Origin of the sequence: Amaricoccus sp. (genome assembly GCF_047602525.1) — a bacterium.
Taxonomy (GTDB): Bacteria; Pseudomonadota; Alphaproteobacteria; order Rhodobacterales; family Rhodobacteraceae; genus Amaricoccus.
Map to the genome: position 1 here is coordinate 1 of NZ_JASGHB010000001.1, position 109482 is coordinate 109482.

Annotated in this window: 123 protein-coding genes, 2 tRNA genes, 1 other RNA gene and 9 pseudogenes; 73 read left to right on the plus strand and 62 right to left on the minus strand. The window is 67.0% G+C overall.

Annotation, left to right across the window (positions count from 1 at the left end):
- Positions 1-192: 192 nt before the first annotated feature.
- The 15 genes and pseudogenes from QM699_RS00005 to QM699_RS00075 all read left to right on the plus strand — a co-directional run.
- Positions 193-399 (plus strand): annotated as a pseudogene (locus QM699_RS00005) (glycosyl hydrolase 115 family protein); the annotation flags it as partial.
- A gap of 20 nt (positions 400-419) precedes the next feature.
- Entirely contained in the window at positions 420-1889 is a 1470-nt protein-coding gene (locus QM699_RS00010; RefSeq protein WP_415009255.1) for a glycosyl hydrolase 115 family protein, read from the plus strand.
- 128 nt (positions 1890-2017) lie between these two features.
- The gene (locus QM699_RS00015) at positions 2018-2389 is read left to right on the plus strand and encodes a hypothetical protein (RefSeq protein WP_415009256.1); all 372 of its coding nucleotides are present in this window, start codon (positions 2018-2020) and stop codon (positions 2387-2389) included.
- A gap of 38 nt (positions 2390-2427) precedes the next feature.
- Positions 2428-4152 (plus strand): hypothetical protein, encoded by a 1725-nt coding sequence (locus tag QM699_RS00020; RefSeq protein WP_415009257.1) that lies wholly within the window; start codon positions 2428-2430, stop codon positions 4150-4152.
- 239 nt (positions 4153-4391) lie between these two features.
- Positions 4392-5603: an SGNH/GDSL hydrolase family protein gene (locus QM699_RS00025; protein ID WP_415009258.1), complete on the plus strand. Its 1212-nt coding sequence runs from the start codon at positions 4392-4394 to the stop codon at positions 5601-5603.
- A 207-nt stretch (positions 5604-5810) separates the two neighbouring features.
- Positions 5811-6560: a cellulase family glycosylhydrolase gene (locus QM699_RS00030; RefSeq protein ID WP_415009259.1), complete on the plus strand. Its 750-nt coding sequence runs from the start codon at positions 5811-5813 to the stop codon at positions 6558-6560.
- A gap of 360 nt (positions 6561-6920) precedes the next feature.
- Positions 6921-7292 carry a winged helix-turn-helix transcriptional regulator gene (locus QM699_RS00035; protein ID WP_415009260.1) on the plus strand — a complete coding sequence of 124 codons (372 nt, stop codon included), beginning with the start codon at positions 6921-6923 and terminating at the stop codon, positions 7290-7292.
- A gap of 69 nt (positions 7293-7361) precedes the next feature.
- Positions 7362-9503, plus strand: a complete 2142-nt coding sequence (locus QM699_RS00040) for an RICIN domain-containing protein (RefSeq protein WP_415009261.1) — start codon at positions 7362-7364, stop codon at positions 9501-9503.
- A 571-nt stretch (positions 9504-10074) separates the two neighbouring features.
- On the plus strand, positions 10075-12594 hold the full coding sequence (locus QM699_RS00045; RefSeq protein ID WP_415009262.1) for a phosphocholine-specific phospholipase C: 2520 nt from the start codon (positions 10075-10077) through the stop codon (positions 12592-12594).
- Positions 12595-13525: 931 nt separating this feature from the next.
- A pseudogene (locus QM699_RS00050) lies at positions 13526-14515 on the plus strand (TIM-barrel domain-containing protein); the annotation flags it as partial.
- Positions 14516-14597: 82 nt separating this feature from the next.
- Entirely contained in the window at positions 14598-15197 is a 600-nt protein-coding gene (locus tag QM699_RS00055; protein ID WP_415009263.1) for a DUF5110 domain-containing protein, read from the plus strand.
- On the plus strand, positions 15197-15613 hold the full coding sequence (locus tag QM699_RS00060; RefSeq protein WP_415009264.1) for a hypothetical protein: 417 nt from the start codon (positions 15197-15199) through the stop codon (positions 15611-15613). Before QM699_RS00055 ends, QM699_RS00060 begins: the two co-directional genes overlap by 1 nt.
- Before the next feature lie 178 nt (positions 15614-15791).
- A complete protein-coding gene (locus QM699_RS00065) occupies positions 15792-16031 on the plus strand; it encodes a hypothetical protein (RefSeq protein ID WP_415009265.1) in 240 nt (79 codons plus the stop codon).
- Between the two features lie 122 nt (positions 16032-16153).
- Positions 16154-16624 (plus strand): ROK family protein, encoded by a 471-nt coding sequence (locus QM699_RS00070; protein ID WP_415009266.1) that lies wholly within the window; start codon positions 16154-16156, stop codon positions 16622-16624.
- A 2-nt stretch (positions 16625-16626) separates the two neighbouring features.
- The gene (locus QM699_RS00075; protein ID WP_415009267.1) at positions 16627-16761 is read left to right on the plus strand and encodes a hypothetical protein; all 135 of its coding nucleotides are present in this window, start codon (positions 16627-16629) and stop codon (positions 16759-16761) included.
- Positions 16762-16969: 208 nt separating this feature from the next.
- Here the strand turns inward: QM699_RS00075 and QM699_RS00080 are convergent, their stop codons facing one another.
- Both QM699_RS00080 and QM699_RS00085 read right to left on the minus strand, forming a co-directional pair.
- A complete protein-coding gene (locus tag QM699_RS00080) occupies positions 16970-17329 on the minus strand; it encodes a hypothetical protein (protein ID WP_415009268.1) in 360 nt (119 codons plus the stop codon).
- 41 nt (positions 17330-17370) lie between these two features.
- Positions 17371-17805 (minus strand): glycosyltransferase, encoded by a 435-nt coding sequence (locus QM699_RS00085; protein ID WP_415009269.1) that lies wholly within the window; start codon positions 17803-17805, stop codon positions 17371-17373.
- Here QM699_RS00085 and QM699_RS00090 point away from each other — a divergent pair.
- The gene (locus tag QM699_RS00090; protein ID WP_415009270.1) at positions 17780-18298 is read left to right on the plus strand and encodes a hypothetical protein; all 519 of its coding nucleotides are present in this window, start codon (positions 17780-17782) and stop codon (positions 18296-18298) included. The two genes, QM699_RS00085 and QM699_RS00090, sit on opposite strands and share 26 nt — an antisense overlap.
- 156 nt (positions 18299-18454) lie before the next feature.
- Complete coding sequence (locus tag QM699_RS00095; protein ID WP_415009271.1) at positions 18455-18673, plus strand: helix-turn-helix domain-containing protein; 219 nt, start codon at positions 18455-18457, stop codon at positions 18671-18673.
- Positions 18674-18717: 44 nt separating this feature from the next.
- Here QM699_RS00095 and QM699_RS00100 read toward each other — a convergent pair whose 3' ends face one another.
- Entirely contained in the window at positions 18718-19356 is a 639-nt protein-coding gene (locus tag QM699_RS00100) for a DNA-formamidopyrimidine glycosylase family protein (protein ID WP_415009272.1), read from the minus strand.
- Positions 19335-19526 carry a DNA-formamidopyrimidine glycosylase family protein gene (locus tag QM699_RS00105; RefSeq protein ID WP_415009273.1) on the minus strand — a complete coding sequence of 64 codons (192 nt, stop codon included), beginning with the start codon at positions 19524-19526 and terminating at the stop codon, positions 19335-19337. Before QM699_RS00105 ends, QM699_RS00100 begins: the two co-directional genes overlap by 22 nt.
- Positions 19527-19562: 36 nt before the next feature.
- On the opposite strand from QM699_RS00105, the gene QM699_RS00110 reads away from it, so the two are divergent.
- The 3 genes from QM699_RS00110 to QM699_RS00120 all read left to right on the plus strand — a co-directional run bounded on the left by QM699_RS00110 (position 19563) and on the right by QM699_RS00120 (position 22529).
- Positions 19563-20072 (plus strand): DinB family protein, encoded by a 510-nt coding sequence (locus QM699_RS00110; RefSeq protein ID WP_415009274.1) that lies wholly within the window; start codon positions 19563-19565, stop codon positions 20070-20072.
- Positions 20073-20160: 88 nt separating this feature from the next.
- The gene (locus tag QM699_RS00115) at positions 20161-21489 is read left to right on the plus strand and encodes an adenylosuccinate synthase (RefSeq protein WP_415009275.1); all 1329 of its coding nucleotides are present in this window, start codon (positions 20161-20163) and stop codon (positions 21487-21489) included.
- A 491-nt stretch (positions 21490-21980) separates the two neighbouring features.
- Entirely contained in the window at positions 21981-22529 is a 549-nt protein-coding gene (locus QM699_RS00120) for a nuclear transport factor 2 family protein (protein WP_415009276.1), read from the plus strand.
- 73 nt (positions 22530-22602) lie between these two features.
- On the opposite strand, the gene QM699_RS00125 is transcribed toward QM699_RS00120, so the two are convergent.
- Together QM699_RS00125 and QM699_RS00130 are read right to left on the minus strand one after the other, a co-directional pair.
- A complete protein-coding gene (locus tag QM699_RS00125; protein ID WP_415009277.1) occupies positions 22603-22926 on the minus strand; it encodes a hypothetical protein in 324 nt (107 codons plus the stop codon).
- 171 nt (positions 22927-23097) lie between these two features.
- The gene (locus QM699_RS00130) at positions 23098-23649 is read right to left on the minus strand and encodes an HIT family protein (RefSeq protein WP_415009278.1); all 552 of its coding nucleotides are present in this window, start codon (positions 23647-23649) and stop codon (positions 23098-23100) included.
- A gap of 429 nt (positions 23650-24078) precedes the next feature.
- On the opposite strand from QM699_RS00130, the gene QM699_RS00135 reads away from it, so the two are divergent.
- From QM699_RS00135 to QM699_RS00155, 5 genes and pseudogenes are all read left to right on the plus strand, one after another.
- Positions 24079-25620, plus strand: a complete 1542-nt coding sequence (locus tag QM699_RS00135) for a S1 RNA-binding domain-containing protein (protein ID WP_415009279.1) — start codon at positions 24079-24081, stop codon at positions 25618-25620.
- Positions 25503-25883, plus strand: a complete 381-nt coding sequence (locus QM699_RS00140) for a S1 RNA-binding domain-containing protein (RefSeq protein WP_415009280.1) — start codon at positions 25503-25505, stop codon at positions 25881-25883. The genes QM699_RS00135 and QM699_RS00140 overlap by 118 nt, the downstream gene beginning before the upstream one ends.
- Positions 25884-25908: 25 nt before the next feature.
- Complete coding sequence (locus tag QM699_RS00145; RefSeq protein WP_415009281.1) at positions 25909-26103, plus strand: hypothetical protein; 195 nt, start codon at positions 25909-25911, stop codon at positions 26101-26103.
- A gap of 376 nt (positions 26104-26479) precedes the next feature.
- On the plus strand, positions 26480-27109 hold the full coding sequence (locus QM699_RS00150; protein WP_415009282.1) for a serine hydrolase domain-containing protein: 630 nt from the start codon (positions 26480-26482) through the stop codon (positions 27107-27109).
- Positions 27009-27880, plus strand: a pseudogene (locus QM699_RS00155) (serine hydrolase domain-containing protein); the annotation flags it as partial. The gene QM699_RS00150 and the pseudogene QM699_RS00155, both read left to right, overlap by 101 nt.
- 254 nt (positions 27881-28134) lie before the next feature.
- Here the strand turns inward: QM699_RS00155 and QM699_RS00160 are convergent.
- From QM699_RS00160 to QM699_RS00190, 7 genes and pseudogenes are all read right to left on the minus strand, one after another.
- Positions 28135-28668 (minus strand): S1 RNA-binding domain-containing protein, encoded by a 534-nt coding sequence (locus QM699_RS00160; protein WP_415009283.1) that lies wholly within the window; start codon positions 28666-28668, stop codon positions 28135-28137.
- 2 nt (positions 28669-28670) lie between these two features.
- Entirely contained in the window at positions 28671-28811 is a 141-nt protein-coding gene (locus tag QM699_RS00165; RefSeq protein WP_415012649.1) for a hypothetical protein, read from the minus strand.
- Positions 28812-29014: 203 nt separating this feature from the next.
- Positions 29015-29215 carry a hypothetical protein gene (locus QM699_RS00170; protein ID WP_415009284.1) on the minus strand — a complete coding sequence of 67 codons (201 nt, stop codon included), beginning with the start codon at positions 29213-29215 and terminating at the stop codon, positions 29015-29017.
- A gap of 261 nt (positions 29216-29476) precedes the next feature.
- Positions 29477-29659: an RNB domain-containing ribonuclease gene (locus QM699_RS00175; protein WP_415009285.1), complete on the minus strand. Its 183-nt coding sequence runs from the start codon at positions 29657-29659 to the stop codon at positions 29477-29479.
- Entirely contained in the window at positions 29637-29768 is a 132-nt protein-coding gene (locus QM699_RS00180; protein WP_415009286.1) for an RNB domain-containing ribonuclease, read from the minus strand. The genes QM699_RS00175 and QM699_RS00180 overlap by 23 nt, the downstream gene beginning before the upstream one ends.
- A gap of 198 nt (positions 29769-29966) precedes the next feature.
- Positions 29967-30131, minus strand: a complete 165-nt coding sequence (locus QM699_RS00185) for a hypothetical protein (RefSeq protein ID WP_415009287.1) — start codon at positions 30129-30131, stop codon at positions 29967-29969.
- A gap of 136 nt (positions 30132-30267) precedes the next feature.
- Positions 30268-30498, minus strand: a pseudogene (locus QM699_RS00190) (hypothetical protein); the annotation flags it as partial.
- 692 nt (positions 30499-31190) lie between these two features.
- Between QM699_RS00190 and QM699_RS00195 the strand changes: the two are divergent.
- Positions 31191-32030 carry a hypothetical protein gene (locus QM699_RS00195; protein ID WP_415009288.1) on the plus strand — a complete coding sequence of 280 codons (840 nt, stop codon included), beginning with the start codon at positions 31191-31193 and terminating at the stop codon, positions 32028-32030.
- A gap of 221 nt (positions 32031-32251) precedes the next feature.
- Here QM699_RS00195 and QM699_RS00200 read toward each other — a convergent pair whose 3' ends face one another.
- From QM699_RS00200 to QM699_RS00215, 4 genes are all read right to left on the minus strand, one after another.
- Complete coding sequence (locus tag QM699_RS00200) at positions 32252-32641, minus strand: hypothetical protein (RefSeq protein WP_415009289.1); 390 nt, start codon at positions 32639-32641, stop codon at positions 32252-32254.
- Between the two features lie 20 nt (positions 32642-32661).
- Positions 32662-33396 carry a metal-dependent hydrolase gene (locus QM699_RS00205; protein WP_415012650.1) on the minus strand — a complete coding sequence of 245 codons (735 nt, stop codon included), beginning with the start codon at positions 33394-33396 and terminating at the stop codon, positions 32662-32664.
- Positions 33397-34835: 1439 nt separating this feature from the next.
- Positions 34836-35015, minus strand: a complete 180-nt coding sequence (locus QM699_RS00210; RefSeq protein WP_415009290.1) for a hypothetical protein — start codon at positions 35013-35015, stop codon at positions 34836-34838.
- Between the two features lie 868 nt (positions 35016-35883).
- Positions 35884-36078: a hypothetical protein gene (locus QM699_RS00215; RefSeq protein WP_415009291.1), complete on the minus strand. Its 195-nt coding sequence runs from the start codon at positions 36076-36078 to the stop codon at positions 35884-35886.
- Between the two features lie 245 nt (positions 36079-36323).
- Between QM699_RS00215 and QM699_RS00220 the strand changes: the two genes are divergently transcribed.
- From QM699_RS00220 to QM699_RS00240, 5 genes are all read left to right on the plus strand, one after another.
- Positions 36324-36752: a hypothetical protein gene (locus QM699_RS00220; protein ID WP_415009292.1), complete on the plus strand. Its 429-nt coding sequence runs from the start codon at positions 36324-36326 to the stop codon at positions 36750-36752.
- A gap of 448 nt (positions 36753-37200) precedes the next feature.
- A complete protein-coding gene (locus QM699_RS00225) occupies positions 37201-37548 on the plus strand; it encodes a molybdopterin-binding protein (protein WP_415009293.1) in 348 nt (115 codons plus the stop codon).
- Between the two features lie 173 nt (positions 37549-37721).
- Complete coding sequence (locus QM699_RS00230) at positions 37722-38003, plus strand: hypothetical protein (protein WP_415009294.1); 282 nt, start codon at positions 37722-37724, stop codon at positions 38001-38003.
- Positions 38004-38008: 5 nt separating this feature from the next.
- Positions 38009-38197: a hypothetical protein gene (locus tag QM699_RS00235; RefSeq protein WP_415009295.1), complete on the plus strand. Its 189-nt coding sequence runs from the start codon at positions 38009-38011 to the stop codon at positions 38195-38197.
- Between the two features lie 57 nt (positions 38198-38254).
- Complete coding sequence (locus QM699_RS00240; RefSeq protein WP_415009296.1) at positions 38255-38452, plus strand: hypothetical protein; 198 nt, start codon at positions 38255-38257, stop codon at positions 38450-38452.
- A gap of 19 nt (positions 38453-38471) precedes the next feature.
- Here QM699_RS00240 and QM699_RS00245 read toward each other — a convergent pair whose 3' ends face one another.
- The 16 genes and pseudogenes from QM699_RS00245 to QM699_RS00320 form a co-directional block, all read right to left on the minus strand.
- Complete coding sequence (locus QM699_RS00245; RefSeq protein ID WP_415009297.1) at positions 38472-38903, minus strand: recombinase family protein; 432 nt, start codon at positions 38901-38903, stop codon at positions 38472-38474.
- Complete coding sequence (locus QM699_RS00250) at positions 38900-39298, minus strand: MarR family transcriptional regulator (protein WP_415009298.1); 399 nt, start codon at positions 39296-39298, stop codon at positions 38900-38902. Before QM699_RS00250 ends, QM699_RS00245 begins: the two co-directional genes overlap by 4 nt.
- A 19-nt stretch (positions 39299-39317) precedes the next feature.
- On the minus strand, positions 39318-39641 hold the full coding sequence (locus tag QM699_RS00255; RefSeq protein ID WP_415009299.1) for a hypothetical protein: 324 nt from the start codon (positions 39639-39641) through the stop codon (positions 39318-39320).
- 141 nt (positions 39642-39782) lie between these two features.
- Positions 39783-39998, minus strand: a complete 216-nt coding sequence (locus QM699_RS00260) for a DUF2274 domain-containing protein (RefSeq protein WP_415009300.1) — start codon at positions 39996-39998, stop codon at positions 39783-39785.
- Between the two features lie 3 nt (positions 39999-40001).
- A complete protein-coding gene (locus QM699_RS00265; protein ID WP_415012651.1) occupies positions 40002-41114 on the minus strand; it encodes a TrbI/VirB10 family protein in 1113 nt (370 codons plus the stop codon).
- 38 nt (positions 41115-41152) lie between these two features.
- A complete protein-coding gene (gene trbG, locus QM699_RS00270; protein ID WP_415009301.1) occupies positions 41153-42106 on the minus strand; it encodes a P-type conjugative transfer protein TrbG in 954 nt (317 codons plus the stop codon).
- Positions 42103-42792 carry a conjugal transfer protein TrbF gene (trbF, locus tag QM699_RS00275; RefSeq protein ID WP_415009302.1) on the minus strand — a complete coding sequence of 230 codons (690 nt, stop codon included), beginning with the start codon at positions 42790-42792 and terminating at the stop codon, positions 42103-42105. The genes trbG and trbF overlap by 4 nt, the downstream gene beginning before the upstream one ends.
- Complete coding sequence (gene trbL / locus QM699_RS00280; protein ID WP_415009303.1) at positions 42792-44147, minus strand: P-type conjugative transfer protein TrbL; 1356 nt, start codon at positions 44145-44147, stop codon at positions 42792-42794. Before trbL ends, trbF begins: the two co-directional genes overlap by 1 nt.
- Before the next feature lie 3 nt (positions 44148-44150).
- Positions 44151-44429 (minus strand): putative entry exclusion protein TrbK-alt, encoded by a 279-nt coding sequence (gene trbK-alt / locus QM699_RS00285; protein ID WP_415009304.1) that lies wholly within the window; start codon positions 44427-44429, stop codon positions 44151-44153.
- Positions 44430-44449: 20 nt separating this feature from the next.
- Complete coding sequence (gene trbJ, locus QM699_RS00290; RefSeq protein WP_415009305.1) at positions 44450-45217, minus strand: P-type conjugative transfer protein TrbJ; 768 nt, start codon at positions 45215-45217, stop codon at positions 44450-44452.
- Between the two features lie 2 nt (positions 45218-45219).
- A complete protein-coding gene (trbE, locus tag QM699_RS00295) occupies positions 45220-47664 on the minus strand; it encodes a conjugal transfer protein TrbE (RefSeq protein ID WP_415009306.1) in 2445 nt (814 codons plus the stop codon).
- A gap of 14 nt (positions 47665-47678) precedes the next feature.
- Entirely contained in the window at positions 47679-47957 is a 279-nt protein-coding gene (locus QM699_RS00300; RefSeq protein ID WP_018426646.1) for a VirB3 family type IV secretion system protein, read from the minus strand.
- On the minus strand, positions 47957-48289 hold the full coding sequence (locus QM699_RS00305; RefSeq protein ID WP_415009307.1) for a TrbC/VirB2 family protein: 333 nt from the start codon (positions 48287-48289) through the stop codon (positions 47957-47959). Before QM699_RS00305 ends, QM699_RS00300 begins: the two co-directional genes overlap by 1 nt.
- The gene (gene trbB / locus QM699_RS00310; protein WP_415009308.1) at positions 48286-49272 is read right to left on the minus strand and encodes a P-type conjugative transfer ATPase TrbB; all 987 of its coding nucleotides are present in this window, start codon (positions 49270-49272) and stop codon (positions 48286-48288) included. The genes QM699_RS00305 and trbB overlap by 4 nt, the downstream gene beginning before the upstream one ends.
- Before the next feature lie 145 nt (positions 49273-49417).
- Positions 49418-49879: a ribbon-helix-helix protein, CopG family gene (locus tag QM699_RS00315; RefSeq protein WP_415009309.1), complete on the minus strand. Its 462-nt coding sequence runs from the start codon at positions 49877-49879 to the stop codon at positions 49418-49420.
- A gap of 10 nt (positions 49880-49889) precedes the next feature.
- Positions 49890-50738 (minus strand): annotated as a pseudogene (locus QM699_RS00320) (type IV secretory system conjugative DNA transfer family protein); the annotation flags it as partial.
- Between QM699_RS00320 and QM699_RS00325 the strand changes: the two are divergent.
- Together QM699_RS00325 and istB are read left to right on the plus strand one after the other, a co-directional pair.
- Positions 50703-50894: pseudogene (locus QM699_RS00325) on the plus strand (IS21 family transposase); the annotation flags it as partial. The pseudogenes QM699_RS00320 and QM699_RS00325 sit on opposite strands and share 36 nt — an antisense overlap.
- A gap of 5 nt (positions 50895-50899) precedes the next feature.
- On the plus strand, positions 50900-51631 hold the full coding sequence (gene istB, locus QM699_RS00330; RefSeq protein WP_415009310.1) for an IS21-like element helper ATPase IstB: 732 nt from the start codon (positions 50900-50902) through the stop codon (positions 51629-51631).
- Positions 51632-51775: 144 nt separating this feature from the next.
- Here istB and QM699_RS00335 read toward each other — a convergent pair.
- The 6 genes and pseudogenes from QM699_RS00335 to QM699_RS00360 form a co-directional block, all read right to left on the minus strand.
- Positions 51776-52602: pseudogene (locus QM699_RS00335) on the minus strand (IS630 family transposase); the annotation flags it as partial.
- A gap of 421 nt (positions 52603-53023) precedes the next feature.
- On the minus strand, positions 53024-54166 hold the full coding sequence (gene dapE, locus QM699_RS00340) for a succinyl-diaminopimelate desuccinylase (RefSeq protein WP_415009311.1): 1143 nt from the start codon (positions 54164-54166) through the stop codon (positions 53024-53026).
- A gap of 8 nt (positions 54167-54174) precedes the next feature.
- On the minus strand, positions 54175-54786 hold the full coding sequence (pdxH, locus tag QM699_RS00345) for a pyridoxamine 5'-phosphate oxidase (protein ID WP_415009312.1): 612 nt from the start codon (positions 54784-54786) through the stop codon (positions 54175-54177).
- 62 nt (positions 54787-54848) lie between these two features.
- Positions 54849-55379 (minus strand): molybdenum cofactor biosynthesis protein B, encoded by a 531-nt coding sequence (gene moaB, locus QM699_RS00350; RefSeq protein WP_415009313.1) that lies wholly within the window; start codon positions 55377-55379, stop codon positions 54849-54851.
- Positions 55369-56184, minus strand: a complete 816-nt coding sequence (locus QM699_RS00355) for a uracil-DNA glycosylase (protein ID WP_415012652.1) — start codon at positions 56182-56184, stop codon at positions 55369-55371. The genes moaB and QM699_RS00355 overlap by 11 nt, the downstream gene beginning before the upstream one ends.
- Positions 56185-56271: 87 nt before the next feature.
- Entirely contained in the window at positions 56272-56406 is a 135-nt protein-coding gene (locus QM699_RS00360; RefSeq protein ID WP_415009314.1) for a hypothetical protein, read from the minus strand.
- Positions 56407-56800: 394 nt separating this feature from the next.
- Here QM699_RS00360 and QM699_RS00365 point away from each other — a divergent pair, with 394 nt between their 5' ends.
- The 12 genes from QM699_RS00365 to QM699_RS00420 all read left to right on the plus strand — a co-directional run bounded on the left by QM699_RS00365 (position 56801) and on the right by QM699_RS00420 (position 67859).
- A complete protein-coding gene (locus tag QM699_RS00365; RefSeq protein WP_415009315.1) occupies positions 56801-57787 on the plus strand; it encodes an aspartate carbamoyltransferase catalytic subunit in 987 nt (328 codons plus the stop codon).
- Complete coding sequence (locus QM699_RS00370) at positions 57781-58788, plus strand: alpha/beta hydrolase family protein (protein ID WP_415009316.1); 1008 nt, start codon at positions 57781-57783, stop codon at positions 58786-58788. Before QM699_RS00365 ends, QM699_RS00370 begins: the two co-directional genes overlap by 7 nt.
- Positions 58785-60050 carry a dihydroorotase gene (pyrC, locus tag QM699_RS00375; RefSeq protein ID WP_415009317.1) on the plus strand — a complete coding sequence of 422 codons (1266 nt, stop codon included), beginning with the start codon at positions 58785-58787 and terminating at the stop codon, positions 60048-60050. Before QM699_RS00370 ends, pyrC begins: the two co-directional genes overlap by 4 nt.
- Positions 60047-60637 carry a glycerol-3-phosphate 1-O-acyltransferase PlsY gene (gene plsY, locus QM699_RS00380; RefSeq protein WP_415009318.1) on the plus strand — a complete coding sequence of 197 codons (591 nt, stop codon included), beginning with the start codon at positions 60047-60049 and terminating at the stop codon, positions 60635-60637. The genes pyrC and plsY overlap by 4 nt, the downstream gene beginning before the upstream one ends.
- A 117-nt stretch (positions 60638-60754) precedes the next feature.
- Positions 60755-61747 (plus strand): AAA family ATPase, encoded by a 993-nt coding sequence (locus tag QM699_RS00385; protein WP_415009319.1) that lies wholly within the window; start codon positions 60755-60757, stop codon positions 61745-61747.
- Positions 61747-62649, plus strand: a complete 903-nt coding sequence (locus QM699_RS00390) for a DUF58 domain-containing protein (RefSeq protein WP_415009320.1) — start codon at positions 61747-61749, stop codon at positions 62647-62649. The genes QM699_RS00385 and QM699_RS00390 overlap by 1 nt, the downstream gene beginning before the upstream one ends.
- Positions 62649-63017 (plus strand): hypothetical protein, encoded by a 369-nt coding sequence (locus tag QM699_RS00395; RefSeq protein ID WP_415009321.1) that lies wholly within the window; start codon positions 62649-62651, stop codon positions 63015-63017. The genes QM699_RS00390 and QM699_RS00395 overlap by 1 nt, the downstream gene beginning before the upstream one ends.
- Before the next feature lie 5 nt (positions 63018-63022).
- Positions 63023-63979: a VWA domain-containing protein gene (locus QM699_RS00400; protein WP_415009322.1), complete on the plus strand. Its 957-nt coding sequence runs from the start codon at positions 63023-63025 to the stop codon at positions 63977-63979.
- Positions 63976-64899 carry a VWA domain-containing protein gene (locus QM699_RS00405; protein ID WP_415009323.1) on the plus strand — a complete coding sequence of 308 codons (924 nt, stop codon included), beginning with the start codon at positions 63976-63978 and terminating at the stop codon, positions 64897-64899. Before QM699_RS00400 ends, QM699_RS00405 begins: the two co-directional genes overlap by 4 nt.
- Positions 64900-64901: 2 nt before the next feature.
- The gene (locus QM699_RS00410; protein WP_415009324.1) at positions 64902-65543 is read left to right on the plus strand and encodes a hypothetical protein; all 642 of its coding nucleotides are present in this window, start codon (positions 64902-64904) and stop codon (positions 65541-65543) included.
- Positions 65540-66763: a hypothetical protein gene (locus QM699_RS00415; RefSeq protein WP_415009325.1), complete on the plus strand. Its 1224-nt coding sequence runs from the start codon at positions 65540-65542 to the stop codon at positions 66761-66763. Before QM699_RS00410 ends, QM699_RS00415 begins: the two co-directional genes overlap by 4 nt.
- Before the next feature lie 64 nt (positions 66764-66827).
- Entirely contained in the window at positions 66828-67859 is a 1032-nt protein-coding gene (locus QM699_RS00420) for an ABC transporter permease (protein ID WP_415009326.1), read from the plus strand.
- A gap of 35 nt (positions 67860-67894) precedes the next feature.
- On the opposite strand, the gene QM699_RS00425 is transcribed toward QM699_RS00420, so the two are convergent.
- The gene (locus QM699_RS00425; protein ID WP_415009327.1) at positions 67895-69028 is read right to left on the minus strand and encodes a winged helix-turn-helix domain-containing protein; all 1134 of its coding nucleotides are present in this window, start codon (positions 69026-69028) and stop codon (positions 67895-67897) included.
- Positions 69029-69081: 53 nt separating this feature from the next.
- On the opposite strand from QM699_RS00425, the gene QM699_RS00430 reads away from it, so the two are divergent.
- The 4 genes from QM699_RS00430 to QM699_RS00445 all read left to right on the plus strand — a co-directional run bounded on the left by QM699_RS00430 (position 69082) and on the right by QM699_RS00445 (position 73874).
- On the plus strand, positions 69082-69915 hold the full coding sequence (locus QM699_RS00430) for an ABC transporter permease (protein WP_415009328.1): 834 nt from the start codon (positions 69082-69084) through the stop codon (positions 69913-69915).
- A gap of 42 nt (positions 69916-69957) precedes the next feature.
- Positions 69958-70944, plus strand: coding sequence for an ABC transporter substrate-binding protein (locus tag QM699_RS00435; protein ID WP_415009329.1), 987 nt, complete (start codon positions 69958-69960; stop codon positions 70942-70944).
- A 351-nt stretch (positions 70945-71295) separates the two neighbouring features.
- The gene (speB, locus tag QM699_RS00440) at positions 71296-72354 is read left to right on the plus strand and encodes an agmatinase (RefSeq protein ID WP_415009330.1); all 1059 of its coding nucleotides are present in this window, start codon (positions 71296-71298) and stop codon (positions 72352-72354) included.
- Positions 72351-73874, plus strand: coding sequence for a malonate--CoA ligase (locus QM699_RS00445; RefSeq protein WP_415009331.1), 1524 nt, complete (start codon positions 72351-72353; stop codon positions 73872-73874). The genes speB and QM699_RS00445 overlap by 4 nt, the downstream gene beginning before the upstream one ends.
- A 2-nt stretch (positions 73875-73876) precedes the next feature.
- Here QM699_RS00445 and QM699_RS00450 read toward each other — a convergent pair whose 3' ends face one another.
- From QM699_RS00450 to nudC, 3 genes are read right to left on the minus strand one after another with little or no spacing between them, the layout of a single operon-like run.
- Positions 73877-75556: a Na+/H+ antiporter gene (locus QM699_RS00450; protein ID WP_415012653.1), complete on the minus strand. Its 1680-nt coding sequence runs from the start codon at positions 75554-75556 to the stop codon at positions 73877-73879.
- A complete protein-coding gene (locus QM699_RS00455; protein WP_415012654.1) occupies positions 75553-75918 on the minus strand; it encodes an MliC family protein in 366 nt (121 codons plus the stop codon). Before QM699_RS00455 ends, QM699_RS00450 begins: the two co-directional genes overlap by 4 nt.
- 24 nt (positions 75919-75942) lie before the next feature.
- A complete protein-coding gene (nudC, locus tag QM699_RS00460; RefSeq protein ID WP_415009332.1) occupies positions 75943-76902 on the minus strand; it encodes an NAD(+) diphosphatase in 960 nt (319 codons plus the stop codon).
- A gap of 216 nt (positions 76903-77118) precedes the next feature.
- Here nudC and QM699_RS00465 point away from each other — a divergent pair.
- Positions 77119-78490 (plus strand): annotated as a pseudogene (locus QM699_RS00465) (glutamate--cysteine ligase).
- A 143-nt stretch (positions 78491-78633) separates the two neighbouring features.
- Complete coding sequence (locus QM699_RS00470; RefSeq protein ID WP_415009333.1) at positions 78634-78822, plus strand: hypothetical protein; 189 nt, start codon at positions 78634-78636, stop codon at positions 78820-78822.
- A gap of 48 nt (positions 78823-78870) precedes the next feature.
- Here the strand turns inward: QM699_RS00470 and QM699_RS00475 are convergent, their stop codons facing one another.
- On the minus strand, positions 78871-79284 hold the full coding sequence (locus QM699_RS00475) for a globin domain-containing protein (RefSeq protein ID WP_415009334.1): 414 nt from the start codon (positions 79282-79284) through the stop codon (positions 78871-78873).
- A gap of 90 nt (positions 79285-79374) precedes the next feature.
- A pseudogene (locus QM699_RS00480) lies at positions 79375-80248 on the minus strand (prephenate dehydratase).
- A gap of 191 nt (positions 80249-80439) precedes the next feature.
- Here QM699_RS00480 and QM699_RS00485 point away from each other — a divergent pair.
- From QM699_RS00485 to yihA, 3 genes are all read left to right on the plus strand, one after another.
- On the plus strand, positions 80440-81933 hold the full coding sequence (locus tag QM699_RS00485; protein WP_415009335.1) for a hypothetical protein: 1494 nt from the start codon (positions 80440-80442) through the stop codon (positions 81931-81933).
- Between the two features lie 39 nt (positions 81934-81972).
- An RNA gene (gene ffs, locus QM699_RS00490) (signal recognition particle sRNA small type) lies at positions 81973-82071 on the plus strand.
- Positions 82072-82397: 326 nt separating this feature from the next.
- Positions 82398-83045 (plus strand): ribosome biogenesis GTP-binding protein YihA/YsxC, encoded by a 648-nt coding sequence (gene yihA / locus QM699_RS00495; protein ID WP_415009336.1) that lies wholly within the window; start codon positions 82398-82400, stop codon positions 83043-83045.
- Between the two features lie 2 nt (positions 83046-83047).
- Here yihA and QM699_RS00500 read toward each other — a convergent pair whose 3' ends face one another.
- Positions 83048-83599: a hypothetical protein gene (locus tag QM699_RS00500; RefSeq protein ID WP_415009337.1), complete on the minus strand. Its 552-nt coding sequence runs from the start codon at positions 83597-83599 to the stop codon at positions 83048-83050.
- A complete protein-coding gene (locus QM699_RS00505) occupies positions 83600-84103 on the minus strand; it encodes a hypothetical protein (protein ID WP_415009338.1) in 504 nt (167 codons plus the stop codon).
- 82 nt (positions 84104-84185) lie between these two features.
- On the opposite strand from QM699_RS00505, the gene argB reads away from it, so the two are divergent.
- Genes argB through QM699_RS00520 form a run of 3 tightly spaced genes read left to right on the plus strand, consistent with a single transcriptional unit; the run spans position 84186 to position 86241 of the window.
- Positions 84186-85082 carry an acetylglutamate kinase gene (gene argB / locus QM699_RS00510; protein WP_415009339.1) on the plus strand — a complete coding sequence of 299 codons (897 nt, stop codon included), beginning with the start codon at positions 84186-84188 and terminating at the stop codon, positions 85080-85082.
- On the plus strand, positions 85082-85753 hold the full coding sequence (locus tag QM699_RS00515; protein WP_415009340.1) for a ferredoxin: 672 nt from the start codon (positions 85082-85084) through the stop codon (positions 85751-85753). Before argB ends, QM699_RS00515 begins: the two co-directional genes overlap by 1 nt.
- Positions 85741-86241 carry a SixA phosphatase family protein gene (locus QM699_RS00520; protein WP_415009341.1) on the plus strand — a complete coding sequence of 167 codons (501 nt, stop codon included), beginning with the start codon at positions 85741-85743 and terminating at the stop codon, positions 86239-86241. Before QM699_RS00515 ends, QM699_RS00520 begins: the two co-directional genes overlap by 13 nt.
- Before the next feature lie 30 nt (positions 86242-86271).
- Here QM699_RS00520 and fghA read toward each other — a convergent pair whose 3' ends face one another.
- The 9 genes from fghA to rpmH all read right to left on the minus strand — a co-directional run bounded on the left by fghA (position 86272) and on the right by rpmH (position 94097).
- Positions 86272-87099: an S-formylglutathione hydrolase gene (gene fghA / locus QM699_RS00525; RefSeq protein WP_415009342.1), complete on the minus strand. Its 828-nt coding sequence runs from the start codon at positions 87097-87099 to the stop codon at positions 86272-86274.
- A gap of 302 nt (positions 87100-87401) precedes the next feature.
- Positions 87402-88208 (minus strand): amino acid ABC transporter ATP-binding protein, encoded by an 807-nt coding sequence (locus QM699_RS00530; protein ID WP_415009343.1) that lies wholly within the window; start codon positions 88206-88208, stop codon positions 87402-87404.
- A 15-nt stretch (positions 88209-88223) separates the two neighbouring features.
- A complete protein-coding gene (locus QM699_RS00535) occupies positions 88224-89513 on the minus strand; it encodes an amino acid ABC transporter permease (protein WP_415009344.1) in 1290 nt (429 codons plus the stop codon).
- 1 nt (position 89514) lies between these two features.
- Entirely contained in the window at positions 89515-90726 is a 1212-nt protein-coding gene (locus QM699_RS00540; protein WP_415009345.1) for an amino acid ABC transporter permease, read from the minus strand.
- A gap of 79 nt (positions 90727-90805) precedes the next feature.
- Positions 90806-91819, minus strand: a complete 1014-nt coding sequence (locus tag QM699_RS00545) for an amino acid ABC transporter substrate-binding protein (RefSeq protein WP_415009346.1) — start codon at positions 91817-91819, stop codon at positions 90806-90808.
- A gap of 224 nt (positions 91820-92043) precedes the next feature.
- Complete coding sequence (locus QM699_RS00550; protein WP_415009347.1) at positions 92044-92751, minus strand: ATP12 family chaperone protein; 708 nt, start codon at positions 92749-92751, stop codon at positions 92044-92046.
- Positions 92748-93431, minus strand: a complete 684-nt coding sequence (locus tag QM699_RS00555) for an HAD-IA family hydrolase (RefSeq protein ID WP_415009348.1) — start codon at positions 93429-93431, stop codon at positions 92748-92750. The genes QM699_RS00550 and QM699_RS00555 overlap by 4 nt, the downstream gene beginning before the upstream one ends.
- Positions 93432-93552: 121 nt before the next feature.
- Complete coding sequence (rnpA, locus tag QM699_RS00560; protein WP_415009349.1) at positions 93553-93912, minus strand: ribonuclease P protein component; 360 nt, start codon at positions 93910-93912, stop codon at positions 93553-93555.
- A gap of 41 nt (positions 93913-93953) precedes the next feature.
- A complete protein-coding gene (rpmH, locus tag QM699_RS00565; RefSeq protein ID WP_415009350.1) occupies positions 93954-94097 on the minus strand; it encodes a 50S ribosomal protein L34 in 144 nt (47 codons plus the stop codon).
- A 252-nt stretch (positions 94098-94349) separates the two neighbouring features.
- On the opposite strand from rpmH, the gene QM699_RS00570 reads away from it, so the two are divergent.
- The 11 genes from QM699_RS00570 to QM699_RS00620 all read left to right on the plus strand — a co-directional run bounded on the left by QM699_RS00570 (position 94350) and on the right by QM699_RS00620 (position 103292).
- Positions 94350-95792 (plus strand): sensor histidine kinase, encoded by a 1443-nt coding sequence (locus QM699_RS00570; protein ID WP_415009351.1) that lies wholly within the window; start codon positions 94350-94352, stop codon positions 95790-95792.
- Between the two features lie 26 nt (positions 95793-95818).
- Entirely contained in the window at positions 95819-96172 is a 354-nt protein-coding gene (locus QM699_RS00575) for an extensin family protein (RefSeq protein ID WP_415009352.1), read from the plus strand.
- 365 nt (positions 96173-96537) lie between these two features.
- Positions 96538-97068: a hypothetical protein gene (locus QM699_RS00580; protein WP_415009353.1), complete on the plus strand. Its 531-nt coding sequence runs from the start codon at positions 96538-96540 to the stop codon at positions 97066-97068.
- 234 nt (positions 97069-97302) lie between these two features.
- Complete coding sequence (locus QM699_RS00585) at positions 97303-97617, plus strand: hypothetical protein (RefSeq protein WP_415009354.1); 315 nt, start codon at positions 97303-97305, stop codon at positions 97615-97617.
- Entirely contained in the window at positions 97617-97847 is a 231-nt protein-coding gene (locus QM699_RS00590) for a hypothetical protein (protein ID WP_415009355.1), read from the plus strand. Before QM699_RS00585 ends, QM699_RS00590 begins: the two co-directional genes overlap by 1 nt.
- 63 nt (positions 97848-97910) lie before the next feature.
- Positions 97911-99422 (plus strand): terminase large subunit domain-containing protein, encoded by a 1512-nt coding sequence (locus tag QM699_RS00595; RefSeq protein WP_415009356.1) that lies wholly within the window; start codon positions 97911-97913, stop codon positions 99420-99422.
- A complete protein-coding gene (locus QM699_RS00600; protein ID WP_415009357.1) occupies positions 99413-99763 on the plus strand; it encodes an HNH endonuclease in 351 nt (116 codons plus the stop codon). Before QM699_RS00595 ends, QM699_RS00600 begins: the two co-directional genes overlap by 10 nt.
- Entirely contained in the window at positions 99747-101036 is a 1290-nt protein-coding gene (locus QM699_RS00605) for a phage major capsid protein (RefSeq protein WP_415009358.1), read from the plus strand. Before QM699_RS00600 ends, QM699_RS00605 begins: the two co-directional genes overlap by 17 nt.
- Entirely contained in the window at positions 101036-101659 is a 624-nt protein-coding gene (locus QM699_RS00610; RefSeq protein WP_415009359.1) for an HK97 family phage prohead protease, read from the plus strand. Before QM699_RS00605 ends, QM699_RS00610 begins: the two co-directional genes overlap by 1 nt.
- On the plus strand, positions 101656-102201 hold the full coding sequence (locus QM699_RS00615) for a hypothetical protein (protein WP_415009360.1): 546 nt from the start codon (positions 101656-101658) through the stop codon (positions 102199-102201). The genes QM699_RS00610 and QM699_RS00615 overlap by 4 nt, the downstream gene beginning before the upstream one ends.
- The gene (locus QM699_RS00620; protein WP_415009361.1) at positions 102201-103292 is read left to right on the plus strand and encodes a phage portal protein; all 1092 of its coding nucleotides are present in this window, start codon (positions 102201-102203) and stop codon (positions 103290-103292) included. Before QM699_RS00615 ends, QM699_RS00620 begins: the two co-directional genes overlap by 1 nt.
- A gap of 187 nt (positions 103293-103479) precedes the next feature.
- Here QM699_RS00620 and QM699_RS00625 read toward each other — a convergent pair whose 3' ends face one another.
- The 3 genes from QM699_RS00625 to QM699_RS00635 all read right to left on the minus strand — a co-directional run bounded on the left by QM699_RS00625 (position 103480) and on the right by QM699_RS00635 (position 104282).
- Positions 103480-103674: a hypothetical protein gene (locus QM699_RS00625; protein WP_415009362.1), complete on the minus strand. Its 195-nt coding sequence runs from the start codon at positions 103672-103674 to the stop codon at positions 103480-103482.
- The gene (locus QM699_RS00630; protein ID WP_415009363.1) at positions 103671-103934 is read right to left on the minus strand and encodes a hypothetical protein; all 264 of its coding nucleotides are present in this window, start codon (positions 103932-103934) and stop codon (positions 103671-103673) included. Before QM699_RS00630 ends, QM699_RS00625 begins: the two co-directional genes overlap by 4 nt.
- 111 nt (positions 103935-104045) lie before the next feature.
- On the minus strand, positions 104046-104282 hold the full coding sequence (locus QM699_RS00635; protein ID WP_415009364.1) for a helix-turn-helix domain-containing protein: 237 nt from the start codon (positions 104280-104282) through the stop codon (positions 104046-104048).
- 73 nt (positions 104283-104355) lie between these two features.
- On the opposite strand from QM699_RS00635, the gene QM699_RS00640 reads away from it, so the two are divergent.
- The 4 genes from QM699_RS00640 to QM699_RS00655 are packed head-to-tail and all read left to right on the plus strand — an operon-like array spanning position 104356 to position 106874.
- On the plus strand, positions 104356-104913 hold the full coding sequence (locus QM699_RS00640) for a hypothetical protein (protein ID WP_415009365.1): 558 nt from the start codon (positions 104356-104358) through the stop codon (positions 104911-104913).
- A gap of 29 nt (positions 104914-104942) precedes the next feature.
- Complete coding sequence (locus QM699_RS00645; RefSeq protein WP_415009366.1) at positions 104943-105629, plus strand: helix-turn-helix domain-containing protein; 687 nt, start codon at positions 104943-104945, stop codon at positions 105627-105629.
- 1 nt (position 105630) lies between these two features.
- Positions 105631-105813, plus strand: a complete 183-nt coding sequence (locus QM699_RS00650) for a hypothetical protein (protein ID WP_415009367.1) — start codon at positions 105631-105633, stop codon at positions 105811-105813.
- Positions 105814-105845: 32 nt separating this feature from the next.
- On the plus strand, positions 105846-106874 hold the full coding sequence (locus QM699_RS00655) for a tyrosine-type recombinase/integrase (protein WP_415009368.1): 1029 nt from the start codon (positions 105846-105848) through the stop codon (positions 106872-106874).
- A 23-nt stretch (positions 106875-106897) separates the two neighbouring features.
- Here the strand turns inward: QM699_RS00655 and QM699_RS00660 are convergent.
- The 3 genes from QM699_RS00660 to recJ form a co-directional block, all read right to left on the minus strand.
- Positions 106898-106972 (minus strand) — tRNA-Glu (locus QM699_RS00660).
- A gap of 42 nt (positions 106973-107014) precedes the next feature.
- Positions 107015-107089: transfer RNA gene (locus QM699_RS00665), tRNA-Glu, on the minus strand.
- 72 nt (positions 107090-107161) lie between these two features.
- Entirely contained in the window at positions 107162-108928 is a 1767-nt protein-coding gene (gene recJ / locus QM699_RS00670) for a single-stranded-DNA-specific exonuclease RecJ (RefSeq protein ID WP_415012655.1), read from the minus strand.
- Between the two features lie 329 nt (positions 108929-109257).
- Here recJ and QM699_RS00675 point away from each other — a divergent pair, with 329 nt between their 5' ends.
- Positions 109258-109410: a hypothetical protein gene (locus tag QM699_RS00675; protein WP_415009369.1), complete on the plus strand. Its 153-nt coding sequence runs from the start codon at positions 109258-109260 to the stop codon at positions 109408-109410.
- Positions 109411-109482: the final 72 nt, after the last annotated feature.

Sequence of the window (109482 nt, forward strand, 5' to 3'; positions counted from 1 at the left end):
ATCGTAATAGGCAGCAATGAATTCAGATCCGAAAGCTCGAAAAACGCGAAACCAGAATCGTTTTCACTTCGTGTATCACCTCCCGCCGTGGATGGTCACACCGGCGGAAGCATAGTACTGAGTGGTGCCGACATGCGGGGCACGCTGTACGCGATCTATACCTTCTCGGAAAAAGTGCTCGGAGTCGATCCGATGTACTACTTAACCGACAATGTTCCGGAAAAGAAAGAGGTCATCGACCTTCCAATTACCTTCCACGATGAAGAACCGGGCCCACTGTTTCGCTTTCGGGGATTCTTCATTAACGATGAGGATCTCCTAACAGGATGGGCTCCCGGCAAGAAAGAAGATCACAGCGGAATCTCTCTAGACGTTTGGGACCATCTGTACGAGACGATCCTGCGTTTGAAGGGGGCAACATGGTCGCACCCGGAACTTGGATTTTCCCGGATGACGGCCAAGTTCAACTCGCTGGCAAACGTGGACTTTGGCTCTCGCAGCATCACGCAACCCCGCTCGGCGTCAACATGGCGCGCTGGCCTGCTGGTGTTCCGTACAACTACTCTGTCCATCCAGAGATCATCCAGAAGGCTTGGCGGAACGCAGTCAATACCTACAAACCGGATCAGGACATTCTCTGGGAGCTTGGACTACGCGGACTTTCTGACGTTTCCTACGCTGCACTTGATCCATCCGTTCGCGACAATGAAGCGCTTCTTGGGAAGCGCATCAGCGACGCGATCGCAGAACAGCAGCGCATCGTTCGCGAGCACCATCCTAATGCTTTATTTGTCACCGATCTTTGGTCGGAAGGCAACCGGCTGATGCGGGACGGCGTGCTGAAGATTCCATCGGATGTCATCACAGTCTGGTCCGATACCGGCTACGGAAAGTTGCAGGACGATGGACAGGCGCGCGCCGGGCAGGGAGCCTACTTCCATATAGCGATGATGAATGATCGCGCCAATCAACTGTCCGAAATGGTGCCAGTGGACAGACTCCTCTCGGAGACGCAGCGCCTTGCAGATCACGGAGCAACGCAGTTCTTTCTTGTGAATACCAGCGATCTGCGCCCGGTGGTCATGTCGGCCCGGGCAACGATGGAAGCCGCCTGGGGCAATCTCAAGCAGGGCGAAGCCCACGCGTATTACAAGAGTTGGGCCAAGGAAGAATTCGGTGTAGCCGCTGCAGATGCGATAGCGAATGTTTACGAATCGTATTTCGCCGCACCGGCACACGCGCCCAACGGAGAAGAATATGGGGATCAGTATTACCACACCACTGCCAGACGGATGCTCCTCAATTCGGAGGTCGAATGGCCAAGCTATGTCCTCCCCGACCAAGCTCCAATCTGGCAGGCCCCACACCTTCAAGGCGCCGAGAATACAAGCCCAGCGGTTCGTAGCGCAGTTGATCGGGAGAGAGCCGCGTGTAGCAGCGCAGTGAAGCATTGGCAGTCTCTTTACGGCAAGGCGTCCCAGGCAATGTCGCTTGTCGAGCCCTCTCGACGGTCATTTTATGAGTCCAGTGTGCTGACGATGATCTCCATCAATATGGAGAGCAACGAAATGCTTCTCGACGTTGCGAATGCTATAGAAGCGAAAGATGCCGGCCACCCTGAGCAAGCGGTAGCCGAAATCCATAAAGGTCAAGAAGCCTTAGTCCGACTGAAGCAAGCTGAGGCACGAGGCGAGTATGGGCGCTGGAAGAACTGGTATCACGGCGACTGGTTAACGGGAGTATCACGCACCCAAGACGCGCTGGCCCAGTACGAGAAGCACCTGCTCGATAGTTCGACACCCGTGCCCCCTCCGATTCGTTGGTCCGATTGGGAAGCTTACTATCACATTCTTCATTACGAAGGAGATCGGACGGTCGATCTTCATTAGGGTTCAGGCGCCTAAATGAGGATCACGTCGGTGTGTGTCAGAAACCCGTTGTGTCTCCTGAATCCCCCAAAAGCTATTCAACGCAATCAGCAGTAGTAAACGGTTCAGAAATAGGAGAGGACATAAACATGCAATCCAGGAATTTCGCCAAAGTCCTATCACTAACGGCTGCTTTCCCGGTCGTTATATCGCTGACGCTGACCGGATGTGGCGCGGTGAATTCCCCCATCACCACAATGTTGAACTCGGGAAGCGCAACTATTGCCGGCAAGGCGCATGGAGGCCCAAATCCGGTAATAGGCGCAACGGTGACGCTGTATGCCACGCAAAGTAATGGATACGGCGGAGCAGGCCTGCAGTTGGCTCAGACAACGACGGCGAGCGACGGAAGCTTTACATTCAACCCTCTGAGCTACACGTGTCCTGCGGTTAACAAGCTTACATTACCTCTATCGGCGGGGATACCGGAGGGAACACAAACAACGACAATTCGTTTTTGATGGCTGCCATCGGCCCATGTTCTTCGCTGAATGCGAGCATGTATATCTGGGTCGATGAGCTGACAACCGTAGCAGCTGCCTACGCCCTCGACAACTTCATCACAATCAACGGAAACACTGTCAATATCAGTGCTCCAGCCAACAACAATGCCAGCGTCGGAAGTTGCTCTGGTACTGGCGCTGCCATGACCTGCGTTTCTGCGGGACTAACCCACGCCTTCCTTAACGCGGCCAATCTCGTCGACGCGGTTGGCTCTTTCACCGCTCCTCCGACTGGACAAGTGCATCTGGATGCAGCAGCTAGTCCCGGATCCGACGCATCTATCGCTGCTCTCGGAACATCGACGGCTAACGGGGGCGTTAATCCGTATACGTTAGCAAACACCGTCCCTGTGGCCGTCATCAACACACTGGGGAACATACTTCAGGCTTGTGTCAATTCGACCGGCGGGGTGGCAAGCGACGGAAGCCCCTGTGGTGTGCTCTTTCAGAATGCCACGCCTAGCAGTCTCTATTCCGCTGCCACCGCAGCTCCGACGAACACACTGCAAGCTGCCATGAATATTGCTCGCACACCATTCGTAAACGTTGCGAATCTCTATAATCTCGCCACTGCCTCTGGGTTTTATCAGCCGGCCCTTGTTGCCGCCCCGAATGATTGGTCGATCTCTATCCAGTACCACAGCGCTACCTTTGGAGCCACAGTAACCCCACTGGGTTATCCCTTCAGTGTTGCGCTCGACGCCAACGATAGCGTCTACGTTTCTGGCAATAGCACGGGAAGCAGCCCTGTTGGCACAGGCGCAACCCCGGTATTGATCTCCAAGCTCAGTTCGAATGGCGTAGGAGTTTGGCAAACAAGCCTTGCAAGCTCCACAGTGTGCGCCACCGGAGTCCTCGGTAATCTTTGCAACGAAGCCTTGGACGCGGTTGGGAATCTCTATCTAGCGGATGTCGGGTATCTCTACCAAGTGTCGACGGCCACTGGGACGCCCACCGCATTCACGAAGACTCTGAGCACAGCCTCTCTCAATCCAATCAATGTCGCAGTTGATCGCTACAACGGCCTGTTTGTCACCACGAACAACGTCTCCAGCAAGGCAAATCTCGTCACCTATCCTGCGGGTTCGACGGCCACGACGGCGCCCACAATCGTCACAGCCATCGGACTGACGCAGCCCATCAGCCCAATCCCAACGGGATTGGGTTTTGATTCCAATGGTGATCTCGGGATTACGCTCTACGGCTCATCTCCGATGAAGAGCTATTTCCTGGCGAACTCAAGCTCTACAAGCACGTCTTTTGGTACGGCTTCGTTAGGTGTGCTGGCTGCTTCGGGTGATACGGATACCCAGATGGAATGGGTGGTATTCGACGCGAACAATAACTTTTACGCTAACAGCCTCGTCGCCTTGTACGAGTTGCCTGCTGGGAGTTATGGAAGTACGGCGAACGTCGCTGGAAGTTACAGTGGCGGTTCCATACGTGGCGCCGCGATCGATGGCAACGGATCCATCTTCATGGACGACGGAAACTTCGCGATGCGTGTCTATTACCCGAAGCTCGGTACTCCGACGACCGGAGCTTTTACGGGATGCCTTCCTTGGGGAGACCAAGCGACCACCGTCACCTCTACCAGCACTGCAACGACAAGCACTGAGTCCTCATATTGTTCAGCCGCAATCTGGAACGGCGCAAGCAAGCAGCAATACCCAATGCGTGGCACGCGAAACCTTGCTATTGATTCGACGGGGGCTATCTGAACCGGTGCCCAAAATAACTTCGCCATCACGCAGATCTTGGGCGTTGCAGCGCCAACGTGGCCGCTCCTTTCCTACGCCCACTATGGAGTGAACCCTCAGTGATAGCTGCGAAGCCGACACCATACGCGAAAACGGAAGGCTGCCTCTGTTTATGAGAAGTAGGTTGCGAACTGGCTGCTGCAACGAAACTGCCTGAACTGAATCAGGCTGTTACTGAAATATTGTCAAGGAGAACATCCATGAAACTGTCTGGATGCGCGGCGTCTAGCGTGCTTGCTCTTGCACTATCCGGCATTGCAAGCGCTCAGAGTTCTTGGGTGGCCACGTGGGCCGCAGCTCCGGTGTCCGCTACCGGTGAAAAAATTGGTGGCGCGGGGCTGACCCTACGCAACATTGTGCACACATCCATCGGTGGAAACATGGTTCGCGTAACGCTATCGAATCAGTTTGGCCTGGAGCCGCTTTCCATCGAAGGAGTCAGCATAGCACCGAGTATAGAAGCAAGCTCTATCCAGTCTGGCACTGCAAGGATGGTTCTTTTCGGCGGTAAGTCCTCCATCACTCTCCCACCAGGATTCAGCGTGCAGAGCGACGGTCTCGACATGACTGTCACCCCCATGAGCAATCTTGCGGTTAGCATCTATCTTCCCGCCCAAAAGATCGCGCGGTACACACAGCACAACCTGGCCCGGCAAGACAACTATGGTCAAGCAGGCAATGCCTTAATGGCAACCAAGTTCACTTCCTCCAAGGTGATCTCATCATGGCGCTTCCTCACAGCGATTGACGTGGTGGCCCCCAATGCCGGCGGGGCGATAGTCGCCTTTGGGGACAGCATCACAGATGGGGATGGCAGCTCCGTTAATAAGAATATGCGGTGGCCCGATCTTCTGGCTGCGCGTTTAGATCGTGGCCAAGAAACGAAGCAGTGGGGTGTTGTGAATGAAGGGATCGCAGGCAATCGCGTCCTTCATGAAGGCGCCGGGCCAAGCGGGCTTCGACGATGGGACTTTGACGCACTCAACCGCTCTGGCGTGAAGTACATCATTCTGTTGGAAGGCATCAACGACATTGGACATTCGTCTTTGGCAAAAGACCCTGCAAGCTTTTCTCCTCAGAACATCATCACGGCAGACCAACTGATCACGTCCTACAGCGCCCTTATCTCTATGGCCCACGCAAAGGGCGTCAAGGTGATTGGCGGAACCCTCACCCCGTACCAAGGTTCGAAGTTTGACCGTGGAGAAGGGGAAATCATCCGAGAGCGAGTCAATCAGTTCATCCGCACTGGCGGGAAGTTTGATGGTGTTATCGACTTCGACAAGGCTATTGCCGACCCCGCACACCCTTTAGCGTTCCTGCCTGCCTATAACGATTCGGACCACTTGCACCCTAATGATGCTGGTTATAGGGCCATGGCGAATTCTATTGATATCGCTTTGTTCAAGTGAGCAATGGGCTGACCCATAAAACGAACTACGAGAGTCGACGTAGCAACGAGGAAACCATCGGATGTCCATTAACGTTCCAAAAAGATCGACTCGGCGTGTAAGACAAAATTCCGGGGTTCTGTGGGTGAGTATCGTGCTGCTTTTCTCCGGTCTTGCCGCGAACGCTTATGCGAATACGCCGCGAGAACGCTGGACGGCAGATCATGCGTGGAGCTACATGCGATCACAGCCTTCCCTCTGGGCAGCAATTTCCTTCCGTCGGATGCGATCAACCAACTCGAGATGTTCCAGGCTGAAACATTCGATCCCGGTGAGATTGACAAAGAGTTCGGTTGGGCAGAAGCCGCCGGAATGACTACCATGCGGATTTTCCTGCACGACCTACTGTGGCAACAGGATTCGCGTGGCTTTAAAGCGCGCATCGACACCGTGTTGGTTCTCGCCGCCAAACACCACATCAAGCCCGTGTTGGTGTTGTTCGATTCCTGCTGGGATCCAGATCCGAAGCTTGGCCCACAGCATCCTTCTATCCCTGGCATCCATAATTCGGGCTGGGTTCAGAGCCCCGGCATCGCGCTTGAGGATGACAGAAATAGTGCGCGCTTTGAAGCATATGTGAAGGGTGTAATTGGAGCTTTCGCAAACGACAATCGAATTCTCGCCTGGGATGTCTGGAATGAGCCCGATAACCCAGGAGGCGGCGATTACACCAACAATCTGAAGGACAAGGTGGAGCGCGTCGATCGTTTGCTGCCATTAGTTTTCGCGTGGGCTCGGTCTCAAGGCCCGAGTCAACCGTTGACCAGCGGCGTGTGGACGCACGACAGTTGGGCGGATCCTGACAAATGGTCTCCCACTGAAAAGATCCAACTGACAGAAAGCGACATCATCTCGTTTCATGACTATTCGTGGCCGGAGAAGTTCGAGAGCCGCCTAAAGCGAACCTTGAGAAGCTAAACCGACCATTGCTCTGTACCGAGTACATGGCACGCGGCGCTGGGTCGACCATCGACACAATCCTCCCGATAGCAGCAGCGCACAACGTCGGAATGATCAATTGGGGCCTTGTTCAAGGCAAGATGCAGACTTACTTGCCTTGGGATAGTTGGCATGTGCCTTATGTGGATCGAGAGCCAACGGTTTGGTTCCACGATCTGTTCTTGGCAAATGGCCAGCCGTACCGATCAAGGGAAGTGGATCTTCTACGTAAAACGGCTGCCGCTATGAGGAGCGGCCAAAACTGAGGAGCGTTCTAGGACTGATTCCATTGATCGTCCAGCAGGCTCTCCCAAGCATCGCTTATGTTGAGGCGTTGAAATGAATGGAAGTGTTAATACGGCGTATGTCGAAAAGGTGGCGCTCGCATCAAAGGTTGTTTCCGGTAGATGGCGAATCGAAGTTCTCTGCGCATTGCGAGAGGCGCCAGTCCGTCTGAGTGCGCTGCTACGTATGTTCCCCTTGGCGTCGAAGAAATGTCCGATCTCGAACTTGAGATTTCTAGAGGTCGCCGGAATTGTCGCGCGCCGGGGCCTGAGCACATCAGCACTTGACGCTGAGTATGAGCTTCTGCCTGGCAAGCGTGAGCCGTTCTTGAATCTTTTGAATTGCCTTGCGGAATACGGTGAGTTCCTTGCCGTTCCAGTGATCTCAAACAGTGCCGATATGCCCCCCTGGGCGAACACGGGATAGCGCATTCCTAATGCCGTTCGAAACACTGTTGACCTTTTTTGTTTTGTATCTGATGAAAGGATTCATATGATGCTGAACCGGTTGTCAAACCACGGTGTATCTATTTTGAAAGAATGCAAATGCATTAGCCGCGTGCGCGTTGTCGCCGCAATATTATTGTGGACCATCTGCGCTTCTCCGTTGATGCACGGTCAGGCCTCTACACCTGTGAGTCTGGGAACCGCCACCTTCTACCCGCGTCTGGCCCGATTGGCCCACGGATCTTCTTCGGTCAATGGATGGATCGTCGCCAGTACGAACGGAAAAATCTTTCGAAGCACCGATCACGGCAAAACGTTCACGTACATCGACACGGTGCCCGTGGTGAATGCAGTCAATGAATACTGTTGCGCGACACTGTTTGAATTGCCTCAGGCCGTTGGAAGCCTCGCGGCCGGCACTCTAATCTTCGCCGCGACCTATAATGTTTCAAACGGCAACGCGGATTCCTCGTTTATCGGCGTCTATGCAAGCACTGATCAGGGAACCACGTGGAGTTACTTGGCCACTCCAGTCCAGAGGGCTAGTGGTACTGGAGGCATATGGGAACCGCAATTTGACGTCGCAAGCGACGGTGCGCTCGTGATGTTCTGGTCCGATACTACAGACTCTCGGTGGAGTCAGAGGCTAGCGCAAAGCCGTAGCTATGACGGATCCACGTGGGTCAACCAGACGAATACCGTCGCCAGCAGTGTTCAATCGGATCGTCCCGGAATGGCTGTCGTCACGAAGTTGCCGAGCGGGACGTACTTCATGACCTACGAGGTATGCGGTACTCCAGCATGTGCCGTCTACTACCGAACCTCTCAAGATGGCTGGAACTTCGGCACTGTTACCAATCTAGGCACAAAGATTCAAACTCCATCCGGTCAGTACTTCGAGCACGCGCCGACCAACGTCTGGAGCCCTTCCGTCCTTTCCACGAGCGGTGCTGTCTTAGTGGTTGGACAGGTCATGTACGAAGCGAATGGCACAGTGTCATCAGGCAATGGCCAGACGATATTCGTGAATACCAGCAGTGACCTTTCCGGTACGTGGTACACGATCACAGCTCCAGTCGCCGTACCCAATGCGGTCAACAACTATTGCCCGAACTACTCATCCGCGCTCCTTCCTTCTTCCGATGGCAACAGCATTCTCGAACTCGCGAGCGAGCATACCACCCCGACCGATCTCACATCTCCATGCCAAACCTACTATGCGACGGAGACGTGGAATCAACTACCCTATGACGGCTCGACCTACATACTGCAAAATGTGGGTGCACAAACTCAGGGTGCTAATTTGTGCCTTGATGACCTCGGATGGGGCACTTCTAACGGAACCGTTGCCGACCTCTGGACGTGTACTGGATCGACCATTCAAAACTGGTCTGTCCATTCACATTCAAATGGTTATTTCAGCATCAAGAATCAGGTCACTAGCCTCTGTCTCGACAATACTGGTGGAAGCAGTACACCCGGCAATCAAGTCACACTTTGGGGTTGTGCAGGAAACAGCAATCAAAACTGGCAGTTCCTCGATACCGGCAACGGTCAGTTCAGGCTTAGGAATCAAGCTGGCGGCATCAATCTGGACAATCCAGGTGATTCAACAACACCTGGAACGCAGCTCCAGGTATGGACAGATAATGGTCTTCATCCGCAGGACTGGATCGCCACATTGGTTCCTCCAGCGATTGTCGATGGTGCTACCTATACGTTTACCAACGAGACGAGCAAGTTGGATTTAGACAACGACTGCGACGGTTGCACCGGCTCTCCGACGAACGGAGTCGCAGTCATCCAATATCCCGCAAACGGCACTGCGATGCAGCAGTGGACCTTACATGCGCAAGGTGGGGGCTATTTCACGATGGTGAATGCAGCGAACGGACTTTGCCTCGATGATCCATACGGCAATGGCACGCCTTCCCGGACGCTACCGCAATCCGCGGGAGTAAGCACAATGCTCTGGCAACATTCCTGCAACGGAACGGCGCCGCAAAATTGGCTTTTCATCCCGCAGACCGATGGATCCTTCGTTATCCAGAATCAGGCAGCTACGACGAACAACAGTAATCAGTCGATGGTAATTGATGATTATGACGGGAATACATCCAAGAATCTACAAATGTGGCTCACGCTAAGCAATGGGCTTGCAACCCAGAGGTGGGTGCTCACGAGGCAATAGTACGTCTCTGGGCACTCCATCTGGCCCCAACTTCTGAATTGAAGCGGGGTGTGCTTGTCTCAGCTTCACGGTTATTTGGGTCCCGGACGATCTGTCCGGGACCCGCCACGACCCAGTCCACGGCCCTGAAAAGTTTGTATGGCATGGAAGAGGTCTTCGCTTCGATAGAGCGGTGTTCAAGCCGCAATATCTAAGCGGATTTAGAACAATCCCAGCCGCGGGGAATCCGAAACGGTGTATGTAGTAATGACCGAAGCCGTCTTTGGCGCGCTGAACGCAGTCATCTCTGGGTTCGGTGTGAAAGGCACGGAAACGAATCGAAATTCGGACTAAACCCCTTGAGAAGCGACGAGCGTGTTTCTCCGGCGCGGAAGCGAACGGCGTGGAACCCAGGAGATCTACCTTTCTCTGTGATCGAATCTAGTGGCCCTGTTGAGACTGAAACAAATGACTTGCGCGGAGGAGCAATAAGCGCCGCATGGTTCGGTATTGATTTGCAAGGCGCTTTCATTCTTGTGGTTCTTTTCTCCTGCCAGCCATGCTGCGTGGCCATCTGATTAAAATAGCTGCCATGTCTACTTCGCGTCGTGACTTCCTGAAATTCGCGGCCCTGCTCTCGGGTGCAACGGGCATTTCCAGCTTCGTTCCGGACTCCATTCAGCGTGCGCTTGCCATTGAGCCGACGCCCGGCAGCACGTTCGCCGATGCCGAGCATATCGTCATCCTGATGCAGGAGAACCGCTCCTTCGACCACGCGTTCGGCTCGCTGCAGGGGGTGCGGGGCTTCAACGATCCGCGCGCCATCCGGCAGCCCAACGGCAACTCTGTCTTTGCGCAGACCTCGGCCGCCACTGGAAAGACCTATGCGCCCTGGCGGCTCGACCTGCGCGACACGCGCATCACCTGGATGGGCTACCTGCCCCATTCGCGAAACTCGCAGGTGGATGCCTGGAACGAAGGGGCCTACAACAACTGGATTGACGCCAAGAAGTCCCCGCAGAAAGAGTACCGGCACATGCCCATCACCATGGGCCACTACACGCGCGAAGACCTGCCGTTCTACTATGCGTTGGCAGACGCCTTCACTGTTTGTGACCAGAGTTATTGCGGCGTGATGAGCTCCACCTCGCCCAACCGTTCGGTTTTCTGGAGCGGCACGATCCGCGACAAGCAGACGACGGACTCGCGCGTGTACATGCGCAACGACGAGCTCTTCCGCGACGCCCTGGGGTGGAAGACCTTCCCCGAACGCCTTTCGGACGCAGGCATCTCCTGGCGTTTTTACCAGAACGAGCTGTCTACAACGAGCGGCCTGACCGTGGAAGAAGATGCCTGGCTTTCCAACTTTGGCTGCAACATTCTGGAGTGCTTCGGCGCGTACCATGTCGAGGCCGTACCGCTGGCGCCGGAAATGCTCAAGAAGGAACTGGCGCAGGCCGAAAAGCAGGTGGAGGGACTGGAGGAGCGGCTGTCGGAGCTCTCGAATCCCAGCGCGGGCGATGAGCTGCGCACGCGGTTGGAGTTGGCGCGTGGACGCGTGGCAACGGTCAAGTCCCGGCTCGCCGGGGCTGGTGATGCAGGGTATCGCCAGCTCTCCGCGAAGGAGCGTGCGCTGCATGATGCGGCCTTCGTCACCAACCGCAACGATCCGGATTATCGTTCCCTGGAGCCGTTGAACTTCACGGCCAACGGCCGCGAAGAAAGCATCGGCGTTCCGAAGGGCGACATCCTGCACCAGTTCCGCGCGGACGTGGAGTCCGGGAAGCTGCCGACCGTTTCCTGGCTGGCGGCGCCGCAGAACTTCTCCGACCATCCCTCCGCCCCGTGGTACGGTGCATGGTGGGTCTCGGAGATCATGGACATTCTGACGAAGAACCCTGAAGTGTGGAAGAAGACCGTCTTCATCCTCACGTACGACGAAAACGACGGCTACTTCGACCATGTGCCGTCCTTTGTGGCTCCGGACCCGAAGCGGCCGGAAACAGGAGCAGCGTCGGCAGGCTTGCAGGCGGAGTTGGAATACACCTATAAGCAGGACGAAATCGCGCAGGGCGTTCCGGAGCACGAGGCGCGCAGCGGCCCCATCGGCCTCGGGTTTCGTATCCCTACTATCGTTGCCTCTCCGTGGACGCGCGGCGGCTGGGTGAACTCACAGATTTTCGACCACACCTCGACGCTGCAGTTCCTGGAGCGTTTTATCGAGCTGAAGTTTCATAAGAGCGTCCGCGAAGAGAACATGAGCGGATGGCGCCGCGCCGTCGCCGGTGACCTGACTTCATGTTTCCGCACAGCCACCCAGGACGAGCCGAAACTGAGCTACGTGAACCGCGATAAGCACATCGAGCTGATTGTCTCCGCGCGCGACCGGCAGCTTCCTTCCGGATACACCGAGCTCACGGCCGCGGAGATCGCCGCCATCGGCGCGAATCCGGGCACGGCCGCGGCGATGGGGCACCAGGAGCCCGGCACGCGGCCCGCCTGCGCACTGCCCTATGAGTTGTATGCTCATGGCCTTGTTTCGCCGGACAGAAAGTCCTTCCAGCTCGAACTCACCGCGGCGGCAAGCCTCTTCGGGGCACGCTCCGCAGGCGCTCCGTTCAATGTCTACCTGCGTAACATCGTGGACGCGCCGGGCATGCGCGCGGCCACCTATACGGTGAAGGCGGGAGATACCCTGAAGCCGGTCTTTGCTCTCGACCAGTTCAGGGACGGCCGCTTCGAAGTCGAGGTGCTGGGCCCTAACGGCTTCTATCGCCGCTTCACCGGCACTGCGCACGATGCGCCAGCAGGGGTGACCGTAGCGCTGGAGCGGCGCAACCATGCTCCCACCGGTGCGATAGAAATCCATCTGCACAATCCCGAAAAACCGCGCAGAAGTTCTCCATCACGGACAACAGCTACGGCGCTGCGCCTGTGGCGAAGGGGGTGGCCGCAGGGGGCACTGAGCGTGTCCTCCTGCCGTTGTCGGGAAGCCATCAGTGGTACGACTTTACAGTCGGGACCCGCGGCCAACAGCTCGCTCGCACACTTCGCAGGACGCATCGAGACAGGCGCCCATTCCCGGACCGATTCGCTTATGGGAAGAGGATGAGCCTGCGGGGCGGGGGAGCTAGGCTGTAACCCCCTATAGCTTGGTGAGGCAAGAACGGGTAGGTCAGGGCTTTAGCCCTGACATTCAGACCATCGAAGGACGTGGGCCTTTAGGCCCTGAAGAAGCAGAGCAGCCACGAAACCGTACCGCAGCGGCTGAAGCCGCGAATTTTCAAATGAATTCTGCGTCTGGGCTAAAGCCCAGACCTACCTGTAGGGGGATACGGCCAAGCATCCCCGCCGCTGCTGGAACATTCGCGCCGTCGTGTTCGGTACACTCGTTGTGATTTCAGGAGGGTTCTGGCCGTGCTGTTTTCTCGCCGTCGCGTTGTGCGCAGCGCCTTGTTGCTGTTCTCTTTCGTTGTCTTGTCGGGAGTGGTTTCTGCGCAGTCGTCCGCGACTGATCCTGTCGCTACACCGGCGGCGGTCGTCACGGCCGGCCATGCGCGCTTTACCGTGCTCACGCCGCAGTTGATCCGGCTGGAGTGGGCCGCCGACGATCGCTTTGAAGACCACGCTTCGTTCATCTTCCTGAACCGCCGTTTGCCCGTGCCGGCATTTACACAGAAGCGCACTGCTGATGGCCTCACGCTCGACACAGGCAAGCTGCAACTCAGCTTTCATCCTGCGGCAGGCGACAGCGGCTTCACCGCGGAGAACCTCGCAATCACGCTGCAGGTCGAAGGCCGGCCGGTCGTCTGGCACCCGGGCATGAGCGACAGCGCGAACCTGCTTGGCACAACGCGCACGCTCGACGGCGCCCGTGGCGACGTAGGGCTGCGCGAACCGATTGGCAAAGGCCTGGTCTCGCGCGACGGCTGGAGCGTGGTCGAGGACAATGGCCCGCTGTTCAGCTCGGCAAACTTTGCTTCCGTTCACGCCACGGCATTGACCGAGCCGTGGGTGCTCTCGCGTCCGCAGGGGCAGCGGACATGCCTTACTTCTTCGGCTACGGGCACGACTACAAGCAGGCACTGGGCGACTACGTGCGTGTTGCGGGGCGCATCCCGCTGCCGCCACGCTACGCCTTCGGCACGTGGTGGTCGCGCTACTGGGCATACTCCGACGCCGAGCTGCGCGAGCTGGTGCATGACTTCCGCGAAAACAACGTGCCGCTCGACGTGCTGGTCATCGACATGGACTGGCACAAGACCTTCGGGCGCACCTTCCCGAAGGACGCGTCAGGCCATGCGAAGGGCTGGTCCGGCTACACATGGGACGCAGCGCTGTTTCCCGATCCGCAGGACTTCCTGCGCGAGATGCACGACGACGGCCTGAAGCTTACGTTGAACCTGCATCCGGCCAGCGGCGTGCAGCCCTGGGAGGACGCCTATCCGCAGTTTGCGCGCAACATGGGCATCGACCCGGCCACGAAGCAATACGTGCCCTTCGACATTATAGATCGCAAGTACGTCTTCAACTACTTCAACCTGCTGCACCATCCGCTGGAGCGCGAGGGCATCGACTTCTGGTGGCTGGACTGGCAGCAGGAGGCCACGACGAAGGTCGAGGGCGTCAACCCGACCTGGTGGCTGAACTACCTGCACTTTACCGACCAGGAGCAGGAGGGCAAGCGTCCGCTGCTCTTCCACCGCTGGGGCGGGCTGGGCAACCATCGCTACCAGATCGGCTTCTCCGGGGACACGCACTCCACGTGGGAGTCGCTGGCGTTTCAGCCGTGGTTCACGGCCACGGCGGCGAATGTCGGTTATGCGTACTGGTCGCACGACATCGGCGGCCACATGCCTGGCGTGGTCGAGCCGGAGCTGATTACGCGATGGATCCAGTTCGGTGTCTACAGCCCCATCCTGCGCACGCACACCACGAAGAACTCCGACGCCGAGCGCCGCATCTGGGCCTACCCGGAGCCGTACAGCGATATCATGCGGCAGGCGTTTCAGCTTCGTTCCCGTTTGCAGCCGTACCTTTACACCGAGGGCAGGCGCACGTTCGACACCGGCGTTGCGTTCATGCGGCCGCTGTACTACGACTTCCCGGAAGCGGATGAAGCCTATACCGCGAAGGGCGAGTACCTCTTTGCAACCGGCGTTTCTGGTGGCCCCGGTGGTGAAACCGGTCGATGCTGCCGATGGCCTCGCAGAGCAGTCGATCTGGCTGCCGAAGGGGAGCTGGCTGGAGCAGGCCACGGGCAAGCGCTTCACCGGGCCGATGAGCGTGGAGCGCCCGTACGCCATTGACCAGGTGCCGGTCTTCGTGCGGCCGGGCGCGATTGTCCCCGAGCAGCCCGCAATGCTGCACACCGGGCAGAAGCCCGTCGATCCGTTGGTGCTGGAGGTCTATCCGCTGGAAGACAAGCAGCGCAGCAGCTATGAGCTGTACGAGGACTCGGGCGTTTCCGAAGACTACGCGCGCAACGTCGGCACGGCGCGCACCGGCATCACGGCGCAGCAGGCAGGCGACACGTTGACCGTGGCGAAAGCGCCAGTGAAAGGAAGCTACGCGGGCATGGTGGGCCGCCGCGCACTGGAACTGCGCCTGCCTGCGGACTGGCCGCCGGCCAGTGTCAGCGTCAACGGCACACCGCTGAAGCAGCTGCCGACAAGGCCGGCGAGGTCGGCTGGCGCTTCGATGGCGACAGCCTGATGACGATCATCCGCACGCCTTCCTACAGCGCGCACCAGGCGGTGACGGTCATGGTGCGCCGTGCTGCGGGCTCGCTGGCCGCACGGGAAAAGCTCGACGGCGTGCCGGGGCGGCTGCATCGGCTGCGCGAGGCCTACGATGCGCTTTCTAACGATTATCCGTCGGTGCGTGCAGTGCCTGACGCCGTGACCGTGGCGATGCAGACGGGCTCGCGGATCAGCTACCACCCGGAGACCGCCGCAGCGGAGGTTGCGGCCCTGTCGCAGCGGTTTGCCGAAGCGCAGGCCTCCGTGGAAGCGTTGCACCGGCCGGAAGAGGGCAAGCCTCGCGACGAAGCTGCGGCGCAGCGCAGGAAGAAGCACGAAGCCAGCCTGCAACGCGCTCTGGCGAACCTTGCGGCCAGCGACGCGCGGTAGATAGCGACCGATCAGCGGCCTGGAATGGGGGAAGATGTCCTGTTTTCGGACGCGGCGGCGACTGTCCGCGACGGTCGCCCATTGACGACAGTGACAGGAACGTTCTAACTTCACAAAACCCCGCTGCTTCCGGGGGCATTTTCGCGTCTATCAGAAGAGGGAAGGGAGATCGCACCTCATGTCGACGCCCACTGTTCTCGCTCAAGGGCCACCGTCGCCTGCCGGTTCCGCTGCCGGTGTCGCCATTGGCGTCATCCTGAACCAGCGCATCTATGCGGGCGTGCTGGAAAACGGCAAGCTTTCGGGCGAACTGACGGTCTTTCCCGCGACGCCGCTGCCCGAGGACGCAGACGACGACATGAGCCTGGTCGAGATGCACACCGAGGCGATCGTCGAGGCGATCTGCGATAGCGTGTAGTCGCCTGTCCGCGGGCAGAATGTCACGGCCATCGGCGTGGCCATTCCCGGGCTTATCCGCAACGGCATCGTGGAAGAAGCGCGAACTTTCCGCAGCTCAAGGGCGTCAACATCGAGCACCGCGTGGCCAACGCGCTGGCCGACCGCGGGCTCCATGCACGCGTCTGCATCGTGAACGACGCGGACGCGATGGCCGCCGGCCTGGCCTCGACGCATGGCAAGCTCGACCGCAGCATCCGCGTGTGGACGCTGGGCACGGGCATCGGTTATGGCGTCTATCCGTTTATCCCGGGCGTGTGGGAAGGCGGCCACACCGTGGTCACGCTGGACGACCGCGAGCACTACTGCGGTTGCGGCGGGCGCGGCCATCTGGAAGGCATCATGGGCCATCGCGCGATGCGCCTGCGCTTCCTCGATATGGAGCCGGAGGAGGTCTTCGAGGCCGCCAACCGCAGGAAGGATCCCGACCCGCGCTGCCTGGAGTTCAAGCGCCTGTGGCACAAAGCCCTGGCCGCGGCCACATCGAACGCGCTGCACGTCTCTGGTCCGGCAAGTTCTTCATCACGGGCTTCAACACGCGCTTTCTGGACATGAACATGCTGCGCCAGTACCTGCGCGAGATGGTGAAGATGAGTCCGCTGCAAAGCTATTCGCTGGAAGTGGTAGAGGACGACCAGACGACCCGCGTGCTCGGCGCGGCGGTTGCGGCGGCGCAGATGTGCAATGGGTAGCTTGCGCCGGTTCGATAGATTTCTTCAAGAGCACTACGCAATCGAAAGGGCGCAGGTATAGGGGATTTTTCCTCTTCAGGAGTGCCTTTGTCAGGCGTGTGCCTTTTGTTTTGCCATTCCTGCAGGGAATCTGCGCCTTGCTCGTGCAGGTGAGGATACACCCAGAGGAGAAATACTCTAAATCCTGAACTCTCAACCAAAAACCTTGTCATATGTAGGATTGTGTTCCTACTTTTCGCATCCGCCCGTCGCGTTGCAGCTCATAAACCTCATTTCGCCAAAGAATGCGTCGGCTTGTATAACTCATGAGCCAGAAGAAAAACCCCATCAGATCGCGCATCGGGAAAAGAACGACAGTACGCCACAAGCGGCGTTCCCTTACGACATAACGTCCGACCACGAACGCTCGCAGCATACTGCACGCAACGCTGAACAGAAGCAGCGTGAACCCTCCCAGCAGATGCCCCAGTAAAAACGCGCTTCCGCAGGAGAGCAGGCCATAGGCAACAGAGAACGCAAGCCCCGTGCCGAAATGCCCTTTCGGCAGCGAACAGCGAGTGGTCTTCATCCAGCGCACCTGGTGTCGCACGGACTCAACGAAAGAAAGGTTCAGAACAACGCTCTGCCCACGACATAGCTGCTGAGTTCTACCGTGCGGCCAGGCTGCTGACCGATGCGATTGCCTAGGACGAAATCGTCCGCGCAGTAATTTACCAGCGACTCAAAGCCGCCTGAGAGATGCACGCAATCGCGACGAAATGCCATCGTTGGGCCAAGCGCGAAACGCATGGGCTTGAGCATGGCCGAGACCACCACTCCTGAACTCATTTCAATCGACATGCCTGCGGCCTCAAGCAAGGCCCACAAACCGCCTTCCGGCGCGACGCCCCGATAGAGGCACGTCACGCAGCCTACCTGCTCGTCGGCGAAGGGCGCCACTACACGTTGCAGATAGTCCTCTGTGACCTCCACGTCGCTGTCGCTTACCACCCATAAGTCTGTGGATGCAGCGTGGGCCATGATGGAGAGAGCAGAGCTTCGCATTCGCTCCCCACGGTTCACCGCTTACAAGGAACCTGACGGCAAGTCCGGGATATTCGCGGGCCAACTGACGCGCGAGGCGCAGCCCGGCATCATCTTCATGCCGTGCGCAGAACAAGTATTCAATGCGCGTTCCTTGTGTTGTCGCCAGCGCATGGTAATTTTGCTCAAAAAAGCTGCGCAGGTTCTTCTCAAGCTGCGGTTCAGAACCATGCAGCGGCTTCATCACGGTAAGGCACGGGACAAAATCCGCATGGAGAGCATGACGCCGGTTCACTGCGGCGTCCGTCTGACGCGACCGGAGCATAAACCGGAACGCAGCGACAACCACCATGCAGGAATAGCTGGTCGAGGTCACGATCCCGCCCAAGCCCATGACAAAGAAAACAGTGGCGATTTTCATTTACCTTCATTTGTTTTTGCTAACGGAAGAGGAGGGTTAGTGACGGGGAAGTCTCGAGCTTTTGCTGTCAGATGTTCCGCGCGTCCGCTGTAAGGCGTTTCCTCGTCGTGTTTCGGTATACGGTTTTGAAGCGCCATGTATTTAGCGATCTCGGCGAGCGACGTTTTTAGCAAAAACAATACAGAGGGCACAACCGATTCCCAACTATAGCTTGGATTTGATGTCCAGTTTATCCCCACCATGGTTGGGATGGCAATCGACGTCTGTACGCGCTTCGGCGAGCGGGTGCGGCAACTCCGCAAGGAACGGGGGTGGAGGCAGCTAGACCTCGCAGAACACGCCGGCATCAGCGAGAACTACGTTTCCGACCTCGAGTTAGGTCGCAAAGAGGCATGCCTGCGCACAATCCTGGCACTTGCAGAGGCCCTGGGCGTCACGGTCTCTGAAATGATGCAGAGCGTACGGTAGCTTTCGAGAATAAAAACCGCGTACCGAGGCGCATGCCTCTCCTGTTACTTCTGGCACTTCGCGCAGTACACCGTCGTTCTTCCGCCCACGACGATCTTCTTCAGCCTCGTTCCGCAATCCTTGCAGGGCTCGCCGCCACGGCTGTAAACCTTGTGCTCAAGCTGGAAGAAGCCGCGCACGCCGTCGGCGTCGACATAATCGGAAACCGACGAGCCTCCGAGCTGGATCGCGTGCGCCAGCACGGCCTGCAGCGCTGCGTGGAGCCGCGCCAGCTCCGCTTTCGTCAGCTTGCCCGCGGGCTTTGTCGGTCGAATGCTCGCGCGGAAGAGGCTTTCGTCTGCGTAGATGTTGCCCACGCCGTGCAGGATCGACTGGTTGAGCAGAGCGGCCTTGATGGCCAGCTTGCGGCCCTGGAAGAGCGTCGAAAACTCCTCAACACTGACGGTCGTCGGTTCGACGCCGGGGCCGGTGTAGCCGTTGGCGAGTGAGAGCCGACCGAAGCGACGCGGGTCGACGAAGCGCACCTCGCGGCCATCGGCAAGCGAGAGCACGGCGTGGGTGTGTGGGGGCAGCGAGACCTCGGCTTGCGAGACGAGCAGCCGTCCCGTCATGCCAAGGTGTACGAGAAACTGCCCGGCTGGTTTGGCTTTTCGTGCGAGTTCTACGGCGATGGTCTTGCCCACGCGATCGGCACCTTCGCGATGGTCGCGCCGGTGAGCGCTTCGGCGATCTCGTGTTCGGGCGTTTTGAAGGTCTGCGGTTTGCCGCTGGGCCACACCTTCGAGATGCGCTGCCCGCGCACGCGAGCGTCCACACCGTTGGCGACTGTTTCGACTTCAGGAAGTTCGGGCATCCATTCCAAGCATACGTCGGGTCATACACTGTTTCTATGTCCGAAGAGCAGATCGCTGCGAAGTTCTACGCGTACCAGGCCCGTCGTCTCGCGCAGTTGCAGCAGAGCATTGCAAAGTGCTGCGACCGGCTCACCGAAGAGCAGATGGGCCGCCGCGGCGGCGAGCATGAGAACTCTGTCGCGAATCTACTGCTGCATCTGGCTGGAAACCTTCGCCAGTGGGTGATGCACGGTCTTGCGGGAGAGCCCGATGTTCGCGAACGTGATGAAGAGTTCGCGCTGGATTCTTCGTGCACTGCTGCTGAGGCCCGCAACATCTTCGACCGCGCGGTGAACGAAGCGGCTGCGATCATCGCAGCGCTCCCTGCGGAGCGCCTGCTCGAAGTCGTCGACCCGCAGCCAGCCGGGAGCCTGCGCCATCCGACGGTGATGGAAGCCATCATGAAGACGGTGGAGCACGTGAGTCACCACGCGGGCCAGATCATCCTGCTGACGAAACAGATGACCGACACAGACCTCGACCTGAGCCTGCTGCGCAAGCGATGAGCTTCGTTCCGCTACGGAGAAGCGTTATAATGACACAAAGGCGCGGTGATACTGCCCGCGTACTTTGCCTCCCGGAGCCATTCCGCTCGTGATCACCAAAACTCTGCCGAAGTCCGCCGTCATTCTTGGAGCCCAGTGGGGCGATGAGGGGAAGGGCAAGATCGTCGACGTCCTCAGCGAGAAGTTCGACATCGTCGCCCGCTATGCTGGCGGCCACAACGCCGGGCACACGGTCATCATCGAGGGCAAGAAGATTGTTCTGCAGCTTATCCCCTGCGGCGTGCTGCGGCCCAGTTGCGTGGGCGTCATCGGCAACGGTGTGGTGCTCGACCCGGCGGCGTTTCTCGCCGAGGTGAAGAAGCTCAAGGACGCGGGCCTGCCTGCGCACGACCCGGCAGCGAAGCAGCTCTTTATCTCCAACCGCGCGCAGGTCATCCTGCCCTACCACCGCATGATCGAGCTGGCAGCGGAGACCGCTCCCGGTCGCCAGACCATCGGCACGACGCGTCGCGGCATCGGCCCGGCGTACGAAGATAAAATCCACCGCAATGGCCTGCGCGTAGCCGACCTGCTGAACACCTCGCTGCTGCGCACGCACATCAACAACGCCTGCCATGAGAAGAACACCATCGCCGCGGCGCTCTTCGGCACCGAGCCGCTCGACCCCAAGCAGATGTATGAGGAGTACGTCCGCTATGCCGAGCAGATCGCGCCCTACGTCACCGACACCGCCGAGCTGCTGAACAAGGCGCTCGACAACGGCAAGAGCGTGATGTTTGAAGGCGCACAGGGAGCGCTGCTCGACATCGACCACGGGACGTATCCGTTCGTCACCAGCTCGAACTGCACCTCGGGCGGCGCGGTGACCGGCACGGGCGTGGGCCCGACACGCATCGGCACGGTGATTGGCGTCAGCAAGGCCTACGTGACCCGCGTGGGCGAAGGCCCGTTCCCGACCGAGGACTTCGGCGCTGAAGGCGAGCTGCTGGCGCGCCGCGGCAACGAGTTCGGCGCGGTGACTGGGCGTCCGCGCCGCTGTGGCTGGCTCGACCTTCCGCTGCTGCGCTACTCGAACATGATCAACTCCACCGAGTGGCTGGTCGTGACGAAGATGGACGTGATGGATGAGCTTGCGGAGATCAACGTCTGCACCACGTACAAGGTGGACGGCAAGCTGACCGACACAATCCCCGGCGATATCCGCGGCTTCAAGACGATCGAGCCGGTGTACACGACGGTGAAGGGCTGGAACGCCTCGACCGCTGGCATCACCGAGTACGACAAGCTGCCGAAGCTGGCGCAGGAGTACCTGGAGTTCATTGCAAAGGAAAGCGGCGTGAAGATCGGCATGATCTCCACCGGCCCGGACCGCGCGGAGACCTTCTCGCTGCCGGAGTTCGCCGCGATGCTGGCGTAAAAGCTAAGGAAGTAGGAAAGGCGAGGAAGTAGGAAGAAGGAAAAACATTGGAAGGGCGTTTGCGTTACCCAAGGGAAATGCAATACTTTCGGCCTACTTCCTACTTCAACTCACCCGAGACCACCCATGATCAGCTTCACCGTTCGCCTCACCTTTCGCTCGGAAGACCACGCCGAGATTGAGCAGATTCTCTCCGCATTGACGCGCCTTTCGCGGCAGGAACCGGGCTGCGCTGCTTACACGCCGCACTGGGTCGAGGGCGAACCGGACTACCGTGCTCATTTACGAGCAGTACCACGATGAGGCAGCGGTCGAGTTCCACCGCTCGACCGAGCATTTCAAAAGTACGCCATCGGCGGGCTGTACCAGAAGATGCTGGAACGGCAGGTGGAGAACCTGCACGCCATCGCATAACTTCTACGCTTCGCGCATGCCGCATCTAAACCTTTTGACGCGGGAGGCCGCTTCGGTCTACTATCCGCGTACTGCCGATGCGTGCTCCGAGCCCCAATCCGCGCCGCTTCCTCGCTGCTTTGGCGAGCTTCCGTTTTGTCGCACTGGCGCTGGCGTTTGTGTTCCTTTGTCTGCCGGCGGCTGCGTGGCAGCATGGCAAAAAGACCGGCAAGCGCGACCTGCGCACCGAGGTGCAGGCCACCGACGAACAGTGGCGCATGGCCACGACCAGCAGCGACGATGTCGCGATGGACAAGCTGCTCTCGGAGGACTATCTCGGCATCGCGGGAAACGGCCAGGTGATGACCAAGGCGCAGTGGATCGACCGCATTCGCAACCGTTCGCTGCAAATTGCCAGCCTGAAAGTCGATGACCTGAAGGTGAAGCTGATTGGCCAGCGCGTAGCGGTGGTGACGTCATCCATCCAGCTTGAGGGCACGATCGACGGTCGCAGGATCCACGGGCAATACCAGTCCACGCGCGTCTACCAACACAACGCAGGCGGATGGAAAATTACGAACTTCGAGGCAACGCCGCAACGGCCGTATCGCAGTGAGGGCGAAGAACCGGGAGTGGCAAGGAAGTAGGAGAAAACGAGGAAGTAGGAGAGGCTTTGCATTCCCTACTTCCTACTTCCTCGCATTTCCTACTTCCTCGTTTTTACGCAATTTGCCGCGTTTCAACTTCGTTCAACGGAACCCGGCGTGCGGGCCGGGTCACCTGCCGCGTCGCGGTGGCGAGCGTCTGCAGAACGTTCAGGCCCATGGCGCGGCGGAAGAGGGAGCGCGTCATGCCGGTGAGGGCCGCATCTTCAGGCTCGCGTTCGCGGAGCGAAGGCAACTCGCGCGCAAACGAAAGCACCACCGCTCGTTGCGCGCCGTCCTGCGGCTGCACGTCGGGTTTTTCGGCGACGAACGCTGTGGAGCCGTGGCTCGTGCGACGGGCTTCCGCGTTCGCGATGGGCAGAACGTTTGGATGGCTCAACATACGCTTGTCTCCTCCTGGCCCTATCGGCGCTACTGGTAACTAGGATGAGAAAACTTTCGGGTGAGTTGTCCGCTTATGCTGGTTTGCGGAAATGTTGAGCGCGTCAAAAGCCTCTGTTTATGCGGGTCTGGAGGCGTCTAGGGAGGACAAAGCTTTGCCTGCGAGGAGTTACGCCGCAGCTTCTGTAGGATCGTCGGCGAGGGCCGCGCGTAGTCTCGTCCAACTTTCGTTGAGCATCTCGGGCAGCACGCGGGTCTCGGCCGTGACGCTCATGAAGTTAGTGTCGCCGCTCCAGCGCGGGACGGCGTGCAGATGGATATGCTCGGCGACTCCGGCGCCGGCGGCCTCGCCGAGGTTCAGGCCGAAGTTCAAGCCGTCGGGACGGTAGACCTGCCGAAGCGCGCGCTCGGAACGCCGGGCGAGCCGCATCATTTCGTCTGCAACCGCGAGGGGAAGGGCGGCGAGCGAGCTTTCGTGCTGGTAGGGCACGACCATCAGGTGGCCGCCGTTGTAGGGGAAAGCGTTGATGACCAGGAAGCAATGCTCGCCGCGGTCGAGAATCCATGCGGCGCGCTCGGCCTCGTCGCGGGCCATGCCCTGGGCGACGGCCCAGTCGACGGCGGCGATCATGTTGCAGAAAATGCAGTGAAGGTCGCCGGGCCAGCCGTCGAGTTCCAGCGGAACGCCACGCTTCGGCGTCGTGCGCAGCGCGCCGGTCACGTAGGCATAGCGCCAGGGGGTCAGAGACCTGCCGATAGAGGAAGTATAGGAGAGGCAGGAAGTAGGAAAACGAGGAAGAAGGAAAGGCGAGGAGGTAGGAAGTAGGAAAAGCCTGATAAGCGAGGCGGTGCAGGCAACCGCGCCACTTTCCACTTCCTCGCCATTCCTACTTCCTGCCTCTCTCAGGCAACGAAACCGGCGGTCGCTGCGTCTAATCAACAGGTCTCCGGTGGGTGTTGCTATCTGCGTCAGAGAGGCTGCGTGCAGGATTCGCAAAAACTCTGCGAAAATTGACCGTTTCTTCGAAGCGGCTGTACACTTGAAGAAGTAGCCCATGCGTGCGGGACCTGACAACGCGATGGGTTTTTTAGCAACACTCTAGCTCCCGCCCCGACATCACCGACTTGTAGTGCCGGCCTTCGAGGCCGCGTGTCGTCACGCCGCCCGAAATCCGATGCCGCAGGCCGCTGCGAAACGCAGGCGATGCCGGTGCGCCAGAGCCAGCAAACGGGGCCCGGAGAACACGAATTCGTTATGTCCGACCACATCACATCCACCGAGAGCACAGCCCTGAACACCACACTGGAAACCAACGCCCCTGAAGCGACGACCGAGAACGCGGCGTCGACCGAAACCACCGCTACCCACAACCTCGCCGCTGCCGACCACGAAACAGCGCAGACCAAGCCGGTCGCCCTCGCCGCCGAAGAAGAGCCCGAGTACGACGCCGAAGATTTTGCCAAGGCGCTCGAGAACTTCGACCGTGAGCAGGCCGCCGAAAAGGACGCTGCGCAGGCCATGACGAGCGAAGAGTCGATCGTCACCGGCACTGTCGTCAAGATCACCGACAAGTTCGTTGTTGTCGATATCGGCCTGAAGAGCGAAGGCCTGATCCCGCTGGACCAGGTAGTCGACCACACCGGCGCGCCCAAGTTCAACGTGGGTGACTCGGTTGAGGTGGTTGTGGAGCGTGAGGAGCCGGAAGGCGGCTACCTGGTTTCGCACGAGAAGGCGCTGCGCCACAAGGTGTGGGACAAGCTGGAAGAGGCCTGCAACACCAAGACGCCGGTGAAGGGCATCGTCCTTTCGCGCGTCAAGGGCGGCCTGACGGTCGATATCGGCATCAAGGCGTTCCTGCCGGGTTCGCAGGTGGAGGTGCGCCCGGTGCGCAACCTCGACGGCTACATCGGCACGGAGATCGAGGTTCGCGTCATCAAGCTGAACAAGAAGCGCGGCAACGTGGTCATTTCGCGCAAGGAAATCCTCGAGGAAGAGCAGAACGCGAAGAAGGAAGTCACGCTGCAGAACCTCGAAGAGGGCGCTGTGTTTACCGGCGTGGTGAAGAACCTGACCGACTACGGCGCGTTCGTGGACATGGGCGGGCTCGACGGCCTGCTGCACATCACGGACATGAGCTGGGGCCGTCTCACGCACCCGCGCGACCTCGTGAACGTGGGCGACGAGATTCAGGTGAAGGTGCTGAAGTTCGACAAGGAAAAGCAGCGCGTTTCGCTGGGCTTCAAGCAGTTGACGCCTGACCCGTGGCTGGATGCGGTGGAGCGTTACCCGGTGGGTGCGCAGGTGCGCGGCCGCGTGCTGTCGGTCACCGACTACGGCGCGTTCGTCGAGCTGGAGCAGGGCATCGAAGGCCTGGTCCACGTGAGCGAAATGACGTGGTCCAAGCGCATGAAGCACCCGTCGAAGATGGTGAAGCCGGGCGATGAGGTGGACACGATCATCCTGAGCGTGAACCCGAACGATCGCCGCATCTCGCTGGGCATGAAGCAGCTTCAGGAAAACCCCTGGGAGAGCTGGAAGGCAAGTACCCGGTCGGCATGGAAGTGGAAGGCCGCGTGCGCAACCTCACGGACTTCGGTGCGTTCATCGAGATCGAAGACGGCATCGACGGCCTGGTGCACGTTTCGAACCTGTCGTGGACCAAGCGCATCAAGCATCCTTCGGAAGTGCTGAAGAAGGGCGAGAAGGTCAAGGCTGTTGTTCTGGGCGTTGAGCCGGAGAACCGTCGCCTGTCGCTCGGCATCAAGCAGCTTCAGCCCGATGTGTGGGATACCTTCTTCGCGCAGCACCGCGTTGGTGATGTGGTGAAGGGTAAGGTTCTGCGCACGGCTCAGTTCGGCGCGTTCGTCGAGATGGCTGAGGGCGTTGAAGGCCTCTGCCACGTGTCGGAAGCGGTAGACGAGAACGGCCGCCAGGTCGAGCTGCAACGCGGGTGATGAGCACGAGTTCAAGATCGTGAAGATGAGCCAGGACGAGAAGAAGGTTGGCCTGAGCATCAAAGCGGTGGGCGAAGAGGCTTCGCGCGCGGAGATCGAGTCCTACAAGGCCGATCGCGGCTCGAAGGGCCAGGGTGGATCTTCCTCCTCCAGCTCCTCGAACTCCGGCTCGACCACGCTGGGCGACCTGCTCAAGTGGAAGCAGAGCGAGAACGAGTAAGCTCCACGCAAGCAGCAAAAAGGCCACCCGAACGGGTGGCCTTTTTGCTGCCTGCGTGGAGGAAGTAGGGAAAGGCGAGGAAGTAGGAAGTAGGAAAGGCAAGTTGAAGAGATTAAGCTATGGCCACATAGAGCCTGGCGTGCGGGAATGGGTCGGTCAGGGCTTTAGCTCTGGCACGAAAGGCTGGTGAGAAGAGGGCCTTTAGCTCCTGAGGTCACCAGTTGCGCGGCGAATTACGGCGTGAGCCGTTGGCGGTGCGGGCTTTTAAAAGTGGCAGCCAGGATTTTCAGCAGCAGGGAGCGCATCGTTCCCACGGGATACGCGTTCTTCCGCGATGGGCTGATGCATTTTCCGCGCGCAGGGGTATGCTGTCCCCATGCGTACTTTTTCTTTTGCCGTGGCCGCTGTGCTTGCCTTTACTACCGCCGCCGAGGCCCAGCAATTGCCGCAGGACAAACAGCAGCAGATCGCTGCGATTGCGCAGAAAGTGTTGAAGGACACCGGCGTTCCCTCGGCGTCGGTGGCCGTCGCGGTGGACGGCAAGCTGGCCTATGCGGAAGCTTTCGGGCAGGCGAAGCTGCAACCCGCAACGCAGGCCACTGTGGCGATGGCCTACCCCATCGGCTCGATCTCCAAGCAGTTCACCGCGACGGCCGTCCTGCTGTTGCAGCAGGACGGCAAGCTCTCGATCGACGACCCCGTGGCGAAGTGGTTTCCGCAGTTCACGCGCGCGAAGGACGTGAAGCTGCGCAACCTGCTCACCATGACCTCAGGCTACGAGGACTTCGCGCCGCAGGACTACATCATCCCCGCGTGGCTGAAGCCGGTGAGCGCCGCTGCAGCTCGCGACCGAGTGGGCAACCAAGCCGCTGGACTTCGAGCCTGGCGCGGAGTGGCAGTATTCGAACACGAACTTCGTCATCCTTGGGCTGATCGTGGAGAAGGTTTCTGGCAAGCCGCTGATGCAGTTTCTGCGCGAGTGCGTCTTTGCACCGCTGCATCTTGAAGGCATCGTGAACACTTACACCGCGCGCGAAAAGCTGCCGGTGCTGGGCTACGTTTCGTATGCGTTGCAGCCCGTGCATGAGCAGCCTCTCGAAGGCGCAGGCTGGTACTTCGGTGACGGCGACCTCGCCATGCCTGCGTCGACACTGGTGCAATGGGGACCCTCGCGATGGCGCAGCAGAAGCTGCTTTCGCACGCCAGCTACAAGGAGATGGAGACGCCCTTCACGTTGACCGGCGGCAAGAGCTCCGGCTACGGCCTTGGTGTTTTTGTGCGCGATGCGCGGGGCCATCGCATGATCGAGCACGGCGGCGAGGTGGGCGGGTTTGTCGCGGAGAACATAGTGTTTCCTGACGATGGCGTGGCGGTCGCGGTGCTGACGAACGAGGTGGCTTCGGACGCAGCAAGCGAGATCGCACACGGGGTCATGCCGCTGGTGCTGCCCGCGGTGAAGAAGCCTGCCGAGCCTGCGTCGCCTGTGGCGGAGGCGCTGAAGAAGCTGTTGCCGGAGTTGCAGCAGGGCACGGTGGACCGCACGGCGCTGACGTTGAACTGCTCGGCGTATTTCTCGCCCGAGGCGCTGGAGGACTTCAAGGCAACACTCGCACCGCTTGGCGCGTTGAAGGAGGTGTCGCCGCAGAGGACATCGCTGCGTGGCGGCATGACCTTCGGTCTTTACGTCGCAAAGTTCGAGAAAGGCGCGGTGAGGATTACGACCTACGCGACCAAGGACGGCAAGCTGGAGCAGTTGCTGGTGGTGGGTAGGGAGTAAGCGCGTCCATGGGAGTGTGAGTTGCTTCGAATGCGTTTGTTGCGAAAAGAGGCTCGTGTGGTCTGTGCCGTGGGCCTGTTGCGCTGTGCAGGAATCGCAGGGGAAATCTACCCACAGAACGCTGAACCGGGCCGTTGGCCCTACCTCTTGCCTCCAAATCTCTTCGGCAACAAGACAGAACGCAGATTCCCTGCGGGAATGACAAATCAAAGAGCTACACCTGAAGGAAGGGCCCATTGGGGCGAAAGTCTTGCTCATCGTCCTTTGCGTTTGGTGTGCTTCGCCTTCTTCGCGCGTTTGTGTTCTTTTGTACTCTTCTTCTGCTTCGCCGCTTTTTTGCGTTCGCCGAAGGCGCGTGGTGAGCTTGGGTTCGCGCTCTTGCCTGGGCCGAACTCGATGGTGGGTAAGAGCGCGAACTGTAGCCGTCGTTGCACGCGGTCGATGCGGTCGAGGATGACTTCGATGCGCTGGCCGGGCTTGAAGACATGGCCTGAGCGTGCGCCGACGATGGTGCGGTCCGTGTCGCGGAAGCTCCAGTGGTCGCCGGGCAGGGAGCCGATCGGCACCATGCCTTCGAGGAACAGCTCGTCCAGTTCGACGAAGAAGCCGTATTTCGTCACCGAGAGGATCATGCCGCTGAAGTCCTCGCCGATCTGTCGGCCATGAACTTCATCTTCTTCCACTCGATCAGCTCGCGCTCGGCGTCGGCGGCGCGGCGTTCGGTCTTCGAGCACTCGTCGGCGATGTCGTTTGAACTCCTGCACCTCCAGTTCGATCCGAATCTTCAACTCTAAGCCCTTGTCCCTGGGGAACCTATCCTCTTTCCATGGCTGTTTGTCCGTCGAATGAATCGCGCCGCCGGCAGCGAAGCTCCGTCGCGAAGCATCGCCCGCAGCAGCCGGTGCACGATGAGGTCAGGGTAGCGGCGGATCGGCGAGGTGAAGTGCGTGTACTGCGGGAGGCCAGCGCGAAGTGGCCTTCGTTCTGCTCGGAGTAGCGTGCCTGTTTGAGCGAACGCAGCATCAGGTAGCTGAGGATGCGCTCCTCTGGGTGGCCGCTGATCTTCGTATCAGTCTCTGGTACATCTGCGGCGTGACGGGGACCTTCTCTAGAATCTCGTGTTGTCTGCGAGCGTCATGGCCGCGTCCACGTGATTACTGGCTGCACGGCGGTCGATCTTTCATCGTCCAGCTTCTTCACCGGCATCGCCCCGATGCCGAGTGTCTGGCCAAAGCTGGCGGCGGTCTCTTCGAACTCCACGATGCGCTTCGGATCGGGCATCTCGTGGATGCGGTAGATCGATGGAATCTGCTGCGATTCAATCCACGTGCGCAACGCACTCGTTCGCGCTCAGCATGAACTCTTCGATCAGGCGATGCGACCATCCGCGCTCGGAACGCACGATGGCTTTCATGTTGCCGTTCGGGATCAAACTGCACGACAGGCTCGGGCAGGTCGAAGTCGATGGAGCCACGGCGTACTCGTTTGCGGTTGAGCCGCAGCGCCAGTTCGAGCATTGCGTCGAACCTCTGCTGGCATCCCTGGCTGCTCCAGCTCGACGCGCTCGCGTTCGGCGAGGTCTTCGGCAGTGGTTGGCTAGAGGGTTTCCGGGTAAGACTGCCCAGCGTTCAGGCACGCCTGCACATTGGTGTAGGTGCAGCGGCGTGCAGAGCGGATGATGCCTTCGGCGACGCGATAGCCTACGATCTCACCTTCGGCGTCGATCTCCATCACGCAGCTCATCACCAGGCGATCTTCATCTGGCAGTAGCGAGCACATACCGCTTGATAGCGCATGCGGGCAGCATCGGTACGGCGCGGTCAGGAAAGTAGACGCTGTTGCCGCGTACGCGAGCTTCTGTGTCCAGCGCCGATGCTGGGCAGCACATACGCGCTCACATCGGCGATGTGGACCTGTAGTTCGGTGTTGCTTGTTCGGGAGCTAGCGTACGAAGTACCGCATCGTCGAAGTCCTTTGCCGTTTCTCCGTCTATCGTCGTAACCGGGGAACTCGCGAAAGTCTTCGCGTAATGCAAGCTCTCGTCATCGAGCGTGACTTACGTGATTGCCGAGCCTGATCTTCGGCTTCAGCAAGCACGTTCGGCAGGAAAGGTGTGCGGCAGATGGTGCTTGCGGATGATGATTTCGACGTCAACACCGAAATCATCTGGATGGCCCAGGACTTCGATGATGCGGCCAAGCGCGGGTCGACCTGGCTGAGGGAAGCGCGTAATCTCGACATCTACCGCCATGCCCTCAAGCTTTCGATCATGTCTGGCGGCTTCGTTTTGCGCTTTGCTTCATCACCGAGCGTTCTGTTGGCATCCGCTTCGTGGTCGGCGACGACCTCTTCACCGTCGGGGATGGAGATCGTGCCCGCTGACTCGCTCATCGAGCGGAGTGACGTAGTTTGTCGGCTAGTCCAGATTCGTTGTATCCCGGCGAGCGGCTAGCCGTGCGAGCGTAGTGGAAGATGCCGACGACGGTCGGATTACGCCGCGTCAGCACACGCGCAATTCTGCCCAGAGCGTCTGCCGTCGCGGCCCGGGGGTATTCGTCCACAAGAACCACGTCTCCGCCCATCGCGCCGTTTAACTCATTGGGAGCAATGAAGATATCCCCGAAGCCGCAGCTTGCGGCCGGCTGTCGCGGATCCGGTCAGGGCGAACAAAGCCGAAGCCGTCGCGGTGCATATCGAGACGCCCACTGATCAGCCGATCTCGTCCGGAGCGCGTTTCCTGAGCTTCAAAGCCATCCCAAAGGCCGCGGACGGTGGGCTGGCCGGATTTGTGCGGACGTGTCGGAGCGCGTCTTTGGGGCGAGGGAGAGACCACATGCTCATTTCCAAGGCGTCACCAACTCTCGCTCGGGCCATCATCCGGGTCAATTGCTCCAACAGAAGACGCCGTTCCCGACCGCCGCCAAGCCCCAGTTCCCGGATCAGTTGCTTGTATCCCGCCTTTGCTCCTGGCGAGCGGCTAATGCGGTTCAGAAGATCGCGATCGCTGCGAGGGTAAGGTCCACGAGCCATTTGCCGAGGATATCAGGGTTGAGGGATGAGAGAGCAGGGGCGAACCAGCGGCGGTGAGCGAAGACCGGTTGTCAGGAAAATATGCCGGCGTCTGCGGTACGATGAATCGTCAACAAGCCCATTCCCGCAGCGCACCCGCTGCACAACGTTACTGGAGCCCGTATGCGTCTTTGTCGTTTCTTCCATGCCGTGGCGGCGGCGCTTGCCGTGGCCAGCGCCGCGTGCGCAGGTCAAAGCGCCCAGCAAGCCAACTTTACCCAGCGGCACGCCGGTAGTCAGCGTGCCCTATGCCGATAACGCGCTGAACTTCCAACGGCTCGGCTCGCTGCATATGCGGCTTGCGTTCAATGGCGGCGCGGATTCCGGCTTCCAGATCGACACCGGATCGGTGGGCATCATGGTTTCCGCCGACGAAATCCCCGGCTACACCGGCAAGGGCGAACCCGGCGAGATCACCTACTCGTCCTCGGGCGTGCACCTGACTGGCACATGGGAGACCGTGGACGTGAAGTTCGTCGACGCAAAGATGCCCGATGGCTCGCCGGTGATTGCGCACATGCCAGTGCTGGCTGTGACGCGGCGCGAGTGCCTGGGCACGGGCGTCAACGCAGCCAAGTGCTCGCCGGGGCCGGGCCATCCGCATATGCTCGGCATCGGCTTTGGCCGTGGCGACGGCAGTGACTGGAAGGTGCAGCAGCGCAATGCCTTCCTGATGCTCAACGCGATGCAGCAGGGCCGCATGAGGCGCGGTTATGTGCTCACGACCAAGGGCGTGCAGCTCGGCCTGAGCGCCGAAGTCCTTCCAGGGCGACTGGAAGTGGCAGAAGCTGTTGCCGCGCGAGTCGGCCCCGCCCAGCGACTCCAACGCGCCGAAGGACTGGACGACCGCCGCGGGCACGCTGGCGGTGCAGGGCAAGGCGCTGTCCATGGGCACAGTGCTGATCGACACCGGGTTGACCAACATGATGATTTCCTCGCCCGGCGTGCCCCAAAGCGGCGACATTCCCGACGGCGTGCCGATCAAGGTCTATCTGCTCGGCGGGCAGTTGAGCTACGAGTTCACCACCGGCGACCAGCACGACCCCGAAACGCCGCGCAAAGTAAGCTGGCGCGCGCCTGAAAGATGCCACCTTCGTCAACACCGGCCTGCGTGCGCTGGCGCACTTCGACTACGCCTATGACGCCGACGGAGGATACCTCGGCCTGAAGTTCCGTCCGTAAGCATTCGGTAGGAGGCAGGGAATTTCTCCCGCGTCCTCCGCGGGCTTTTCTCTGCGTCCTCTGCGTTCTGGTTCTTCGCCGACACTGGCAAAAAAACTCAAACGCAGAGGACGCAGAGTTTTAACGCAGAGGACGTGGAGAGCGTCCTCCTACCTCGGTGCGGCCGTCCATCGTTTCGGCCACCACCTCGTTCTTCTCATCCAGCTCAATCACTGCCGTCAAGGGCGATCTTCCACCACGGCGCATCAACGGAACATCGCCCAGAAAGCGCGGATCGCGCAGCACCACCACCGTCGTCTGCCGTGGAACGATCGTCGGGTCGGCGCGCTCCAGTGTGGTCCACGGCATCGGCGACCAGTCGAGGTACGCCCGGCCCAGCGGCGACGCCAACGCCTTCCGCAGCGTGGGGGCCTGCCGTGTTCGCCTTCGCAATGGATCGCCGTCCGCTATCGCTTCTCCGCGCAGCGTGTCGATCTCCGCGAGCTGGTACGCCGGGCCAAAATCCGTCACCGCGTGCCAGCGGAAGATGCTCAGCGGTTGCCCGGGCTGACCAGGCTCCGCTGCACGCGCAGGTACTGGTGCGACGGCAACGCTACAGATTCCGGCGGTGCCTCCGCATCGACCGCCATCGCCTGCGCCTGCGCCAGTTGCACAGCCTTCGCGTGCTCCCAGGCGCGCACGCCGTAGTAGACCGCAATCAGCGCCAGCACCACCTGCGCCGGCGTCGTCGTGACAAAACCGCCACGCGCCCGACTGCTCGTAATCTCGCGCTGTACCAGCCGCAGCAGCCACGGCAGCAGCAACCCCGCCAGCAACAACAGGAACAACACCGGATCGAAGATGAACACGATCGACGCTGCATACCAGCGCGTGTGGAAGGGCGCAAACGGGCGCAGGCCGTAGTTGTTCGTGAAGTCCAGCAGCAGGTGCGAGCCCAGCGCCAGCAGCACCAGCAGGTACAGCGTTCCCCAACGCACCGGCGCCGCTGTCAACGGGCGGTTTCCCTCATGCCGCCGCAGCCGCCAGCGATGCACGCCGTAAAACATCGCGACCACGAGCGCTGCCTCGAACGGCAGGCCAACGAACGTATGCGTCAGGCCGCGATGATGCGCAAACCCCTCCACCGGGCCGCGCAGCCCCCACAGCGTGTCGATGTCGGGAAACTCCGCCGCCACGGCCATTGCCGCCGTGGCATACGCCGCACGGCGATTGGGCCCCGACCGCGCCAGCACAGCGCCCGTAAGTACATGCGTTACCGGTTCGATGGTGTTGTCTCCTGCTCTTCAAGGTCAGGTCAGCAGCATTTTCCCCCCTCATTCTATGCGGATACGGGCTCCGCGTTCTCTGCGTAAAACTCGGCGCCCTCTGCGTTCGAGTTTCTTGCCGGCATCGGCGAAGAACCAGAACGCAGAGGGCGCAGAGAAAAACGACGCAGAGGGCGCGGAGTTATGGCCGCGAAACGAGGGAGGCCAAGGCGTATTCACATATTAGGTAGGTCAGGGCTTTAGCCCTGACACAGAATTTGGTTGCAAGTCGGCGGCTTTAGCCGCTGCGGGACGGTTTTGTGGTGGTCTTGCCCCTCAGGGCCTGAAGGCCAGGTTCGTTTCGGTCTGCATGTCAGGGCTAAAGCCCTGACCTACCTGTTCTTGCCTCGCCATGCTATACGGGTTATACAGCCTATGCCGACAAGGCGAAGTCTTTCTTCATCGCCTCGTCTTCCGCAGAGGGTACGAAGGCACGGTGCTGCGCATTCGCAACGGCCTCGATGGCCACGACCTCCGACCGCGAAAGCAGCTTCGGAACGGAAGCCCGCAATCGCCACGACGCCCGGATCGTCGCCAAGGATTTGGCAGATGCGATTCCAGTGGAAGTAAGGTGAGGTGGTTGGCAATGTCACCATCACGCGCTCAGGCTCCGGCAAGGCGAAGTACGTCAGCCAAGTGAGCATGGAGAACGCACCTGCAACTGCGCCCACTAAGAAAACAGGAGCATAAACAGTAATTCGTGTACCGCTGCCACTGGAAACCATGTGGCAACCACAAGAGAGCTTGTTGTCGTAATCCCCAAGCCAAGCATGACGCCAAACGGGCGGCCGCGATAGGTCATGCCTAATGGCTTCGCTGCGAAGCAGAGAAAGCAATGAGGAGGCACAACGTAAGAACACTCACTGACTCTTGGAAATTGCTTACAAGCGTTACAAGGTAAGTGGCACTCGGGTGCGGGCTAAGGAAGACAGTAAAGGCCATAAAAAGACTGAAACGAATGCGATCCAGAAAAAGATAATGCGACCGATATGCTGCAGGCCTTCCATCGGCTTCATTACGATGCGGTACATCGAATAGATGATGGATACTTGCAGGATGGTCTGGAGAACTTCCGAACCCCAGAAACTATAGAAATAGAGATTATATGCAGCTTGACGCGAGAGCCCGAACTGCTGACGGTGATACAAAGCCACCACGGCAACAAGCGTCTGCAAAGATCGCACACACATAAGCGCGAACAGAGAATGCATAGCTGAGCGCCAGCTTCTTTTTGCTAAGAATCACCAAACAGGCGATTCCCAGAAAACAAATCACAATGTCAACGTATTGAAGAGCGAACTTCGCAGTCTATGGGCGCACTCCCGAAGAGGCTTAATGCTATCTCGGGAGTACGCCCATAGAAATCTTTTTTCTACATACCTTTCGTGCTAGAAGGTAACTTAGTCGATGCCGCAGAGGCTGGCGCTGCGCGGGCTGCACAGCGGGGCAGGTGTGCTCGTATCCACGAAGGCAACCTTCACGGTGTGGTTCTTGGTCGCGGCCTTCGAGGCCACCGACGAGGCGACGGCACCGGTGATGGCAAGAGTCAGGACGAAAGCGCGGATCGTGAGGTTCTTCATGGGTGAGTACTCTCCTTGAGATGTCGTGATGCAAAATAGTTGGGCTTGTTATGAAAGTTTCTCTGGACAACCAGATGTATACAACGTAAGCTGAATAAGCTTATAAGTCCAACCATATGAAGCACTTAGATGTTTAGGATTTGGTAAACATTACTGAAGTAATGTTTTGGTTACTTTGTTGTAGGATGAGTAAGCCTTTTCCTTTCAATACATGGCAGACACCTCCCTCATTGAAGATAAAGCAGCCGATTTCGGGCAATTTGCCTCATTTTTGGGCAGGGAGGAAGGATTTTTGGTTACCTATTGGGGATGCGGCGGGCGTTCTTTATCAGGTAGGGAGTGTTCAGCCCCTGCCATTGGATTCGCGGGACAATTGCGGCTTAAGCCGCTGCGGGCCGGCCCTTTGCAGGCCAGGGCTCCAGGGCCTAAAGGCCCACGTCCTTCTATGCCTTGCATGTCAGGGTCAGCTGACCTACCTGTTCTTGCCTCACTAAGCTATATGCGGATGCGGCCTAACTGAGAGAAAAATGCTCTGGAGCATTTCTCTTCCAGATGTATGCTCACCTGCACGAGCAAACGCAGATTCCCTTCGGGAATGACAAAACATAAAAGGTTACACCTGAGAGAAAAATGCTCTAGTTCGTTGGTGTTTTTTTTTGTTCGGCTCAGATCCAGGAATTCGCAGTTTCTAGAGCATTTTTCCTTCAGGTGTGTCCTCGTTGGCACGAGCAAGACGCGGATTCCCTTCGGGAATGACAAAAATAAAAAGCTACACCTATGAGCAGGTGTGTCCTCGTTGGCATGAGCAAGACGCAGATTCCCTTCGGGAATGGCAAAAATAAAAAGCTGCACCTATCAGAAAAATGCTCTAACGGTCGGTGTTCACCATGTAGTAGATCCGCAGCACCAGGTTGGGGCCGTGGAACTCCGGGGGCAGCGGCTGCAGCTTGCCCTGCGTGACGACCGAGCCCCAGGCCGAGCGGTTGATTGCATCGTCGTGCGTGGAGCTGTCGAGCTTCCATCCGCCGATGGTGCCGTCGGGCTGCACGGTGAGAATCCACACCGATTTGCCGGACTTCGAGACGGCGGCCGGCCCTTCCTCGGCAGCAGCGGAATGCAGGCGTTGTAGGTGTTGGACTTGAAGCGCGCCAGCCAGCGGCTGAAGTCCACGCCCTGCGTATCGGAGAGGATTTCGACGCCGGAGCCGACGTCTCCCCCACCGCGCAGGCTGCCGCTGGTGATGCCGCCGCCGCTTGTGCCGGGGCGCAGTGGGTCGCGCTTCTGAGGTCGCGCATCGCGGAGCTGGCGTTGCCGGAGGTCTTGGGCAGAAAGTCGTGGGCGGAGGGCTGCGGCGTTGGTGCTTCGGCCATCGGCGTAGAGGGCCGCGGCTGCGGAGTGGAGGGTTGCGGCGAGTTGGGCAGGTTCGGCGGATTGTTCGTCGCGGCCATGGCCGGAGCGGGCTGCGGCGCAGGCGCGGAAGGCTCCGGCTTTGGCGTTTCCGGGTGCGGCGTCTCGGTGCGGAGCTTGTCGAGAAGCTGCTTGGGCGGCATCTCGTTGCGCGGGATTTCCTTCATCCGCGGCGTGGGCGGCGCCTTCAACACGGGCAGCAGTGACGTTGAGCATCTCGTGCTGCTTCATGGCCTCGGACGGCAGGACGAGCTTCGGCGCATGCCACAGTACGCGCGGGCCGTAGAAGACGAACCACGCGATGGCCAGCCAGATGAACGCGGAAGGTAGATGGACTCGCGGAAACGGCCCGCGGGCGCGCTGGTCCTCGATGGAATCGAGCAGGGTGTAGAACAGCTCGTGGGCGTTGAGCTCGCCGTAGCGCGCGGTGCGGATGCGCTGGGGGCTGCCCCTGGGGCGGAGGCGGTTCGGGGCTCTGGGGCTGGTCGGATTCGGTCGGCGGCATTCGGTTCTGTATTTACTGTGACGGACGAAACTCCGGGTAAGTCTGCGGTTGGGCCGTGATGCCCGCGCGTTTTTTCCAGGCGGCGCGGGCTTTGTCTATTTTCGCATTATGCTGGGCTGATGAGCGTTCAGGGAATCCGCGTGGCGTTGGTGACGGTGAGCGACCGCTGCGCGGCAGGCGAACGCCAGCTTCTCCGGGCCGTTGCTGGCGCGCCTGCTGGCCGAGGCCGGAGCGGAAGTGCTGCCGGTGCAGGTGGTTGCTGATTAGCGCGCGGTGATTGCACGGGCGCTGCGCGAGTTGGCGCTGCGCGCTGAAGTGGTGCTGACGACCGGCGGCACGGGGGTGGCGTTGCGCGATGTTACGCCCGAGGCCACGCTCGATGTGTGCGAACGGCTTGTGCCGGGAGTGGCGGAGCTGCTGCGCCGCGAAGGCTTCGCTGAAATGCCGTATGCAGCGCTGGGCCGTGAGTGTGGCGGGCCTTTGTGGGCGCTGCCTCGTCGTGAATTTGCCGGGCTCGCCTCGCGGTGCGGAGAGCGGTCTGCGCACGCTGCTGCCGCTGTTGCCGCACGCCGCCGCGCTGTTGCGTGGGGAGACGGAGCATTTTTAGGGATTAGGGATTAGGGATTAGGGATTAGGGATTAGGGATTAGGCGAGAAGTGCGTCAGAGAGGTCCGCGTTGGCGACACAGGCCATTCCTCGCGGCCCACTCATGCGCTGCACTGCGTTCACCGCATGAATGGGCACCCGCGTGATCGGTCTCCCGTAGAAATAGAACGTAGTGAAATTGCATCCTGTTGTTCTTCTGCACAAATTTTCCGCAAACCGCTGCTGGCGTGCTGAAGCCGCTGGGCATCTGGGGCGTGGGTGCGCTGTCGCTGATTGATTCCGCACTGATTTCGATTCCGGTTTCGATGGACGGCGTGCTCATCGGCTATGTTGACGCGGAACTACTTGCGTTTGCTTTTGCGTACAGCCTGATTGCCGCGGTGGCTTCGGCGATCGGGTCGCTGGTGCCGTATTACATTCGCCGTGCGGGCGGGGAGCTGGTGCTGCTCAAGCGCGTCGGGAACCCGTGAGCGCTATGACTCGCATCCGCGACCGCTTCGAAAAGCAGGAGTTTTTCGCCATCATGATTCCGGCGATGCTGCCGCCGCCGACGCCGATGAAGCTCTTCGAGTTTGCCGCAGGCGTCTTCGAGATGAAGCCGCTGGGCTATCTTCTGGCGATTTCACGGACAAGCTGGTGCAGTTCCTGGTGTGCTCGCTGCTGACGATCTGGTTCGGCCCCGACGTTCGCGCACACGCTGAAGGCGGCGTTTCACGAGCACATGGCGCTGACATTCGGCACGATCTGCGCGGTGTTGCTGCTGATTGTCTTCTGGGTGGTGCGGAAGATGTTTGATAAGCGGCGCGGTGCGGAGACGTTGCCGATCAAGAGTAACGGCGCGCGGAGTTGCTCTTCGCTTCTGTCTGGGGCTTCCACCGTTATCGAATTGGCTTGTCATCCCTCACTGCGTTCGGGATGACAATGCTTGTGGCGCGGAACTATGGGCGGCTCTTGCCCCATGCCGTGTCTTCCAAACAACTTCGCCACCGCAGGCAACCCGAAGAAGCGCCCATTTCCTGCGTGATCGAAACCAGCTTGACGCCGTTCTTCGCCAGCTTGCGGACATAGAACTCAAGCTCAAAGTGATCGCGGAAGAAACGCGAGAAGCTGTGAAGCACGATGACGTCGAACGGCGCGGGCTTGCTGGTGCCGTCGTCGATCATGCGCTGGAATTCGGGGCGCTTGTTGTTGGTGGCGGATGCGCCGGCCTCGACGAAGGTTTCGACCAGCTCATAGCCGCGCGCGACGCAATAGGCTTCGCCCTGATTGCGCTGGTCGGGGATCGACACGTCATGCTCGGCCTGGCGGGTCGTGGACACGCGCCGATAAAGGGCGGCGCGCTGCGCGACATGCGGGGACTGAATGTTCATTGCTGGCCTCCCTTGACCTTCTTGGGCGCTTTGGCGGCGGTCAGCGGCAGCACCAGTTCAACACGATCGTATGCGAGCTTGGGGGTCAGCTTGAGGCCCCGGCCTTTTTCCATGCGTATGAGGCCGTAGCCGGCCATTGTCTTGAGGGTGCGCGAGACGTTGGATTGCGCCCGCCCGGCGATCTTCGCCAGCTCGTCCACGGATTCGGGCGCCTGCTCGTCGATTATGCGCAGCAGCTCGCGGTTTCCCGTCGAGAGGACTTGCGCAAAGGATTCCGTCGAAACGAACCAGACTGTCGGATCGCCCGATGCGGGTTTCTTCTCGCCCGCCACGACCTGCATGGTCTGGTTCTTCATTTCCTCATAGTCGGCGATGCCGACCTTCAGGGTAGCCATAATCTATACCGCCCATCGTTCACTCTTTATCCATATCATCAGATGATATATTGTGCAAGAGATTTTCTCCGGGCTTGGTGTAGAGCGCCCCGCCGAAGAGGCGGTCCAGCAGGTCGCCGAAATAGCGCTCGAACACGTCGACCTCTTCTTCCGTGACCGGCACGAGATCGGCCCAATCGTCGTAAACCGGCAAGTCGTGCTTGTCGGTGCGAGGGGCTGCGCGCCGTCCCTTTTGCGAGCGCGGTTTGCGGTCGGCGGCATAGTCATAGAGATCGGCGGGCGCGGTCCTCGGGGCGATCCGGCGCGCACGGCGTCTGGGTGGTGTCGGTCTCTCTGTGCTCATGGATTCCTCCAATGTTCGGCTTATCGGATTGCAGGCGTCACGAGACCCCGGCGATTGGCGAACAGTGGAGGGCAAATGGCGGTGTGTAGCGTGCCGCATGTCCGCCGACGCGCCTGCGGCACTCCACACTGGGAACGGGCGTCAGCCCGTCGTGCGCCGCGCCTTGGCGAAGCCGCGGTCGGTCGAGATGAAGCGTTCGAGCATCGGCACGATGAGCTTGGCAGGCTCGATCGGTGCACCGCCCTCGGCGAGCAGGCGGCCGTAGTCGGTGAGATCGCGATGGAGCACTGCGGGCAGCTCCAGCGCGATCTTGACGGGTTTGTCGTCGGCAATGGGGCCGAGTTTCAGCTTGGTCATGGATCAGTTCCTGTAGGGCTCGAACACGATGTCGCGGGTGACGATGACCCTGACCGGGTAGCCGGGCCGGATGGTCAGCGTGGGTGCTACCTGCAACTGGCGCTGGATCATCTGCTGACCGGCCTGGTTCACCGTATCCTGCGCGCCGCCCCGGATGGCGCGGAGCAGCCCGTCGTTGTCGTCGGTGGCGAGTTCGGCGCCGACGCCGAGCAGCGTCGAGAGCGCGGCGGCCTTGGCGAGATCCCACCAGTGGTAATCGACGCCATCCTCAAGGCCAGCATAGCCCTGCGTATCGGCGCCTGGCTGGCGCTCGAGAACGATGGAGCGGCCGTTCGGGAGGATCAGCCGATTCCACACCAGCAAGACCCTGCGCTGGCCGAACTGCACGTTGTTGTCATACTGGCCGATCAGCCGCGTGCCCTGCGGCACGAGCAGGATGCGGCCGGTCGGGCTGTCATAGATATTCTCCGTGACCTGCGCGGTGATCTGGCCGGGAAGGTCGGAACGGATGCCGGTGATGAGCGCGGCCGAGATGACCGCGCCGGCCTGAAGCACGAAGGGCGACGCCGGCGGCGTCACGCGGTCGGGCGTGACCGTGCGCCGGTCGGCCGCCGCGTTGAGGAAGGCGAGCTGCTTGTCCTGGCCGGTGGCGGCCTGTCCGCCAGCGCCGGAGAGGTCGAGCCCCGCAAGGCCGGGCGTCGCGCCCGTGCCGGCGGCGGTCGAGCCCTGCCGCGACTGGAAAAAGACGGTGCTGAGCCGGGCGGCTTCCTCCTCGGCACGGCGGCGCTGCTCGGCCTCGCTGACGCCGGGCATCGGCGTGACGGGCGCGGCGACGGGCTGGCCGTTGTTCTGCGCGTCGAGGATCGGGCGGCCGAGATCGCCGGGGAGCGCCGGGCCGAGAACCGGGCCGGTATAGTCCTTGGGCAATCCGGCCAGGCCATCGGCGGTCTGGCGGTTGTTGGTCGAATAGAGTTCGGTCCCGCCATCGTCCGGCCCGCGCGTCTGGAGCGCATAGATCAGCGATCCGCCGATGCCGACCAGGGCGACGGCGGCGACGCTGGCGAGCATCTTGCGCGACAGGCGCGTGACGCGGGGAGCCTCGGCGCGCAGGCGCATCGGGGCGGCGTTGGTTTCTGCTGGGGTTTCGGTCTCACTCACGATTGCGGCCTCCCGTCGGTGCGGACGATCCTGACGGTCTGCTGCTTGTCGCCCGCGCCAAGGCGCAGCTCGGCCGCGCCGAACAGGCGATCGACGATCAGGATGTGTTGATAGATGCGGCTGTTGACGATCTGGGTTTCGCCACCCGCGCCGAGGACGAAGATCGGGGGCATTTCGCCCTGAACGATGCCGCGCGGGAATTCGACATAGACGCGGCGGCCATCGTCATAGACGCCGATCGGTTTCCATGGCGGGGTGTCGCCGGTCAGGGCGTAGCGATAGTTGCGGGCGGCCACGGCCGGAATGACCGGCGTTGCCGGAAGCGCCTGGCTCCCGCCGCTCGGCGGCGGATAGGCCCAGGACACGGCGGGCATGTAGGGCTTCTCACCGGAGCGCAGCTCGATCATGTAGGTGCGCCGGTCGGTCGTGATGACGAGGTTCGTGGTGATGTCGGCCCGCGAGGGCTTCACGAGGACCAGCACGCGGCGACCGGAGCCGGAGCCGGATTCGGTGTCGCCGATGATCCAGCGCGCGGTGTCGCCCGCCGCGATCGGCCCCGCGCCCGTCAGGGCCTCGCCGGGTTCGAGCGCGATGCTGGTGATCTGACCGGGGGCGGCATAGACTTGATAGAGCGCGCCTTCGGACCATGGATAGACCTGGATGGCGTTGTAGTAGCCCTCACGGCGCGGCTGCACGCGGGCGGCGGCGTTGGCGTTCTCGACGCGCCCGGTGGGCGTGCCGGCGGCCTCGCCGCCGCGCGCCACGGTCCAGGCGGGCGGCACGTTGAGGGGTTTGGGCCGATCGTCGGTGATGGCGACCGGGACAGCCGGCAGCGGCGGCACGGTGGCGTCGTAGGTGATTTCAGGGGGCTTGAAGGTAGCGCAGCCTCCCAGGGCCGTCGCGGACAGCAACATCAGGACGGCGGTGGATTGACGGGTTGCCGGGATCATTGGCCCATCTCCCGCGACCAGTTAATAGCGTTGACGTAGATGCCGAGCGGATTGGCCTTGAGGCGCTCGGCGTCGCGCGGCGGCTGAAGCGTGATCGTCAGGATCGCGGTCCAGCGCTGGGTCGAGGCCAGCGCGCCGTTCTCGAATTGCCGCTCCGTCCAGGCGACGCGGAAGCTGTCCGGCGACGCGCGGATGACGCTGGAAACATCGACGGCGATCTGCTGCTTGCCGACCTTGGCGAACGGATCGTTGGTGCGGGCATAGTCGTTGAGCGCGCCCGCGCCGCGATCGGTCGTCCACTCGTAGGCGCGGAGCCAGTTCTGGCGGACGATGATCGGATCGGCAGGGATCGAGCGGACCTGCTCGATGAAGCGGCCGAGATGCCATGCGATTTGCGGATCGGTCGGGCGGAAGTCGGCGACGGCCGGCGCGAGCGCCTGGGCCTGGCCGAGCTTGTCGACCTGCACCACCCACGGCACGACGGTCCCGCGCGCCGACTGGATGACGAGCGCCCCGGCGAAACCCGCCGAGAGGATCAGCGAGCCGAAGGCCATATAGCGCCAGTTCTTCGCCTGCACGCGGGCCGAGCCGATCCGGTCGTCCCAGACCTGCCCGGCGCGCTGATAGGGCGTCTCGGGCTGCGGGGTCTTGCCGTAATGGGCGGCGGGTCTTTTGAAGAGGTTCATCAGCGGTCACTTTCAGAGAGGTTGATGGAAGAACCGGAGCCGTGGCTGTCGCCGGAGCGGATGGCGTGGGCGGCGGCGCTGACGCCGTGGCTGACGGTCTGGTTGCGCTTCATGCGCTTGGCCCAATCGGGAGCGCCGCCGGTCGCGGCCGGCGTGGATGCGGCCTCGGCGGCTTCACCGCCGATCGTTCCCATGGTCGAGGAGCCGCCCGTCGCGCCGAAGCCGGCCTTCGCGCCATCGGAGAAGCTGGACTTCATGGAGTCGGCGGCGCGCGATGCGGCACGGCGGAGCGGCGAGACGGCGGCCGATCCGGCAGCACGCGCGACGCCGCCCACGCCGGAGGCGACGCCCGACGCGCCGGACTTGCCGAGCGAGCCGAGCGAATAGGCCGAAGACGCTGCACCCGCTGCCGTCGCACCGCCGCGCGCGGCCGCGGCCCCGCCGGAGAGCATGGCGCCGCCACCCTTGGCGGCCAGCATCGCACCGCCGCCGACGGCCATGGCCGCGCCGCCGACCGCAAGGCCGGTGCCGACCGCTGCGCCCGCGCCAAGCTGCGGGCCGCCGGAGACGAGACCGTTGGCGATGCCGGGGCCGAAGATGCCGAGCGCGACCAGCGAGAGAGCTGCGAGCACGACGGCCATGGCGTCGTCGATGCTCGGGGTCTGCCCGCCGAACCCCTTGGTGAATTCGCTGAAGAGGGTCGAGCCGATGCCGATGATGACGGCCAGGACCAGAACCTTGATGCCGGACGAGATGATGTTGCCGAGAACCTTTTCGGCCATGAAGGCGGTCTTGCCGAACAGGCCGAACGGGATGAGGACGAAGCCGGCGAGCGTTGCCAGCTTGAATTCGATCAGCGTGACGAAGAGCTGGATCGCCAGAATGAAGAAGGCGAGGATGACCAGCGCCCAGGCGAAGAGCAGGCACGCGATCTGGATGAAGTTCTCGAAGAAGGCGACCCAGCCCATCAGGTCGGAGATGGATTCGAGCAGCGGCCGGGCGGCGTCGAGACCAGTCTGTGCGACCTTGCCGGGGCGCATCAGGTCGGCGGTCGAGAAGCCGGTGCCCGATGCCTTGAGGCCGAGGCCTGCGAAGCTCTCGAAGACGATCTTGGCGAGGTTGTTCCAGTTGCCGATCAGATAGGCGAAGACGCCGACGAACAGCGTCTTCTTGACGAGGCGCGCGATGATGTCGTCATCGGCCGCCCAGGACCAGAAGAGCGCGGCGAGCGTCACGTCGATGACGATCAGGGTGGTTGCGATGAAGCCGACCTCGCCGCCGAGAAGGCCGAATCCGCTGTCGATGTATTTGGTGAATACGCCGAGGAAGTTGTCGATGACGCCTGCGCCGCCCATGGCTCACCGCCCTTCCGGGGAGGCCGACGCGGGCGCGCGGCCAAGGAAGCGGTCACGGGTCTCGGCCCATACCGCCATGCACGCGCTGTCGCTGGCGGCCTCCTGGCCGAGCCGCTGGCATCGGCGCTGGCCTTCGCGCAGCGGATCGCGGTCGGGGGAATGAAGGGCGGCCGGCGAAGATGCCGGCGCGTCCTCCTTGCGGTTCAGTTCGATGACCGTCGCGGTGATGGCGATGGCGACGAACACGATAGCGCCGAGGCGGGCCAGCATCTTGCCGTCCATGGGAATTCTCCTTCTGGCGGTTACTTGCCGGTGTTGAACATCTGGGCGTTGCCGGGCTGGTAGCCCGAGCCCGGCGTCAGGAAGCGGCGACGCTGTTCGCGGCCCTGTTCGGCGGCGGCGGTGCGTTCGGCCTCGGTGAGTGCGCTGGCGCGACCGTTCGAGGCGAGCAGCGCCACGAGATCGGAGAGCTGCTGCGATTGCAGGGCGAGGATCTGATTGCCGGCCTGCGCCGCCTGAAGCGCGCCGGTCGCGCCCTGACTCTGGCTGACCAGCGCCGACATCTGCGTGCGGTTGGTGTCGATGTTGGAAACGACGCCGGCCTGCACGCGCATGGCATCCTGAAGCCCGCCGACCGTGTTCTGCCAGCGCGAGCGCGCGTCGGCGACCATCTGCTTGTCGGTCGTCGACATGGAGACGTTGCCGTACTTCTGGCTGAACATCTGGTCGATCTGCTGGACGTTGAACGCGATGCCCTGCGCCTGCTGAAGAAGCTGCTGGGTGCGCTGCACGTTCTGCTGGAGCTGCTGGAGCGCCGAGTAAGGCAGGCTCGCGAGGTTGCGGGCCTGGTTGATCAGCATCTGCGCTTCATTCTGGAGCGAGGTGATCTGGTGGGTGATCTGCTCCAGCGTGCGCGCGGCGGTCAGCACGTTTTGCGCATAGTTGGATGGATCGAAGACGATGATGGCGTGGACGGGCGTCGCCACCATCGGCGAGAGCGCGAGCGGGGCTGCCGCCAGCATGGTTGCGGCGAGCGCCATGGCGCGCGAGCGGAAACGGCGAATGGTCATAGTCAGGACTCCTTTGCTGCTTGGGGGATCGGGAAAGTCGGGATGAGATCGGCCGCCCATCCGGCGTCGCGGGCGCGCAGCCACGCGGCGAGGAAGCCTTCGCGGCCATGTTCGGCGACGAGGTTGGCGATCAGGGTCTGGTCGGATTTCGAGGATGCGGCGCAGAGCGCGAGGCCGACTTCGGACAGCCCCAGCTCGAACAGGCGGTTGCCGCGCCGCGACTGGCAGTAATAGTCCCGCTTGGGCGTCGCCCGCGCGAGGATTTCGATCTGTCGGTCGTTGAGGCCGAAGCGGCGATAGATGGCCGTGATCTGCGGCTCGATCGCGCGTTCGTTCGGCAGCAGCAGGCGCGTCGGGCAGCTTTCGATGATGGCCGGCGCGATGCTCGAATTGTCGATGTCGCTGAGCGACTGCGTGGCGAAGATGACCGATGCGTTCTTTTTGCGCAGCGTCTTCAGCCATTCGCGGAGCTGGCCGGCGAAGCCCTCGTCGTCCAGCGCAAGCCAGCCCTCGTCGATGATGAGCAGCGTCGGCCGCCCGTCGAGCCGGTCGCCGATGCGGTGGAAGAGATAGGAAAGCACCGCGGGCGCGGCCCCCGTGCCGACCAGCCCCTCGATCTCGAACGCCTGCACGGCGGCGGAGCCCAGATGTTCGGCCTCGGCGTCGAGCAGCCGGCCATAGGCCCCGCCGACGCAATAGGGCCGGAGCGCCTGCTTGATGTCGTTGGACTGGAGCAGGACCGCGAAGCCGGTGATGGTGCGTTCCTCGACCGGCGCCGACGCCAGCGAGGTCAGCGCCGTCCAGATATGCTCCTTCACCTCGGGGGTGATGGGGATGCCTTCACGGGTCAGGATTGCGACGATCCAGTCGGCCGCCCAGGCGCGTTCGTAGCTGTCGTGGATACGGGCGAGCGGCTGAAGCGAGACCGAAGCGTCGGAGCCTTCGGTCAGCCCTCCGCCGAGGTCGTGCCAGTCGCCGCCCATGGCGAGCGCGGCGGCGCGGATGCTGCCGCCGAAATCGAACGCGAAGACCTGGGACCGATCATAGCGGCGGAACTGCAAGGCCATCAGCGCAAGCAGGACGGACTTGCCCGCGCCGGTCGGGCCGACGACGAGCGTGTGGCCGACATCGCCGACGTGAAGGGATAACCGGAACGGGGTCGAGCCTTCGGTCTTGCCGTAAAGCAAGGGGGGCGCACCGAAATGCTCGTCCCGTTCCGGCCCCGCCCACACCGCCGAAAGCGGGATCATGTGGGCGAGATTCAAAGTGCTGATGGGGGGCTGGCGGACGTTGGCGTAGGCATGGCCGGGCAGAGAGCCGAGCCATGCGTCCACCGCGTTGACGGTCTCGACCATGGCCGTGAAGTCGCGGCCCTGGATGACCTTCTCGACAAGGCGCAGCTTCTTGTCGGCCAGACGCGGGTCGGCGTCCCACACCACGATCGTCGCGGTGACATAGGCCATGCCGGCGACATCGGCGCCGAGTTCCTGCAAGGCCATGTCGGCGTCGGCCGCCTTGTTGGACGCATCGGTGTCGACCAGCGCCGACGCCTCGTTGGTCAGGACTTCCTTGAGGATCGCGGCGATCGACTTGCGCTTGGCGAACCATTGGCGGCGGATTTTGGTCAGCAGCTTGGTCGCGTCGGTCTTGTCGAGCAGGATCGCGCGGGTCGACCAGCGGTAAGGGAAAGCGAGCCGGTTGAGATCGTCGAGCAGGCCGGGCGTCGTCGCGGTCGGAAAGCCGATGATGGTGAGGACACGCAGATGCTCGCTGCCAAGGCGCGGTTCGAGCCCGCCGGTCAGCGGCTGATCGGCGAGCAGCGTATCGAGATAGACCGGGGTTTCCGGCACGCGGACGCGGTGGCGCTTGGTCGAAACGGTCGAATGGAGATAGGTCAGCGTCTCGGTGTCATCGAGCCACGCACATTCGGGCATGAAACCGTCGAGCAGCGCCAGGACGCGGCCGGTGCGGTCGATGAAGGTGCGCAGAATCTCTTGCGGATCGACGCCGGTGCGCTCGCGGCCCTCATAGAGCCAGCTTTCGGCGCGGGCGGCTTCCTCGGCCGGGGGCAGATAGAGGAAGGTCAGGTAATAGCCGGAAACATAGTGCGTGCCGGCTTCTTCGAAATCGGCCTTGCGCTCTTCATCGACCAGGCCGGAAGCCGCGTCGGGAAATACGCTCGCCGGATAGGTCGCGGCCTCATGGCGCTGCGCCTCCACGAAAATCGACCAGCCCGAACCGAGACGGCGGAAGGCGTTGTTGATGCGGCCGGCGACCGCGACCAGTTCGGCGGCGACGGCGCTATCGAGATCGGGGCCGCGAAAGCGCGCGGTGCGCTGGAAGCTGCCGTCCTTGTTGAGCACGACGCCTTCGCCCGCGAGCGCGACCCAGGGCAGGAAGTCGGCAAGGCGGGAGGCGGTGCGGCGATATTCGGCGAGGTTCATCATCGGCGTCGCCTCCCTCAGACTGCGAGATGGCCGGGGACGCGCAGATGCCGCCTTCCGACTTCGACAAAGAGGGGATCGCGCTTGGCGGCCCAGACCGCCGCGAAGTGCCCGACGGCCCAGATGAGCAGGCCGACCAGCCAGAGGCGCAGGCCGAGGCCCACGGCCCCGGCCAGCGTCCCGTTGAGGATCGCGATGGAACGCGGCGCACCGCCGAGCAGGATGTGCTCGGTCAGTGCGCGGTGAACCGGGACGGTGAATCCCGGCACATCCAGTTGCTCGAAGGCGACCGCCATCAGACGAGCGCCCCGCCGCCGAACGAGAAGAACGACAGGAAGAACGAGCTGGCCGCGAAGGCGATCGACAGGCCGAACACGATCTGGATCAGCTTACGGAAGCCGCCCGACGTGTCGCCGAAGGCGAGCGCGAGGCCCGTCGCGATGATGATGATGACCGCGACGATCTTGGCGACCGGGCCTTCGATCGACTGGAGGATTTTCTGGAGCGGCGCTTCCCACGGCATCGACGAGCCGGAGGCGTGGGCGGCGGGCGCCAGGATGAGGTTGACATAGGCGACGGCGGCGACGGTCGCCACGGTGCGACGGACGCGCATGGGGATGCGGATCATGAAGGTTCTCCTGTGCTGGTGGGGGTTGCGGCGGTGACGCGGTAGTCCCCGTCCGGGCCGAGCCCTTCGACGCGGGCGAGTTCGGCGAGCCGGCGCGCGGAGCCGCGGCCGGAGAGGACGGCCACGAGGTCGATCGTCTCGGCGATCAGCGCGCGCGGGACGGTGACGACGGCTTCCTGGATGAGCTGTTCGAGACGGCGCAGCGCGCCGATGCCGGTGCCGGCGTGGATCGTGCCGATACCGCCGGGATGGCCGGTGCCCCAGGCTTTGAGGAGGTCGAGCGCTTCGGAGCCGCGCACCTCGCCGATGGGGATGCGGTCGGGGCGCAGGCGCAGCGAGGACCGCACGAGATCGGAGAGCGTGACGACGCCCTCCTTGGTCCGCATGGAGACAAGGTTCGGCGCGGCGCATTGCAGCTCGCGCGTGTCCTCGATGATGACGACGCGATCCTGCGTCTTCGCCACTTCGGCGAGCAGCGCATTGGTCAGCGTGGTCTTGCCGGTCGAGGTGCCGCCCGCGACGAGGATGTTGGCGCGCGATGCGACGGCCGCCTGCAAGGTGGCGGCCTGGTCGTTGGTCATGATCCCGGCGGCGACGTAATCGTCGAGGGTGAAGACGGCGACGGCGGGCTTGCGGATGGCGAAGGCCGGTGCGGCGACGACGGGCGGAAGAAGCCCCTCGAACCGCTCTCCCGTCTCGGGCAGCTCGGCCGAGACGCGCGGGGACCGGGCATGGACCTCCGCGCCGACATGATGGGCGACCAGGCGCACGATGCGCTCGCCGTCTGCGGGCGAGAGGGTTTCGCCGGTGTCGGACAGACCTAGGGAAAGCCGGTCGATCCAGATGCGCCCATCGGGGTTCAGCATCACTTCGACGATGCCTTCGTCCTCAAGGAACCGGGCGATGGCGGGACCGAGCGCGGTGCGCAACATGCGTGCGCCGCGCTGGATCGCCTCCGGTTTCTGATGAGAAGAAGAAGTCATGCCGTCCCCAAATCCGAGGGGACGCAACAGAGAGTTCCCCGATCTGGGATGATTAAAAGAGCCAGAAATCGGGCCTGTTCAACAAGTATCGAGAGCCGTGCGGCAGTCGGCGGCTATCGGCGGCGAATAGGACGGGCGCGATTATTCAGGCGGGATCGTCGCCCGTCTTTGGAGTGTCCGCCCCGTCACCTTCGGCGAGCGAGTCGACATCTCGCGAAAGCTCTTTAAGGAACCTGTCGCCGGTCGCCAGACGTTTGCCGAGCGATTGCAGGAAGCCGTCGAAACGCTCCGCGCCCTTGGCGCGCGCCGATGCCTGCGCATTGTCGGAGAGCGGAGGGGTGAAGATCAGCCAGTAGCGGACGAAGAGCGCCAGCGTCTCGCCGAGCACGGCGACATCCTCGTCGAGCGCGCCGACCTGACGGCCGAGCCGGTCGAGGCGGCGCGACATGGCCGCCTCCAGCTTCTCGCTGGTGTCGCCGGACAGGAAGGACGCCAGGGCGGCTTCGACGATGGCGGATTTGGAGATGTTGCGGCGGAGCGCCAGCGCCTCGACCTGCTTGAGCAACGCCGGATCGAAATAGACGTTCATGCGGGTGCGCGAAGTCATGGGCGGATCCTCAAAGCTCGATGCCGTCGCCGGGGTCGAGCGAGGCTTGCCGCGCGACCATCCGCATCCGCGCCCGCATGGCGGTCGCCTTGGCGGCGTCGACATCGGGCTCCTCGTCCAGAAGCTCGAATTCCTGCGCCGGCGACGGCGGCGGCAGGATTTCTTCATGCTCGGGCAGTTCGGGTTCGCGGCGGATGCCGGCATTGGCGAGATCGCCGCCGTCATCGCCGCCAGCGCCGGCGCCGGCATGGCCCGCCGCTGCCACGACGCGGCCGGACCAGTCATCGGTCGCCAGTGCGTTGGCGGGTGTCGCCGCCAGCTCGGGCGGCGCGATGATGCGCTCCTGCAAGCGCGCGTCCTCGAAATACTTCGCCTTGGTCGCCTTGATCGGCGGGGTGCCCGCGACCATGACGATTTCCTCGTTAGGTGGGAGCTGCATGATCTCGCCGGGGGTCAGCAGCGGCCGGGCCGTCTCCTGCCGCGAGACCATCAGATGCCCCAGCCAGGGCGAAAGCCGGTGGCCGGCATAGTTAGTGCTGTCGCGCATCTCGGTCGCCGTGCCGAGCGCGTCCGAGACGCGCTTGGCGGTGCGCTCGTCGTTGGTCGCGAAGCTGACGCGCACATGGCAATTGTCGAGGATGGCGTTGTTCGGCCCATAGGCGCGCTCGATCTGGTTGAGCGATTGGGCGATCAGGAAGCCCTTGAGGCCGTAGCCCGCCATGAAGGCGAGCGCCGATTCAAAGAAGTCGAGACGGCCGAGCGCCGGAAACTCGTCGAGCATCAAGAGCAGCCGGTGACGCTTGCTCGATGCGGTCAGCTCCTCGGTCAGCCGGCGGCCGAGGCCGCCTGCGCCGAGGCGCTGAGGGAGGGCGTCCACTCGGCGGACGTCATCCTCAACATCCTGTCCCGGCGCCGGGACCCCGGCCCGCCGGCGACGATCATGACCCCCGAGGCGCTGCGGCTGCGGCACGAGCCCGCGGCCGACTGCGCCCGCTACGACAGCCTCAGGAGGGCGAGCGGATGATGGAGCGCAGCGCGATCATGACCACGATGGGCGAGCTCAAGCTCTTCGGCATGCGGGCGGCCTACGACGAGATCGTCGCTTCGGCGGTGAAGCGCCAGCACGAGCCGCAGCGGGTGGTCAGCGACCTGCTGACCGCCGAGCTCTCCGAGAAGCAGGCCCGCTCGATCAAGTACCAGATCGCCATCGCCCGGCTGCCGATGGCCAAGGAGATCGACGAGTTCGTCTTCGACGCCACGCCGATCAACGAGACCCTGGTGCGCGACCTCGCCGGCGGCGGCTTCCTCGCGCAGCAGCGCAATCTGGTCCTGGTCGGCGGCACCGGCACCGGCAAGACCCACCTCGCCGTCGGCATCGCCCGCGCCTGCATCCGCGGCGGCGCCAGGGGCCGCTTCTTCAACGTCGTCGACCTCGTCAACAAGCTCGAGGCCGAGGCCCGCGCCGGCCGCCAGGGCCGCCTCGCCGACCACCTCTGCCGCATGGACCTGGTCGTCCTCGACGAGCTCGGCTACCTCCCCTTCGCCCAGGCCGGCGGCCAGCTCCTCTTCCATCTCGTCAGCCGGCTCTACGAGCAGACCTCGGTCGTCGTCACCACCAACCTCGCCTTCGGCGAATGGCCCGCCGTCTTCGGCGATCCGAAGATGACCACCGCGCTGCTCGACCGCCTCACCCACCACTGCGACATCGTCGAGACCGGCAACGAGAGCTGGCGCTTCAAAAACCGCGCCTGACCCCACCCTCACCGCCTCACCGGAGCGGGAACCGGCCCGTCTCCGCCACCCGCACCGCTGCGCCGGGCCGGGTCCCGCTCCTCGCCGACGGGGGTCCCTATTGGAAGCCGATCAGGGGTCCCGATCCCGCGCCGATTGACAGGCGCGGGCGAGGTGCCAGCCGGCCTGGTCGAGGATGAGGATGGCGTGGGCGCCCGGCGCCACCGCGGTGCTGATCTCCGCGAGGTGCGTCTGCATCGCCGGCGTGTCGCAGAACGGCATGACGATGCCGGCGCCCTTGCCCTCGGCCGGGCAGATCGCGCCGAAGATGTAGGCCCAGGCGGTGCGCTGGTCGTGCGGCGCCCGCGGTCGGGCGCCCCGCCGCGCCCATCTTCGGGTGAGCTTGTTCTTCTGCCCGATCCGCGCTTCGTCCTGGAACCAGAGTTCTATGCGCTTGCCGGGATGCGCGGCGCGGACCTCCGCCACGCGCTCCGGGAGACTTTTTTGAAAGCCGCCGCCGCCTCCGGATCCTGGGCGTAGTGCCGCGGCCGCGCCGAAAGCTTGCGGAAGCCGAGCGCCCGGAGTTCCCGTCCCACCGTCGCCTCGCTCACCGACACCCGGAACGCCTCCCAGAGCCACTGCACCAGGTCGATCCGCCGCCAGCGCACCACCCCGTCGCGCCAGGGCTCAGGTCCCGCCTCCACCACCTGCGCCAGCGCCGCCCGATGCTCTGCCGTCAGTGTCGGCGCCTTGCCGGGGGCATGCCGGTCGATCAGCCCCGACGGGCCTTCCGCGTTGAACCGCAGCACCCAGTCCCGCACGATCTGCAGCCCGACCCCGCCGACCCGCGCCGCCTCCGTCCGCGTGCCGCCCTCCGCGATCACCGCCAGCGCCAGCAGCCGACGCACCTGCTTCGCATCCCGGCTGTCCCGCGCCAGCCGGCGAAGATCGTCACCATCCAGATCACCCCGAAGCCCGATCGCTGCCGCCATGGAAAACCCCTTCGTTCTCCATGATGAATCACGACAACGCCCTCAGGGGAATCCCCCGCGTGAGTCAGGACCTATGCGCGCTGGTATTAGCGTATTTCCTCCCCCGACGCCCTGCCATTGCGGTGAGCGTAGGGTGAGCAAGCGAGTCGATGGGAAAGCCCCCGGCCTTCACCGGAGGGCTGCTGGCTCACATGCTCGGAGCCTGGGGAGCGCCGCGCCCGCCGCCGTTTGGACGGTCTGTGCTCGGTGAACGCGCCCGCCTCGCACTCGAAGAGGGCAGGATGGCAATCGACCCGTTGTCCGAGAGCCATTCCACCGGCGCCAGGACGCTCCCGAAACGTTCCCCTCAACGGCTTCGAGCATCATGTCGCGGATGTCCGGACCGTAGTTTCCGGCGTTCGCGAAGACACGCGCGCGGGCGTCAGCCGAAGTAGGTGCGCAGGATGCGTCCGTAGATCGCCTTCAGCTGGCGGATGTGCTCGACCTCCACATGCTCGTCGATCTGGTGCATCGTCGCGCCGACGAGGCCGAATTCGACGACCGGGCAGTGGTCCTTGATGAAGCGCGCGTCGGAGGTGCCGCCGGACGTGGACAGCTCCGGCCGCACCCCGGTCTCGGCCTCGACCGCGCGGGAGACGACCTCGACGAACGGCCCGGGCTCGGTGACGAAGCTTTCGCCGGCCACCTCGAAGCGGGCGGCGATGCCGACGCCGGACTCCGCGGCCGCGATGTCGGCCTCCTCCTCGATCCACTCGCTGAGCGACTGTGCGCTGTGGGCGTCGTTGAAGCGGATGTTCACCTTGGCCCGCGCCTCGGCCGGGATGACGTTGTTCGCCGGGTTGCCGACGTCGATCGTGGTGATCGCCAGCGTCGACGGGCCGAAATGCGCCGTGCCGGTGTCGAGCGTGCGGCTCGCCAGCCTGTCGAGCAGGCGCACGAGCCCGGGCAGCGGGTTGGCCGCGCGTTCCGGGTACGCGGTATGGCCCTGCTTGCCGTAGGCGGTCAGGACGGCGGTCATCGAGCCGCGACGGCCGATCTTCATCATCTCGCCCATGCGCGCGGGGCAGGTGGGCTCGCCGACGAGGCAGTGGTCCATCCGGTCGCCGTTGTCGCGCAGCCAGTCGAGGATCGCCACGGTTCCGTCGCTGCCCACGCCCTCCTCGTCGCCGGTGATGGTGACGAGGACGCTGCCCTTTGGCGGCGTGGCGGCAACGAAGTCGATCGCCGCCGCGACGAAGGCCGCGACTCCCGACTTCATGTCGGCGCTGCCGCGGCCCCAGAGCCGGCCCTGCGCGATCTCGCCGCCGAACGGCGGGTGGCACCAGGCGGCGGGATCGCCGGTCGGCACCACGTCGGTGTGGCCGTTGAAGCCGAGGACGGGCGCCTCGGTGCCCCAGCGCGCGACGAGGTTCGGGGTGCCGTTGCGGTCGGCGCGGTGGACGCGGAAGCCGGTGGCGGCGAGCATCTGCCCGAGCATGTGCAGCGCGCCGCCCTCTGCCGGCGTCACGGTCTGGCAGCGCACCAGCGCCGCGGTCAGGTCGACGGGATCGGTCGCATCGGTCATGGCGCCCCTCACGGGTTCAGGCGGACGACGGACCACGGCTCGCCCGGGGTGCTGCGCGTCCAGCGGAAGCGGTCGTGCAGCCGGTGCGCGCCGTCGGCCCAGAATTCGATCTCGAGCGGCGTCAGGCGGTAGCCGCCCCAGAACGGCGGCCGGTCCGGGTCGAGCCCACGGGTCGCCGTCACCTTCGCCACCTCGAGCATCAGCGCGGTGCGGCTCGTGAGCGGCCGCGACTGCTTCGACGCCCAGGCGCCGAGCCGGCTCTGCAGGCCGCGGCTCTTGTAGTAGGCATCCGCCTGCGGCCCGTCCTCGCGGCTGACGAGGCCCCGGGCGCGGATCTGCCGGCGCAGGCTCTTCCAGTGGGCGACGAAGGCGGCCTTGCCGGCGCCGTCGAGCTCGCCCGCCTTCGCGCTCTCGTAGTTGGTGTAGAAGACGAAGGCGTCGGCCTCGATGTCCTTCAGCAGCACCATGCGCGCGTTCGGCAGGCCGCCGGCGTCGACCGTGGCGAGCGCAATGGCGTTCGGGTCGTTCGGCTCGGTCGCCTCGGCCTCGTGCAGCCAGAGCCGGGCAAGGCGAAACGGATCGTCGCCGCCGAAGATGCCGCTCCGATCCACGTCCGTCACTGCCGGTTCCTCCCGTGTTGCGCGCGAACCATAGGAGCGGCGCGGAAGGAAGGGAAGCGATCCTACTTCCGCCGATGCTCTTCCAGCCGGGGCATGATCTCGACGAAGTTGCACGGCCGATGGCGAAGGTCGAGCTGCGCCGCGAGGATGCCGTCCCAGGCATCCTTGCAGGCGCCGGGCGAGCCGGGCAGGGCAAAGAGGTAGGTGCCGCGCGCGACGCCGGCGCAGGCGCGGCTCTGGATCGCCGAGGTGCCGATCTTCTGGAACGAGATCATCGTGAAGAGCGTGCCGAAGGCGGGGATGACCTTCTCGTAGACGGCTTCGTGTGCCTCGACCGTCACGTCGCGGCCGGTCAGGCCGGTGCCGCCGGTGGAGATCACCACGTCGACGGCGGGGTCGGCAATCCAGGCCCGGAGCCGTGCCTCGATCAGCGGCTGGTCGTCGGTGACGAGGGCCCGGTCGGCGAGCAGGTGCCCGGCCGCCTGCAACCGCTCCACCAGCACCGCGCCGGAGCGGTCGTCGGCGGGGCCACGGGTGTCGGAGACGGTCAGCACGGCAATGCGCACCGGGACGAAGGGCACGCTATCCGGCATCGAGGCGGTCCTTCAGCAACAGGAGATCGGCCCAGGCCTCGCGCTTGCGGATCGGATCGCGCAGCAGCGCCGCCGGGTGCCACGTCGCGATCACCGGCCGCCCGGCCAGCTCGGCCCACTTGCCGCGCCGCCGGGTGATGCCGTCGGTGGTCTGCAACAGGGTGCGAACCGCCGAGCTGCCGAGCAGCAGCAGGAAATCCGGCGCCGCAAGCTCGATGTGGCGGTGCAGGAATGGCAGCAGGGCGGCCACCTCGTCGCCAGAGGGTTCGCGGTTCGCCGGAGGGCGCCAGGGCAGGGTGTTGGTGATGTAGACCGCGCGGCCGGGATCATCCGCCGCGCGGGACAGGCCGATCGCCGCCAGCATCCGGTCGAGGAGCTGGCCCGAGCGGCCGACGAAGGGCAGGCCGGCGCGATCCTCGTCGCGGCCGGGTGCCTCGCCGATCACCATCAGGCGGGCGGCGGGGTCGCCGTCGGCAAAGACGGTGGAGCGGGCGCCGGCGCGCAGCGCGGCAAGCCCGTCGAAGGCGGCGAGGGCCGCCTTGAGCGCCGCCAGATCGGCACATGCCGCTGCCGTCGCCGCCGCGCCGCCCGCCGGCACGGCCGCGGACGGCGGGGGTGCGGCGGGCGCCGGGGTTGCCGCGGACGCCGGGCGTGCGGTTGCAGGAGCGGGGCGCGACCGCGCCGGGGCAGGGGCCTCGGCCAGGTCGAAGCGGTCGACCGGCAGCTCGCCGATCGCCTCGTCAGCGCCGCACTCCACCTGCCAGGCCAGCGCGGCGACGAGCTCGGCCTGCGTCAACAACTCGATCCCCAAGGCGGGCCTCCTCCTGCGCGCCGGACCCTAGGCCGGATACGGCCGCTGGGCCAGTCTCGTGCCGAGGCGCAGTGCGGCGGCTCAGCGGAAGCCGGTGCCGTCCCAGCGGATGCCGAACGCAGCGCCGTCGTGGGCCAGCCAGCGGATCTCCGGCGGCGAGCCCGCGCCTACCGTCACCTCGGCGCCCATCATGTCGTCGACCGCCAGCGTCAGCAACTCGCCGCGGCGCAGCCAGAATCCGGAACGAGCACACCATCATGCCGCATTCGCCGCTGCGGCCGGTGCGGGTGCACTCGATTCCCTCGTGGGCGATCAGCAGGTCGTCGCGGCCGTCGCCATCGAGATCGCGCTCGACGACGGAGGCCGGGTCGTAGCGCCCCGAGCCGCCCTCGCAGGCCGTGGCGATCTCCTGGCTGACGAGATAGCTCGCGGCGTTCGACAGCGCGAGCGCCGGCAGCGGCGCAAGGGTCGCGGCAATCAGCAGGCCAAGGCGCAAAAGTATCGGACAGGTCCTCCGCCGGACACGGGGCTTGCGCGACGATAGCATCGGGTGGCCGGCGCGCAACCGCCGTGGCGCTCCGGGTTGCCGCCCGCCGCGCGGCTGCTATAGATGCGGCCGACCCGGACCCGGAGGCCTCGCTTGTTCGCGCACCGCCATCTCCTCGGCATCGAGGGCCTCTCGCGTGCCGACATCGAGAGCATCCTCGACCTCGCCGAGACCTATGTCGCGCTCAACCGCCAGACGGACAAGCGGTCGGACGCGCTGAAGGGCCTGACCCAGATCAACATGTTCTTCGAAGCCTCGACCCGCACGCAGGCGAGCTTCGAGCTGGCCGGCAAGCGGCTCGGCGCGGCGGTGATGAACATGAGCGTGGCGCAGTCGTCGGTGAAAAAGGGCGAGACGCTGATCGACACGGCGATGACGCTGAATGCCATGCACCCCGACCTCCTCGTGGTGCGCCATCCGTCGTCCGGCGCGGTCAACCTGCTCGCTTCCAAGGTCAATTGCGCCGTCCTCAACGCTGGCGACGGGCGGCACGAGCACCCGACCCAGGCGCTGCTCGACGCGCTGACCATCCGCCGGCGCAAGGGGCGGCTCTCGCGCCTCACCGTGGCGATCTGCGGCGACATCGCCCACAGCCGGGTGGCGCGATCGAACATGATCCTGCTCGGGCGGATGGAGAACCGGGTGCGGCTGATCGGGCCGCCGACGCTGATCCCGCCGGGGGCGGACCGGATGGGGGTGGAGATCTTCGAGGACATGGCGAAGGGGCTCGAGGGCGCCGACGTGGTGATGATGCTGCGCCTGCAGAAGGAGCGGATGGACGGGGCGCTGATCCCGTCGATGCGCGAGTATTACCACCGCTTCGGGCTCGACGCGGAGAAGCTCGCGAGCGCCAGGCCCGACGCCATCGTCATGCACCCAGGGCCGATGAACCGCGGGGTGGAGATCGACGGGCTCCTGGCCGACGACATCAACATCAGCGTGATCCAGGAGCAGGTGGAGATGGGGGTCGCGGTGCGCATGGCGGCGATGGACCTGCTGGCGCGAAACCAGCGCGGGCGGAACGAGCCGGGCGGGGCGGCGGCATGCTGACCGGGATCCGCACCGCCCTCGTTGCGACATTGGCCCTCGCCGCGGCCCCCGCCCTGTCCGCCAGCCCGGTCGGTGTCCGTGAATTCACCGTGACGGCGCCGGAGCGTGCCGAGCCGATCGCCGCAACCATCTGGTATCCGGCGGGCGACGGTGGCAGCGCGGAGCAGGTCGGCGAGAACAAGGTTTTCCAGGGTGTTCCGGCGCTGCGAGGGGCTGACGTCTCGGAGGGCAGGTTCCCCGTCGTCCTCCTGGCGCACGGTGGTCTGCGCGCTGCTCCGAACCAGAGCGGATGGATTGCCGCCGATCTTGCATCCCGCGGGGCGCTCGTCGTTGCGGTGCCGCCGCGCAGGTTGGCGGGACCGAACGAGGGGGTGGCCGAGGTCTGGCTGCGGCCGGCCGACCTGACCGCTGCGCTGAGCGCGCTGGAGGCGGACCCGGCCTTCGGCCCGCACGCCGGGCCCGCCCCGGCCTCGGCTGTCGGCTTCTTTCTGGGCGGCACCGCCGCGCTGATGCTGGCCGGGGCGCGCATTGATCCCGCGAGCTACGTCCGTTCCTGTGATGTCCCGGATCCGGGACCGGATTGTGCGTGGTTCGGTGCCGCCGGCGTGGACCTGCACGCCGTCGATACCACGACGCTGGTCCGCAGCAGTCTGGATCAACGGATCGGAACCATCGTGGCGATCGACCCTGAACTGACGACGAGCCTGGCGGCGGACAGCCTCGCGGGAATGGTCCCGCGGGTGAGCGTCATCAATCTCGGCGCTCCGGGCGACGTCGCACCCTATCTGGACGCGTCCGGCCTGCGCGCCGAGAGTGCGGCCTACGCCAGTATCCCCGGCGCCACGCCCTTCAGCGCCATGGCGCTGTGCCAGCCGCGGGGAGCGAAGATCCTCGCGGCCGAGGGCGAGGACGACACGATTTGCAGCGAGGATGCGGAGGAGCGGGGCCGCGTGCACGCCCGGCTCGCCGACATGATCGCCGAGGCTTTGGAAACCCGATGACCCTTGTCCTCAGCAACGCCCGTCTCGTCGACCCGGCCACCGACCGGCTCTTCACCGGCGGCCTCGTGATCCGCGACGGGGTGATCGCCGAGGTCTTCGAGGGGATCCGGCCCGGCGAGGATTGTGGCGGGCGGCACCTGGCGCCCGGGATCGTCGACATCGGCGTCAAGGTCGGCGAGCCGGGGGAGCGCCACAAGGAGAGCTTCCGCACCGCCGGGGCCGCGGCGGCGGCGGGTGGCGTCACGACCATGGTCACCCGGCCCGATACCGCGCCGGCGATCGACACGCCCGAGACGCTCGAGTTCCTGCAGCGTCGGGCGGTGGAGACGAGCCCGGTCCGCGTGCTGCCTCTGGCCGCGCTCACCAAGGGGCGCGACGGGCAGGAGATGACCGAAATCGGCTTCCTGATGGACGCGGGTGCCGTGGGGTTCATGGACTGCCGGGCGGTGCGCGACACCCGGGTCTTCCAGCGGTGTCTCACCTATGCTGCCGGCCTCGGCGCGCTGGTGCTCGGCCACCCGCAGGAGCCGCACCTGAGCGAGGGCGCCTGCGCCACGTCCGGCCAGTTCGCGAGCCAGCTCGGCCTGCCCGCGGTCTCGCCGCTCGCCGAGCGGATCGGGCTCGAGCGCGACCTCGCGCTCGTCGAGGCGACCGGCGTGCGCTATCACGCCGACCAGCTCTCGACCGCGGGCGCGCTCTCGGCGCTGGCGAGGGCGCGGGCCGCGGGCCTGCGCGTGACGGCCGGCGCCTCGATCCACCACCTGACGCTGAACGAATTCGACATCGGCGACTATCGCACGTTCTTCAAGCTGCGCCCGCCGCTGCGCTCCGAGGAGGACCGCATGGCGCTGGTCGAGGCGCTGGCCGCGGGCGAGCTCGACATCGTTGGCTCGTTCCACACGCCGCAGGACGAGGAAGAGAAGCGCCTGCCGTTCGAGGAGGCCGCACCCGGCGCGGTCGGGCTCGAAACGCTGCTGCCGGCGGCGATGCAGCTCGTGCACGGCGGGCACCTCGGCCTGCCGGCGCTCTGGCGGGCGCTGGCGCTCAACCCCGCGAAGCTGCTCGGGCTGCCCGGCGGGCGGCTCGAGGCCGGCGCCCCGGCCGATCTCGTGCTCTTCGATCCGGACGCGCCCTTCGTGCTCGACCGGGCGACGCTGCGCTCGAAGTCGAAGAACACCCCCTACGACCTGCGCCGGATGCAGGGCCGCGTGCTCGCCACCTGGGTCGGCGGCCGGCAGGTTTTCGCGAGGGAGACCGCATGAGCCTCACCTTTCTCGTCGCGCTCGTCCTCGGCTATCTGGTGGGCTCGATCCCGTTCGGGGTGCTCGTCACCCGGGCCATGGGGCTCGGCGACCTGCGCTCGATCGGCTCGGGCAACATCGGTGCGACCAACGTGCTGCGCACCGGCAACAAGGGCGCGGCGCTCGCGACGCTGCTCCTCGACGGCGGCAAGGGTGCGGTCGCGGTGCTGGTGGCGCGTGCGATCGCCGGCGAGCCGGCGGCGCTCTTCGCCGCGCTCGGGGCGTTCCTCGGGCATCTCTTTCCGGTCTGGCTCGGGTTTCGCGGCGGCAAGGGGGTGGCGACGTTTCTCGGCATCCTGCTGGCGCTTGCCTGGCCCGCGGGGATCGCCGCGTGTCTGACGTGGCTCGCCACGGCCTTCGCCTTCCGCTTCTCCTCGCTCGCGGCGCTGGTGGCGGCGGCCTCCGCGCCGGTCTGGCTCGCGCTCTTCGGGCGCAGCGATGCGATCTGGCTCGCGGTCGCGCTGGCGGTGCTGGTCGTCGTGCGGCACCACGCCAACATCCGCCGGCTCCTCGCCGGCACCGAGCCGAAGATCGGCAAGGGCAAATAAGGCCCGCCCGGGCTTCGGCCGGAATGGGACCAAGGTCGGTCCCGCGAAGCCCTGTCAAAGCCGCGCGACTTCCGCGATGCTGGCCGCAAAAGGCGGCTCCGCGCGAGGGAGGAAGCGATGGAGGACGACAGCCGGGACACCCGGATGCCGGCGCGCGAGGCCCGCGCGGCGCTGGGCGGTGTGGTCGACGGGCTGGAGGCCGGGCTCATCGGCCGGGCGTCGCTCGTCGAGCGGCTGGCGATCGGCGTGCTGACCGGCGGGCACCTGCTGCTCGAGGGGCCGCCGGGGCTCGCCAAGACCCGGGCGGCGCGGTTCCTCGCCGAGGCGCTCGACGTGAGCTTCGCGCGCATCCAGTGCACGCCGGACCTGATGCCCGCCGACCTGACCGGGACGCTGGTGCTGAAGCCCGACCGCGGCGCGTTCGAGTTCGTCGCCGGGCCGGTCTTTCACTCGCTGGTGCTGGTCGACGAGATCAACCGCGCGCCGCCCAAGGTGCAGTCGGCGCTGCTCGAGGCGATGGCCGAGCGGCAGGTGACGGTCGGCGGCGAGACGCGGCCGCTGCCCGACCCGTTCATGGTGGTGGCGACGCAGAACTCCATCGAGCACGAGGGCACCTTCCCGCTGCCCGAGGCGCAACTCGACCGCTTCATGCTGCACGTCCTGCTCGACTATCCCGGACAGGCCGAGGAGCGGGCGATCCTCGACCTCGTGGAGAGCGAGGAGCGCGCGGCGCGGCACGTGCCGGTCGAGCGGCTCGGCGCCGGCGGGCTCGCGGCAGCGCGGGAAGAGGTGCGCGCGGTGCATCTCGCCCCGGCGCTCAAGGACTACATCGTCCGGCTGGTGGCGGCGACCCGCGAGCCGGACACGGTGCCGGAGGTGCGGGCGGCGATCCAGCACCCGGTTTCGCCGCGCGGCACGCTGGCGCTCGCGGCCGGGGCCCGGGCGCGGGCGTTCCTGCGCGGGCGCGACCACGCAGTGCCCGAGGACGTGGCCGATCTCGCGCCCGACGTGCTGGCGCACCGGCTGGTGCCGACCTGGCGCGCGGCGGCCGACGGCGTGACCGCGCGCGGTCTGGTCGCGACGCTGGTCGAGCGCGTCCCGGCGCTGTGATGCCGTCCGCCGCCCGCCAGACCGACGACCCGGCGCTCGACGTTACGCCCGAGCGGCTGCTGGCGCTGCGCCGGCACCTGCGCTCCGGCGTCGGCGGGCGCTGGCACCCCGACCTGCGGCCGGCGGGCTTTCCCGGGCGGCGGCGCGGCGCGGGGCTCGAGACGATCGACGTGCGGCCGTTCGTCGAGGGCGACGACGTGCGCTACCTCGACCGCAACGTCACCGCCCGCACCGGCACGCCGCACGTGCGCAGCTTTCGCGAGGAGCGCGGCGCGACCGTGCTCCTCGTCGCGGATTTTCGCGCCGCGATGCTCTGGGGCACGCGACGGGCGCTGCGCTCGGTGGCGGCGGCCGAGGCGCTGGCGCTCGGCGGCTGGCGGGCGCTTGAGGCCGAGGGCCGGGTCGGGGCGCTGGCGCTCGCGGCGGGCGAGATGCGCTACGTGCCGCCGCGCGGCCGGCTCGCCGGCATGGCGGCGGTGGCAGGCGGGCTCGCGGCGGCCCATGCCGCGGCCCTCGCCAGCGCCGGTGCGCCCGGGCGCGCCCCCGAGCCGGCGCTCGACCGGCTGCTCGAGGCGGCGGTCGGCCTCGCGCCGCGCGGCACCAGCTTCGTGCTCGCCACCGCCCTCGACGATCCGGGGCGGGAGTTCGAGGCGCTGGCAGGCTCGCTCGGCCGGGCCGGGCGGCTGAAGCTCCTGCTGGTGCAGGACGCCTTCGAGCTGGCGCCGCCGGCCGGAACCTATGCCTATGCCGACGGGCGCGGGCGGCACGTCGGCCGGCCGGAGCCCGCGGCCGACCGGCGCGACGGGCTGGCCCGGCTCGGCATCCCGGCGATGGCCGTCGACGTGCGGGCCGAGGGTGACGCGCTGGCCCGGGCGTGGGATCTCTTCGACGGGTGGCGGTGATGGACCCCGCGGCGCTCGCCACCGAGCTGCGCCCGGTCCGCTGGCCGGTGCCGACCGAGGCCGAGGGCTGGGCCGACGGGCTGCTCGCGTTCGGCCTCGGCCTGCTGGCGGCGCTCGCGCTTTATGGCCTGCTGCGGCTGGTGCTGGCGCGGCGGAACGACCCGCGCCGCCGGCTGCGCGGCGCGATCGCCGCCGCCCGTCCTCTCGCGCCGGCCGAGCGGCACCTGGCGCTGGCGCGGCTCGCCGCCCGGGAGCTGCCGCCCGGCGTCGCACCGCGGCCGGCGCTCGAGGCCGGCCTCTATCTGCCGGAGCCCGGGCTCGACCTCGATGCGGAGGAGCGCCGGCTTGCCCGCGCGCTCGGGGTCTGAGCCGGATGTGGAGCCTCGCAACCCCCGCCGCGCTGCTCCTGCTGCCGCTGCCATTCCTGGCCCGGCGCCTCCTGCCGCCGGTGGTGCACGCGCGGGCCGCGCTGCTGGTGCCGCCGACCATCGCCCGGCGGCTCGGCGAGGCGCCGCGGCACGGGCTGCTGGTGCGGCTGCCCGTGCTGCTGCCGGCGCTGGTCTGGACCTGCCTCGTCGTCGCGCTGGCCGGGCCGCAGCGGCTGGCCGATACCGGCGCGCTGCCGGTCTCGGGGCGCGACATCGTGCTGGTCCTCGACCTGTCCGGCAGCATGGAGACCGAGGATTTCCAGATCGACGGCCGCACCGTCAGCCGGCTCGACGCGGTCAAGGCGGTGGGCTCCGCCTTTGCCCGGGGGCGGGCGGGCGACCGCATGGGCCTCGTGATCTTTGCCGAGACGCCGTATTTCGCCACGCCGATGACCTACGACACCGAGGCGGTGGCGCGCGCCATCGAGGGCGCGACGATCGGCATTTCCGGCCGCTCGACCGCGATCAGCGACGGGCTCGGCCTCGCGCTGAAGCGGCTGTCGGCGAGCGATGCGGCGAGCCGGGTGGTGGTTCTGCTCTCCGATGGCGTCGACACCAGCGGGCGGGTGGCGCCGGTCGGCGCCTCGCGTCTCGCGCGCGAACTCGGCATCCGCGTCCACACCATCGCGCTCGGGGTGACGGCGACCGGCGAGGCGGGCGCGACCCGCGATTCGGTCGACGCGGAGACGCTGGAGCGGATGGCGGCGGCGACCGGCGGCGACACGTTCCGGGTGCGCACCACCGCCGACCTCGCCACGGTGAGCGGCGAAATCGACCGGATGGAGGCAACCGCGCATCAGGCGGAATCGGTGTCGGTGCAGCAGCCGCTCTGGCCATGGCCGGCCGGCCTCGCGCTTGCGGCCGGTCTCGCGCTCCTCGCCGGCGCGGGGCTGCGGCCGTGATCACCTGGGGCGAGCTGGCGCTGCTGCGGCCGTGGTGGCTGCTGGCGCTGCCGGTCATCGCCTTGACGGCGCGGCTGGCCGACCGGCGCGCGCGGGCGCCGGCCGGCTGGGCGGCGGCGATGGACCCGGTGCTGCTGCAGGCGATGGGCCGGCTCGGGCGGGTCCTGCCGGGCACGCGGCGATCCGGGCGCCTGCCGGCGGCGCTGCTCGCCACGCTGTCCCTCGCGCTGGCGGGCCCGGCGCTGCGCGACCGCAGCGCACCGACGTTCCGCAACCTCGACGGGCTGGTCGTCGTCCTCGACCTGTCGCGCTCGATGAGCGCCGGCGGCGCGCTCGACGAGGCCGAGTCCGCGGCGCGGCTGGTGGTGCAGGCGGCCGGCGCCCGTCCGGCGGGACTGGTGGTCTATGCCGGCGACGCCTATCTCGCGAGCCCGCTCACCACCGACGGTGCCGCGCTCGGCCCGCTCATCGCCGCGCTCGACGGCGAGACCGTGCCCGATCCGGGCAGCTGCCTCGCCTGCGGCCTGCGCGCCGCCGGGCGGCTTCTGGCGGAATCCGGGACGCTGCAGGCCGACGTGGTGGTGGTGAGCGACGGTGGTGGCGCGGGCGCGGCGCTGGCGGAGGTCGCACCGCTCCAGGCTGCCGGCGCCCGGGTCTCGACGCTGGCCGTCGCTCCGACGGAGCGGCCCTCGGACCTGCCGGCGGGCGATCCGGCCGGGCTCGCCGCCCTCGCCCGCGCGGGGGGCGGCGTGGCCGCGGGCCTTGCCGATCCCGCCCCGCTGCTCGCGGCCGTGCGGGCCGGCGGCGGCACGCAGGCGGTCCCTGCCGCGCTGCGCCATCTCGGCTGGCACGACTACGGCCGGGCGCTGGCGGTGCTGCCGCTGCTGCTGGCGCTCGGCCTGTTCCGGCGGAGCGCGTGAGGATGCGGCGCGTGGTGCCCTGGGTCTGCGCGGCGCTGGCGCTGGCGGCGATCGTCGCCGCGGGGCCGGCGGCCTGGGGGCGGCTCGCGCTCCGGGCCGGGGCCCCGGGCATCGCCGCGCCGCTCCTCGAGGCGCCCCGCTGGCGCGGCGTGGCGCTCTACGAGGCCGGGCGTTACGACGCGGCCGAGCTGGCGTTCCAGGCGGCCGGCCGTGGCGCCACCTACAACCGCGGCAACACGCTGGCGCTCGCCGGGCGCTACGAGCTGGCGGCGGACTATTTCGATGCGGCGCTCTACGCCGATCCGACCGACGCCGACGCCCGGGCCAACCGCGCCCTGGTGGAGCAGTTCATCACGCGGCGGAGCGGCGACGGGGGCGGCACCTGGGGCAAGGTCGGCGTCGCCAACGCCGCGGTCGAGGCGAAGAACCCCGGCACCTACGAGATGCACATCCAGGCGCTGATGCGCGCGCGGCCCCGCCTGCCGCGGCCGAGCGATTCGATCCAGTCGGTGGACGCGACGGCGGACTGGCTGCGCACGCTGCCCGACGACCCCGGCCGCTATGTGAAGCTCACGATCGCCGCGGAGCACGAACGGCGCGTGAGCGAGGGCACGGCGCCGCCGCCGACGGGGGATCCGTGGTGATCCGTCTCGCTCTCGCCCTGATGCTGGCGCTGCTGCCGTGGCGTGCGGTGGCCGAGACCGCGTGGCCCCCGGAGGTCAGCCTCGCGGTCGTGCCCGATCCGGCGCCCGCGGGCGGGACGGCCGGCGAGGGGCCGGTGCTGGGCGAGATGGTGCTCGCCACGCTGCACGGCGAATATGTCGGCAACGTGGCGAAGGAAGAGCTGGCGGTGCCGCCGCTGCCGGGCTGGAGCTGGATGCAGCTCGGGCCGCCGGAGTGGTCGGACGCGATGATCGGCAACCGCGCGGTGAAGGTCTACGAGGTGCGCTTCGCCTTCTTCCCGCAGAAGGCCGGCCGGCAGGAGATCGGGCCGATCACCCACCACCTGATCTTCGCCGGGTCCGGCGGGCGGATGGCGATGGATGCGCGCTCGGCGCCGGTCGTGTTCGACGTGGCCGCGCCGCCGCCGCCGCCGACGGTCGCGACCGGCCTGCGCCAGCCGTTCTGGATGCCGGCTCGCGCGGTGCGGCTGACCGACGACTGGGACCCGGCGCCGGACCGGATCCCGCCCGGGGGCTGGGCGCGGCGCACGGTGACGCTGGAGGTCGCGGGCCTGCCGCCCGAGGCGCTGCCCTCGGCGCCGCAGATGGCGGCGGGCAACCTGTTCAGCTTCGTCGACGGCGAGGAGCGCAGCGTCGAGCGCACGCCGGACGGGCCGGTCTCCCGGGTGGTCTGGCGCTATCGGATGCAGCCGCAGAGCACGGTGCCGGCCGATCTCGACAACATTCCCGTGCCCTGGTTCGACACCTCCGCCCGCGTCTGGCGCGAGGAGATGCTGCGCGGGGCCGAGATCGCCTTCGCCGGCACCAGCCTGCCGAAGGCGCCCGGCCCGGTGGCGCGGCGCGCCGTGCCGGTCGGGCTGGCGCTCGGGGCGCTCGTCGGCTGCGCCGCGCTGCTGCCCCGGCTCGGCCGCGGCCGTGGCGGCGCGGGCGGGCGCGTGCGACGGCGGCTGCGCGCGGCGCGCGTCGGGCTGGCGCTGCGTCTCGCCGAGGCGCGCCGCGACCCGGTGGCCGCCCGCCGGGCGCTCGTCGCGCTGCTGGCGGCGCGCGGGCGTGATCCGTCGGCCTCCGGCGCGCTGGCGCGCCTCGACGGAACGCTGTTCGGGCGGCCGGGAGAGGGGCCGGGACAGGGACCGCAGGACGGCCTCGCCGGGCTGGCACGGCAGGCGTGGCGCGAGCGGTAGCCCACCACGCTGGGCCTGCCTGTCACGCCTGACGCCCGCCCGCGCGAGCGCAGGCTTCGGTCGTTTGGCGCTCATCGCTCGGGATCGTGTCGTCAGCCGCCGCCCGCCCGCGCGCAAGGGCATGGACGGCGCGGGGTTTCTTGCTAACGTCCGGGCAGGCGAGGCGGTCGGCGGGCACGGGATGGCGAGCGAGGCGAGCGGAGCGGCCGGGCGCCCGGCCCGGGTCGGCGGCGAGGGACGGGCGCTGCCGGTGCTGTGCGTCGTCGCGGCGACCCTCGTGCTCTGGTACGCCTTCGCGGTGGTGCTGAACGCGCCGTGGGCGCGCGACCAGGCCGGGCGCGAGGGGCGTGTGCTCGGCGCGCGCGAGCTGGTTCTCGACACGATGCAGCAGGATCGCCCGCGCCTGCCGGCGCCGCATCAGGTGGTGGCGGAGCTGTGGAAGACCACCGTCGCGGTGCCGGTCGGCTCGAAGCGCAGCCTCGTCTATCACGCCTGGGTGACGCTGGCCGCGACGCTCGCGGGCTTCGGCCTCGGGGCCGGGCTCGGGATCGTGCTCGCGACGCTGATCGTGCATGTCCGCTCGATCGACACGAGCGTGATGCCCTGGGTGATCTCGAGCCAGACGGTGCCGATCCTCGCCATCGCGCCGATGATCGTCGTCGTGCTGAACTCGGTCGGCGTCACCGGGCTGCTGCCGAAGGCGATCATCTCGATGTACCTGAGCTTCTTTCCCGTGGCCGTCGGCATGGTGCAGGGGCTGCGGAGCCCGGAGCGGATGCTGCTCGACCAGATGCGCACGTGGAACGCGAGCCGCTGGCAGACCTTCGTGCGCCTGCGCTGGCCCTCGGCGCTGCCCTGGCTCTTCGCCTCGCTGAAGGTCGCGGTCGCGGCGAGTCTCGTCGGCGCGATCATCGGCGAGTTGCCGACCGGCGCGGTCGCGGGCCTGGGCGCGCGGATGCTCTCGGGCAGCTACTACGGCCAGACGGTGCAGATCTGGGCGGCGCTGGTGATGGCCTCGATCTGTGCCGCGGGGCTGGTCGGGCTGGTGGCGCTCGCGGAACGGCTGACCTTCGCGGCGATGGGGGGCCGGCGATGATCGGCGCGCCTTCCAGGGCCGGCGCGCGCGACGCCCTACGCCCCGAACTGGAACGCCTCGAAGCGCTGGAGCGCGTCCTCGATCGCGGCCTTGTCGCCGTCGCGGGGGCCGCCGATCCAGCTCCACTGTTGCACGAGCAGCCGTCCTTCCGCCCGATCCGCCTTGGTGTCGATCACCGCCGCCACCCGGTCGCCGACCAGCACCGGCAGCGCGAAATAGCCGTACCTGCGTTTCGCGGCCGGGACATAGGCCTCGAAGCGGTGGGCGTGGCCGAACATCTGCTCCAGCCGGGTGCGCTGGATCACCAGCGGGTCGAACGGCGAGAGCACGTGCACGAGGCCGGTCGTGGGCACGGCCTCCGCCAGCGCCTCCGGCATCGCCCAGTGCGGCTTCAGTCCGTCGATGGCGACCGGAACCAGCCGGCGCCGCCGCACCCGCGCCTCGATCAGCGCGGCCATCGCCTTCTTGCGCGGCGCGTCCATGTAGCAGGCCGACTCGAGGCTCACGACGCCCTGCGCCCGCAGCGCCCGGTCGAGCAGGTACTCGAGCGTCTGCGCCTCGGTCGCGACGCGCGGACGCGGTGGCCAGCCGAAATGGCGCTCGCTGAGCTCGTAGGTCTTCACCATGCCGGCGCGCGCGCTCACGGTGAGCTGGCCGCCGAAGAAGCCGTGCTGCAGCACGCGCTTCGAGGGCTTGCGGCTGGCCCAGGGGTGGGTCTTGTCGACCAGCTCCTCGTCGTCGATGTCCCGGATGCTGAGCGCCCCGTCGCGGCGGATGCGCCGGACGATGGCGGCAAGCTCCGCCTCCGTCACGCCGCCGAACCAGGCGGCCGGCTTCTCCCGGTGCGCCCGCATCGCCGCGATGAAGTGCCGGTAGTCGCGCGTCGGGATATAGGCGAGCGCGTGCGCCCAGTACTCGAAGACCGATTTCTCGCCGGCCTGCGCCTGGCCAAGATCGGCGCGGGCATAGGCGGGGATCCGGCTCCAGAGGATGTGGTGGTGCGCCCGTTCGACGACGTTGATGGTGTCGATCTGCACATAGCCCAGATGCTCGACCGCGGCGCGGGTGGCGGCCGGCCCGGCGCCGAACGGCGCGGCCACGTCGAGCCGCTGCGCCCGGAGCCACAGGCGGCGGGCGTCGGCCAGGGCGAGCGGCCGGGGCTTGGACATGCGGTCTCCTCCGCCGGCAATGGGATAGGGCAACGGCGTGGGGAGGCAAGGCGATGATTACCCTCGGGGTCGTCGTCTGGCTCGCCGGCTGGCTCCTGAACGTCTGGCTCGCGGCGCGGGCGACGACCGGCTGGAGGCGCCTGCTGCCGGCGCTGGTGTTCGGCGCGACGGTGCTGGCGCTCTGGGAGATCGCGGTGCGGGCCTTCGCCATCTCGCCCGTGCTGCTGCCGGCGCCGAGCGCGATCTGGGCACGGCTCGTCGCCAGCGGGCCGGTGCTGCGGGCCGATGTGATGCAGACGGTGGTGAAGGGCGCGCTCTCGGGCTATGCGATCGGCTGCGGCGCGGCGATCCTGACCGGCATCCTCGCCGACCGCGTGCCGTTCCTGCGCCGGGGCCTGCTGCCGGTCGGCACCTTCGCCTCGGCGCTGCCGATCGTCGGGCTCGCGCCGATCATGGTGATGTGGTTCGGATTCGACTGGCAGTCGAAGGCGGCGGTGGTCGTGTTCATGGTGTTCTTCCCGATGCTGGTGAACACCGTGCAGGGCCTCGCCAGCGCCGATCCGATGCAGCGCGACCTGATGCGCACCTACGCCGCCGGCTACTGGCAGACGCTCTGGAAGCTGCGCCTGCCGGCGGCGGCGCCGTTCCTGTTCAACGGCTTGAAAATCTGCACGACGCTCGCTTTGATAGGGGCGATCGTGGCGGAGTTCTTCGGCTCGCCCACGCTCGGCATGGGGTTTCGCATCTCGACCGAAGTGGGGCGCCTCGCCCTCGACATGGTCTGGGCGGAGATCGCGGTCGCGGCGCTGGTGGGTTCGGCGTTCTACGGTGCCGTGGCGCTGGTCGAGCGGTGGGTGACCTTCTGGCACCCCTCGCAACGGCGGTGACGAGGGCTCCGGCGACAGGTCCAACATGGGAGAGCCAAGCAGATGAAGACGTGGATCGCGCTCGCCGGGGCCTCCGCCCTGGCGCTCCTCGCCTCCGGCGCCAGCGCCGAGGATGTGACGCTGCAACTGAAGTGGGTGACGCAGGCGCAGTTCGCCGGCTACTACGTCGCCAAGGACAAGGGGTTCTACAAGGACGAGGGGCTCGACGTCACCATCAAGCCGGGCGGCCCGGACGTGGCGCCGGCGCAGGTGATCTCCGGCGGCGGCGCCGACGTGGTGATCGACTGGATGCCCTCGGCGCTCGCCGCGCGCGAGAAGGGCCTGCCGCTCGTCAACATCGCCCAGCCGTTCAAGCGCTCGGGCATGATGCTCACCTGCCGCAACGACTCGGGCGTGACCTCGACCAAGGACTTCCCCGGGCACACGCTCGGCGTCTGGTTCGGCGGCAACGAGTATCCGTTCCTGTCGTGGATGTCGAAGCTCGGCATCCCGACCGACGGCAGCCCGCAGGGCGTCACCGTGCTGAAGCAGGGCTTCAACGTCGACCCGCTGCTGCAGAAGCAGGCGGCCTGCATCTCGACGATGACCTACAACGAATACTGGCAGGTGATCGACGCCGGGCTGAAGCCCGAGGATCTGACGGTGTTCAAGTACGAGGACGAGGGCGTCGCGACGCTCGAGGACGGGCTCTATGTGCTGGAGGACAAGCTCAAGGATCCGGCCTTCGTCGAGACCATGGCGAAGTTCGTCCGCGCCAGCATGAAGGGCTGGAAGTGGGCGGAGGAGAACCCCGACGACGCGGCGATGATCGTGCTCGACAACGACGAGACCGGGGCACAGACCGAGAAGCACCAGAAGCGGATGATGGGCGAGGTCGCGAAGCTCACCGCCGGGACGGATGGCACGCTCGATCCGGCGGACTACGACCGGACGGTCGAGACGCTGCTGACGGCGGGGTCGGATCCGGTCATCACCAAGAAGCCGGAGGGCGCGTGGACCCACGCGGTGACGGACGCGGCGTTCAAGTAGCGGTATATCGAACGGCGAAACAGAGACCCCGGCGCGAGCATGTCTCGGGACGCTGAAGAATGACGGATTTGTCCGTCGACAAATCCGTCCGCGTCTGCCCCTCCGGGGGGCAGGCGCGTTACCGCGCGAGCCGGGGCAGCCACAGCCGGATTGGCACCCTGCCGCAGGAATCTGCGCCCCTGACGGCCTCCGCGCGTCCCGCGCTCCCCGCCGTTGGCGCGGCGAACGCAGTGCGTTCGCTTGTCGCGCCGACAACTCGCGGGGAAGGCCGCTTCGGTCGCCCGGTGTCAGGCTGGCGGGGAAAATTCCGCTTTCGCCGAAAGAATTTAGAGAACAAAAAGGAGGCCCGCCATGGCCTGGAGCGAGACGGATCTGGAGCGCCTGCGCGCGCGCTATGCCGACGACCCCGGCGGACGGATGCACGATCCGAAGTTCGCCCGCGTCGCCGAGCGGGTGTTCAGCCGCGGCGCGCGGCCCGCGCCGTTCGTCGGCGTGCCCACCTTCCTGACCGCGCCGTTCCGGCAGGTCGATCCCGGCCAGCCGGACTTTTCCGGCCTCGACGTCGCGATCTCCGGCGTGCCGATGGACCTCGGCGCCGGCAACCGCGCCGGCACCCGCTTCGGACCGCGCGCGGTGCGCACCATCGAGCGCGTCGGCCCCTACCACCACGTGCTCGACGTCGCGCCGATCTACGACCTGCGCGTCGCCGACGTCGGCGACGTGCCGTTCTCCAGCCGTTACGACATCGCCTCGAGCCACCGCGAGATCGAGGCGTGGACTGCGGCGCAGGTGGCCCAGGGCGTCGTGCCGCTCTCGGTCGGCGGCGACCACTCGATGACCTACCCGATCCTGCGCGCGGTCGGCCGCGACCGCCCCGTCGGCCTCGTCCACATCGACGCGCATTCCGACACCGGCGGCCCGTTCGACGGCCTGCGCGAGAACCATGGCGCGCCGTTCCGCAACGCGGTGCTCGCGGGCGTGCTCGATCCGACGCGCACCATCCAGATCGGCCTGCGCGGCGCCTCGGAATATCTCTACGAGTTCGCGACGGAGTCCGGCATGACCTGCATCCATGCCGAGGAGGTCGACCTGATCGGCATCCCGGCGATCATCGCCAGGGCCCGCGCGGTGGTGGGCGACGGGCCCACCTATCTCTCCTTCGACATCGACTCGCTCGATCCCGCCTTCGCTCCCGGCACCGGCACGCCGGAGATCGGCGGGCTGACCACGCGCGAGGTGCAGGCGATCCTGCGCGGGCTTGCCGGCATCGACCTCGTGGGCGGCGACGTGGTCGAGGTGGCGCCGGCCTACGACGCCACCACCAACACCGCCCACGCCGGCGCGCAGATGCTCTTCGAAATCCTCAGCCTCGTCGCGGTCAGCCCGCGCTTCCGGAGGGATGCCCCTTGAGCCGCCCCGTGAGTTTCGCCCCGGGCGGCAACGCCAATCTCTTCGCCCGGCTCGCCTCGGGCTTCCCGGCCGACCGCTCGGCGATCTTTCTCGAGACCGACGACGGCACGCGGATGACCTTTGCCGAACTGCTCGACCGGGCGGGACGGATCGCCTCGCTGCTCGTCGCCTCCGGGGTGCAGCCCGGCGACCGGGTGGCGGTGCAGGTCGAGAAGTCGGTCGGGGGCATCGGCCTCTACCTCGGCGTGCTGCAGGCGGGCGCGGTCTACGTGCCGCTCAATCCCGCGTATACCCCGGCGGAGCTCGCGCATTTCATTGCCGACGCCGAGCCGAAGGTGGTGGTCTGCGACCCGGCGCATGAAGGCGCGCTCGCGCCGATCGCCGGCCGTGCCTGGCTGCTGACCCTCGGGACGGCGGGCGAGGGGACGCTGGTGGCGCAGGCGGCCCGGCTGCCCTCCGAGCGCGAGGCGGTCGCGCGCGTCGGCGACGACCTCGCCGCGATCCTCTACACCTCCGGGACCACCGGGCGCTCCAAGGGCGCGATGCTGACCAACGACAATCTCTGGTCGAACGCCACGACGCTGCATCGTTTCTGGGGCTTTCGTCCCGACGACGTGCTGATCCACGCCCTGCCGCTCTTTCACACCCACGGGCTCTTCGTCGCGCTGAACCTCATGCTGCTGAACGGCGGGCGGATGATCTTCCTGCCGAAGTTCGATCCCGACCGGGTGATCCGCCTGCTGCCGCGGGCGACGGTGATGATGGGCGTGCCGACGTTCTACACCCGGATGCTGGCGAGCGAGCGGCTGACCCGCGAGGCCGCGGCGGGGATGCGGCTCTTCGTCTCCGGCTCGGCGCCGCTGCTGGCCGCGACCCACGAGGCGTTCGAGGCCCGCACGGGCCAGCGCATCCTCGAGCGCTACGGCATGACCGAGACCGGCATGAGCACCTCGAACCCGCTCGACGGCGAGTGCCGGGCGGGCACGGTCGGCCCGGCGCTGCCCGGGGTGGCGCTGCGCGTCGCCGGGAGCGAGGGCGAGATCCTCGCGCCGGACGAGACCGGCGTGCTGGAGGTGCGCGGCCCCAACGTCTTCAAGGGCTACTGGCGCCTGCCGGCGAAGACGGCCGAGGAGATGCGGCCCGGCGGCTGGTTCGTCACCGGCGACGTGGCGCGCATCGCCGCGGATGGCTACGTCACCATCGTCGGCCGGGCGAAGGATTTCATCATCACCGGCGGGCTCAACGTCTATCCCAAGGAGGTCGAGACCGCGCTCGACGCGCTTCCGGGCGTGACCGAGAGCGCCGTGGTCGGCGTGCCGCACCCGGATTTCGGCGAGGCGGTGGTGGCGGTGCTCACCGTGACGTCCGATCCCGGCGACGTGGTGGCGGCGCTGCGCGACCGGCTGGCGGCCTTCAAGCTGCCGAAGCACGTCGCGGTGGTCGACGAGCTGCCACGCAACGCCATGGGCAAGGTGCAGAAGAACCTGCTCCGCGAGCAGTTCGCGGCGCTCTTCGGATAGCGTCAGAAGCTCTGCGTCAGCCGGGTTTCCGCCTGGTCGATCTCGGCGACCAGCCGGCGGACCAGCGCGTCGGACAGCTTGCGCTCGCGGCCGAGGCGGTAATAGGTCGCGCGCTCGGCCCGCAGGCCGGCGAGACGCAGCTCGCGGTCGATCGCGACGGTGCGGCGCACCTCCTCCGCCTCGTCGCCGGTCTTCGACATGCCGTCGATCCGCGTACGGTAAAGGCTGGAGACGCGCGCCGCCGCCTCCATCCAGGTGACGGCCCGGGCCGAGATCGAGTGCTCGTCATGCGAGACCCGCTCGATGGCGTCGATCGCGGCAAGCGCGGCGGCCTTGCGCGCGCGGCGTTCGGAGCGTTCGGCCTCGTCCTCGCGGAGCGGCCCGAAGCCAGCGAGAAGCCACGGCAGCGCGATGCCGGCGGTCGCGATCGACAGGATGACGACCCCGGCCGCCAGCGTGATCGCCAGATCCCGGGCGGGGAAGGGGGCGCCGTTCGCCTCGAGCGGCAGGGTCAGGATGCCGGCAAGGGTGATCGAGCCGCGCGCGCCGGCGAATGCCACGACGAGAAGCGCCCGCATCGCCGGCTGGCCCCCCGGGTCGCGCCGGAACGGCCGGAGCCGCAGCGACACCCAGACCCAGACGAAGCGCAGCAGCACGAGCGCCAGCGTGATGACGACCACATGGACGAGCAGCAGGGCCGCCCCCCGGCCATGCACCCCGCCGACCGCCGTCACCGCCCCCCGGGCGATCGTCGGCAGCTGCTCGCCGATCAGCACGAACATCGCGCCGTTCAGGCCGAACTGCACCATGTCCCACACCGCGATGCGCCGCATCCGCGTCGCGGGCATCGCCCGGCCCGATTGCTCGACATAGGCCATGGCGATGCCGGCCGCGACCGCGGCGAGAATGCCCGACGCGCCGAGCCCTTCGGCCAGCAGGTAGGCACCGAACGGCAGCAGCAGGCTCACGAGGATCTTCGAGCCCGGCTCCTCGCCGAGGCGCATGGCGATGCGGCCCTGCAGCAGGGTGATGCCGAGCGTCGTCGCCACCCCGGCCGTGATGCCACCGGCAACGAGCCAGACGAACGTCCCGGCGGCCGACAGCACCGAGAAGCCGCCCGTGACCATCGCGGCGACCGCAAAGCGCATGCAGACGAGACCCGAGGCGTCGTTGAGCAGCGACTCGCCCTCGAGCACCTGCACGAGCCGCGGCGGCACCGGAGCCTTGCGCAGGATGGCCCCGACCGCCACCGGATCGGTCGGCGAGAGCACGGCGGCCAGCGCAAAGGCCACCGGCAGCGGCATCGCCGGGATCATCCAGTGCACGAGGAAGCCGATCCCGATCACGCTGAACACCACCAGCCCGAGGGCGAGGTCGGCGATCTCGCGAAAGTCGCGCAGCAGGCCGTCCTTCGGGATGCGCCAGCCGTCGAGGAACAGCAGCGGCGGCAGGAACAGCAGGAAGAAGACGTCCGGATCAAGCCGGAGGCCGAGCCCGGTGCCGGCGGCCATGACCGCGCCGGTGGCGATCTGCACCAGCGGCAGCGGCATGTCGACCGGCAGCAGTCGCGCCAGCCAGCCGCTGACGACGACGGCCAGCAGGATGAGCAGCGAGGCGACGACGACGTGCTCCAGGACGGGCCTCCGGCGGCGTTTGGTGTGGGGCGGGCCCGGCGGGATCAGCGTGCGGTGCAGTCCGGCAGGATCATCGTCTCGTCCGCATCGTCGTGCGCGAGGAAGCCGGACTGGCCCTTCACGTGCCAGACGAGCTGCGTGCCGTCGACGGAGACATAGCGCACGCCCGACCCGGTGATCCCGGCCTTCAGCACCGCCATCCGGCCGTCGTAGACCAGCACGGCGTAGGAGTCGCCCGCCGGTGTGTTGACGTAGGCCACCGGCAGGTGGGCACCGCCCTCGCAGGTGTAGTGAGTGGTCAGTCCCTCGACGGTCAGTCCCTCGACGGTCCGGCCCTCGGCGATCCGTTGGGATCCGGCTGCGGCGGGGCCCGCCAGCAGGGCGAGGCAGAAGGCGAGGGCGAGGCGCATCGGTCGGGTCCTTCCGGTCGGGTTTCAGTCGAGCGTGTCGGCGAGCCAGTGGTCGAGCAGGAAGCGGGCGATCGAGCCGGCGCGGGCCGGGCGCAAGCCGGGGTCGCGCCCGGCGATCGCCTCGGCCAGCCCCTCGCGGCTGACCCAGCGCGCATCTTCCAGCTCGGCCGGGTCGAGCGTGATCTCCCGCCCGGTGGCGAGGCCGCGGCAGCCGATCATCAGGCTCGACGGAAACGGCCAGGGCTGGCTCGACAGGTAGTCGACCGGCCCGACCGGGACGCCGGTTTCCTCGGCGACCTCGCGGCGGACCGCCGCCTCGATCGATTCGCCGGGCTCCATGAAACCCGCGAGCAGAGAATACATCCCCTCGGGCCATCCGGGCGAGCGGCCGAGCAGCACCGAGTTGCCCGACAGGATCAGCATGATGACCACCGGGTCGGTGCGCGGAAAGTGCTGCGCGCCGCAGGCCGGGCAGACCCGGCGCCAGCCGGCGTCCGCCACCTCGGAGCGGCCGCCGCAGTTGGCGCAGAAGCCGTGGCTCTGATGCCAGCCGAGGATGCCCTTGGCGGCCGCCGCCGTGCCCGCCTCGGCGGCGTCGAGCGCGGCCATGTTGGCGCGCAGGTCGGCGAAGCCGAGCCCGGCCGCGAGGTCGGGGTGCGGCACCAGCGCCACCGCGCCGAAGCCTTCGACCGGGGCCGCATCCGGATCCCAGTCGTCGATCTCGCAGGCAAAGCAGGGAATATCGTCGTCGAGCCCGAGGAATACCCGCGGCTCGCGCCCCGCGCGGAACAGCGGGTCGTCGAGCCCGCGCCAGGCCAGCGCCAGCCCCTCGCCGGCGGCGACCAGCGGCCGGCCGCGCCAGAGGGCGAGCCCGCGCGCCCGAGGATCGGCGGCGAGCGCGGCCTGCGCCGCCGCATCGCCGCGCAGCCGCGAGGCCCGGTCGATCCGGCCTCCGGCGAATGTCACCGCTTCGGCGTCGCGCATGGCATCCCCTCCGTTCCGGGCCCGAGCTATGCCGCAATCGACTGCGGACGGCAATCGCACCGAACACCGGACCTCCGGTCGGCCGGTCGCGTTTCGCCCGCCGACGCGCCCCCCCGGCCGGGCCCGGCGTCGGCCAAAGGTCCCCCCTCTGGCCGGCTTGCCTTGTCCCGGCCGGCCCGATAGGCATTCGCTCGCGTCGAGCAAGAGGCTATTCCCATGTCGATCCCACAGTCCGGCGGTGGTCTCATCGAGCACCACGACCAACTCGCGGAGTACCTCGCCTCCGGCTGCAAGCCGCCCGCGGACTGGCGCATCGGCACCGAGCACGAGAAGTTCGGCTACGACCTCGCCGGCCTGCAGCCGCTGCCCTACGAGGGGCCGTGCTCGATCCGGGCGATGCTCGAGGGCCTGCGCGACCGCTTCGGCTGGGAGGAGGTGCGCGAGGCGGGCAACCTGATCGGCCTCACCCAGAACGGCGCCAACGTCAGCCTCGAACCGGGCGGTCAGTTCGAGCTGTCCGGGGCGCCGCTAGAGACCGTCCACCAGACCTGCGACGAGGTGAACGCCCACCTGCGCGAGGTGAAGCAGCTGGCCGACGCCGTGGGCGCGGGCTTCATCGGCCTCGGCGCCGCGCCGATCTGGACGGAGAGCCAGGTGCCGGTGATGCCGAAGGGCCGCTATGCCCTGATGACCCGCTACATGAAGTCGGTCGGCAGCCACGGCACGCAGATGATGTATCGAACCTGCACCGTGCAGGTGAACCTCGACTTCGCCTCCGAAGCCGACATGGTGAAGAAGTTCCGCGTGTCGCTGGCATTGCAGCCGATCGCAACCGCGCTCTTCGCCGCCTCGCCGTTCTTCGAGGGCCGCGTCAACGGCTGGCAGTCGTGGCGCGCCCGCATCTGGCAGGACACCGACCCGGCCCGCACCGGCATGCTGCCCTTCGTCTTCGAGGACGGCATGGGCTTCGAGCGCTACGTCGACTACGCGCTCGACGTGCCGATGTACTTCGTCTACCGCGACGGAAAGTATATCGACGCCCTCGGCCAGTCGTTCCGCGACTTCCTCGACGGCCGGCTGCCGGCGCTTCCCGGCGAGAAGCCGACGCTCTCCGACTGGGCGGACCATCTCACGACGATCTTCCCCGAGACCCGCATCAAGAAGTTCATGGAGATGCGCGGCGCCGACGGCGGCCCGTGGCGCCGGCTCTGCGCGCTGCCCGCGTTCTGGGTCGGCCTGCTCTACGACACGACCGCCCTCGATGCCGCCTGGGACCTCTGCCGCGACTGGACGGCGGAGGAGCGTGACGGCCTGCGCCGCGACGCCGGCCACCTCGGCCTGCGCGCCGAGATCCGCGGCCGCCCGCTGCGCGACCTCGCCCGCGACGTGCTCGCCATCTCGCAGGCCGGCCTCAAGGCCCGCGCCCGGCCGGGCGCCGGCGGGCTCATTGCCGACGAGACCCACTTCCTGAACGCGCTGCACGAGATCGTCGCCTCGGGCCAGACCTCGTCCGACGAGATGCTCGCGCGCTTCCACGAGTTCATGGGGCGGCGACCTGACGCGGATCTACGGCGAATACAGCTACTGACTTTTTGCCGCGGATTGACGTCCCGCTCACGATGCACCCACGCCCTGCGGCGCAAGCTGCGGGGCGACCGCACGGAGAGACCGCCATGCCCCGACCTGCCATCCTCCCCGAGACCGCGCCCCGCGCCCCGAATTCGTGCCGCGGTGCTCGATCTCCTCGCCCTCGCCGCGCCGCGCCCGGCCGCCCTCGGTGGCCCGAGCGCGGAGGAGGCGGAGTTCCTCGAGACCCTGCGCCGCATCGTTGCGCGCAGTGCGAGTGAAGAACTCTGGGACAAGTACCACGCCCCGGCGAACGACACGCCGGCCCGGATCTTCGCCCGCTACCGCGATTGACCGCGGTCGCGACCTGTCCGGCAGCTCGGTGTGGCGAGGCGCCGCGCCTCAGCTGAACCCGCCGCTCTCGATCATCCGCGCGGCAAAGGCGTCGTAGGCCGCCCGCCAGGCCTCCCGCAGTTCGCAGGTGAACGCGGGCCCGAGCGTCTCGCCCAGCGTGACGAGCAGCGCCGAACCGACCGGCGCGAAATGCTCGGTCCGCACGCCGATTCCGCGATGCGCCTGCGCCAGCCCGTCGATCTCGCGGCCGAGCTCTTCCGGCTCGTCGAGCAGCTCGGCCACCATGGTGAGCGTCGTCATGAAGCGCATGCCCTGCCCGGCGAGGTCGGTGCGAAACATCCGCCGCAACTCCGGCGCCAGCGCGAACAGGTTGTCGTAGAACTGGCTCGACGCCGGCAACAGGCTGGCACGCACCAGCGTCAGGCTCTCCGCCACCAGCTGCCTTTGCCGATCGTCGAGCATGCGCGCCACCTCCCGGCACGCAGCCTGCCACCCGCCGGCGCCCCCGCGCCTTGATCTGGCGCAAGGGCGGCGGCCCCGGGCGGGCCCGGATCAGGCCGGATTCGTCTCGGCCTCGAGCGGTGCCGGCGTCTGCGCGTCGCGGAACGGATTGCGCGGATAGACCCCGAGGACCTGCAGCCGGGTGGTGAAATACGCCAGCTCGTCGAGCGCCCGGCGCACCCGCGGCTCGTCCGGGTGCCCTTCGATCTCGGCGTAGAACTGCGTCGCGGTGAAGTGCCCGCCCAGCATGTAGCTTTCGAGCTTGGTCATGTTGACGCCGTTGGTGGCGAAGCCGCCCATCGCCTTGTAGAGCGCCGCGGGGATGTTTCTCACCCGGAAGACGAAGCTGGTGATCGCCTCCCGCTCGGGGGTCGGGGCGGGCTCCGGCGCCATGGCGAGGAAGCGCGTGGTGTTGTTCGACTGGTCCTCGATGTGCCGGGCCAGCACGTCGAGCCCGTAGAATCTCGCCTGCCAGCTCGGAGGCGAGCGCCCCGAGGCTGCGGTCGCTCTGCCCTGCCACCGCTTCGGCGGAGCCCGCGGTGTCCGCGCCGACCCGGGGTTGCAGGCGATGCTCGCGCAGGAACCCCTGGCACTGGCCGAGCAGCACCGTATGGCTCATCGCCGTGCGGATGTCCTCGATCCGCGTCCCGGGCAGGCCCAGCAGGTTGATATGCACCCGAAGGAAGTGTTCGCGGATGATGTGCAGCCCGGACGCCGGCAGCAGGTGGTGGATGTCCGCCACCCGGCCATAGGTCGAATTCTCGATCGGCAGCATGGCGAGGTCCGCCCGCCGGTCCCGCACCGCTTCGATCGCCGCCTCGAAGGTGGCGCAGGGCAGTCCCTCCATGCCGGGAAACGCCTCGGTGCAGGCCTGGTGCGAGTACGCGCCGGGCACGCCCTGGAACGAGATCTTGCCGGTCTGCATGGATCGTCACCTCGGGAGGAACTGGCCGGAACTGGGCCGCGGCGCGGTATGGCAGAAACGCGCCCCGTTGAAAAGCTCAGGGCCGCTCAGGGCTGCGGGGCAGCCCGCGACAGCGCGGCGTATTGTCCCTTGCATCCCGCTCCGCCCCGCCGGCTAATGCTCCCTCCGAGCCGCCAAGGGAGTCCCCCGCGATGTCCGACCTGCCCGATGGCGCCAGCCGGCGCGATCTCCTGATCGGCGGTGCGGCGCTCGCCGCCGCCCAGGGCTTCGCCACCCTCGCCTTCGCCCGCCCGGGCATGGCGCCCGTCGACCGGCTCTCCGACGCGGACATGGTGCTGGCCGAGGCCGGCGCGGCAAACGCGCCCAAGGTCGGCGTGGCCGAGGGACTGAAGGCCTCGGCCTTCCTCTCGTCCGACGATCCGTTCGCACCGCAGGATGCCGACTTCGACACCGCCGTGAAGCAGCTTCAGGCCGACCGGCGCTTTTCGGTGCTGGATCTCGAGGGCCGCGCGATCACCCTCGACCGCCCGCTCGACATCGACGACGGCGAGGGCAACCCGTTCACCAAGCCGCTGAAGATCGTCAACGGCACCCTCATCCCGTCGGACAAATGGCAGGATCCGGAGGCTCCGCTCATCCGGTTCCACTCGAGTTCCGGCAACCGCGTCGCCCGCTGGGGCCTCGAGGGCCTCAAGCTCAAGTGCCTGAACCGCGCCTCGGGCGTCTTCGTCGATGGCGGCTACATCAACATGCGCTTCCGCTTCCTCGACATCGACGACCCCGCGCGCTTCGGCATCCGCACCCGGGTCGGCGACTCGACCGGCAGCGACCTGCGCGTCGAGCACTGCGACATCACCTCGAACTCCGCCGACAAGCTCGCAAGCAAGCGGGTGCTGATCGGGCTCGACCTCTCGACCGACAACGACGGCAAGGTCTTCGGCAACCGCATCCAGAAGGCGCGCACCGCGATCAAGGGGCCGATCGGCTCGTTCCTGATCTCGCACAACCACTTCTGGCAGGGCTCCGACGTCGGCCTGCCCCGCACCGACCGCACGCCGGTGCTGCATTTCGGCGCCCGCTCGACCAACGTCGTCGCCGTCAACTACATCGACAACGGCGTCACCGTGCTGGAGGAGGGCCTCGGCGGCAGCGGCGAGGCCCGGACCATGGGCTTCTGCCAGTTCATCTCCAACATCTTCACGCTGGCCGAATCCGACGCCGCCGGCACCTACATCTCGATCAAGCCCGCCGGTCCCGGCCGCGGCCTCTCCAACATGCTCATCCTCGGCAACCAGATCCGCAACATCGGCGGCCACGCGGAAAAGATCGCCAGGCCCTTCTCCGTCGACACCTCCGCCGGCGGCATGGTGAACACCGCGCTGGGGTCGAACATCCGCATCGAGGACAACTATTTCTGGGGCCAGGTCCAGCCGCAGTCGAGCCTCGTCGAAAAGTTCATCGAGCTGTCGAAGAAGAAATCCTATCCGGTCGACGTCACCGGCGAGACCCCGTTCGACCTCGACGCCGATGTCGTGACCCAGATCGGCGTCCGCGCCGACGGCGACCCGGGCAGCGTCTGGTACAAGCGCGCCGCTGGCCGCCGCGGCACGCTTCAGGTCGGCAATCCGGTCAGCGGCAAGGCCTACCTCGTGCTCACGGTGAACGCCGCCGGCCTCTTCGGCTGAGACCTTGCCGCGGGCGCGCGCGTCTCGTATATGCACGCCCGAGAGGTTGGCGCGGGCAGGCGCTCCGCCAACCCGGTCAGGTCCGGAAGGAAGCAGCCGTAACGGGTCCCGCTTGGGTCGTCGTCCAGCCTCTCGCCCACCCCGTCCTGCCCGGCTCGATCTTCGCGCGGCCGCTTCCCCGATGCGCGCGGCCAAAGGTATTCATATAGGCAGAAACCCTATCGGGCAGTCGCAGGGGCCCCGCCCACAGGCGGGGAGAACGAAGACTCGCCGCGCCACAGCGCGGCTCCGGGTGACGGGCCGCAACGGCGGCCTGTCACGCAGCGCCGGACGAGCGGGAGCCCCGAAAGGCTCCCCGAGGCCGGCGCTCCCCCCGGGGCGGCCCGGACGTATCACGGAGGACCAATCTCGATGAATCCATTTCAGAACAATTGGATATCGGCTCATTCGCGCGTGAAATCGCGATGAGCGTCTTCGCCGAGGCCCCCGAGCCCGATCCCGAGGCCGCGGAGGCCGGCCGCCTGCTCTTCGCCGGCCCCGTCGCCTTCCTGAAAGGCGTCGTCGAGATGCCGGCGCTGCCCCCCGCCGACCGGCTGGAAGTCTGCTTTGCGGGCCGCTCCAATGTCGGCAAGTCGAGCCTCATCAACGCGCTCACGGGGCGCAAGGCGCTCGCCCGCGCGTCGAACACCCCCGGCCGCACGCAGGAAATCAACTACTTCAGCCTTGGCGAACAGCGCTACCTCGTCGACCTCCCCGGCTATGGCTTCGCCGAGGCGCCGAAGGCCGTCGTCGCCCGCTGGCAGGAGCTGATGCGCGCCTACCTCGCCGGCCGTGTCACCCTGCGCCGCGCCTTTCTGCTCGTCGACGCCCGCCACGGCCCGAAGCCGGTCGACGAGGAGATCATGACGCTGCTCGACCGGTCCGCCGTCACCTTCCAGGCGGTGCTGACCAAGGCCGACAAGCCCGGGGCCAGCGACCTCGCCGCCGCCGTCGCCGCGACCAAGGCCACGCTGGCGAAGCACCCGGCCGCCTTCCCGGAGATCATCGTCACCTCGTCCGAGACCGGACGCGGGCTTGCCACCCTGCGCGCGACGGTCGCGGATCTCGCCTGACGTCAGAGTTTGGTCCGCGTCGTCGCCATCGGCGCCACGAACCCCGCCTCGCGGGCGATGGCCATCGCCTCGTCGAGCGCGCCCTGGCTGGTGAACGTGCCGATATAGAGCCGCCGCCCCAGCGTCGGCGCCCCGATGCCGCGCGACTGGTAGCCGAGGCCGCGGAAGAACTGCGTCACCGCGCGCTCGTCCTCGATGCCGGTGACGATGCCGAGGTGCACCACCGTCGGCGGGATCGGCGCGCCGCTGTCGACGACCTGATGCCCGGCCAGCCGCGCGGCCAGCGTCGGCAGCCCGTCGAGATCCGCCGAGGAGGTGCGGCATCCCTTCTGCACCAGCGCCTGTGCCGGCCGCGATACCGGCGCCGGCACCATGGGCGCGGGCGCGTCGTCGCTGCCGAAGGCGTTGGCGGGATAGTTCCGCACCGCCCGGTCATAGGACTGGAACGCCGCGAGGCAGGCGACCGGATCCCCGCGCGACGGCTGGTCCGCCACCCCCGCCGCACAGCCGCCGCCCATGAGCAGCAGCGCCACACCTGCGATCACGACACGCATTCAGAACCTCACTGGATAGGCATGGACAAAACCGGCGCTCCGCGCCAGCGCGAGGGCCGCGTCGAGCGCCCCCCGGGTTGCGAACGGCCCGATATAGACCCGCCGTCCCAGCGCCGGGCTGCCGACGCTGGTCGCCGCCACCCCATGCGCCTCGAAGAACGCGCGCGCCGCGGCGTCGTCGGCCATCGACGTCACCGCGCCGGCATGGACCCGCACCGGCGGCACCAGCCGCGGCCCACCGTCGACGACCGGCGAGGGCGCCGCGGCGTCGAGGTCGAGCTGCCGCGACAGGTTGATGCAGCCGTTCTGCCGCAGCGCCCCGGCGATCGGCTGCAGCGCCGGGGGCACCGCCATCCGGTCACGCCGGCCCGACGGCGTCGACATGCCGGCCTCGGTCACGTCGTAGCGCTGGAACAGCGTCACGCAGTCCACGGGCGCCGGCGCCTGTGCGCCGGCGCAGGCCGAAAGTCCCGCCACGACCGCGAGAGCGGCAAAGCTGCGCACCGCCTGCCTCCTTGTGCCAGCGCCCGGGGGGTAGTATCCGGCGGTCGCGCCGCGGGCGCAAGCGTGCGACAGGGACATGCCCATGAACAAGCCGACCGCCCACACGCGCGACTGGATCGCCACCGCCCGCACGTTGTCGGAGGCGCTGCCCTACCTGCAGCGCTATGACGGCGCCACCATCGTCATCAAGCTCGGCGGCCACGCCATGGGCAGCGACGAGGCGATGGAGGAATTTGCCCGCGACATCGTGCTGATGAAGCAGTGCAACGTCAATCCGGTCATCGTCCACGGCGGCGGGCCGATGATCAACGACATGCTGAAGCGGCTCGACATCAAGTCGGAGTTCGTCGACGGCAAGCGGGTCTCGGACGCCGCCACCGTCGAGGTCGTCGAGATGGTCCTCGCCGGCAAGATCAACAAGCAGATCGTCCAGGCGATCAACGCGCAGGGCGGCAAGGCCGTCGGCCTCTCCGGCAAGGACGCGAACCTGATGATCTGCGAGAGGGACATCAAGGTCGTGGAGCGCGACGGCCAGTCGGTCACGGTCGACCTCGGCTTCGTCGGCAAGCCGGTCGAGATGAACCCCGACATCCTGCGCAGCTTCCTCGGCTCGGACTTCATCCCCGTCGTCGCCCCGATCGGCGCCGGCCGCGGCGGCGAGACCTTCAACGTCAACGGCGACACCGCCGCCGGCGCGATTGCCGGTGCGATGCGGGCCGACCGCCTGCTGCTCCTCACCGACGTCGCCGGGGTGAAGGACGCCGACGGCACGGTCCTGACCGCGCTCTCCGCCGGCCGGGTGCGCGAGCTGACCGCCTCGGGCGTCATTGCCGGCGGCATGATCCCGAAGACCCAGACCGCGCTCGACGCCATCGCGGGCGGCGTCGGCGCCGTGGTCATCCTCGACGGCCGCGCCCCGCACGCGGTGCTGCTCGAGCTTTTCACCGCCCATGGTGCCGGCAGCCTGATCCGCGGCTGATGCCCGCGGATCTCGCCGCGCTCGACGCCCGCGCCGGCCGGGACGGCCTGACCGTCCTCGGCGCGTTCCATCCCGGGCCGGACGACGGGGCGCCGGCCGGCACCGGCACGCTCGTGCTGCTCGGACCAGCGCCGGGCGGCTTCTGGCCGGTGTTCGCCGCCAGCCCGGAGGGCCGCGACGGCGGCGCCGACCCGCTCGACCGCTGGTCCGCCCGGGTGATCGGCGCCCTGGCGGCCGAGGGGCACGCCGTCGCGGTGTTCCCGTTCGGGGGGCCGCCGCACGCGCCGTTCCTCGCCTGGGCGCGGCGGACGGGCTCGGCCTGGTCGTCGCCTGTCGGGCTGCTGGTCCATGCCCGCCTCGGCCTCTTCGTCTCCTATCGCGGCGCGCTGGCGCTCGGCAGCCGCCTTGCCCTGCCGGCGGCCCCGGCACGCCCCTGCGACGGCTGCGCCGCCCCCTGCCTCGCGGCCTGCCCGGCCGGTGCGCTGGGGGCGGGCGGCTATAGCGTGCCCGCCTGCGACGCCTGGCTCGATACGCCCGCCGGCGCCGCCTGCCTCGGGTCGGGATGCGCGGTGCGCCGTGCCTGCCCGGTTTGCGCCGACGGGCAGGCGCCTGCGCAAACCCGCTTTCATATGACAGCCTTTCATGGCAGGCAGACCGGATGCGACGCCTGATCCTGATGCGCCATGCCAAGTCCAGCTGGGCGGACCCCGGCCAGCGAGACCTCGACCGGCCGCTGAACAAGCGGGGCCGCAAGGCGGCTGCGCTGGTCGGCGCCTGGCTGCGCGACCGGGGCTATCTGCCGGAGCTGGCGCTGGTCTCGAGCGCGCGGCGGACGCAGGAGACATGGGCGGGCGTCGTCGCGGCGACGGGGGCCGCGCCGACGATGTATCTGCCCGAACTCTATCACGCGGCGGCCAACTCGATGCTCGCCGCCCTGCACACGGCTCCGGACGCCGGGACCGTGCTCATTCTCGGGCACCAGCCGGGAATCGCCGCCTTCGCCGGCCGGCTGGTCGCGACGCCGCCGGACGACGAGGAGTTCGCCAAGTTTCCGACCACCGCCACCGCGGTGATCGACTTCGACGTGGAGGGCTGGCCGGCGGTCGACTGGGGCACCGGCCGCCTGATCGACTTCGTGGTGCCGCGCGCCCTCGAGTAGGGCCGGCCCGTCCGTTTTTTGGACGGTCTCTCAGCGCAGGTTTTCGGCGTGCCAGCGCACGTGGTCCTCCATGACCGAGGCGACGTAGAAATAGCTGTGGTCGTAGCCGTCGAGCAGGCGCAGCTCGAACGGCTGGCGCCGGCTCGCGGCCGCGGCGGCCAGCGCCTCGGGCTTCAGCAGGTCGAGGAACTGGTCCTTTGCCCCCTGGTCGACGAGGATCGGCCGGGGAAAGCCCTTCTCCGCCATCAGGAGCGTCGCGTCGTGGGCCGCCCATCTCGATTCGTCCGGGCCGAGGTAGGCGCCGAGCTGCTTGCGGCCCCAGTCGGATCGCGTCGGGTTGGCGATCGGCGAGATCGCCGAGAGCGAGCGATAGGTCTCGGGATACGTCATGCCGAGCGTGAGCGCGCCGTGGCCGCCCATGGAATGCCCGGTGATGCCCTGGGCGTCGCGGTCGAGCTGGAACTCCGAGAACACCAACTCGGGCAGCTCGTGGGCGATGTAGTGCCACATCCGGAAATGCGGCGCCCACGGCTGCTCCGTGGCATCGACGTAGAAGCCGGCCCCCTGGCCGAGGTCATATGCCTCGTCGTTCGCCACGCCCTCGCCGCGGGGTGAGGTGTCGGGGAAGATCAGCGCGATGCCCTCCTCCGCAGCCCAGCCCTGCGCGCCGGCCTTGGTCATGGCGTTCTCGTGGGTGCAGGTGAGGCCGGAGAGATACCAGAGCACCGGCACCGGGACGTGTTCGGCCTGCGGCGGCAGGTAGACCGCGAAGGTCATGTCGCAGGCGCAGGCTTGCGAGGCGTGGCTGTAGACGCCCTGGATCCCGCCGAAGCACCTGTTTTCCGATACCGTCTTCATCTGTCTCTCCCGGTCGCGGTTGCGGCGCCATAGGGCAGAGGGAGACGCGGCGCGTCAATCGCGACGATCGCAGGAGGGCGGTGCGCTGACCATGCGTCGGGGCGTGGGCGAGTTCGCGGGACGCGGCCTTTGCCGCGAAGCAGAGCGCGCCGGTGCGCGCAGAGTCTTCTTTCCTTGTTTTCCGGCTGTTGCCGGAAAACCGTCTGCTCTCCAGGTTTCAAGGCCGTATGAAGACCTTCGCGTCGCGCCAGCGGCCGAAGGGGGCAGGGGTGGCGGGGCCGAGAGGGGCCCCGCCCGGCGGGTCAGTGGCCGAGGATCTGGCTGAGGAACAGCTTGGTGCGCTCGTTCCGCGGGTTGTTGAAGAACTCGCGCGGTTCGTTCTGCTCGACGATCTGGCCCTGATCCATGAAGATCACCCGGTTCGCCACCGCCTGCGCAAACCCCATCTCGTGGGTGACGCAGAGCATCGTCATCCCCTCCTCCGCCAGCTCGATCATCGTGTCGAGCACCTCCTTGATCATCTCCGGGTCGAGGGCGGAGGTGGGCTCGTCGAAGAGCATGATGCGCGGCTTCATGCAGAGCGATCGGGCGATCGCCACGCGCTGCTGCTGGCCGCCGGAGAGCTGGCCCGGGTACTTGTTGGCCTGCTCCGGGATCTTGACCTTGCGCAGGTAGTGCATCGCCGTCTCTTCCGCCTCCTTCTTCGGGATCTTGCGGACCCAGATCGGCGCCAGCGTGCAGTTTTCCAGGATCGTCAGGTGCGGGAACAGGTTGAAGTGCTGGAACACCATCCCGACTTCGGAGCGCACCTTGTCGATGTTCTTCAGGTCGGAGGTCAGCTCGACGCCGTCGACGATGATCTTGCCCTTCTGGTGTTCCTCCAGCCGGTTGATGCAGCGGATCAGCGTCGACTTGCCCGAGCCCGAGGGGCCGGCGATGACGATGCGCTCGCCGCGGTAGACGGTCAGGTTCACGTCGCGCAGGACGTGAAACTGCCCGTACCACTTGTTCATGCCGATGATCTCGATCGCGACCTCGTTCGAGACCTTGAGGGCGGACTTGTCCACCGGCTCGAGATCGGAGGCGTCGACGGGATGCGGTTCAGCCATTGGGTCGGCCTCCTCTCAGCGGTGGTCGGTCTTGAGCCGGCGCTCAAGGTGTTGCGAATACCGGGACATGCCGAAGCAGCAGACGAAGAACATGACCCCGACGAAGCCGTAAAGCTCCCAGACCATGCCGTTCCATGCCGCGTTGGCGCGCACCGCGGTGATGAGGCCGACCGGATCGAGCAGGCCGATGATGGCGACCAGCGTCGTGTCCTTGAACAGGCCGATGAAGGTGTTGACGATGCCCGGGATCGAGATCTTCAGCGCCTGCGGCATGATGATGAGCCGCGTCGCCTGCCAGTAGGTGAGGCCGAGCGAGTCCGCGCCCTCGTACTGGCCCTTGGGCAGCGCGGCGAGGCCGCCGCGGATCACCTCCGCCATGTAGGCGGCCGAGAACAGCGTCACCATGATGATGACGCGCAGGATGATGTCGAAGTTCGTGCCGGGCGGCATGAAGATGTTGAGCAGGAACGACGCGACCAGCAGCAGGGTGATGAGCGGCACGCCGCGGATGAACTCGATGAAGCCGACACAGATCGTCTTCACCAGGAACAGGTCGGACCGTCGGCCGAGCGCGAGCAGGATGCCGAGGGGCAGCGAGAAGGCGATGCCGGTGACGCCGATGGTCATCGACAGCATGAAGCCGCCGAACTGCTTCGACTGCACCGGCGCCAGGCCGACGAACGGCATTGCGTTGGCGAGCGGGCCGGCGATGAAGAACCACCAGACGAGGGTTGCCACCGCCGCGGCGAGCGGCGGCAGGAACGACGGGCCGCGCTCGGCGATGCGGAAGGCGGCATAGCCGGCGACGAAGCCGAGGTAGATCGCGATCGGGAAGAACACCGAGCCGCCCCAGAGCAGCCAGTAGGCGAGGCCGGGGAAGATCGCCGAGAACCACAGCAGCGACCTTGGCACCGCCTGGAAGAGCAGCGGCGCCAGCGCCACGACCATCAGCGCGAAGGCGAGAGTCGGGCGCCAGTAGAATTCGGGCGGGTAGAAGCCGAACAGGAACTGCTTCCAGCGCTCGCGCACCACCGCGAGGCAGGCGCCGCCGGCGTCGGGCCCCCAGGTGTCCTTGATGATCTGCTGGCACTGGGCATAGGAGTCGGCGTTCCAGACCGCGTGCAGGAACCACGGCACGAGGTGCGAGCCGACGAGCCAGATCAGGTAGGCGGCGACAACGGTGAGGCCCGTGTTCACCCACGAGGAGAACAGGTTGCCGCGGAGCCAGCCGACGAGGCCGATGGCGGAGGCGGGCGGCGCCTCCGGCCCGAGCATGTCGGTGCGGCTGTAGGCGAGACCGGCCATCTCAGCGCTCCTTCAGGGCCACGGAGGCGTTGTACATGTTCATGATCGTCGAGATCGTCAGGCTGATGAGCAGGTAGAAGCCCATCATCAGGATCATGCATTCCAGCTCGCGCCCGGTCTGGTTCATCGTGATGCCGCCGAGGGTGGCGCGGACGTCGGCATAGCCGACCACGATGGCGAGCGAGGAGTTCTTGGTGAGGTTCAGGTACTGCGAGATCAGCGGCGGGATGATGATGCGCAGCGCCTGCGGCAGCACCACGAGGCTCATGATCCGTCCGGGGCGCAGGCCGAGCGCGCCGGCCGCCTCGCTCTGGCCGCGGGAGATCGCCTGGATGCCGGAGCGCACGATCTCGGCGATGAAGGCGCCGGTGTAGAGCGCAAGGGCGAACCACAGCGCGATCAGCGACTTGTCGACGAAGCCGCCGCCCTGGAAGTTGAACCGCTGCAGCACCGGCACGTCCCAGGTGATCGCGCCGATGAAGAAGTCGACGACCAGCACGGGCAGGACGAGCAGCGCGAGCTTGATCCAGAAGGTCGGCAGGGTCTGGCCGGTCGCCTCCTGCCGGGCGGCGGCCCAGCGGCCGAACGCCCAGATCGTGGCGAGCGACAGGGCGAAGACGACGAGGATGGCCTGCCAGCCGGGGCCGAAGACCGGCCAGGGCACGTAGGCGCCGCGGTTGGTGAGGGCGACGGTATCGCCGAACAGCATCGAGGCGGTCGCGGTGTCGCCGCGGAAGGCGGCGGGTGCCGGGAAGGTGTCGGTGATGACGGCCATCAGTGCGAGGATCCAGAGGAGGACCGGCACGTTCCGAAAGGTTTCGACGTAGATCGAGGCGAGGCGGGAGATCAGCCAGTTGGGCGAGAGGCGCAGCACGCCCATGACGACGCCGAGCACGGTGGCCGTCAGGCAGCCGAGGAAGGCGACGAGCAGCGTGTTGAGGATGCCGACCATCGCCGCCCGGGCGTGGGTCGAGTCGTTGGTGTAGGGGATCAGGTGCTGACTGATGTCGTAGCCGGCACGTTGGCCGAGGAAGCCGAAGTCGAAGGTTTTGCCAAGCGCGGCAAGGTTCTGCACCGTATTGTTGACGATCCAGCCGAAGAAGGTAAGGACCGCGATCAGCGCGATGATCTGGATTGTCAGCGATCGATAGCGCGTATCGTAGATCAGCATGCTCAGCCGGAACGGCTCGGCCTGCGTCGCGACCATGGTCATGCGGCACCCCCTCTGATAGTCTATTCCTCCCCGGGAAACAGGCCGGTCCGGACCCGTGCAGGCCCGGACCGGAGGGACATCAGCGGAACGGCGGCGCGTACATCAGGCCGCCGTCCTTCCACAGGCCGTTGAGCCCGCGGGCGAGGTTCGACGGCGTGCCCTCGCCGATCGTCGCGGCGAAGATCTCGCCATAATTGCCGTTCGCCTTGATGGCGTTGTAGGCCCAGTCGTCGGACAGGCCGAACATCTTGCCGAGGCTGCCCTCGGTGCCGAGCAGGCGGCGGACTTCCGGGTTTTCCGAGGTCTTCATCTCGTCGATGTTGGCCTTGGTGACGCCGAGCTCTTCCGCCTCGACCAGCGCGTAGAACGTCCAGCGGACGATGTCGCCCCACTGGTTGTCGCCGTGGCGCACGACGGGCCCGAGCGGCTCCTTGGAGATGATCTCCGGCAGGATGATGTAGTTCTCGGGGTTCGGGTAGGTGGCGCGCGCCGCGGCGAGGCCCGAGGCGTCGGTGGTGTAGGCGTCGCAGGCGCCGCCGAGGAACTGCTGGCGGGCCTCGGCCTCGGTCTGGATCGGCACCGGCTGATAGGTGAGCTTGTTGGCCTTGAAGAAGTCGGCGAGGTTCAGCTCGGTCGTCGTGCCGGTCTGGATGCAGACGGTCGCGCCGTCGAGATCCTTGGCGGAGGTGACGCCAAGGTCCTTGGAGACGATGAAGCCCTGGCCGTCGTAGTAGTTGACGGCGACGAAATCGAGCTTCAGGTCGACGTCGCGGGTGAAGGTCCACGTGGAGTTGCGCACCAGCACGTCGATCTCGCTGGAGGCCAGTGCGGTGAAGCGGGTCTCGCCGGTGGTGGGCGTGAACTCGACCTTGGAGGGGTCGCCGAAGATCGCCGCGGCGAGCGCGTAGCAGAGGTCGACGTCGAAGCCCTGCCACTTGCCGCTGGCATCCGGCGCCGCGAAGCCGGCGAGGCCGGTGTTGGTGCCGCACTTCAGCGCGCCGCGGGCCTTCACGTCGTCGAGGGTCGCCGCGGAGGCGGCGCTGGCGGCGAAGGCCATGCCAGCGAGAGCACCGAGAAGAATACGTTTGTGCATCCGTCTTTTCCTGTTGGGCCGCATCCATGCGGACGCGGGGCAGGGGTCGTCTCCCCCGGGTTATCGTTCGGAGGCGGGTATCGAGGCCGCCCGTCGGCTACCTTTCAAGGCAGTCCGGCAAACGTCAAGCCAGCCGATAACGACTCGTTAACCCCGTCATCACGAATTTTGATGAATTGCGCGGCACATCTTGCGCCGATGCCAACGGGACAGGCTGTTTGCGATCAGCCGAGCAGGGTGAGCAGGCGGGCGGAGTGGAGGAAGTCCGCGCGGGATGCCTCGGCGGCGGCCTCGGCCTCGGCGTCGAGGCCCCATTGCTCGGCCTGGAACGTCTCGTCGATCCGGCCGATCCCCCACGCCTCGCCGGGCGCCAGCGCGCCGCGCGACACCGCGAGGCCGAGGACGAGCGAGCCGGAAAGCGCCACGAGCCCGTGCAGCCCGGCGAGCGCGAACGGCCGGTGCTCCGCGACGGCGGCGCGCAGCGCGGCGAGGCTCGCCGCGGGCTGCGGCTGATGGGTGATGCCGGCGACCGCGACGAGCGGCGCGTGAAAGCTGCGGGCCGCCCAGGCGAGCCAGGGGTCCCAGCCCGCCGCCTGCCGGTCGGCCAGCGCCTGCGGGCGGATGGCGCGATAGCAGAGCAGGTCGCTGCCGCCGTACTCGGCGATCGCGTCGATGACCGGCGCGGGGTCCGGCGCGATGCGGTCGATCGCGGAATTCGCCGCGCGTGTGAGCGGCAGCCGCTCGGGGCGGATCTCGCCGTCGAGCGCGTCCCACTCGGCGGCGATGGCGGCGGCCAGTGCTTCGGTCGGCACGACGAGCGCCGCGCCGGACGGGGTCTTCAGCGGCCGTGCGTCGAGCGAGACGCCGAAGCCCGTCCCCTCGGCCCGCGGCCGCGCGGCGGTCCAGAACCGCTTGCGCGGGGTCAGGCTCATGCAGGCACCAGGCCGAGGCGCGCGAGGGCGCCGTCGAGCTCGGCAAAGTCCTGGATCACGACGTCGGCCCCGGCGGCCCGCAGGCGCGCGGCCGGGTGGTAGCCCCAGGTGACGCCGACCGTGTGCAGCCCGGCGGCACGGCCCATGGCAATGTCGTATTCCGTGTCCCCGACCATCGCCGCCCGCTCCGCCGGGACGCCGCTCTCGGCGAGGGCGGTGAGCAGCATGGAGGGGTGCGGCTTCGACGGGTGGTCGTCGGCGCATTGCAGCGTGACGAAATGCCGGCGAAGGCCGTGCGCATCGAGCAGGTGGTCAAGGCCGCGCCGCGCCTTGCCGGTAGCGACGCCGAGCCGCGTGGCGGGGTCGGCCGCCAGCCGCTCCAGCGCCGCGACCGCCCCGGGATAGAGCGGCGCCGAGGCCTCCGTCCCGCGCGTGGCGCGCTGGGTGGAGAAATGCCTGCGATAGCTCTCGGCGACCTTGAGCGTTTCCTCCGGCGGCCTGTGCGGCAGCAGGGCGGCCATCGCTTCCGGCAGGGACAGGCCGACCACCGACAGCGCGGTCTCGCGCGGGGGCAGGGTCTCGCCGAGGAAGTCGAAGGCGACCTGCATCGCCTCGAGGATCAGGTGCTGGCTGTCGACGAGGGTGCCGTCGACGTCGAAGACGATCAGGCGGCAGTCCATGTCAGATCCCGTCGTGTCGTGAGGCGGAGGCAGGTGATCCCGCCCGTTCTGCCCGGTGTCTCAGCTTTGGACGCGGCGGGCAACCGTGAACTTGGCCCGGCGACCGGCGCGGAGGGCGCCATCATGCCTGCGGCTCGCGCCGGTGCGTGGCGGCGAGTGCCGAGACCAGATCGGCGCGCAGATCGTCGAACGCGCGCCCGGCGGTCGCCCCGGGCCGGCCGACCAGCACATAGTCCCAGCCGGGGAGCCCATGCGCCGGCAGCTCCAGCCGGGCGATCTCGCGCAGCCGCCGCTTTGCGCGGTTGCGGGCGACGGCGTTGCCGACCTTCTTCGAGCAGGTGAAGCCGACCCGCAGGCGCTCCGGCGCGACCGGCTCGTCGGCGGAGCGGCGTCGCGCCTGGAACAGCAGGCCCGGGCGGGAGTGCCGAACGGCACGCGCCGCCGCGAGGAAGTCCGCGCGGCGGTTCAGGACATCGAGCATGGAGAGGCCGGCGCGAACGCCCGCGGGGCTCGGCGCGCGGCTCAGGCCGACAGGCGCTTGCGGCCGATGGCGCGGCGCCGGTTCAGGATCTGCCGGCCCGACTTCGTCGCCATGCGGGCGCGGAAACCGTGGCGACGGGCGCGCACGAGGTTGCTGGGCTGATACGTCCGCTTCGACTTCGACATCTCGCATCTCCTGGTCTCGCCGGATTTCGCCCGGCCGGGACGTCGGCGCCGCGCGTCGATCTCCCCCGAATTTCGAGCGCCTGCCATACGGATCCGGCGCGGTGAAGTCAATTCCCGGAATGCGCCGGCGCGGTGGATTTCGCGCATCCGCCCCATCGCCGCCGGAGGGCGGTTTTCGCCTGTCCGGGCGGTGACTTGTCGCGGCGCGACGCAGGGAATAGACTCCGCGCGAGATCGTGAGCCCTGGGACGCATGCCGCTCAACACGCTTTCCGGACGCTTCCTCGGACTGACGGTGATCTTCGTCGTCATCGCCGAGATCCTCGTCTCGGTGCCGTCCATCGCCCGATTCCGCGAGAATTACCTGCAGGGGCGGCTGGAGCTGGGCGAACTCGGGGCGCTCGCCATGCTCAACTCGGCCGGCGACGAATCCTCCGAGGGGCTGCAGAGCGTGCTGCTGCAGGCGTCGGGCCTGCTCAACGTCGTGCTCTGGGATGGCGGCGTCCGCGAGCTGGTGCTGTCGGCGCCGTTCGACGGCGAGGTGACGGCGAGCTTCGATCTGGTCAATTCCGACGCCCGGACCCGAATCCAGGACGCGCTGCACGTGCTGTTCCTCGACCGCGACCGGATCATCAAGGTCACGGGCGAGACCGGCCGCGGCACCGTCGAGGTGACGATGCACGAGGAGCCGCTGCGCAAGGCGCTCGTCGACCATGCCAAGCGCATCTTCTACATCTCGCTCGGGCTGTCGCTCGCCACCGCGGCGCTGCTGTTCCTGGCGGTGCAGCGGCTGATCGTGCGGCCGATCGACCGGGTCGTGGCGCACATGACCGCGTTCCGCGATGACCCGGAGGATTCGACCCGGATCATCTCGCCCCGCGAGGGCGCGCGCGAGCTGCGCGAGGCCGAGGTGGCGCTGCACGACCTGGAGGTGCGGCTCGTCTCGGCGCTGCGGCAGAAGGAGCGGCTGGCGCAGCTCGGATCGGCGGTGGCGAAGATCAGCCACGACCTGCGCAACATGCTGACGACCGCGCAGCTCCTCGCCGACCGCATCGACGGCAGCGAGGATCCGGCGGTGCGGCGCACCGCGCCGAAGCTCGTCGGCTCGCTCGCCCGCGCCATCAGCCTCTGCGAGCGCACGCTCGACTTCGGCAAGGCCGAGGAGCTGCCGCCGGTGATTTCGATCTTCCGCCTCGCGCCGCTGGTCGCGGAGGTGCTGGAAAACGAGGGCAGCAACGGCGCCGGCCTCGCGACGCTCAAGTCGTCGGTGCCCTCGGCGCTGAGCGTGCGGGGCGATCCCGACCAGCTGTTCCGGGTGCTGACCAACCTCGTGCGCAACGCGGCGCAGGCGATCGACGCCACCGGCTGCGCCGCGACGGTGACGGTGATCGCGCGGGAGGCCGGGGGCACGACGGAGATCCGGGTCTCCGACACGGGTCCGGGCCTGCCGGAGAAGGCGCGGGAGAACCTGTTCCGCCCGTTCCGCGGCTCGGCCCGGCCGGGCGGATCGGGCCTCGGCCTCGCGATCGCGGGCGAGCTGATCCGCGGCCACGGCGGCTCGCTCACGCTGGAGGAGACGGGCTCGCGCGGCTCGACCTTCCGCATCGGCCTGCCGGCGCCGTCCCCGGCCGAGGCGGCCGCGGCTGCCGCCGGCACGGGGCGCGTCGGCGGCGGCGGCGAGGTGCGGGTGCCGTGATCCGGGCAGGGCTGGAACTGGCCTTGATGCTGGCGCTCACGGTCGCCGGAGCGTTCGCGTCGCGCGTGGCCGATGCGCCACCGCCCCGCCCCGCGCCGGTGGGGCCGGTCTGCGACAGCGACGCGCTGGTCGGCGCCCGCCTGCCGCCGATCGCCGGCCCCGGCGGCTGCGGCGTCGCGGCGCCGGTGGAGCTCGACTTCGCCGCCGGCGTCGCGCTCGACCCGCCCGCCGTGGTGACGTGCGGCGCGGCCCGGGCGCTCGCCGCGTGGCTCGTGACGGCGGTCAGGCCGGCGGTCGCCGCGACCGGCGGGCGGCTGGCCGCGCAGGAGCTTGCCGGCGCCTATGTCTGCCGCGGCCGGAACGGCCCATACTGTCGGTGAGTGCCGCCGGAGGCGAAAGCGATGGTAGCCCCTACGGGGGCGCAAGAGTCGACGGGAATCAATGGCTTAAGTCGTCCAATCCCTGTCGTATCCCCCTTTGAAAACATTGGGGGAATTCGCCTTTCGTCCAACGAAAAATGGAAGCCTCAGCGCCACTGGCGCGCCCGCAACCCGTGGGCGTCCTGGGCACACACGGCGACCCGCTCGGCGATCCGTCGCGGTCTGATCCAGCCGCAGCCCTGCGAGCACTGCGGGGCTGGAAAGGTCGAGGCGCATCACCCCGACCACCACGAGCCGCTTCGCGTCGTCTGGCTCTGCCGGCGGTGCCACAAGGCGCTGCACGCGGCCGAGCGGAGGACCGCGGAGTGAAAAGCCCGAAGCGCAAGATCAATCGCGGCGAGCCGGCCGAGCACTTCACGAAGATGATCCGCACGACGATGGAGACGTCGGCCTGGCGGGCGCTGTCGACCACGGCGCAGGCGCTCTATCCCTGGCTCAAGCTCGAGTGGCGCGGGCCTCAGGCGAACAACAACGGACGGATCCGGCTCAGCGTTCGGGAGGCTGCGGAGCGGCTGGGCGTGCAGCTCGACACGGCCGCCCGTGCCTTCCACGATCTGCAGGCCAAGGGCTTCCTCGTCCTGACCGAGCACGCGGTGCTGGGCATCGAAGGTGCAGCCAAGTCTCCGGCATATGAGCTGACCGAGTTGGCGCTCCCGCACGGCGATAAGCCCGACGGCCGGAAGCTCTATCGGGATTGGCGGCCGGCGGCCGACTTCCCGGTGCACAAGGCGCGTGCCCACAATCCCCGCGGGGCGAACGGAAAAGCAAAATCCCATCATGAAAATCATGACGGGACCGTCATCAAAATCATGACGAAATCCCGGAGGCCGTCATGAAAATCATGACAGGCCATCATGAAAATCATGACGGAAACGGGGCTTCGAGCGGCCTCGGCCATCATGAAAATCATGACATCCTTACTTACCAGGGTGGTGGGGGCGGGGTCTTCTCTTCAACGGCAGGCGCTGGCCACCGCGTCGGGGAGCCGGGCTCGGCCCGGCGGAGCGGTTCGGATGGCGGAGACGGGCCGAGCCCGGCGTCTCTCCCCGGCACGATCTCAGGAGAAAAAAATGAGCGATAGCGACAGCGACGGCGTCGCCATGGGTCGGCCCGAAGGGGCGAAACCTGGATCACCCGAGAGCACGGCGGGGAATGAGGAGCAGGCGCTCATCGCTGCGGCGGGCCTCGCCATCCGGGACGTGGTGGTGTCGATCGTGCGGCAGTCAATCGAGCAGGGCGTCGAGCTCAACCTCGCGGCGGCCGTGGTGCTGGGCGTGGGGGCGAAGGGCCTGCGGCTGGCGCTCGGGCCTGCCGAGGCGGCGCGGATCGTGCGGGCGATGGCCGATCAGGTCGAGGCCGACGTCGAGCCGATGGGGCGGCACTGATGGGCGGCGATCTGGTCCCTCCCGAGATCGAGGCGGCGCTCGACCTCATCCGCGCATCGGTGGCGTCCGTTGTCACTGGCGCGGTTGCTCGCGGTATTCCAGCGGGTGGCGCGGCTGGCGCGGTCATCATCGAGGGCATGATGGCGATGCAGCGCGCGCACGATCCCTACCTCACGGCCGAGTTCCTCCGTGACCTCGCCGATCGCTGCGAGCGCGCCGGCGATGCGTGATCTGGTCCCAATGCCCCGGGATGCCGGCAGGGGGCCACACGCGGCTCTTATTCGGAGTTTCGGGTGAGCCTCGCCGGGTCCGCCATCGACGCCCTCGGGCGCCTTCGCATCCCGCAGGGGCGGCTTGCGGGCGAGCCTCTGCGGCTGGCCGGCTTCCAGCGCCAGTTCATCGAGGGCGGGCTGGCGGATGGCGTGAGCGTGGCGGCGCTCTCTGTCGGGCGCGGTAACGGCAAGACCGGGCTCGCGGCCGGGCTGGCGGTGACGCACCTCCTCGGCGCGTGGGCACCGCAGCCGCAGCGCGAGGTGACGATCGCGGCGCGGACGCGCGACCAGGGCGCGGTGGCGTTCGGCTTCTGCCGCTCGTTCATCGACGCGATGCCGGAGCTCGGCGGCCGGGTGACGGTGCGGAAGTCGCCGCTCCTCGAGATCGAGCTCGACGCGGACGACGGGCCGCACCTGCTGAAGGTGGTGCCGTCGACCGGCAAGGCGGTGCTCGGCGGTGCCTCGACACTGGCGATCCTCGACGAGCGCGCAGCGTGGATGGCGAGCCGTGGGGCCGAGCTCGAGGCGGCGCTCCTGACCTCGCTCGGCAAGCGCGACGGGCGGGCGATCATCATCTCGACCTCGGCGGCCGACGACGCGAACGACTTCTCGCGCTGGCTCGACAACCCGCCGAGCGGCACCTTCGTCCAGGAGCATCGGGCGCCGGAAGGCCTTTCCGCTGACGACTGGCCGAGCCTCCTCGAGGCGAACCCCGGCTCGCCGGAGGGCATCGGCGCGACGCGGGAGTGGCTCGTCTCGGCAGCGCGGCAGGCGATGGAGCGGGGCGGGACCGCGCTCGCGCACTTCCGCAACCTTCACCGGAACGAGCGGATCAACACCGAGGCGCGGGCCGTGCTGATCGACCTCGACGCCTGGCTCCCGTGCGAGGTGGAGGTGCAGCCGGAGCGGGCCGGGCCGGTGGTTGTCGGGCTCGACGCCGGCGGCGCGGCGAGCATGTCGGCAGCGGCGTTCTTCTGGCCGGAGACAGGGCGCCTCGAGGTGCTGGGCTGGTTCCCCGGCAAGCCCTCGCTCGCGACCCGCGGCGTCAACGATGGCGTCGGGCGGCGCTATCTCGACATGGCCGAGCGCGGCGAGCTGCGGACGCTCGGCGATCGGAGCGTGCCGATCCGGGAGTGGATCTCGGCGGCGTTGTCGCATGTGGCCGGCGAGCGGATCGCGACCATCCTCGCCGATCGCTTCAAGGCCGCCGAGCTCGGCGACGCGCTCGACGCGCTCGGCTGCCGCACGCCCGTCACGTGGCGCGGCTTCGGCTTCCGGGACGGCTCGCAGGACGTCGAGGGCTTCCGGCGCATGGCCTATGACCGGCGCATCGCGGCGCCCCGCTCGCTGCTGCTGCGGCACGCACTGGCGGATTCGATCGTGGTTCTCGACCCGGCCGCGAACGCGAAGCTTGCCAAGGGCCGGAGCGCGGGCCGGATCGACGCCGCGGCGGCGAGCATTCTCGCGGTGGCCGAGGGCGAGCGCATGATGACCCGCCCGTTGCGACAGGCGCGGAGGCCGGTATGGGCGTGACGCGCTGGCATCGCCCCTCCGAGGCCGTCTGCCGCTCGCCGCGGTGGAAGGCGCTGCGCCTCGAAGCGCTGCGGCGCGACGGCTGGGCGTGTTGCCAGTGCGGCGCCCGCGGCCGGCTCGAGGTGCATCACGTGAAGCCGGTGCGGACGCATCCCGAGCTGGGCTTCGACCTCGGCAACCTGCGGAGCCTCTGCGGCTCCTGCCACAACGTCGCCACCCGGGCCGAGCTCGGGCAGGCGCCGACTTCACCAGAACGGGCAGCCTGGCGCGCGGCCGTGCGCGAGCTTGCCCGAACCCCCATCACGGCCGAAAGGACAGAGCGCAATGCTCGACAGCGTTAAGATCCAGCGGCGGCAGTCGGAGATCCGACAGAGCCTCGCTGAACTCGTCGGGAAGGACACCCCGACCGACGACGAGACCCGGAGCATGGACGGGCTCGACCGGGAGTATCGGAGCAACGAGACGCGGTATCGCGCCGCGCTCATCGCCGAAGACACCGAGCGGCGCGAGGCGAAGGGCGAGCTCGAGGAGCGCGGCGGCAAGGCCTGGGCCGAGCTGGTGGCGGGCTTCGAGATGCGGCAGGTGGCGCTGTCGCTCGACGAGGGCCGGCCGCTCGACGGTCGCACGGCCGAGGTGGTGAGCGAGCTTCGCTCCGCCGGCGGTTACCGCGGCATTCCGGTGCCGCTTGCGGCGCTCGAGACCCGCGCCGGCGAAACGGTGGCGGCCGGCACGCCCGATCCGATCCAGACCCGGCCGATCATCGACCGGCTGTTCCCGGATTCGGTGGCGGCGAAGATGGGCGTGCAGCTCGTCAGCATCGAAGCGGGTGCCGTCGAGTGGCCGGTGGCGACCTCGGGTGCGACGGCCGGCTGGGCGGATGGCGAACTGGCGAACGTCCCCGGTCCGTCGACCTTCGCGACGACCGACCGGGCGCTCAAGCCCAACAACCATCTCGGCGTGCAGATGCGGATCTCGCGCAAGGCACTGAAGCAGTCGGGCGCAGCACTCGAGGACGCTGTGCGCCGTGACATGAACTCGGCGATGGGGATCGCACTCGATGCGGCGATCTTCCGCGGCACCGGCGCCAACGGCCAGCCGCTCGGGATCGTCACCGGCGCCGCGGCCTACGGCATCGCCTTGACGGCGCTCGCCGCTGCGCCGACCTACGCCAACTTCCTGACCGAGATCGTCGCCTTCATGACGGCGAACGCGATCACCGCGCCGGGGCAGATCAAGGCGCTGATCCGGCCCGAGGTGTTCGGCTACCTCGAGGGCGCGCTCAACGCAACGACGCAGACCACGGAATACTTCCGCCTCGCCTTCCTGCTCGCCGGCGCGGCGCCGAGCGGCACCTTCCCGAGCAACATCGTCGTCACCTCGAATGCGCTCGCGGCCCCCTCGGGATCGCCGGCGGCCTCGCAGGTGGTGCTGGCGACCTCCACGGGCAGTGTGCCGCCGGCGTTTGTCGGGATCTGGGGCGCGGTCGACCTGATCCGCGATCCCTACTCGGACGCGCAGTCCGGCGGGCTCCGGCTGACCGCGCTGACCACGGCCGACGTCACCGTGGCACGGCCGGCGCAGACCCGCATCCTGACCGGCGTCCGGTTGGCGTGATGGGCGAGGAGCTTCAGCTCGGCGCGGCGCTCGGCGGGCTCGAGCTTCGCGCCGCCGGCGCCGCTGGCGGCAGGCAGATCAGGGGGCGCTTTCCGTACGGGAAGCGCGCCGTTCTCAGCGATGGCGGCAAGACGGGCCGCCCCCGCAAGGAGGTGATCGCGCCGAAGGCCTTCGCCTACCGGGTCGAACGGCGCGAGACGATCCATCTTCTCGTCGGCCACAGCTACGACCGGCCGCTCGCCTCGACCGACAACGGCTCGCTCCTGCTGCGCGACACGCCCGAGGCGCTGAGCTTCGAGGCGCGCATCGCGCCGGAGCTGGAACGGGCGCCGTTCGTCGCCGATTTCTGGGGAGCCTTCGAGGCGGGCCTCATCCGCGGCGTCTCGCCCGGCTTCCGCATCCCTCCCCCGGCCGCGGTCCCGCCCGAGGAGGCGGAGAAGACCGAGGAGGAGGACCCGGCCGAGGGCCGTGCGCTGATCCGCACGATCTTCCAGGCGTTGCTCTTCGAGCTCTCGCTTGTCGTCGCGGCGGCCTATTCGGAGACGGAGGTCGCCGAGGCACGCTCTGGCCTGATCCTGCCGCAGCGGGCGCCGGTGTCGCACCTGCGGAGGTGGCGGGCATGACGACGCTGCGCATCATCGAGGACGTCGCCGAGGCGGATTGGCCGGCGGCGCCAGCGGGCCTCTCCACGGCCGCCATGGGGATACCTTCGCAGGTGATCTGGCGGCGGCTCGAATCGTGGATCGCCTGGCGCTGGGGCCAGCGGCCCGTGACCTTCATCGTCGAGGGCGGCTGCGGCTCCTGGCGCCCGCCGCTCTATCCCGTGGTCGCCACCACGGTCGAGCGCTGGGACGGTGAGGGATGGGCAGCCGTCACGCTCTCGGCCGATCCGCTCGGCGGCCTCGGGATCGGCGAGGCCACGCACTACCGCATTGCCGGCACTCTCGGCATCGACGACGACCCGCCCGAGGACGTGGCCGAGGCGTATCGGAGGCTGGCCGAATATTCGGCCGAGCGGCCGGCAATGGCCGGTGCGACCTCCTACAGCGCGGAGCTGGGCAGCACCCTCAAGGAAAGCTGGGACCGCGCGCCGACCTGGCTCGCCCGAGCCCTCACCTATTCCGGCGCGGCGGACCTGCTGCGCCCCTATCGGAGGGCGCCGTGATGGGGCTTCTCGACCTCTTCCGCCGGCCGAAGCTGGAACGGCGCTCGTCAGGCACCGGCTACACGGCCGAGATCATCGCCGCGCGGCAGAGCTACATCGCCGGCCGCTCCGGGCTCGGCGAGCTGACGAGCACGGTGCAGATGGCCGTGAGCCTCTGGGAGGCCGGCTTCGCCATGGCGGCCGTCACCGGGACCGACCTCCTCGACCGGCGTTCCATGGCGTTACTGGCCCGCTCGCTGGCGTTACGTGGCGAGGCGATGTTCCTGATCCGCGACGACATGCTGGTTCCGGTGGCCGATTGGGACCTCTCGACCCGCAACGGCCGCCCGCGGGCCTATCGGCTCAGCGTGTCCGAGGCTGGCGGCGGGCGCTCGGAGACGGCTCTCGCGGCCGAGGTGCTGCACCTGCGGATCGGCTCTGACCCGGTGGCGCCGTGGTCGGGCTCCGCACCGCTGCGGCGGGCATCCCTGACGGCCGAGCTGCTGCACTCCCTCGAGGCGGCCCTTGGCGAAGTCTACGCGCTGGCCCCGCTCGGCAGCCTGGTGGTGCCGATGCCCGAGAACCCCGAAGTGGACAACGAGACGCTCGGCCGGGACTTCCGCGGCCGGCGCGGGCGGGTGCTGCTCCGGGAGAGCGTGACCGTCACCGCGGCCGGCGGGCCAGCTCCAGCGGCCGACTGGCGGCCCGCGGACCTCACCCCCGACCTGAGCCGCAGCCTCGCGGCCGAAAGCCTCGAAGCGGCGCGCAGTGGCATCCTGAGCGTCTTCGGCGTGCTGCCCGGCCTCCTGTCGCCCGCAACGACCGGCCCGATGGTCCGTGAGGCGCAGCGGCACCTGGCGCAGTGGACGCTTCAGCCCATCGCCGAACTCCTCGCCGAGGAAGCCTCCGCGAAGCTCGGGGCGCCGGTGGCAATCGACGTCATGGGACCGACGCAGAGCTTCGACGCCGGCGGCTCGGCCCGCGCGGTGCAGGGGCTTATCGGCGCGCTGGCCGAGGCGAAGGGCGCCGGCCTCTCCCCGGCCGAGATCGCCGCCGCGTTCGGCGCGGTCGATTGGGGCGAGGCGCTGAAGGGATCGCCGGCGGGAGCATAGACCCGGCGGTGTGGGCAGGTCGCGCCCTGGGGAGCTACTGGGCCCCGAAGCGACCCCGTTACTCGTGAGTGGGAAAACCGCGAGAGCTTCGGGTGGCTTCCTCATTGGCCGCCGCGGAAGACGGCGCAGCGGACTTGCACCGCGTGGCGCCGAGGGGCCGGGGGTGGATGCCTCCGGCCCTCGTGCCTCAATCCTCGAACCCGATTATCCGAGCGATCACGACGATAATTTCCTCGCGCTCTTCCGGGGATAGCATCGAAGGGTCCGGAACGTTGTGCAATTGGCCGTCTCGATCTTCGTAGACCATACCGCCGGCGTAGATCGGGACGGACGGCGTAAGACCCATCTCCCGAAGACGAGCCTTAAATTCGGCGATCGTCACGCGGCGAGCGCCGTCTCGGCCTCAACCTTGTACGTCGTCCGCTCGAAGCTGCCGATAGGCTCATCACCAAGGAACTTGGTGTGAACAAGCGTCATCCCCTGCGCCTCAATCAAGGCTCCAAGGGCGGCGACGATATGCGCCTTCAACTCCTCAGCCGAATGCCCATGCGCCAAAAACCCTGGCATGTCAGGACTCATCGCAACCAGGAGACCGGTCTTGTTGCTGGGTAGCACGTGAATCAGAAGAACTTTGGTTTCCATCTTAACGCCCCCTCACCCCGCGTAAAGCGGTGCCTGTCGGCCGGTCCTCTATTTCCCCGAGGATTCCGGCCAAACTTTAACATATGGTTGCCAACGTTGATTTGGCAAACCCTACGTTGAGCTTTTCAGCCTCACCCCCGCCCCGCCCCCGTTCTCCGCGATGAATTCAACGCCCGCCGCTTCGAGGGCGGCACGGATGGCGGCAACTGCCTCGGCCGAGGCTGCCGGCTGGCCTGATCCCTCGGCGCGCTTCAGCGTCATTGTCGAAACGCCGGCGGCGCTCGCAACTGCGGGTTGGGACAGGCCGAGCATGGCGCGCGCGGCTCGGAGCTGGTCGGCAGTCGTCACCGGGCTATTGACCTAATTAGAACACTGGCGTATGTTCTAATTGTATCACGCAACTGAGACCGGAGCAACCACCATGACCACACCCGCCACCCCGGCGGCCGGAGAGGCCGTGCCTACCGCCGCATTCATGGGCAAGCTGATGGAACCGCTGCCCGAGACGGACCTTCGCGACCCATCGCTGGCCCGCTTGGAGAGGCGGGCGCGGAGCGAGGCGCGCGCCGCCGCGACCATCGCATGGTGCGGCGGGTTCCATCTGGTGAGAATGGCAGAATACCGGCATTGGGCACTGGAAGCTCAAAGGTTGGCCCACTTCATGGGAGCTTTTCCCGAGCCACCGAGCAAGCTGGAGTCGGACGCCGCGTGGAACTCCTGGGGCCGCGAGATCGACCGCCAGTTCCAGATCCCTGCGAGGATCAGCAGTGACCTGACCTGGAAAAAGAAACACCTCAAGGTCGCTCTCGATGTGCTCGGCAACAAAAAGAAGATGCGCCCAGAAGAGGCGTTGATCGAACTGCTCGAGTGTCTGGCCGGCAAGCGCGCGAGGGCGCAGGAGAAGCGCGAGCAGACGCGACGGGAAGCGATTGCTCGGGACGAGGCGTTCTTTGCCGCGAAACGGCGGCCGAAGAACTAACCATGCTCCGGCGGGCGGAAAGCGAGGTGATGCACGAACCCGCCGGGCGGGCCGGTGCCGGGGTGGCGCTGGCCCATCGTAGTCACTTGACCCTGATATCGCCAATCGCGTATGGTGGTCATATGACCTCGCACATTATCCCCTCTGACGAAGCCTTGACGTGGTTCTTCACCGATCCCGCCTCGCGGTACACCTTGAAGGAGGTGGTCGAGCTTACGCGCTGCTCGAAGGACGACATCCAGAATTGGGTGAAGCGCGGCATGATCAAGCCTGACGAGGTGTCAGGGGGAAATCGTATCTACAGCCCCGTGACGGTGGCGACGCTCGCCATCGCGGACGATCTGCGCTTGCAGGGTGTGAGCGCCAATCACGCTCTGGTGCAGGCGACCATCGTCACGAAAATCGCCTTCCAGTGGTTTGCCGGAGAGGAAATCCCCGACGGTACCATCCCGGACTTCAAACGCGACTTCCGCCAGCACTACGCGGTGCTTGCGACCTATGAGGACGAGAGAAGCCGGGGTCGCCCGACCGAGCCGGGAGTCGAGCTTCTCAGGGGAGTGCTGCGGGTCAACATCGTCCACCGGACCGAGATCGACCCTTGGTTGGACTGCCCCGCAATCTGCATCGTCCGTCTTCACTGGACTTGGCTGAATCTCGCGTGGACGGCGCACACCATCAAGGAACGGTCCGCTCGCTCGGCGAAGGGCGAGGACTGACATGGCAGCCCGCCCCGCCCTTGTGAGCCAGCAGGAGGTTAAGCGCACCGTCTCGGGTGCGCTCGCCGCCGGCTTGCGGATCGGGCGGATCGAGGTGGATCACAGGACGGGCAAGGTGACGATCTTCGCCGAGGGAGCCGACGAGACTTCCTCCACGAACCCATGCGACCGGCTCCTGAAGTGACCCGGCGCAAGAACCCGTATCCCGGTGTGCGGATGAACCGCGTCAAGGGGCGCATCTACTGGCGCTTCGAGATGAAAGACGTGACCTGCAACATTCCCGGCCCCTACGGATCGGCAGAGTTCAAGGCGGCATATGAGGCGGCCGTGACGGGCGCGACCGCCCCTCGGAGCACCGCGACGCCGGAGAGCGTCGCGTGGCTGATCGAGCAGTATCTCGGCAGCCTGAAGTTCAAGAACCTTTCGGACTCGCGTAAGCGCAGCATCCGCGCCGAGCTTGACTGGCTTCGGCGCGTCGCGGGTAACCTCCCGTTCAAGAGGCTCGATGTGCGCCATGTCGAGGCGCTCATGGGAAAGAAGACCGGGCCGACCGCAGCCAACACGGTCAAGAAAAACCTCTCGATGCTCTTCAACTTCGCCTCCAAGAAGCTCGGGTACACCGGCCCGAACCCCGCGAGGTTCGCCGAGCGGCTGAAGGTGAACCCCTACGGCTATCACACGTGGACCGACGACGAGGTCGACCGCTTCCTCGATCGGCATGGCCCGGCGTCGATGGCTCGCCTCGTGATCCTCCTCGCCCTCAATACCGGCATGTCCCGGCAGGATCTGGCTAAGGTCGGCTGGCAACACGTGAGGGCAGGGCGCATCGCCTATCGGCGGGGTAAGACGTCTGTCGCGGCCGACCTGCCCATCCTCCCCGAGCTGGCAGCAGAGCTTGCTCTGGTCCCGGCCGGTCGGATGCTCTTCATCGTCAAAAACGCCGCTGGCGAGCCCTACACCGTCGAGAGCCTCGGCAACTGGTTCCGGGAGCGCGCTGATGAAGCGGGCGTTCCCGGCTCGCTTCACGGGCTGCGGAAGGCCGGCGCGACGAGGCTCGCCGATGCGGGCGCGAGCGAATGGGAGATCGCCTCGTACCTTGCGCACAAGGACACCCGGCAGGCCTCGACCTACACGAAGAAGGCCAATCGCCCTCGGCTCGCGGACAGCGGTTTCGCCAAGATTGAGGCGGCGAGAGTGTCCAACTTGCCGGCCGCGTTGGACAGGGAGGCCAAGAAAGGTGAGTGAGAACAACACCTTGGCGAAAGCGATGGTAGCCCCTACGGGAGTCGAACCCGTCTTTCCAGATTGAGAATCTGGCGTCCTAACCGATAGACGAAGGGGCCAGGTGCCGTCGCGTTTCCGGCGAATCGGTCGCCGGGCCGGTGTGGTACGCCCTACGGGAGTCGAACCCGTCTTACCAGATTGAAAATCTGGTGTCCTAACCGATAGACGAAGGGCGCCCGTCGCGCGGGGTATGTAGCGAGGGGGGCGACGGGGTTCAAGCCGGAAATCGCCGGTTTGAGCGCGCCGCGTCACCCGCCGGGTGCTGCGTCCTCGACGTGCAGCTTGACCCGCGTCCGGCCGCCCCAGTCGTCGCGCTCCAGCCGGCCGGCGAGGTGCAGCCCGCCGCCGGTGCGCTCGACGAGGAACGGGCCGAGCGGCCCCTCGAAGGCGCGGAAGGCGATCGCCTCGAGCCGCGGGCCGCCGCCCGTGCCGGCGAGCGTGAGCGCGAGGTGGCTGTCGCCGAGCCGCCGCGTTCCCGTGAGGCGCAGCCCGGCGACCGCCACCCGCGGCGCGGGCGCGCCGGCGCCGTAGGGGCCGGCGTCGTCGAGTGCGGCGACGAGCGCGGGGGTGGCCGCGGCCGGCGCGACCAGGCCGTCGAGACGCAGGCCGCGCGGCGCGGGCGCCGCCTCCGGTGCCTGCGCGGCGAGCAGCTCGCCGAGCCGCGCCATGGCCGGCTCGAGCTGCGCGCGCCCGAGGCTGAGGCCCGCGGCCATGCGATGCCCGCCGCCCTTCTCGATCAGGCCCTCGCGGGCGAGGCGGTGGATCGCGGCGCCGAGGTCGAGGCCGTTCGCCGAGCGCCCCGATCCCTTGCCGGCGTCGCCGTCGAAGCCGATCACCACGGCCGGGCGGTGGAACGCCTCCTTCAGCCGCGCCGCGACGATGCCGACCACGCCGGGATGCCAGCCCTCGCCGGCGGCCCAGACCAGCGGGCCGTCGGGACGCGCCGCGATCTGGGCTTCGGCCTGCGCTTCGGCGGCGGCGCGCACCCCGGCCTCGATCGCCCGGCGCTCGGCGTTCAGCGTCTCGAGCCGGGCGGCCAGCGCCGCGGCCTCGTGCGGATCGGCGGTGGCGAGCAGCCGCGCCCCGAGGTCGGCCGCGCCCACCCGCCCGCCGGCGTTGATCCGCGGCCCGAGCACGAAGCCGAGCGAGAACGCGGTGGCCGGGCCGCTGGCGCCGGCCGACTGGGCCAGCGCGGCGATCCCCGGACGGCCATGCTGGGCGATGATCCTGAGCCCCTGGCGCACGAAGGCGCGGTTCAGTCCGACGAGCGGCGCCACGTCGGCGACGGTGGCGAGCGCCACCAGATCGAGCAGGCCGAGCAGGTCGGGCGCCGCGGTGCCCTCGGCCCGGGCCAGCCGGTTGAGCGCGACGAGCAGGAGAAACACCACGCCCGCGGCGCAGAGGTGCCCGAGGCTGCCGTCCTCGTCCTGCCGGTTCGGGTTCACCACCGCCAGCGCCGGCGGCAGGGTCTCGGCCCCGAGGTGGTGGTCGAGCACCACGACATCGGTCCCGGCGGCGGCGATCGGCTCGTGCGAGAGCGTGCCGCAGTCGACGCAGACGATGAGATCGTGCGCCGCGCCGAGCCGCGCCATGGCCGGCGCGTTCGGCCCGTAGCCCTCGTCGATGCGGTCGGGCACGTAGAGCGTCGCCGCGAGCCCCATCCCGCGCAGCCAGACGAGCAGCAGCGCCGCCGACGCGCCGCCGTCGACGTCGTAGTCGGCAAAGACCGCGATCCGCTCGCGCCGGCGCACCGCGCGCCAGACCCGTGCGGCGGCGGTGTCCATGTCGCGCAGCCGCGACGGGTCGGGCAGGAGGTCGCGCAGCGACGGTGCGAGGAACGCGGCGGCCTCGGCGGGGGCGACGCCGCGGCGGGCCAGCACGCGGCCGACGATCTCGGGCAGGCCCGCCGCCTGGGCGATGGCAAGGCCGAGCCGCTCCTGCTCGGCCGAGGGTCCGAGCCAGCGGCGCCCGGTGGCGGACGCCTCGACGTTCAGGAAGGCGGGTGAGTCGAGCATGGCCGAGTGATGCCCGGGATGGCCGCCGGAGGCCAGCGCCCGAATGTTGCGCGGGGCAACCCCGGGGGGGCGTGCGCCGGTCGGCGCCGCCATTCGGCGCTGGACTTCCCGCAACCAGGCTCTACTTCGGCGGTTGACCCCGGGGGCGCGACGCGGCCTCACCCGATCCGTGCTTCCGCAGCGGAGGCCCGGGATCGGCGGTCCGGCGCCTGCGTCACCTTGTCATGGCGCGATGTCGCCTGCGGTGCGGAAAGAGTGCGCAGGCGAGACTTTCCGGGACGGCCTGCCACCGGCAGGCTGCCGATACAGCGAGAGAAAAGGAGAGCGACATGGGAACGAGCTTCAGCGGTGCCGGCGCGGCCGGCGCGATCGGCGACTCCCCGGCCGGGACTGCCCTGTCCGGCGCGCCGCGCCCGACGGCTCCGGCGACGGCGAAGTCCACCGCCCCGACGACGGCGCCGGTGCGCGAACGTCAGGGCTGACGCACCCGTCGCCGACCGGCCCGCGATGCCATGGCCGGCTCGGTTCCGGGCGACGCACTCTCCCGCCGCGGC

Bases quoted from the DNA above. Each gene is read 5' to 3' on its own strand.
- trbK-alt (WP_415009304.1), bottom strand. From the start codon at position 44,429: ATGGACGGCAAGATGCTGGCCCGCCTCGGCGCTATCGTGTTCGTCGCC.
- rnpA (WP_415009349.1), bottom strand. From the start codon at position 93,912: ATGCTCGATGTCCTGAACCGCCGCGCGGACTTCCTCGCGGCGGCGCGT.
- QM699_RS00010 (WP_415009255.1), top strand. From the start codon at position 420: ATGGTCGCACCCGGAACTTGGATTTTCCCGGATGACGGCCAAGTTCAA.
- QM699_RS00485 (WP_415009335.1), top strand. From the start codon at position 80,440: ATGTCCGACCTGCCCGATGGCGCCAGCCGGCGCGATCTCCTGATCGGC.
- QM699_RS00475 (WP_415009334.1), bottom strand. From the start codon at position 79,284: ATGCTCGACGATCGGCAAAGGCAGCTGGTGGCGGAGAGCCTGACGCTG.
- nudC (WP_415009332.1), bottom strand. From the start codon at position 76,902: ATGCGCGACGCCGAAGCGGTGACATTCGCCGGAGGCCGGATCGACCGG.
- QM699_RS00075 (WP_415009267.1), top strand. From the start codon at position 16,627: ATGCTGCGCCAGTACCTGCGCGAGATGGTGAAGATGAGTCCGCTGCAA.
- QM699_RS00640 (WP_415009365.1), top strand. From the start codon at position 104,356: ATGACCACACCCGCCACCCCGGCGGCCGGAGAGGCCGTGCCTACCGCC.
- QM699_RS00110 (WP_415009274.1), top strand. From the start codon at position 19,563: ATGTCCGAAGAGCAGATCGCTGCGAAGTTCTACGCGTACCAGGCCCGT.
- rpmH (WP_415009350.1), bottom strand. From the start codon at position 94,097: ATGTCGAAGTCGAAGCGGACGTATCAGCCCAGCAACCTCGTGCGCGCC.
- QM699_RS00650 (WP_415009367.1), top strand. From the start codon at position 105,631: ATGGCAGCCCGCCCCGCCCTTGTGAGCCAGCAGGAGGTTAAGCGCACC.
- QM699_RS00260 (WP_415009300.1), bottom strand. From the start codon at position 39,998: ATGACCAAGCTGAAACTCGGCCCCATTGCCGACGACAAACCCGTCAAG.
- dapE (WP_415009311.1), bottom strand. From the start codon at position 54,166: ATGACCGATGCGACCGATCCCGTCGACCTGACCGCGGCGCTGGTGCGC.
- QM699_RS00365 (WP_415009315.1), top strand. From the start codon at position 56,801: ATGCGGCCGACCCGGACCCGGAGGCCTCGCTTGTTCGCGCACCGCCAT.
- QM699_RS00385 (WP_415009319.1), top strand. From the start codon at position 60,755: ATGGAGGACGACAGCCGGGACACCCGGATGCCGGCGCGCGAGGCCCGC.
- QM699_RS00060 (WP_415009264.1), top strand. From the start codon at position 15,197: ATGACGATCATCCGCACGCCTTCCTACAGCGCGCACCAGGCGGTGACG.
- QM699_RS00675 (WP_415009369.1), top strand. From the start codon at position 109,258: ATGGGAACGAGCTTCAGCGGTGCCGGCGCGGCCGGCGCGATCGGCGAC.
- QM699_RS00530 (WP_415009343.1), bottom strand. From the start codon at position 88,208: ATGGCTGAACCGCATCCCGTCGACGCCTCCGATCTCGAGCCGGTGGAC.
- QM699_RS00235 (WP_415009295.1), top strand. From the start codon at position 38,009: ATGACTCGCATCCGCGACCGCTTCGAAAAGCAGGAGTTTTTCGCCATC.
- trbB (WP_415009308.1), bottom strand. From the start codon at position 49,272: ATGACTTCTTCTTCTCATCAGAAACCGGAGGCGATCCAGCGCGGCGCA.
- QM699_RS00090 (WP_415009270.1), top strand. From the start codon at position 17,780: ATGATGGAGAGAGCAGAGCTTCGCATTCGCTCCCCACGGTTCACCGCT.
- speB (WP_415009330.1), top strand. From the start codon at position 71,296: ATGGCCTGGAGCGAGACGGATCTGGAGCGCCTGCGCGCGCGCTATGCC.
- QM699_RS00095 (WP_415009271.1), top strand. From the start codon at position 18,455: ATGGCAATCGACGTCTGTACGCGCTTCGGCGAGCGGGTGCGGCAACTC.
- QM699_RS00605 (WP_415009358.1), top strand. From the start codon at position 99,747: ATGCTCGACAGCGTTAAGATCCAGCGGCGGCAGTCGGAGATCCGACAG.
- trbL (WP_415009303.1), bottom strand. From the start codon at position 44,147: ATGGGCGGCGCAGGCGTCATCGACAACTTCCTCGGCGTATTCACCAAA.
- QM699_RS00025 (WP_415009258.1), top strand. From the start codon at position 4,392: ATGAAACTGTCTGGATGCGCGGCGTCTAGCGTGCTTGCTCTTGCACTA.
- QM699_RS00045 (WP_415009262.1), top strand. From the start codon at position 10,075: ATGTCTACTTCGCGTCGTGACTTCCTGAAATTCGCGGCCCTGCTCTCG.
- QM699_RS00250 (WP_415009298.1), bottom strand. From the start codon at position 39,298: ATGGCTACCCTGAAGGTCGGCATCGCCGACTATGAGGAAATGAAGAAC.
- QM699_RS00085 (WP_415009269.1), bottom strand. From the start codon at position 17,805: ATGCGAAGCTCTGCTCTCTCCATCATGGCCCACGCTGCATCCACAGAC.
- recJ (WP_415012655.1), bottom strand. From the start codon at position 108,928: ATGCTCGACTCACCCGCCTTCCTGAACGTCGAGGCGTCCGCCACCGGG.
- QM699_RS00015 (WP_415009256.1), top strand. From the start codon at position 2,018: ATGCAATCCAGGAATTTCGCCAAAGTCCTATCACTAACGGCTGCTTTC.
- QM699_RS00615 (WP_415009360.1), top strand. From the start codon at position 101,656: ATGACGACGCTGCGCATCATCGAGGACGTCGCCGAGGCGGATTGGCCG.
- trbG (WP_415009301.1), bottom strand. From the start codon at position 42,106: ATGATCCCGGCAACCCGTCAATCCACCGCCGTCCTGATGTTGCTGTCC.
- QM699_RS00555 (WP_415009348.1), bottom strand. From the start codon at position 93,431: ATGGACTGCCGCCTGATCGTCTTCGACGTCGACGGCACCCTCGTCGAC.
- QM699_RS00240 (WP_415009296.1), top strand. From the start codon at position 38,255: ATGGCGCTGACATTCGGCACGATCTGCGCGGTGTTGCTGCTGATTGTC.
- istB (WP_415009310.1), top strand. From the start codon at position 50,900: ATGATGGAGCGCAGCGCGATCATGACCACGATGGGCGAGCTCAAGCTC.
- QM699_RS00435 (WP_415009329.1), top strand. From the start codon at position 69,958: ATGAAGACGTGGATCGCGCTCGCCGGGGCCTCCGCCCTGGCGCTCCTC.
- QM699_RS00145 (WP_415009281.1), top strand. From the start codon at position 25,909: ATGAGCCAGGACGAGAAGAAGGTTGGCCTGAGCATCAAAGCGGTGGGC.
- QM699_RS00080 (WP_415009268.1), bottom strand. From the start codon at position 17,329: ATGAAGACCACTCGCTGTTCGCTGCCGAAAGGGCATTTCGGCACGGGG.
- QM699_RS00655 (WP_415009368.1), top strand. From the start codon at position 105,846: ATGAACCGCGTCAAGGGGCGCATCTACTGGCGCTTCGAGATGAAAGAC.
- QM699_RS00515 (WP_415009340.1), top strand. From the start codon at position 85,082: ATGCCCGCGGATCTCGCCGCGCTCGACGCCCGCGCCGGCCGGGACGGC.
- QM699_RS00425 (WP_415009327.1), bottom strand. From the start codon at position 69,028: ATGTCCAAGCCCCGGCCGCTCGCCCTGGCCGACGCCCGCCGCCTGTGG.
- plsY (WP_415009318.1), top strand. From the start codon at position 60,047: ATGAGCCTCACCTTTCTCGTCGCGCTCGTCCTCGGCTATCTGGTGGGC.
- QM699_RS00500 (WP_415009337.1), bottom strand. From the start codon at position 83,599: ATGCGTGTCGTGATCGCAGGTGTGGCGCTGCTGCTCATGGGCGGCGGC.
- QM699_RS00590 (WP_415009355.1), top strand. From the start codon at position 97,617: ATGGGCGGCGATCTGGTCCCTCCCGAGATCGAGGCGGCGCTCGACCTC.
- QM699_RS00535 (WP_415009344.1), bottom strand. From the start codon at position 89,513: ATGGCCGGTCTCGCCTACAGCCGCACCGACATGCTCGGGCCGGAGGCG.
- QM699_RS00455 (WP_415012654.1), bottom strand. From the start codon at position 75,918: ATGCGCCTCGCCCTCGCCTTCTGCCTCGCCCTGCTGGCGGGCCCCGCC.
- QM699_RS00265 (WP_415012651.1), bottom strand. From the start codon at position 41,114: ATGCGCCTGCGCGCCGAGGCTCCCCGCGTCACGCGCCTGTCGCGCAAG.
- QM699_RS00550 (WP_415009347.1), bottom strand. From the start codon at position 92,751: ATGAGCCTGACCCCGCGCAAGCGGTTCTGGACCGCCGCGCGGCCGCGG.
- QM699_RS00245 (WP_415009297.1), bottom strand. From the start codon at position 38,903: ATGAACATTCAGTCCCCGCATGTCGCGCAGCGCGCCGCCCTTTATCGG.
- QM699_RS00040 (WP_415009261.1), top strand. From the start codon at position 7,362: ATGCTGAACCGGTTGTCAAACCACGGTGTATCTATTTTGAAAGAATGC.
- QM699_RS00520 (WP_415009341.1), top strand. From the start codon at position 85,741: ATGCGACGCCTGATCCTGATGCGCCATGCCAAGTCCAGCTGGGCGGAC.
- QM699_RS00370 (WP_415009316.1), top strand. From the start codon at position 57,781: ATGCTGACCGGGATCCGCACCGCCCTCGTTGCGACATTGGCCCTCGCC.
- QM699_RS00305 (WP_415009307.1), bottom strand. From the start codon at position 48,289: ATGATCCGCATCCCCATGCGCGTCCGTCGCACCGTGGCGACCGTCGCC.
- QM699_RS00570 (WP_415009351.1), top strand. From the start codon at position 94,350: ATGCCGCTCAACACGCTTTCCGGACGCTTCCTCGGACTGACGGTGATC.
- QM699_RS00065 (WP_415009265.1), top strand. From the start codon at position 15,792: ATGTCGACGCCCACTGTTCTCGCTCAAGGGCCACCGTCGCCTGCCGGT.
- QM699_RS00430 (WP_415009328.1), top strand. From the start codon at position 69,082: ATGATTACCCTCGGGGTCGTCGTCTGGCTCGCCGGCTGGCTCCTGAAC.
- pyrC (WP_415009317.1), top strand. From the start codon at position 58,785: ATGACCCTTGTCCTCAGCAACGCCCGTCTCGTCGACCCGGCCACCGAC.
- trbE (WP_415009306.1), bottom strand. From the start codon at position 47,664: ATGATGAACCTCGCCGAATATCGCCGCACCGCCTCCCGCCTTGCCGAC.
- QM699_RS00185 (WP_415009287.1), bottom strand. From the start codon at position 30,131: ATGGCGGTAGATGTCGAGATTACGCGCTTCCCTCAGCCAGGTCGACCC.
- QM699_RS00035 (WP_415009260.1), top strand. From the start codon at position 6,921: ATGAATGGAAGTGTTAATACGGCGTATGTCGAAAAGGTGGCGCTCGCA.
- QM699_RS00575 (WP_415009352.1), top strand. From the start codon at position 95,819: ATGCTGGCGCTCACGGTCGCCGGAGCGTTCGCGTCGCGCGTGGCCGAT.
- trbF (WP_415009302.1), bottom strand. From the start codon at position 42,792: ATGAACCTCTTCAAAAGACCCGCCGCCCATTACGGCAAGACCCCGCAG.
- QM699_RS00105 (WP_415009273.1), bottom strand. From the start codon at position 19,526: ATGCCCGAACTTCCTGAAGTCGAAACAGTCGCCAACGGTGTGGACGCT.
- QM699_RS00055 (WP_415009263.1), top strand. From the start codon at position 14,598: ATGAAGCCTATACCGCGAAGGGCGAGTACCTCTTTGCAACCGGCGTTT.
- QM699_RS00150 (WP_415009282.1), top strand. From the start codon at position 26,480: ATGCGTACTTTTTCTTTTGCCGTGGCCGCTGTGCTTGCCTTTACTACC.
- QM699_RS00020 (WP_415009257.1), top strand. From the start codon at position 2,428: ATGTATATCTGGGTCGATGAGCTGACAACCGTAGCAGCTGCCTACGCC.
- QM699_RS00400 (WP_415009322.1), top strand. From the start codon at position 63,023: ATGTGGAGCCTCGCAACCCCCGCCGCGCTGCTCCTGCTGCCGCTGCCA.
- QM699_RS00620 (WP_415009361.1), top strand. From the start codon at position 102,201: ATGGGGCTTCTCGACCTCTTCCGCCGGCCGAAGCTGGAACGGCGCTCG.
- QM699_RS00630 (WP_415009363.1), bottom strand. From the start codon at position 103,934: ATGGAAACCAAAGTTCTTCTGATTCACGTGCTACCCAGCAACAAGACC.
- QM699_RS00210 (WP_415009290.1), bottom strand. From the start codon at position 35,015: ATGAAGAACCTCACGATCCGCGCTTTCGTCCTGACTCTTGCCATCACC.
- QM699_RS00180 (WP_415009286.1), bottom strand. From the start codon at position 29,768: ATGTGCTGCCCAGCATCGGCGCTGGACACAGAAGCTCGCGTACGCGGC.
- QM699_RS00610 (WP_415009359.1), top strand. From the start codon at position 101,036: ATGGGCGAGGAGCTTCAGCTCGGCGCGGCGCTCGGCGGGCTCGAGCTT.
- QM699_RS00645 (WP_415009366.1), top strand. From the start codon at position 104,943: ATGCACGAACCCGCCGGGCGGGCCGGTGCCGGGGTGGCGCTGGCCCAT.
- QM699_RS00175 (WP_415009285.1), bottom strand. From the start codon at position 29,659: ATGTGCTCGCTACTGCCAGATGAAGATCGCCTGGTGATGAGCTGCGTG.
- moaB (WP_415009313.1), bottom strand. From the start codon at position 55,379: ATGCCGGATAGCGTGCCCTTCGTCCCGGTGCGCATTGCCGTGCTGACC.
- QM699_RS00315 (WP_415009309.1), bottom strand. From the start codon at position 49,879: ATGACTTCGCGCACCCGCATGAACGTCTATTTCGATCCGGCGTTGCTC.
- QM699_RS00390 (WP_415009320.1), top strand. From the start codon at position 61,747: ATGCCGTCCGCCGCCCGCCAGACCGACGACCCGGCGCTCGACGTTACG.
- trbJ (WP_415009305.1), bottom strand. From the start codon at position 45,217: ATGACCATTCGCCGTTTCCGCTCGCGCGCCATGGCGCTCGCCGCAACC.
- QM699_RS00545 (WP_415009346.1), bottom strand. From the start codon at position 91,819: ATGCACAAACGTATTCTTCTCGGTGCTCTCGCTGGCATGGCCTTCGCC.
- QM699_RS00300 (WP_018426646.1), bottom strand. From the start codon at position 47,957: ATGGCGGTCGCCTTCGAGCAACTGGATGTGCCGGGATTCACCGTCCCG.
- QM699_RS00255 (WP_415009299.1), bottom strand. From the start codon at position 39,641: ATGAGCACAGAGAGACCGACACCACCCAGACGCCGTGCGCGCCGGATC.
- QM699_RS00410 (WP_415009324.1), top strand. From the start codon at position 64,902: ATGCGGCGCGTGGTGCCCTGGGTCTGCGCGGCGCTGGCGCTGGCGGCG.
- QM699_RS00540 (WP_415009345.1), bottom strand. From the start codon at position 90,726: ATGACCATGGTCGCGACGCAGGCCGAGCCGTTCCGGCTGAGCATGCTG.
- argB (WP_415009339.1), top strand. From the start codon at position 84,186: ATGAACAAGCCGACCGCCCACACGCGCGACTGGATCGCCACCGCCCGC.
- QM699_RS00585 (WP_415009354.1), top strand. From the start codon at position 97,303: ATGAGCGATAGCGACAGCGACGGCGTCGCCATGGGTCGGCCCGAAGGG.
- QM699_RS00120 (WP_415009276.1), top strand. From the start codon at position 21,981: ATGCGTGCTCCGAGCCCCAATCCGCGCCGCTTCCTCGCTGCTTTGGCG.
- QM699_RS00600 (WP_415009357.1), top strand. From the start codon at position 99,413: ATGGGCGTGACGCGCTGGCATCGCCCCTCCGAGGCCGTCTGCCGCTCG.
- fghA (WP_415009342.1), bottom strand. From the start codon at position 87,099: ATGAAGACGGTATCGGAAAACAGGTGCTTCGGCGGGATCCAGGGCGTC.
- yihA (WP_415009336.1), top strand. From the start codon at position 82,398: ATGAGCGTCTTCGCCGAGGCCCCCGAGCCCGATCCCGAGGCCGCGGAG.
- QM699_RS00395 (WP_415009321.1), top strand. From the start codon at position 62,649: ATGGACCCCGCGGCGCTCGCCACCGAGCTGCGCCCGGTCCGCTGGCCG.